Here is a 115,343-nt window from a genome sequence, read left to right on the forward strand (position 1 = left end):
CGAGCTGTTGGCCGACGACAGGCCGGTCGACGTGGAGGTCGACAGCGAAGTGACGGTGCTGTCGGTCGAGCTCAGGCCGGTGGACAGCGAGCTGATACCGGTCGAGGTCGAGGTCGACAGCGACGAGATCTCGCTGTTGGCCGACGACAGGCCGGTCGACGTGGAGGTCGACAGCGAAGTGACGGTGCTGTCGGTCGAGCTGAGGCCGGTGGACAGTGAGCTGATGCCGGTCGAGGTCGAGGTCGACAGCGACGAGATCGAGCTGTTGGCCGACGACAGGCCAGTCGACGTGGAGGTCGACAGCGAAGTCACGGTGCTGTCGGTCGAGCTCAGGCCGGTGGACAACGAGCTGATGCCGGTCGAGGTCGAAGTCGACAGCGAGGTGATCGAGCTGTTGGCCGACGACAGGCCGGTCGACGTGGAGGTCGACAGCGACGTCACGGTGCTATCGGTCGAGCTGAGGCCAGTGGACAGCGAGCCGATGCCGGTCGAGGTCGAAGTCGACAGCGAGGTGATCGAGCTGTTGGCCGACGACAGGCCGGTCGACGTGGAGGTCGACAGCGAAGTGACGGTGCTGTCGGTCGAGCTAAGGCCGGTGGAGAGCGAGCTGATGCCGGTCGAAGTCGAAGTCGACAGCGAGGTGATCGAGCTGTTGGCCGACGAGAGGCCAGTCGACGTGGAGGTCGACAGCGAAGTGACGGTGCTGTCGGTCGAGCTCAGGCCGGTGGACAGCGAGCTGATGCCCGTCGAAGTCGACGTGGACAGCGACGAGATCTCGCTGTTGGCCGACGACAGGCCGGTCGACGTGGAAGTCGACAGCGAGGTCACGGTGCTATCGGTCGAGCTGAGGCCAGTGGAGAGCGAGCTGATGCCGGTCGAGGTCGAAGTCGACAGGGAGGTAATCGAGCTGTTGGCCGACGAGAGGCCGGTCGACGTGGAGGTCGACAGCGAAGTGACGGTGCTATCGGTCGAGCTGAGGCCGGTGGAGAGCGAACTGATGCCGGTCGAGGTCGAGGTCGACAGAGACGAAACCGAGCTGTTGGCCGACGACAGGCCGGTCGACGTGGACGTCGACAGCGAGGCCACGTTGCTGTCGGTCGAGCTGAGGCCGGTGGACAGCGAACTGATGCCGGTCGAAGTCGACGTGGACAGCGAGGTGATCGAGCTGTTGGCCGAGGAGAGGCCGGTTGACGTGGAAGTCGACAGCGACGTCACGGTGCTGTCAGTCGAGCTGAGGCCGGTGGACAGCGAACTGATGCCGGTCGAAGTCGACGTGGACAGCGAGGTGATCGAGCTGTTGGCCGAGGAGAGGCCGGTTGACGTGGAAGTCGACAGCGACGTCACGGTGCTGTCAGTCGAGCTAAGGCCGGTGGACAGCGAACTGATGCCGGTCGAAGTCGACGTGGACAGCGAGGTGATCGAGCTATTGGCCGACGACAGGCCGGTCGACGTGGAAGTCGACAACGAAGTGACGGTGCTGTTGGTCGAGCTGAGGCCAGTGGACAGCGAGCTGATACCGGTCGAGGTCGAGGTCGACAGCGACGAGATCGCACTGTTGGCCGACGACAAGCCGGTCGACGTGGAAGTCGACAACGAAGTGACGGTGCTGTTGGTCGAGCTGAGGCCGGTGGACAGCGAGCTGATGCCGGTCGAGGTCGAAGTCGACAGCGACGAGATCGAGCTGTTGGCCGATGACAAGCCGGTCGACGTGGAAGTCGACAACGACGTGACGGTGCTGTTGGTCGAGCTGAGGCCGGTGGACAGCGAACCGATACCGGTCGAGGTCGACGTGGACAGCGACGAAACCGAGCTGTTGGCCGACGAGAGGCCGGTCGACGTGGAAGTCGACAACGACGTGACGGAACTGTTGGTCGAGCTGAGGCCGGTGGACAGCGAACTGATGCCGGTCGAGGTCGACGTGGAGAGCGACGAAACCGAGCTGTTGGCCGACGACAGGCCGGTCGACGTGGAGGTCGACAGCGAATTGACGGTGCTGTTGGTCGAACTGAGGCCGGTGGACAGCGAGGAAATCGCGTTGGTCGCGGTACCGACCTGCTGGGCGACCGAATAGAGCTGGCTGCCGTTGATCGCGTCGGTACTCGTCGCGGTCACCTGGCCGGCGGCGACGTTGGTGATTTGTCGCTCGTTGTTGGGGCTGCCGACGCTGACGGTGCCGACCGGCGAGGTGCCGGCGAAGCCGCCGAACGTCACGCCGCCGACGGTCGCGCTGCTCGTGGCGACAGCGGGGGCGGTCTGCGCGCCGGTGCCGAGCGCGACGGAATCGTTCGTGCTGGCGACGGCGCCGCTGCCGATGGCGACTGCGTCGGTGCCGGTCGCGGTGCTGTCTGCGCCGGTCGAGTTCGCGTGGAAGTACTTGATGCCCTGGCTGTTGATGTTGTTGATCGCCGAGCCGACGCTGGTGGCGGTCGACGTCGTGCCGTTCGCGTTGTAGGTCGTGTATGCCGGCGCGGAGACCGTGCCGGTCGTCGGGTTGTACGTCGAGCCGCCGCCGAGTGCCGCCGCCGTGCTGTTGCCGAGGTTGTCCGTCTTGACCGTGACCGTGCTCAGGCCGGTGGACAGCGAGCCGATCGAGCTGGTGGCCGACGACAGGCCCGTCGACGTGGAGGTCGACAGCGACAGGACGGAGCTGTTGGTCGAGCTCAGGCCGGTGGACAGGGAACCGATCGAGCTGGTGGCCGATGACAGGCCGGTCGACGTGGAAGTCGACAGCGAGGTGATCGAGCTGTTGGCCGACGACAGGCCCGTCGACGTGGAGGTCGACAGCGATGTGACCGAGCTGTTGGTCGACGAGAGACCGGTTGACAGCGAACCGATCGAGCTGTTGGCCGAGGACAGGCCGGTCGAGGTCGAGGTCGACAGCGACGTGATCGAGCTGTTGGCCGACGAGAGACCGGTCGAGGTGGAGGTCGACAGCGACGTGATCGAGCTGTTGGCCGACGAGAGACCGGTCGAGGTCGAGGTCGACAGCGAGGTGATCGAACTGTTGGCCGACGAGAGGCCGGTCGAGGTCGAGGTCGACAGCGAGGTGATCGAACTGTTGGCCGAGGACAGGCCGGTCGAGGTCGAGGTCGACAGCGAGGTGATCGATCTGTTGGCCGACGAGAGACCGGTCGACGTGGAGGTCGACAGCGACGCGATCGAGCTGTTGGCCGACGAGAGGCCCGCCGAGGTCGTGGTGGACAGCGACGTCAGCGAACTGTTGGTCGACGACAGGCCGGTCGACGTCGAAGTCGACAGGCTCGTGAGGTTCGACGTCGTGGTGCTGGCTACCGCGTAAAGCTGGCTGCCATTGATGGCGTCCGTGCTGCTCGCACTGACGAGGCCGGCCGCCACATTCTGGATGCGGCGCTCGGAGCCGACACTGCCTACGCTCACGACACCGGATGAGCTACTCGCGCCGGCGTAGGTACCGAAAGTCTGGCCGCCGATGACCGTGCTGTTGACAACGCCGGTGCCCTGAGTGGTACTCGAAGCCGCGCCTGTCGTGGTCGCGTTCGCACCCAGTGCAACGGAACCCGCGACAGAAGCATTCGCGGCCGAGCCAACTGCCACGGCATAGGCGACATTGCTGCCGACCTGGGCGGAATCGCCGACGGCAACGGAGGAGACGCCGCCGACGGAGGTATTGTGACCCAACGACGTCGAGTTGCTTGCCGACGCGACCGATCCTGCGCCGATCGCCGTGCCGTTCGCCGCGGTCGTCGTACTCGAGGCGCCGAGCGCCACCGAGCCCGAACCGCCGCTTGCCGTAGAACCATTCCCCAGTGCCAGCGCATCGGAACCCGACGCGATGGCATTCGCGCCGAACGACCCGGTGTTGCCGAGCGCGATTGCGCCGACCCCCGTTGCCGTTGCCGCGTTGCCCACCGCGACCGCGCCGTTTGCACCGGTCGCGTTCGCGCCCAGGCCAACGGCCACGGCACTGTTGGTCGCCACGCTGGCGCTGCCCAGCGCAACCGAGCCCGTGCCGCTCGCCGAGTTGCCGTTCCCGAGCGCCACGGTGCCGTTGCCGGACGCGGTGTTATTGGCGCCCTCCGCTACCGCGCCGGTGCCCGTTGCCACGTTGGGATCGCCGATCGACACCGCACCGTTGCCGCTTGCCGTGTTGCCCGAGCCGATCGAGACCGCTTTCCCGCCGGTCGCACTGGCCGACTGCCCGATGGCGACGGCGCCTTGGGTGCTGGCCGTCGCGAACGGCCCGACCGCAACGGAAAAGTCGCCAACCGCATCGGATTGACGCCCCATCGCGATGGCACTGTTGCCCGTCGACGAGGCGTCATAGCCGAGTGCCATGTTGTAGTTGTTCAGCGTCGCCTGGGCGCCCATGCCGATCGCGATCGAACCGTCCACGGCGGTCGTGGCGCCGCTCCCGATGGCGATCTGCCCGCCGGTGACGCCATCGGTGCCGACCGTGCCCCCGTTCAGCGCATTGGTTCCGATCGCAATGTTGTTGAACGTGCCGCTGCCGGCCGCGCCGGTATTCGCCGCATTTCCGATGGCAATGGTCGATGTCGAACCGGCCGTGGCATTGGCTCCGATCGCGAGTGCATTGATACCCGTCGCGCCGTTGTTGGCGTAGTTTCCTTGCTGCGTGCCGCTGTCGTTCGCGCTGAAATAGTGCACGGTGGAGGTCGAGAGGGAGGCCTCGACGTTGTAAAGCTGTGCCCCCGTGACGGCATCGTTGGATGTCGGGGAAATCAGGCCAGGGGCCAGGCCGGTAAGAAGGGTATTGGTCGCGCTATAGGCGCCTGTCGTGGCGTTGATCAGTGCCGTGGCGATGTTCAGGGTCGGCGTGACGATGTTCCCGGTCTGGCTCAAGCCTGCGGTCGTTCCATACTCGATGGTGCATGCGTACGTCGCGCTCAAATTCGAGCACGCGCTCGATGGAGAGCCGATCGATGCGCCAATCAGCGCGGCATTCGTGACGTAATTGATGGCCGTGCCGCCGAAGCCCCAGACTGTCGGGTCGAGGTTCGGAATGCCGTCGTCGAAGACGTTGTTGACGGTGCCGCCAATCGTGCCGCCGAGCGCGGCCCCGTTGTTCAGCGTGCCATTGTTGATGTTGCCAAGCACCGTGACGCCGTTCGATTGCGCGTAAAGCGGGGAGGACGCGACAAGAAACGCCGTCAACGCGCCCATTGCGATGAATTTCACGGACAGCAACGCTCCCATGAAACCGGCGCTGCGCTCGAGAGGGGTGGCGTCGCCGGACTTTCCACCGGTTCGCTTGCTCCGGTCGATTTCGCTGACAGCTACCCACGCACCGAGAGACTCGTTCCAAACTGTCTTGTATGACTTATTCATAAGAACACCTAATTGAAGTTACCAGATCGAACAGTTGATGGTGCTCTCAGGCATCTATCGCTCGGCGAATGAGGTGACTGCTGCCGCCTCATGCAACATATGATTTTTTTGTAATCTCAAGGCTAGCAATAAATAACGTGCTATCCAGGGATTAAATATTTAAATTTATTGACATTGCATGAATGAATAACTGAAATCCCGTGGCTGAATATCGGGATTTGAAAATCAGTTATTCGTTGCGTGAATGTCGAGCGATTGGCTGGGCCGTTGAGTACTCGAGTTGCTGTTGCGAGGATTGGACGATAATGCAAATTATTCGATTGCTCAATAATGGTTAGCCTAAATTCAATGGCGTTTTTTTTAACTATTGCAAATTTCCATTGCCGAATAACTGTTATTTAAATGGCGTTATTTATTGTTCCGACGTAAACATTTCTTGATTTTTAATATTCTATTTTTATGAAATTTACTGGATGGATGTCGGTTATTGAAAAACCGGATTTCGCCGAAGCCCGACATGAGACGGCCCTTGCCGACCGGCGGGCAGGGGGCCGTCCTGCGCGCGATCGGCGAAACGGGGTGGGGAAGCGCGATACAAGCGCCGTGACGTAACGGAGCGGTGTTGCACTCGTACGGCGAGTCCGACGGGACGAAGGGAGGCGGCCGCAGGTGGAATCGACAGGCGGGGGGCTGGTATCGGGACGCGAACGACTCGGGGTTTGTTGCGAATTTGGCCGCGACCGGGAAGCCGTCGGGTTTCCGTCGGCGCCTTCAAGCGGAACATGGAGGGGCGATCGGGCCAAACACGGCGATCGTGCGCGTATGTCGGTCCGCCGTGTCGGCGGATCTTTTTCGACAGGAATTTGAAAGCAATTGGCCGGCAGGTATTTCCCTGAATGGGTCATGCGCACGACAGCGGAACCGTGTAGCCCAGGCCATGCGCGACCGGTCTTGTCGAGTGCGCGAGGCTCTCGTGGCCACTGTCCGCGAAAGGCCGGTCAGACAAGCCGCAGCCCGTGCGTCGCCTGCATCCGCGGCGACTGCGCACGCCCGGAACCGTCGAATTCTCATGAGGATTGGGCCGGCGCCCAACGACAACCGAGAGTTATTTATATAAAAAAACAACGTCTTACGCGGAACGAATCCACTGCATATGATGCGTTCAACCGATTCGACGGCGGTACGGAGCGTTTCGAGGTGTACGGCAATCCATGATCTCGTGTCGAACCCGACACGCACGATCGAATGCGTCGCGATGACCCGCATGTGTTCAAGCCGATCCCGGAGTGTGTGCGTCGAGGAATTCGATGTCGGCGAGCCGCCTTGCGGGCGGCCGTCGAACATGACTGCACGACAGGGTTCGTCATCGATCGGTGCACTCACGGCTGGAACGCGGTCCGCGCATATCGAGTGCCGAAACGGCATCGACAATCGCGATCGTGAGCCCGAGGCGGCCAGCTGCGTGAGGAATTTGCGGGTGCGCGCAGGATCCGTGCATCTTTGATCTGTTGAACGACCGGGGGCGAAGGCTCCGTATTGACTGGTGTGTGAATCATGGATTTCAAGGTAAACAGGTTCGTCCTGATGGACACGTTCGTGCGAATCGTCGAGATGGGAAGCTTTACGGAGGCAGCGAGGTTGCTGAATACCAGCCAGCCGACGGTGAGCCGCCAGCTTCAATCGCTCGAGAGTTTCATCGGCCTGGAACTGATCAATCGAACCACGCACGGGATGCGCATCACGGAGGCCGGCCGTCGCTACTACGAATATGCGAGGAAGCTGATCAGCGAGATGGTGCAGTTCGAACACGACATGCGGGGCGAACGCGTCGAACCGCGCGGGTATCTGCGCGTGGCCGTGCCGCACCTTCTGGCTCCCGAATGGCTCACGAACGTGGCGGCGAGGTATTTCGAGGCGTGCCCGCTGGTGAAGCTGGAGTGGGTTACGAGCGAAGCACCGGCCCGCTTCCATGAAGAGTCGATCGATTGCATCATCCGGTTCGGCCAGCCGTTTGATCAGACCTCGGAAGTGCGCCAGGTCGGAGAGCTCGACCGGATCGTGGTGGCCAGCCCGGCGTTCGTGGAGAAGCACGCGTTCGATCAATCGGACTGCGCGTCGTTTCGCGACATTCCATGGATATCGCTGGTCAACAAGGACAAGAACAAGCTGGTCCTTCACAACGACCGGCAGGAACGGTGCGAGTTGAAGATCGACCCCGTGTTCTCCGCAGACCAGGTACTGGTGACCCGCGAGGCCGCTCGCCAGGGAATCGGCGCGGTGCTGATTCCGGAGTGGGTGGTGCGGGACGACATCGCGGCGGGGCGTCTGGTCAGGATATTGCCGGAGTGGGTCGGCGAGCCGGTGCCGGTCAACATCATGTTTTCCCAGGAAATGGGCGAATCCGCGAAGCTTGCGAAATTCATCGACGTCGCTGCGTCGGCCATCCATCAGGTGCTGAAAGCATGACGGTGGGCGGTTGCGCGCCGAATCGGCGTGTCGTCACCGAACGCTCACGCGAACGAACGCAGCGCCCGTTCCCTCAGCATCTCCATCATCAGTTGCGCGTTGCGTGACAGGAACAGGTCCGATCGCGTCACGAGACCTTCAGTCAAGTCGGGCAGCGGCTCTTCGAGATCGAGCGCGACGAGATCGAAATCCTGGATTTCGGATGCGATATCGAGGTTCACGACCGCGAGCGCGTTGGTGCATTTGAGCGCCGCGCGCGTCGCGACCACATTCTGGCTCTGGATGGCCTGCGGCGCCTCGATCACTCTTGCCGCGCCGACGGCGGACGATTGCGTCATGATCCGGATGCCGCCGCTTACCCAGCGAAACCGGGTCAGGTCGTCCAGCGTGCAGCGGCGGTTGACGAGCGGGTGGTTGCGATGGGCAATCACGGCCGTCGGCCGGCGGAACCACGGCTCGAACTGAAACGGCTGGGGGATCGACTCCGCAAGCGCTGTGCAGACACCGAAGTCGAGCGTGCCGTCTCGCAGGCCGGGAAGCACCGACGCAAGCGTGCCGTCGACGATACGCAGCGGTGCGCGCGGCCGTTGCGCCAGGAAGTCGGGCAGCACGAGCGGCAGCAGGCGGGCCGAGGCCATGATCGACAGGCCGATCGAGACCCGGCCGCAGTCGTCGGCCGACACGTCGCCGTCGAGCAGGCTCATGTTTTCGACGATCAGCATCGCGCGCGGCAGCAACAACCGGCCGGCCGCGGTCAGGGCGGCGCCGCCGACACCGCGCGTGAGTAGCGCGGTGCCCAACTCCTCCTCGAGCAGGCGCATCGTTTTCGTGACGGCTGCCTGCGACACACCCATTTCGCGGGCGGCGGCACGGATGCTGCCGAGTCTCGCAACGCTGACGAACGCGAATACTTGCGGATACTTCATGGTGACAACCTGCGGTTGATTGTCGAAACGAAGAAGCCTCTTCTCATGCTGTTTGTCCGGGCGGCAAGCATGGCCCGTTTTCCCTCCGGGAGCCCGACGGCTGGGCGTTCGAGAAAGCCGGATCACGACGCGCCACGAAACGGCGGGTCGAATCTCGCGGCCGACAGACGACAACCTGCGATCATGCGCAGGGTTTGCACGAAGCACGGGAAACCGTCCGGCACGCTTGCGCGAGGCGCGCAGGGGCCCCCGCGCGCCTGCCGGCATTGACGCTTCGCGGGACCCGGCACGAGGGTCGATCCGCGATTCGAATTCCTGCCGTATGTGTATCCAGCCGCATTGCCGGGATACCGTGTCGCAGCGACTTCATGTGTCGACACGCGTTTCCGCTATGACAACGCCGCGTTCGATCGGGGGCGTGTTCGCCGCACGGAGCGAGTGGCACTACTCGATCCGGCGCAACCGTACGACATTACCGTACTTGGCCGCTGTGCGCGCCCTTTGTTCACATACTAACGAACCGTTGACATGTGCATGCAGCTGCATGGCACGACAACCTGGAATTGATCTTAGCGATCCGTCGACGGGTCCGCAATCGAGGACTGCTCGAACACGTGAGGCAAGGAGGGTGTTGCGTGCGCTTCGTTGCCAGCTTCGTGGTTGCGACACTGAAGTCGATACGGAAAAAACGACGTGCATTTCGACGCAGGTGTCACGAGCAGGCCGGTCGGCGCATCGATCGTCGGCGTGTATTGCATCGGGCGTGACGTCGGCTGTATGACCTCGTAGCCGTGTGGCGCTTTCGGACCTGCCGGGTGGTCCGGGCGCGATTCCTCGTTCGCCCGGTGAGGCGATCTGGCGGCCGCGCCGTGCGCAAGTATCGAACCTGCGCGTTTGCCAGTGCCGCGACCTGCGCCAGCGTGATGAACTGGTGAAACAGCGGTCGGTTTTCCATGATCCACTCGATCGAAGCAGCGATGTCGGGCGTGAATGGCGGCGGTGCGGCGCGATACGTTGGGGTGCATGACAACCGGTGTGTGGCGATATCGGTGTAACCGGCTTGGGAATTGAGCTTTAAAAAGTAAAGCGCATGAATTTGCCGCTCGAGTCATTCCTGTCGTTTGCTTTATAAAGTACAGCTTGATCGCATCATGAAGCGGACAACGTTTTGGCGAATCGTCGAAGGGACGACTCATCATGGTCGTGCCGGATCGGCTCGGGCTGTGCGTCGCACCGCGCTGCGCAGCCTGCGAGAACTGCGCGGCGAGTTCATCGCGTTCCGGGCGTTGCGGGAGCATGCGAAACGAATGCGCACTTGCTGGATACGCGGCTCGCGGAGCTGAAGGCGTCGGGGCGCGTCGAGCACGGCGACGGCGGCAGCGGCATGACCGTCGAAGACCGACGGCCTGAAGCGGAACTTCAGTCGTTGCTCGGATAGGCAAGGCAGCGGGCCAAGCGGGACCAGGACGGGTTCGCTGCGGCGATCGCGAGCAATCCGGTCAGGTTCCTGATCGACCTGCAATCGCCGGTCGACGCGCCGATCGGTGGCGAAGACGTGCAGCGTCACAAGCCGGACCCGGAACGGACGCCGGGAAGCCCCCAACACTGATCCATTCGCATTGAAATCGGGCGAGGGGGGGGCGCAATCGACCGCCTCTCGGTGATTGCCGCGAGCGGCGGAAGAAAAAGGGCGCGCGGCCGGACAGAAATACAACGATTTGATGGCTTCCGGGTTCCTGACCCTTATTGGGTGGGTGTCATTCATTGACCGCAAGCGATTGTCACTTTGCCCTGAATCGCGTCCGGACCGCGCGCATCCTTGCGACTTGCCGTCAATTCATTTTGTTCGTCTTCCATTGTCGGTCATCGTCGCCCATTTTTTGGGCGTCGTCTCGTGGCTCACCCTGATGCGAACCGGTCTTCACTGGGCCGTTACCCGACTCCTCGAGATACGCGCAACCGGCAAATGAGGGGAAAACGCGCCAAGCTTGCCTCGTACGATGAATGCGGTTCGAGGTAAAAATGCTCTGCGGGGAACGGAATGTGCCGGCCGTCTCGTGTGTGGCACACATCATTTTCCAGACTTGGGGGGATGGTCCGCAAGGACGATCCGGCTGCGACAGGAATGCGACGAAAAATGACTTCCATTACATCGGCGATCCAGACTGATTGTTATGCATTCCTATTTTATTTATTTGTCGTACAACTAAAATAAGTTGTAGGTAGGAGTCGGTTTGAACAAGATATTCAAGGTTATCTGGTGCGGGGCCGCTGGCGCATTCGTTGTCACGTCTGAATTGGCGCGATCGAAGCGAAGCGGGACCAGATCGAGAACGGTATCCGGTGCTTCGGTCGAACATTCACGGCGACAATCGGCCATCGCAGATGCTGTCGCAGTGTTGTTTCTCGCTCTTTCGGGTGTAACGAATGTGATGGCGGGCCTCGTCGATGGCGGCGGCGATACGACGGGCTCCAACGTCGCGGGGGGATCGGGTTCGACAACCGGATCGCTGTCCAACAGCTACATCGGCGCCGCGGCCCAGGGTGTCGCCCTTACGGGTGACGTCGATTGCCTGTCGCTTACCGCGACGCGGATGACGCTGAATGCCGCAAATACCGCATGGTTGCTTGGCACGACTTCGCAGACAACCGATCCCGGGACATTGTATCCGGCGGGGGGGACCAATAACGGCGTGACCGTCAACTACTCCGGCACGGGCGATTTTTCCGGGGGAGGGACGAGTCCCACGGGTTCGCAAGCCACGCTTGCATGGGGATTCAATTCGTTCGCGGGTGGTTGCGGCAACCAGGCGTTGGGCATGGGCTCGACCGCGATAGGGATGAACAATCTTGCGGGGCTGGCCGGCTCGACCGCTCTCGGCATCGCCAACTCGGCCTCGGGCGCGGGAGCGACCGCAATCGGCTTGTACAACACGGCGTCCGGCACGGGCAGCACCGCAATCGGCATCGGCTCGCAAGCGACCGGAAACGGATCCGTCGCGTTGGGTTTCGGCGGAAATGGAAATGCCGCAAACGCGACCATTGCAAGTGGCGCCAACGCCATCGCGATTGGCGGGGACACGACGCAAGGCGCGCAGGCGACGGGCTCGGACTCCATTGCGCTTGGCAGCGAGGCCGCCTCGACCAACACAAGCACCATCGCAATCGGCAAGATGTCGACGGCTTCGCTCGCGAACAGCGTAGCGATTGGCGCAGGTTCGACCGCGAGTGCGACCAGCGCCACAACGAACTGGACGACGGCAAACGCCGTGGTCGACGGCGAGACCTTCTCGGTCAATCAGGCGCCGACGAACGGCGTCGTGGCGGTCGGTAACCGGCAAATCCAGGGGGTGGCCGACGGCAACGTGTCGGCCACGTCGACTGATGCGGTCAATGGCAGTCAGTTGTATCAGGTGGCTCAATCGTTTGCTGCCGTAGCCACGCAGCACTATTTCAGCGTCAACGACGGCGGTACGCCACAGGGCGGCTACAACAACGATGGAGCGACGGGTTTCGACGCGCTGGCAGTCGGCCCCAACGCGTCGGCGTCGGGCGGGGCGGCGACCGCGATCGGAGAAGGTGCGAAAGCCTCGGGGACGCAGGCCGCAGCGCTGGGCAACCTGGCAAACGCCGCGGGATATCACTCCTCCGCGTTCGGAACTTCGTCGTATGCGGCGACATTTGACGATACCGCATTTGGCGCGTTGACGACCGCATCCGGGGGCGCATCTACTGCGTTCGGCGATCAAACCACGGCAAGCGGCACCACATCCATCGCGTTAGGAACACTGGCGACTGCTTCGGCGGCAAATGCAATGGCAATCGGTGCCCGTAGCATGTCGAGCGCAACGGATGCCATGGCTTTGGGTGCTACCTCATCGGCAACGGGCGCGAACGGCGTGGCCATTGGATATGGGGCCATTTCCAATGGTGCCGGTGATATTGCCACTGGCTTCAACGCGGTGGCTGGTGTCGGCGGCTCGACAACCGTTACCAACGATATCGCGGTGGGCACTGGCGCCTCGGCGACCGGGGGCAACTCGATCGCCCAGGGTACCAGTGCGATTGCCAACGCAGCGGGCGCTACGGCAATCGGCAACGGTGCGAGCGCAGGCGCCACCGGTACTGTAGCGATCGGGCAGAATGCGTCGGCCAGCGGCGGTCAGGCGGTGTCGGTCGGCGCGGCCAATACGGCGAGCGGCAACGGTGCGGTCGCGATCGGCGCACCGAACGTCGCAACGGGCACCGGTGCAGTGGCGGCGGGCGCCAATAACACGGCATCCGGCACGGGTGCGTTGGCGCTGGGGAGCGGTAACTCGGCAAGCGGTACTGGCGCGATCGCATTGGGGAACGGATCGACTGCGAGCGGGGACGTCGGATCGGTGGCGGTCGGTGCGTCGAGTACGACGACCGGCGTGAACGGTACCGCGATCGGCGCGGGCTCGGTGGCTGCGGCGGTAGCCGCGACAGCGTTAGGGCACGGCGCGTCCGCTGGCGGCCTCTCTTCTGTCGCCGTCGGAGATACGGCTCTTGTCGGCAACGTAGCCAATGCCGTCGCACTTGGAGCGGGCGCAAACGCTTCCGTTGCGGGTTCCGTCGCGCTCGGCGCGAATGCGACGACGACAAGCGGAGCATCGGGCGCGACCCAAGGCACCGGTACTGTCAGTAATACGACGATCGGAGATCAGACATTTGGACCGTACGCAGGTGCGAGCGGTGCGGCCGGCGTCGTGAGCGTGGGCGCCCCCGGCACCGAGCGTCGCATCCAGAATGTCGCGGCCGGCCTCGTCAGTGCGGGCAGCACGGACGCCATCAACGGCAGCCAGCTTTACGCGGTAGCCAGCACTACGATCTCGGACATCGCCAGCTTGTCGACTTCGACCTCGACCGGTCTGTCATCGGCCAATAGCTCGATCAGTTCGCTGTCGACGTCCGCGTCGACCGGCCTGTCGTCGGCCGGCAGCTCGATCATGTCGCTGTCCACGTCGACTTCGACCGGTCTCTCGTCGGCAAACAGCTCGATCATGTCGCTGTCGACCTCCACGTCGACGGGGCTGTCGTCGGCCAGCAGTTCGATCGTGTCGCTGTCGACGTCCACCTCGACGGGGTTGTCGTCGGCCGGCAGCTCGATCACGTCGCTGTCCACGTCGACCTCGACCGGCCTCTCGTCAGCCAACAGTTCGATTACGTCGCTGTCGACTTCCACGTCGACGGGCCTTTCGTCGGCCACCAGCTCGATCGTGTCGCTGTCCACGTCGACGTCCACGGGCATCGGTTCATTGTCCACTGGCCTGAGCACGACCAACAGCTCGGTCATATCGCTGTCGACCTCGGCCTCGACCGCGATCAGCGCAGCGAAGACGCATTACTACAGCGTCAACGACGGCGGCGCGCAGCAGGCCAACTATGCCAACGATGGCGCCACGGGCAACAACGCGCTGGCCGCCGGCGTGAACGCCAGCGCGGCGGGCAGCAGCAGCGTTGCGGTCGGAGACGGGGCGAACGCGCAGTCGGCGGGCGCGGTCGCGATCGGCCAGAACGCGATGGCAACGGGCGGCCAGGCCGTGTCGCTTGGCTCCGGCAACACGGCAAGCGGCGACGGCGCGGTGGCGATCGGCGATCCGAACGTCGCAACGGGTATCGGTGCGGTGGCGATGGGGGCCAACAACACGGCGACCGGGAATGGCGCCGTGGCGCTCGGCAATGCAAACGTGGCCATCGGCGACGGAGCGCTTGCGTTGGGCAATGGCGCGACGGCAGCGGCGGTCGGGGCGCTGGCCTTCGGGGCGAACGCGATCGCAAGCAATATCAACGATGTTGCGCTGGGGGCCGGCTCGATCACGGCGGCACCCAATCCGACGTCGGGAGCGACGATCGGGGGCGCGACCTACTCGTTTGCCGGAGCGAATCCGGCCAGTGTCGTCAGCGTTGGCGCGCCTGGGGCAGAGCGCCAGCTCACGAACGTTGCCGCCGGACGCATCTCGGCAACCAGCACGGATGCGATCAACGGCAGTCAGCTGAACGCGACGAATCAGGCCGTGAACAATCTGTCGACGTCGACCGCGTCGAATGTTGCGTCGCTTTCAACCAGTATCGGCGCGTTGTCCACGTCGACATCGACCAGTATCAGCTCCTTGTCGACGGGTCTGAATCTGACCAACAGCAATCTTGTGTCGTTGTCGACGTCGACCTCGATCGGGTTGAGTTCACTGTCCACCGCGTTGTCCACCTCGGCCACGTCAATCGTACAGAACGTGGAGGCGGTCACGAATCTGATCGCAAGCACCCGGACCCACTATTTCAGCGTCAATGATGGCGGGACCGCCAGCGGAAATTACGCGAACAATGGGGCGACGGGGCTGAATTCGATGGCATTCGGTCCGAATGCGACGGCGGGCGGAGCGAATGCCATCGCGATCGGCAACGGCGCGGGCGCGTCGTCGGAAGGGGCGACAGTGGTTGGCGCGCAATCGCTCGTATCGGGCACACATGGCGTCGCGCTGGGTACGGGGGCGACCGCGTCGGGAGCGAACGCCGTGGCGCTCGGCGCAAATTCGATCGCGGATCAGCCCGACACCGTCTCGGTAGGCGCACCGGGCGCTGAACGTCGCATCACCAATGTCGCGCCGGGTATCAACTCGACCGATGCAGTGAACGTATCGCAGTTGAACGCATTGGGTAGCTCGGTGAACGACGTGGCACGAAAGGCCTACGCCGGCGTCGCGGGGGCAACCGCGCTGACGATGATCCCCGACGTCGACCAGAACAAGACGCTCATGGTCGGCGCTGGAACAGGCGTGTATCAGGGGTACAGCGCGTTTGCGTTCGGTTTTACGGCGCGTCTGGCCAATAACCTGAAACTTCGCGGTGGTGTCAGTGGCGGCAGCGCCGGATACACGTACGGCGCGGGTATCGGTTACCAATGGTGATCGTTCGGTGAGTGCGTGTCCGGATGAAAAGTCAGGGCACTCCCGATCGTTTGCCATTTCGGAGTGAGCCCCCGATGTTTGGAGAAATGAAGAGGTGTTTAAGATGATTTCATCGATTAAATATGAATTTTCATTGATTTTATTGGCGTTGCTGGCCGGATGTTCGTCGACGGCGGGTCCAGCATATTCGGTGTGGTCGATCGATCTTCCGAACGGAGGAAAATCCTATCGGGTGGATTGCTATGGCTTGCTCGAAGGGGCGGAAGTATGTCGGCGTAAGGCGGCAGAAATATGTGACAAGAAACCTGTGCTGCCGCTTAAAGGCGTGGTGGCGATGAACGCGGATGGCAATGACCAGGATAACGCACGTGAGTTGACGTTCCGGTGCGGTGAGGCCCCGGCCGCGGGAGTTTTCAATGCGCCGGTAGCATCGACAACAAGGCTCGCCCTGCACGAAGGGTAAGCGTGTTGTTCGACATGACTTGCCGTTTCGATGAACCTGTCGTTCAGGAAATTTAGGTTGGCTCTAAAGAAAGGCTGGGTTTCTATTTTAAATATGAGGGCTGGTCATGAATTTTTCAAAACAGAAGCGGCAAATATATGTAACGGAAAAATATTATGTTGAATTGAGGGAGGTGTATCTTCATGAGTTTGAGCGGACCTTTGACGGGTTTTCTCCATCCGGGAATGTGAATTTCACTGGATATCTGGATTTTCTGTGGAGTCTGGCATCCGATGGCCTGGAGCTTCTGGTTCTCGACTATACGGCTGGGCGGTCTATTGAGGAGTTGAGGGATCAGGTTGCGGATGTCATCGGGCGTTTTGACGAATTCACCAGAAACAGGATTTCGCTGCGGGGCAGGATGCTCCCGGGCAATGAGGTTGATACGCTGAAAATTTCCCGGATAGACGTGTACGTGTACATCTTCTGGTTGCTCGCGTTGTGCAAGCTGTTGGGCCGCGACGAGTACATTCCGAAGATCATGGGGTCGGTGGATCGTACGCACGAGAGTAACCGGGGACGGGATGGTTTGTTGGAGGCCGTCGTACTGCAGTTGACTGCCAGGAACGTTCACGCGCCCCAGGTGTTGCTGCATCCAGTGCCTTATCGGTCGCTTGCAAGCGCCACTGTGCGAACTCCTGAAGAGCGACCTGCGCTCGTCAAGGCGTTTGTCGAGAATTGGTACAAGGGTATGAAGGGCACGTATTGGCACGGCACTCACGTGGACGGACGCTACTTCGGTTACTGGTGCCTGGAAGCCGCGCTGGTGACGGTACTGTGGGACATTGACGACAGCAGCTATCGCGACAATCCCGTGTATCCGAAGGATCTGGTGAACTACGCGCGTCAGTCGCAGGCCGCCCGCCGCGCCGACGAAGCAGCGTTGGCATGTTGTGGGCGGTGATCGCTTGGAATAGGGGGAACGGTGAATGGAAAATCGCTCTGCTGCGGACACGGCTTTCTAGCGATGAGTGACGAAACAATTCGCCGCGGGTGCGACAAGTTCGGCGGCTGCTTCGCCCATCGGCTCCGGGCAGAGCGACGCGCGCCGGGCCGCACCTGGCACCTGGGCGAGATGGGCTTGACGCTGCATGGTGTGCCTTGGTGAACATGGCGTGCAGATTGGGCTCCGAAGCGGTATCTGCTGTGCGCCAACCTCTATCGCAAACTCCTTGCGCACGCTTCTCGACATGGTGTTGATTCACCGAAGTCATCCGGAATCCGACTGCGGCATGAAGCGGCTGCCCGTTTTCACGCTCCTTGTGAACAGACTCCATCAACGTGACAGCGCGTCGCTTCGACAGGCGGCAAGACGTGTATCGCGGCTCCGACTTGACGGCCGGGCATGGCGCGCAGGCAGGCGCGCCATGTTTGGCCGGCTACGTCAGATACCGCGCATGGCGCTCGTCGCCTGCTTACGCCGCCGCACCATCCAGACGCTGACCAGGAAGCCCGCAACGAGTGGGACCAGCATCCATTCGAGGCCGATGCGCATCGCGTGCGCGTAAGCTGACGCACCACTACCGCCCGCGCCATCGAGTGCGCCGAAGAATGCGCCGCCGATACAGGCGGCCGCGAACGCGGAGCCGATGTAGAGCATCGCGACGATCGCACCGGCGGTCATGCCGGCGTGTCGCGCATCGACGTCGGCGAGTACGATCCGCTGCAGCGACGGCAGTGCCATCCCTTGTCCAGTTCCCGCGATCAGGAGGCCGATGTAGAACGGCAATGCGGGCGCACCCGAACCCAGTTGCGTCGCGCAGAGAACGAAGCCACCGGCGAGGCAGCCAAACCCGAGCGGCATCAGGTTCTCGCCGATGCGGCGTGCGAGCCACGGTGTCGCGAGGGGCGCGAGCAGATACCCCGCGCCGTAGGGAGCGAGGCCGAGGCCCGATTGCAGTGGGGTCCAGCCCAGCCCCTCCTGCAGGTAGAGGCCATAGGTGAGGAAGAACGCGGCGATGCTGTAGAACAGGAACGCGAGCAGCAGTCCGATTGCCACGACCGGCTGGCGCAGCACCGAGATGTCGACGAGCGGATCGCGCGCCTGTTGCGCGATCCGGTGTTCGATCCGGATGAAAGCAGTGAACGCAGGTACGCACAAGCCGAGACTCCAGAACGTCCATGCGGGCCAGTGCAGCTCGCGGCCGACGGTCAGCGGATAGATCAGCAGCATCAGCGCAACCGTCAATGCAGCCATGCCCGGAATATCGATGCGCGCGCCGCGCTTGGCATGGCTCTCGGGCAGATACAACCAGGTGCCCGCCACGGCGAGTATGCCGATCGGTACGTTCACGAGAAAGACCGCGCGCCAGTCGAGCCCCCACGGATGCAGGTCGATCAGCGCGCCGCCGCCGATTTGCCCGACTACCGACGCGAGCCCGAATACGAACCCGTAGATACCCATCAAGCGCGCCTGCATGGGTACCGGAAAGACGGTACGAATCGACGCGAGGACCTGCGGCGTGATCAGTGCGGCACTGACACCCTGCGCGACGCGGCTCGCGACCAGTACCGCACCGCTGGTCGCCATGCCACACAACGCCGACGTAACGACGAAGGCCGCCATGCCGATCATGAAGATTCGCCTGCGTCCGTACAGATCGCCAAGGCGTCCGCCGGTGATCAGGACGACCGCGTACGCCAGTGCGTAAGCGGAGACCGTGAGCTGGATTTGCGCGTCGCTGGTTTTCAGGCCGACATGGATCGCCGGTAGCGCCAGATTGACGATGAAGTAATCCAGCGGCGGCAGGAATACGCCGGTATAGAGCGACGCAAGCGCGAGGCGGCGGCGCAGGGGAGACGCTTCGATAGTCATGCGTTCGATGAGGGGAGAGATGACGTGATTGACACGATAGCAATAGCCGGCACTATCATCTAAGCCCACTTTCGAAAACCGGATCAATCCACTTTCAGGCCATGAACAAACGTGCCACTCCGCCAGCCTGGGGTGCTTTCGTCATCGATCCTGCATCGACGCTGCCGCTTCAGGAGCAGATCGCCCGTCACCTGCGCGACGGCGTGCTGAACGGGCATCTCCGTCCCGGCGCGCGCCTGCCGTCGACGCGGTCTTTCGCGGCAGAGCTGGGCGTGTCCAGGCAAACCGTCGTGCTGGCGTATGACCGGCTTGTCGCGGAGGGCTATGCGTACGGGCAACGCGGCTCCGGTATCTACGTGCCGGACGTGTTGCCGGAGGATCTCGCGCCGCCCGCCGCCGTGGCACGACCGTCCGTTATCGAGGCACACGGCGAAGCGTACCCGGCACTGTCCGCGCGCGGCCGTCACCTGCTCGACCTGCCGGTTACGCCGGTGCCGCGCGGGCCAGGCCTGCTTGCGCCCGGCACACCAGCGCTCGACGCGTTTCCGTACGACACGTGGGCGCGCCTGTCCGCGCGCTTCTGGCGCGGCCGACCGGCCGTCGACCGACTTGGCTATGCCGATCCGGCGGGATACCGGCCGCTGCGCGAGGCAATTGCCGAACATCTGGGTGTGGCGCGCGGCCTGTCGTGCAGTGCCGATGACGTCGTGATCACGTCCGGCTCGCAGCAGGCGATCGAACTGGCCGCGCGCTTGCTGATCGACGCGGGCGATGCCGTGTGGATCGAGAACCCGGGATTCGTTGCGGGACACAGCGCGGTCGAAAGCGCGGGCGCACGCGTCGTGCCGGTGCCGGTCGACGCGGAGGGCCTCGACGTCGAAGCCGGCATGCAGTTGGCCCCGGACGCGCGTCTGGCGGTGGTCACGCCGTCGCATCAGTACCCGCTCGGCGTGTCGATGAGTCTGCGGCGCCGGCTCGCGCTGCTGGACTGGGCCGAACGTGCGAACGCATGGATCGTCGAGGACGACTGCGACGGAGACTATCGCTACGCCGGTCGGCCGCTGCACCCACTGCGCGCGCTCGGTCGGCAATCGGCCGGGAATCGCGTGATTTACATCGGCACATTTGCGAAAGTCCTCGCGCCCGGGTTGCGGATCGGTTTCCTGATGGCGCCGCCGGGGCTCGCCGAGGCATTCTCACACGCCCGTGCGCTGATCGATCGGCAATCGCCGGCACCACTACAGATCACGCTTGCGGAGTTCATCGGAGAAGGGCATTTCGCGACGCACCTGCGCCGCATGCGGATGCTGTATGCGGAACGTCGGGATGCCCTGCTGGCCGCGCTCGAATGCAACTGCGCGGACGTGCTCGACTGGGGGGGCGCACCCGACACCGGCCTGCATCTGGTCGCGAAACTGCGCGGCGCGGCCGCACCGGAAGCGGATCTCGAGGTATGGGAAGCCGCGGTGGCACTCGGACTGCAAACTCCTCCGTTATCGCCGCATTATCGCGACGGCGGGGAGGCCGGACTCGTGATCGGTTTCGGCGCGACGCTGCCGGGCAACATGCGGGACGCGGTGTTACGCCTGCGGCGTGCCATCACGGATGGTCAGCGGCGCGTTGAAAATGACCCGAAGAAACGAGTGTAGATGCAGAAGCGGAAGCATTACCCGACGAAATGGATGTGAAGACAACCAGGCGGGTTACCGGCACCCATCAATTGTGCGCACGAGGCAGCGGCCGCCGATCGTCTTGCACGGGCCCCCGACGGCGCGGCAGTAGTCGTTTTCATCCGGTGTATCGATAGCGGGCAATCCCGCCATGCGGATCGACAGCATCACGACAACCGGCATCTTGCTCATGGCGCCGATGGCCGGACTTCTTGCGCAGGGAGGCAACCTTGACGCTCCGCAGCCAGCAGCCATCGCTGCGAATGCCGCGATGCTGCCGGATGGGGCGGACCGCCAGCCTTCCGCGTGCGCTTAACTGCCGAGCAAGGGATCGCTGAAGCTCGGTCGACCGGTTTCCACGTGGCCGCCGAGACGACGCACGAAGCCCGTCGCCTGCTTGACGCTGACGCTCACGTCATACCAGCCCCAGGCCCGACGCAGATCCAGGTCGACCTGCACCTTGCCGCGGGGCGGAACTGTGCGTGTGACCGTTTTGCCCGGGTCGTACGCGTTCGTCATCGAGAAATCGAGCGGCTGCCGGCCCGGATTCTCGAACCACACCTCGAGATTGCCGTTGGCGACATCGTAGGCCTCACCGACTTCAGGTTGCGGCATGCCGCTCGCCACCGTGCCTGCGATGCGGCGCAGGAAGCCGTTCGGCCCCAGGATCGTATAGTCGTAGGTGCCACCAGAGCCGAGCGCCAACTGATCCCGGACATGCTTGCCGGCTTCCACCGTGTAGCTGTGCGGCGCGCTGCCATCCGCGGCATAGGCCAGGAACACGGCGCCGACCATACCGGTATTCGAGAAGCGCAGCGACAAGAAGCCCGGCGTGCGCTCGGTGCTCGCTTGCACGAACAGTTCGTATGGCAGCGCGCGCGCCGGACGTACCCCCGGCTCTTGCGTCGGCTGGGTCTGAACCGTCGGCGCGGACGGCGTGTAAGTCGTGCCTGCGGCCGGCGGATTCGCGGGATGGAACGCCGGTACGAACGACGAGGTATCGGGCAGTTGCGGCAGCGACTCGTTCGGCGTGGCGAAATTGAACGCCGAGGTCAGATCGCCGCACACGGCGCGACGCCACGGCGTGATGTTCGATTCGGCCAAATGCTTGTTCGCCGCGGTACCGAAGCGCTTCTGGATAAAGCGGATCACCGAGGTATGATCGAAAACCTCCGAGCAGACCCAACCGCCGCGCGACCACGGCGACACCACCAGCATCGGCACTCGGGGCCCGAGGCCGTAAGGGCCCGACACATTGACACCCGCCGCATAGCGGCCCGTGCCCGTGACATAGAACTCGTTGACCGTGTCTACCGTCGACTTGCCGTTGCCGCTCCCGGCCGGGAACGGCGGCACCACGTGATCGAAATAACCGTCGTTCTCGTCGTAATTGATCAGGAATACGGTCTTGCTCCACAGCGTCGGATTCGAAGTCAGGATCTGCAGAATCTGGTCCACATACCAGGCGCCGTAGTTCGACGTCCAGGTCGGGTGTTCGCAAAATGCCTGCGGCGCCACGATCCAGGATACCTGCGGCAGGGTGCCGTTCGCCACGTCGGCCTTGAGCTGGTCGAAATACGTGCCGCCGTTCAGCACGTTGGTACCGCTTAGCGCGCCCTGGTGCAACGGCGAGCTCGCCGCCGCGCTCTGATATTGCGCGAAATAGAGCAGCGCGCTGTCACCGTAGTTGCCGATAAACGGGTTGCTGGTATAGCCCCACTCGTTGGCCTCGTTCAGGCCATTGCCGACATCCTGATAGACCTTCCAGGAAATACCCGCGGACTGCAGGGTCTCGGGAAACGTCGACCACGTGAAGCCGGGATCGAGACGCGTATTGTCCAGCACCGGACCGCCGCCCTGGGCATCGTTGCCGACCCAGCCGGTCCACATGTAGAAGCGGTTCGGGTCGGTCGGGCCAAGCACCGAGCAGTGGTAGCCGTCGCAGATCGTGAATGCGTCGGCCAGTTGATAGTGGAACGGAAGATCCTCGCGCGTCAGATAGGCCATTGCAGCGGCGCCCTTGGCCGGCACCCACTGGTTATAAAGCCCCTGGTTCCACGCCTGATGCGTCGTGTTCCAGTCGTGCGCGAGATCCACGATGAAGGTCTCGCCCAGCGTCATGCCGGTGCTCTGCTCGCCCGGATGGAACGGCATCACGCAGCTCGTTGCGCCCGGCGCGGTCGGCTGCGCCCAGACCGACTGACCGTTCGGCAGCGACAGCGCGCGCTTGTCGCCGAAACCGCGCACGCCGCGTAGCGAGCCGAAGTAATGATCGAACGAACGGTTCTCCTGCATCAGCACGACGATATGCTCGACGTCCTGAATGGTGCCGGTGGCGTTGTGCGCGGGAATCGCAAGCGCGTTGCGAATTCCGGCGGGCAAGATGCTCATGGCCGTGGCTGCGCCTGCGGTACGGGCTGCGGCACGTAAAAAATCACGTCGACTCTGGTGGGGCATGATGTCTCGTTCCTGCTTTGATTGACTGCATGGGGAGAAATACAGCGCGGCCACTACAGCGAAGAGGTCCGCGCCACGACAGCAAACTCAATCCACGGTATGCCCGGCAGGGGGCGCCAACGCCGCGACGGCGGCTTGCTCGGCCGCTATCAGGCGAAGCGCAGTAGCGCCCGTCCGGCGAAGCGGGCGGGCCGGCGACAGGATCATCTCGGTGGCATCGGGCGCGGGCTGTGTGCCGGGAGCGGCAGAGATATCGGCGGAGGCGGATGAAGGGAGCCGTGCTGTTCCATCGGTGGTGAGGTGGAGATTGCCAACCGCCGGCCGCACGCCGAGTACGACAATCGGAAAGACAACCGGGCGGGCATTTCGGTTCGATCTCGTCCGGCTGGACACTCGCTGAGTTTCCTTGCCCCTGTCGTCATTCACTACGGTTTTAAAAGTTCTGTTCATCATTTAGTGGAATCAAAACTATTATTTGATAATTAAACGTAGAGAGATACTGGAAAATATTAAATGTATTGAGATGGCATGTAGCTTGCGTGACATTTCTCCTGACTTCAAACTTATTAAGGATATCGATTGAAATCTAGGAGGCATTATCAACGCAACAGGCAAGATAAGCGCCGCTTGAATCAATTTCCCCTCTTTTTGGTTTTTATTGTTCGGTGTCTTTTCTATTTTTGTAAAGAAATCGAAAGAATCGATTGTATGGTGTTGCTCCGGTCGGAGGCGCTGCCATATCTGATCCGGATGTGACTGAACGAAGCACTGTCGAAGATGGACGAGACGCTCCCGACGATGAACGAGACGAATGCGAAGGGAAACCGCCGCGTATCGCCCCCGAGACGCCGAAGCGGGCGATGCTGTTGCAGTGCCGCACAGCTTCCGAGGCGAGCGGCAATGGGTGAAGCAGATCACGTACAACCTGCTGTTCCGGCGGTTCGTCGGCCTGTCGATCGAGGATGCGGTGTGGAACCCCTCGGTGTTCGGCAAGACCAGGGACCGACTACCGGATCGGAAAGAGTATGAGGTGATTGATGAATACAACGATTCAATTTCGAGACAAGATTTCGGCCGAGCAACTCAAGATCGTGTACGGCATCGTTGATCTCAGTGTTATCGGCGCAACGCTGCTCGCGATCGTTCTTGTCGTTTCGCTGCATCGCCTGGGGCAACTCGATCCTGCAAGCGGCGCCTCGTGGCTTCTCTACATCGGGACGTGTTCCGGTGGTCATATCCTGCTGTCCCGCTTCTACAGGAAATCGGGGTCATTCGTCAGCCGGCGGTCATTCTGGGCTGCCTGGTTCGTCGCCTTGAGTCTTGCTGAAGGAATCGGATGGGGATGGTCGTCGGTTCAACTGGTAACCGGCAGCAACTTTGAAATTCGCTATCTTGCGGTGATCGCCACGCTTGGCGTCGTCGCAGGGTCCGTTCCTGTCTTTAGCGCGTATCTCCCCGCGTTCGTTGCATTTCTTCTGCCCGCCACTCTCCCTTATGTGATCGTTACTGCGCTTTCCGAGAACCGTGTCCAACAGGTGACCGCCCCCATGATGTCGCTGTTTGTCTGTGTGATCGGCTACCTCGGCATCCTGGGCAACCGGACGGCAACGCAGAACATCAGATTGAGATTCGATGCGGAAAAGCTGGCAGTCGATCTTCAGGCTCAAAACGACGTCGTCTTGAAGCTGGCGGATGACCTGAGAAAACAGAAACAGATTGCAGAAGAGGCCAGTCTCGCAAAATCCCGGTTTCTTGCCGCAGCCAGCCACGATCTGCGCCAGCCGTCGCATGCCCTCAGTCTGTTGGTCGGCGCACTGAGCAGCATCCCGATGAATGCCGACGGAAAAAGCATCGTCGAACAGATCGAGATTTCCACGCTGGCCCTCGACAGACTGTTCGCCACGCTGCTCGACATCTCCAAGCTCGATGCGGGTGTCGTGGAGGTTCAGTATCAATCATTTGCGATCGACGCGATCCTCGCACGAATCTGTCGCGACTACGCGAGCGATGCCGCGGCAAAAGGCATTACGCTTTCCCATGTTCCCACTCGCGCAGTCGTATATTCGGATCCGATACTGGTAGAGCGTATCGTACGAAACCTTGTGTCCAATGCGGTGCGTTATACCGACGCCGGCAAAATCGCCGTAGGCTGCCGGCTTCGCGGCGTACATGTCGCCATTCAGGTATGGGATACAGGGCGGGGCATCCCGCATGACTTGCTCGACCTCGTGTTCCAGGAGTATTACCAGATTGAAAATCCGGAACGGGATCGTGAAAAGGGGCTGGGGCTTGGCCTGGCAATCGTTCGACGCCTGGCCGACCTCCTTGGAAGCGAGCTTGCCGTGCAATCGGAACCGGGTCGCGGGTCATGCTTCGAGATCGTGATCGAACTCTCGGATGGCATGGCCGTGCCGATTGAGCTTCCCGTTGCTGAAAGGCTCGACACGTCTTCCGCGACGGGGCTTGTGGTAATCGTCGATGACGAGCAGCCGATACGTGATGCGATGTCGAAACTATTGACGATATGGGGATACGAAGTCGTTGCAGCCGGCTCGGGAGACGAGATCATCGCAAGTCTTTCGACTTGCGCGAAACGGCCTGACCTGCTGGTGTGCGATTTCCGCCTGCGTGGCGACGAGAACGGCATCACCGTGATCGAACGGGTCCGCATGGAATATAACGAAGACATTCCGGCCATGCTGATCAGCGGCGATACGGCCGCCGACCGATTGGCCGATGCGCATGAAAACGGAATGATATTGCTTCACAAGCCGATTTCGCACGACAAACTCAGAGCGTCAATCGGCAACCTCATCGCAACCGGATAGGGTGGTGTAGATACCAGGTTCGCCGTGTGAGGGGCGACGAAATGCTGGACGAATCGATTTCGTCAGTCACACTATCTGCGTCAACTGCGTGCGCCCGGGCTATATCGCATCGACATCGGGCAATCGCCCTATCGATGAACACGGACTGGGCGCGGGGATCGTCGAACGCCCGCTCGCGCGGCAACATATCCTCGGCCGCGCCGTGTTTTCGCGCGTCGCGGGATGGGTCATTCATTGCCGGAGCAGACCTTCTGGTCGCTGGAGGCCATGTTGCAAGATGAACTGATCGAGCGATCGTTGCAGCCGGCTTCGTCCGGCGTCACGCGCTTTCTGTCGGCGCCTTCCGGCCGCTTCGTGACGGCGCTGACGGCAACTTGCCTGTGGGGGAGCGCGTTTCCGGTCGTGAAGGTCGGATACGGGTTGCTGGGCATCCGGCGTGGCGACACGTTCCTGCAGATCGAATATGCGGGCTACCGCTTCGTACTGGCGGCGCTGCTGCTGTTCGCGTTGATGACGGTCGCGGGCGTTTCCCGGCCGCCGCTGCATCGGGCGGCCATCGTCGCGATCGTGCGCGTGGGTGCGGTGCAGACATTCCTGCAGTACGTGTTCTTTTATGCAGGAATTGCGATGAGCAGCGGCATGGAAGGCTCGATCATCGCAGGCACGCTCACGTTCTTCCAGCTGGGGCTCGCGCATCTGATGCATGCCGACGATCGCATGACCGCGACCAAGGTCGTGGCCGCCGTGCTGGGGTTCGCCGGCATCGTGCTTTACCACGTGATGGCCAACGGCTATGCATTCACGATGGGACGCGGCGAGGCACTGATGTTGCTGGCGATGTTCCTTGCGGCATTCGGCAACATGCTGAGCAAGCAGGCGGCGCCCGCGGTCCTCCCCGTCCTGCCGCTTACCGCGATGCAGATGCTGATCGGTGGTGTTGCGCTGATCGCGGTCGGTGCCGCGAACGTCGGGATTGCACCATTCGACTTCTCGCTCGGCGCCGCGCTCGTGCTTGCCTATCTGGCATTCGTCTCCGCCGCGAGTTTCCTGCTGTGGAACAGCCTGATGTCATACAACAAGGCCGGCGCCGTATCGATCTATCTTTTTCTCGTGCCGATCTTCGGCGTGCTGTTGTCATCGGCGTTGCTGGGCGAACCGTTGCAGTGGTATGTGGCGCCGGCGCTCGTGCTGGTTGCGATCGGCATCGTGATGACGCACGCGGGCGCAGCGGGGCGCGCCGACGGGCCGGACGGCGCTGCGCGAAGCGATCGACCGTGACGCGGCGCCTGTCGTGTCTTTGCACATGCCGGGTGATTGGCTTCGTGTTTCGCCGAATGGCGACGCCTGGCGCTTGACCGGCTGAAAACCGTTCTACAACAGCCAATACTCGTCGCGAACACTTCGCCGAGATACATGGCGACAGCGCTGTCGCCTACCGCCCACGCTGAGCTCATTCGACAGCATTCTTCGTCTCCGTGCCAGACGATCGCAACGAAGCGCGTCGTTATAAAAACTTACAACTTCACGTGACGCGCCGTGCACCAAACGCACTCGAGCCGCGTTCTTCAGCAGGGTGCACACGACCCACTATATTTGGAGATTCGAACATGATGAAGATTAAAACAATCCCGATACTCGTATGCGCCATTCTGGCCGCTAACGTCGCGTTTGCCGACGAACTTCATGACAAGGCGATGGCGGCAACGCACGATCTGCAGCAGTCCATCGAAGAAATGCATGTCATCCAGCAGGAACATGGTGGCGAGTTCGGTGGCCATATGGCTCGCGCCGAGCAATTGGCCCGGCAAGCCGAACACGAGCGCGACGCTGCGCTGAAATACTATCGAGAAAGGCATCCGGGCTGGCAATAAGCTTTCAGAGCCGGGGCGCTTCATCGCGATCCGGCTTTTGCTTCCATACCCGCAACGGGGCCAACCGGCCTCGTTTCATCCAGCGTTCTTGCCGTCAACGATCCACGCTACGGCGCCAGTCGAGTGCTTACGTTTTGTCTACGCCGGGTGAAAACCGGGCCGGCATGATGTTTGGCATGCCGCACGGTTCCGAAGCATCGCGGCGGCGTTGGGACTGGTTCGGTCCGTCGGCGAATGCCGAATGATCTGATGAAAATGAAGGCGCATGACGCGCCTCAAATCGGCAGCAACGGGCTCGTCTGCACACCCGCAGCCGAGCTTGCCGCATGTCGCGGCCGGCTCGCCGGCCCATCCACACGGAACGCCTCGGCCCTGCATGGGCGCTCGAGCGACCCAACGCGTCCAATCGCGGACGCCCCGGCTTCGGTTCCTTCACTGGTGCACTGCGATCTTCATTACAATCGGGCGTTGCTTTCCCGATGCACGGATGCGCCGGACGTTGATTGATGCCTGTTGTTGTCGTGTGGCACGGGTGAAGATCCGATTGCTTCCCGACAATCGGCGTCGCGCGTCGAAACCCGCAGCCGGACCGAATCAAAACACGAACTACCGATCCCGCCACATGCGCATGAGCACGTCCGACAACAGCGAGACCCACCGCAGCCATCTCGTCGCATTCGCGATCGACGACAACCGGCAAGCCTGGTACGAGATGGTCATTCCGTTCATCGTATCGTTGCGCGCGACGGACTACCGGGGGCGCATCGGCGTCATCGGCTACGGCCTGTCCGACGAGAAGCGGCAGCGGCTGCGCGACGACGGTATCGAGGTCTACGCCGGCGCAGGCGTCGGCGACCTTGCGTGGGACCGGTACATCTCCGCGGCCATGCTCTTCGACGGCGATCCCGAATTGCGCATGCTTGCGCTCTACGATGCCGATATCTGGTTTCCGGGGCCGCGGTTCGACCTCTTCGACGTCGTGCCGGACGACGATCGCCTCCATGTCGCCCCCGACGCCCACTTCTGCGCATTCGTGATGAATCCGATCATCGGCGAACGGCGGGACGCGCTGATTCAACAGTGTGTCCATGATGTGCTCGACCGGGTCGGGCAGCCGTTGCAGGCGGGGCTCGTCGTGGGCGGCCGCGAGCCCTGGGTGCGGTTTGCGCAGTATGTTCGCGAGCAGGCGGGAAGAGTCGGTCAGGACTTTGCCGCGATCCACGGCTTCGACACGACGCTCCTGCATCTGTGGGGCGGGCTCGGCGAGGTGAGCCTCGTCGGCTGTGAGCAGAATTTCGTGACGAAGTGGGGGCTGCACGAGCGGCACGATTTCGATACGGTTCGGATCCTGCTCGAGCATCGGGGCAAACCGATCCGTGGCCTGCACATGACGGGCGACGTGCGTTTCCTGAATCACTGGCGGTATCTCGCTCGCGATGCCGAGCATGCGATCGAGCACGGGCAGGCGTTCGCGCTGGCGCCCGAGCCCGGCATGCGGGAGCAGCCGGCCGAACTCGATGCGCACCCGCTCGAACGCCTGGCCGCCAGCGGGTTGTCGTTCGTCGCCGCGCACGAGGACGTGCTGCCGAACGTCCCGCGTCTCGCCGCGGGCACGTCGTTCCGCAATCCGCAGGGCAGTGCGTTCGAAGCATGGACGTCGCACCGGATCGAATTCGAGGTGACGCGCGCACGCATGGTACTCGACCTTTCGCTGTCCTACCTGAGCGGCCAGCCGTCGGCACCCTGTGCCCGACTGTCGCGCAACGGGGAAAGCGTGTTGCTGCAGGCGCCTCACAAACTCTGCCTCGCGACGCAACAGGGCGACCGGATCGCGCTGAGCGCGCTCACGCTGCCGGGGCAGGCGTGTCATACCGCGTGGGATATCGTCGCGCGGGATGCGTGATGGCGTGATGGCGTGGCCCGGCGTGGCCGGTCTCCATTGCCGGGGTGTCCGCGCAGGACGGCTGAGGTCGAGTACGGCGGGCCGCCGTCGCACGCATGCGCGAGACTTCACGCAGCAGACGATCGGAAAAATGCCGGAGACGGGGAGCGTCAAATATCCAGATCGTTTGCAGGTTCGCGGGCAAACCCGTGAGCCGTGAGCGTCCCGGCATGCTCACGGGTTCGACTCGGCCGGCAGCAATCCTCGCTACCTGGGATGTTTGCGATCGAATGCGCGGTTGCTGGCTTCGATCGCCGCGAGCGCATCTTCCGCCCAAGCCTTGAGATCGATGACGAGCGGAAGCAGCGTTCCGGCCAGCGGGCTCAGCACGTACTCGACGCGCAGCGGCAATTCATCGTAAACATGGCGGACCACCAGCCCGTCGCGCTCCATCGCGCGCAGCGTCTGGGTCAGCATCTTCTGCGAGACGTCTTCCAGGCGGCGCTTGATGTCGCCGAAGCGCATCGCCCCGTCCTTCAGCGCAACCATGGACAGCACGGTCCATTTCTGCCCGATACGCGCGAGCACGGCGCGAGATGGACAGACTTGCAGAAACGCGTCGGGCGGCAACTTGATCTTCTTCGTCATGGTTACCCTCAGGTACCTAATTGATTGCGGAAACCGTTGTTGGAAGAATGATGCCACTCAATCAATTGCGGAGCGTGGCCATGAAGATCGCATTTCTGGGCGGTGGAAACTTCGGGGGGAATCTCGCCGAATTGCTGGTCGCGGCGGGGCATGACGTGGTGGTCGGCTTGCGCGATCCCGCCCGGGCGCGCCCGGGCAGCCGGTACCGTATCGTGTCGCTGGAAGAGGCCGCCTCGTATGGCGATGCAGTCGTTGTCGCGATCCTCTATCAGGCGTGCGCGGAGGTCCTGCCGCCGCTTGCGCATCGGCTGGCCGGCAAGATCGTGGTGGACGCAACGAATGCGCTGCAGGACGACTGGTCGCCGCTGCCGCTGGGGGCGGACGGATCGGCGGCCGAGGCGATTGGCCGCCTGCTGGCGGATGCGCGCCTGGTGAAGTGCTTCAACACGGTGTTCGCCGACATCATGACGCCGGATCGCATCGATCGGGATGGCCACGCCGTTACCGCGTTCATCGCGGGCGACGATGCGCAGGCCAACGCCACGGTTGCCGGAATCGCGGAAAGTGCGGGATTCGCACCGGTCGTGACGGGGCCCTTGCGCAACGCCCGCTATCTCGAGGCCATGGCGCACCTCAATATCCAGATTGCCGTGGGTCGGGGTGGCGGAACGAATGCCGGCTTCGTGTACCACCGCGCTCATGTTTAGGGGCCCCGGGTTTTCGGATTCGCTTCGGCCGCCGCTGCCGTCGCGGCGGTGCGATGACGACCCGGTGACATCCGCCTTACGTCATCGCGGATGAGGAGGGTATGGCGTGCGGCATGCGTCGCCGAGGCGATTGCAGGAAAACACGGCGACGGCGCGTCGCGGTCAGGTCCGCCCCTCCGGACATCGCGCCAGGTTTGTCCTCCGCAGCGGCCGGCGCGAATCCGTCTGGACCGGCCCGATCATCCGGATACGCCGGCCGCGAACCGTTCGCATGTGCACGCAGAAGCCACGATTCTGCACGGATCATCGATCTGCGTTCACGATGCGACTCTAGAATCGACACCTGGTCGACGACGGAATCCCGAGACACCACTCCGAAAGGAGGCAATACGCAAGCATTCCGTACGGCGGGCGTCTGGCCGACGCGCATATCGAGCCGTCGGTCCGCAGCCGTCGCGACCGCCACGGTAACGCACCGCCTGAAACGATCGACGGTCCGTGCGAACCTGCCGCCCGGGTGATTTGCGTTCGAATCGCGTCGGGTGCAATCCGCTCCGCGCGGAATCTTGAGGGAATCGTCATGACTGGGACAGAGCGCGTTGACGTATGCATCATCGGCGCCGGCCTCGCCGGGCTTCGTGCAGCACAGCTGCTCGGCGAGCGCGGCCATAGCGTGTGTTTGCTCGAAGCGCGCGATCGCGTCGGCGGGCGGACTCACGGCGGCACGCTATGCGGAAAGCCGGTCGATCTGGGCGGGCAGTGGCTCGGGGCCGGCCAGACCCGTGCTGTCGCGCTGTGCCGGGAGCTTGATCTCGAGCTTTACGAGCAATATGTGGAAGGCCGTCGAGTCCTCGACATCGGCGGCAAGGTGCGGAGCTACACCGGCAGCATTCCCCCGATGTCGATCATGGGCTTGCTGGATGCGGATCGCGCGATGCGACGTGTCAACCGGAATGCGAAGACCATCGATCCGCAGGCGCCCTGGAAGGCGGCCGATGCGGCGCGCTGGGATCGAATGACGCTCGACCAGTGGATGGAGCAGTCGATGTTCACGCGCAGCGGCCGCAGTCTCATGAAGATCATGACGCGCGCCCTTTGTACCAGCGAGCCGCACGAAGTCTCGTTTCTCGGCCTCCTGAACTTTGTCGCGGCCGGCGGGACGATACAGACTCTGGTGGAAATGCGCGGTGACGGCGCGCAACGCTTCAAGGTGCACGGCGGCGCTTTCCAGCTGGCGGAGCGTCTGGCCGACGCGCTGTTACCCGGCGTGCTGAAGCTGAATGCGCCCGTGCATGCGGTCGAGCAGTCGGAAACCGGGGTAACGATCCGGCACGCGCAAGGCGACGTGCGAGCGTCGCGTCTCATCGTCGCGATTCCGCCGCTGCTCGCCGCGCGCATCGATTTCACGACGCCGTTGCCGGCCATGCGCATGCAACTGCATGCCCGCATGCCGATGGGCTCCGTGATCAAGGCGTTGATTGCTTACGAGCGCCCGTTCTGGCGGGAACGGGGATGGTCGGGCGAGGCCGTCAGCGATGTCGCGCCGTTCGGCCCTGTCGCGGACGCCACGCCGCCCGGCAGCGAGCAGGGATTTCTCGTCGGCTTTTTCGCCGCGGGCGCGGGCCGGGAGCACGCGCCCGCGACCAGCGATGAACGGCGCCAGGTGGCGGTGCGGACGCTTCAGCGCTTTTTCGGCCCGGCCGCCCTGTCGCCGGTCGGCTATGTCGACAAGGACTGGATTTCCGATCCCTGGAGCCAGGGCGGGTACGTTGGCGTGATGGCGCCCGGTACGCTCACGGCGCAGGGCCCGGCGTTACGCGAGCCGTGCGGCCGGATCCACTGGGCGGGTACGGAGAGCGCGACGCGCTGGGCGGGCTATATGGAAGGGGCCATCGAATCCGGCGAGCGCGCGGTGACCGAGGTCGTCGAGCGCGGCGTGCATGCGTCGCCACGATAGCGGCTGAAAGGCGGGCGGCCGGGTGCCGGTTTGCCTTTCCGGATCGGCCTCCGACGAGGTTTGAAATCTCGCCGACTTCAAGGCGAGTATTGGCGGATGAACAAGGTCGGTGCGACGCGCTTGTCCGAATCCTCGAACCTCGAGTACGAGGCATGAACCGGCGAGCGACGCGCCACTTCCAAGCCGCGCAAAGGCAAGAAAGACGTGACGATTGAACCGGGCGAGGGGGCGAAGCGTTGCCCCCTTCGGCGCGAGCCGCATGGTACGGATGGCGCGCATGCGCCAACGGCGAAGGCCGCGATCGTTTAATTCCTGGCGATGAGATGAATCATGTATTCATTGATCGCCCTTAACTCCTTGTCCGTCCACGTATGCGCGGGCAGCTTGACGCCGTTTTCCCGCAAGGTATTCGGAATCAGGTTGCCATTGGGCCGAAGCACGATCGACGAGACGATGACGCCGGGGTAATTTTTCAGCCGGGTTTTGAACGCGGCGGACGTAAGGTCGGGCGTAGGCGGGTTGCTTTTCCGCGCCAATGGCCCGGTGCCGGTAGCATCCGCCCCGTGGCACATGGCGCATCGAGCGGTAAACAGCTCCTTGCCGATGGCGGTCTGCGCAACCGCCATCAACGGATCGAGAAGCATGGCGGCAAGCGCGATGCTGCAAAGTCTATTGAGTTTCATGGGGATCATCAAATTAAACGAATGCGTCGATTTATTCTGTCTGTCGGCATCCGATGGGGAAACAACGCATTCTTTGACTTGCTTGCGGCACCGGGAATGCTGAACGCTTACGGCCCGATGGCCGGATTCCATGGCGCGGGCATACGATTTTTTTCCGAATTAATGCTGAAGGCCCGCTGTTTTCATGATCGCCGGTTTTAAGCAGTTTCAGTCGCGGACAGATCATAACGCATGGCGGCCACGACGAGGTTGGCCCTGTTGCAGCGAGAGCCGTCGCAATGGCCTGCATCGGGCCAATGTTCGATGCCGGGCGGCGGTTGCCGCATCGATACCCGATGTCCGGAAGCGTGTCATCATCATCCGATCTGAATCCGGTTATTCATTTCCGAGGAGGTTCGATGTTGACGGTTCGAGTCATGACTATCGAAGACTATGACGCGGTGCTCGACCTGATGAGGCAAACGCCGGGGGTCACCGTGAGGGATGCGGATTCGCGGGAAGCCACCGGGCGATACCTCGAACGCAACCCCGGATTGAGCTTCGTGGCGGTGCTCGACGGAGCGATCGTGGGATGCGTGATGGCCGGTCACGACGGGCGGCGCGGCTATCTCCAGCATCTCGTCGTGCTGCCGGCGCATCGGCGCAAGGGCATCGCCAACCAGCTGGTCGAGCACTGTCTGGTTGGCCTGGAAGCATTGGGCATCGTCAAAAGCCACGTCGACGTTCTCAAGACCAACGACATCGCGCACGCGTACTGGAGTGGCCGCGGATGGGGCAAGAGAACGGACATCGATCGCTATTCTTTCATTCGCAGCGGCGGCAGTAACGCGTGAACGCGACGGCGCTGGTCCGCGCGCTGTCGCTAACGCGTGCCGTCGGCGAGCCGTCCGGTGCGCCGGGCTCGCCCGGCAGCGTGCCGTATCGGCGCGCTTGACGGCGTCGCACACGTCGTCGAAACGACGACGTTCCCCACACAAAGTACCTGGCGAAGGCCGCAGCCGAAAGCCGACCTGAGGGCACAGGCCGGCGCCCCCGGTTGACCTGCGCGGCCGTTTCCGCATCATTTCCTTTCAATTCAATTTCAACTTTGCGTGATCCGCTGCGATCGATTCCGGCCGGAGGCGGCCAGATCTGCCTCGCCGCGAATGTCTGATATGTAATTCGACTTAGTTGTAAATGAAAAATATATTGGACCGCTCGAAATGGATGCTGCATTGTTCAAGCATTCGACGCGATCACGGAAAATGTGCTGGATGGCACGGTGATTCGAGCGAAGAGAACGCCATGCAAGATTGCAGTCGCGGCTCCTGTTCCCGGAGTCGCGACGTCGATGGCCCGCCGGACACCCACAAGCCATGTCCGTGCGCAAGACCGGGGCAGCAGAGAAAGAAAAGCGGCGAAAAGGACCTGAGAAGATGGTGGAGACACGACGGATGCGAGTGGCATACCGGATCGGGCACCGGCCCGATCCGGCTTCGTCGCTACGCCCAGACCGAAATCTGTTCGACCGACAACGCGGCCGCGACGGCCGGGCGGCGGAGCATGCGCTCCGTGTGCGCGGCCCAGTGCGCGAATCCTCGCATGTCGAGTTTCAGCATGTTCCCCCACTTGAAGAAGATCAGCAGCATCGGATCGACGATCGAGTAGTGTTCGCCGAGCGCCCAGTCGTGCGCGGCGAGCCGCTCGTCGATCTGCGCATAGGCGTCGAGGATGCCCGCGCGGCCTTTCGCGCGGATGCCGTCGTGCGCGGCGGTATCGTCGCTGAAGCGCGACGGATGGAAGTTGAGCGCGACCGTCCCGGGCAGCACTGACGCGAGCCAGTTCATCCATTCGACGGCGCGTGCGACGCCCATCGCGGTATCGGGCACCAGCCGCGCCTGCGGAAAGCGCAGGGCGAGATAGAGCAGGATCGCGGACGACTCGGTCAGCACCGCGTCGCCGGTATGCAGCACGGGCACCTTGCCTTTCGGATTGAGCCGCCTGAATTCGGCGCTCTGCGTCGCACCGTCCTTGATCGAGACGAGTGCGAGTTCGAACGGCTCGCCCAGCTCGCGCAGGATGACGTGCGGTGCAAACGAAAGATGGCCGGGGCAGTAGAACAGTGTGAGGGTTGTCATATTGATTAAGTCTCCTATTTATCTCTGATGGAGATGCTGGCCGGGTTTGTCGTGTCGACGCGTCGCATGGTGCACGACGCCCGATCGAAAGTCAAAAACGAAAGACGATGTGAGCGACTCTGCGGTTCGATGAAAACGATGCCCGCATGCGTGCGTGCGGGCCGGGATGAACGAGTGTTTCTGGAGCGTGATCGTGATGCGGATGATGAGCCTCGACGAATTGATCGACAACGTGAAGACGTTTCTGGCCGGTATCGACCCGGGTGCACCGGCGCGCGTGACTGCGCAGACGAACCTGCTCGACGCCAACCTGCTCGATTCGCTGTCGCTCGTGCATTTCGTGCTGTTCATCGAGCAGACGCTGCGGATCGAGATTCCGATCGGCGATTTCCTGCTCGACTCGATCGCATCGGTCGCGGCGATCTACGACCACTACGTGCTCGGTACGACGCGGGCCCCGAGCGCGGCGTTCTGATGGGCGCGCGCGCGATTCCGGGCGCCCCGGCACGGCGGGCAGCGCGATGACGACGGACGACCTGCTGCGCGGCGAGCGCTTCACGTACTTCGCGTATGGCTCGTGCATGAACCTCGCCAGCCTGTCCGCTTCGCTCGGCTGCGACGCGACGCCGTTTGTCGCGGGCGCGGCGCGGCTCGACGGCCATCGCCTGGCGTTCAACTACGCGTCGCTCAACGAGCCGGTCTGCTGCGCGAACATCGAGCCGGCCGCCGGCGGGCTCGTCGAAGGCGCGCTGTACCGGTTGCCGATCGGGCTGCTCGACGCGCTGGAGCGGCGTGAAGGCGTGCACCTGGGCCGCTATGTGCGCGTGGCGGTCGAGGTGCGGATGCCGGGCGGGCAACGCGAGCGCGCGCTGACGTATCGCGGCGCGGTCACGCTCGATCGCGACGCGGCGCCGAGCGCGCGCTACCGCGACCTGCTGGTGCGCGGGCTGGTGGACGCGGGGGTGTCGGCGGCGTATCGCGATCGCACGGTTGCCTACATGGCCGGGCTGCGCGATCGCCCGCCCGAAATGCAATGACGGCCGCCGCGCGCGGCCGCACAGGATCACGGCATCGAATGCTCCAAAAGGGCGCTCGGTCCAGCGGTGCGTTCCCGGCTTCAAACGCCGGCGGACGTTTTAAAGGCGCCCTAAGCGGGCATGTGAGCAAAAGGCTGATCATGAAGCGAGTATTCGACCATCCGCGCGCCATGCGCGCGTCATGCCTCGCCGGCGATGCGGTTTCCGGACACAACGACGTACAACGACTCCCCGGACACGCGGCACGGCCGCAATCGGTTCTCGCAAGGCCGATGCGCGCCTGATCGGCGGCGCCCGAGCCAGACCGCCGCACCGCCGGACGGATGCCGCACGCACGCGTGCGGCCCACGGCACCCCGCGCACACGCATGCATCGGCCGCAGGAGGGCGGCCGGCCGGCGTGCGCGCCGGATCGTGGCTGTCTCGACCGGGCGGCGCATGCGGGATGCAGTGCACAACGAAAAACAACCGATCCCACGAAAGGAAAAAAATCATGGAGACGCTCGTATCGACCGTATCGCCCGCATTGCGGGTGTCGGAGGAAGCCGCCTATCGCAAGGTCGCATGGCGGCTGATGCCGTTGCTGCTGTTCTGTTACCTGGTGTCCTATCTCGACCGCGTGAACGTCGGCTTCGCGAAGCTGCAGATGGCCGGCGATCTCGGGTTGTCCGACGCGGCCTACGGGCTTGGCGCCGGGATCTTCTTCTTCGGTTATTTCATCTTCGAGGTGCCGAGCAACCTGATCCTCCACCGCATCGGCGCGCGCGTCTGGATCGCGCGGATCATGGTGACGTGGGGCGCGGTGTCCGCGCTGACGATGTTCGTCACGACGCCGACGGCGTTCTACGCGATGCGCTTCCTGCTCGGCGCGGCGGAAGCCGGCTTCTTTCCCGGCGTGATCCTGTACCTCACCTACTGGTATCCGGCGAATCGGCGCGGCCGGATGACGACCGTGTTCATGACGGCCGTCGCGCTGTCGGGCGTGGTCGGCGGCCCGATTTCCGGCTACATCCTGAAGGCGTTCGACGGGTTCAACGGATGGCATGGCTGGCAGTGGCTGTATCTGCTCGAAGGGCTGCCGTCGATCCTCGCGGGCGTGCTCGTGTACGCGCTGCTCGACGACCGCATTGCGGAGGCGAAGTGGCTGGACGCCGACGAGCGCGAACTGCTCGAGCGCAACGTGAAAGCCGAGGAAGCGGTCAAGTCGCACCTGTCGCTCGGCGCGGTGCTGGCGAATCCGCGCGTCTGGCTGATGTGCGCGATCTACTTCTCGTTCGTGATCGGCCTGTATGGCGTCGGCTTCTGGCTGCCGACGCTGATTCATGCGACGGGCGTGGCCGATCCGCTGACGATCGGGCTGCTGTCGACGGTGCCGTACGCGCTGGCGGTGGTCGCGATGATCGCGATCGCACGCAGTTCCGACCGGCGCCGCGAACGCCGCTGGCACCTGGCGTTGCCCGGCGCGATGGGCACGGTCGGGCTCGTGCTCGCGGTTGCCTGGGCGCATCAGACCGGGCTGGCGATCGCGGCGCTGACGCTCGCGACGATGGGCATTCTCACCGCGATTCCGCTGTTCTGGAGCCTGCCGACGGCGTTTCTCGGCGGCACCGCGGCCGCCGCCGGGATCGCGATGATCAATTCGATCGGCAATCTTGCGGGCTTTCTCGGTCCTTACCTGATGGGGCTGCTCAAGCAACTGACCGCGTCGAACGACGCGGGCCTCTACATGATGGCCGGCTGCATGGCGCTCGGCGGGCTGCTCGCGCTGTCGCTGCCGAAGGCGCTGGTGAACCGGTAGCGCGGCGCGCGGCATTTTCCCCATGTACGGAGACAGGACATGATCCACAACGAACCCGCACGGTTCCCCGACCAGTCGATCGGCACTTCGCCGCAGCGCTTTCGCGACGCGATGTGCCGCGTGGCGTCGGCCGTTCACGTGCTCACGAGCGACGGCCCGGCCGGGCGCTGCGGCATGACGGCGACCGCCGTGCTGTCGGTGTCCGATGCGCCGCCGACGGTGCTCGTGTCGGTCAATCGCGGCAGCGTGTCGGCACAGCGGCTGATCGCGAACGAGGTGTTCTGCGTGAACACGCTCGGCGCGGCCGACCGCCTGCTCGCCGACGTGTTTGCGGGCCGCACCGCGCACGAACGCGACGCGCGCTTCACGGTGGGCGAGTGGGGCGAGCTCGCGACGCGCTCGCCGGTGCTGGCGAGTGCATGCATCGCGCTCGATTGCCGGCTCGTGGCGTCGATGAGCGCCGCGACGCACGAACTGCTGGTCGGCGAAGTGGTGGCGCTGCACTGCGCGGCGCCCGACGACGACACGCTCGTCTATCTGCAGCGCGAATTCCGCGTCGTTTGACGACGCGTGCCGACAGGATGACCGACATGAAACGTGAAATCGTACAAGCCACCAATCGTTGCCGCAGCGAGATTCTCGCGGGCGGCTTTCGCACCGACGTCGCGCGTATCGCGCAATGCGCCCGTGCGCATCTCGGCGACTATGCCGACAACCCGCACGTGCGCGCGCTGCTGGTGACGCTGGAGAACCGCTGCCTCGCGTCGGGGCGCCTGCTGGACCTCACGTACTCGGTGGACCCGAGCTTCATCCTCGGGTTCTTCGACGTGCCGTACAACGCCGATGCGTTCCTCGAGGCGGCCGCGATCGCGCCCGTGCCGATTCCGCCGAGCGTGCTCGCGATCGCGCCGGACGGCAACGCGTTGCCGGTGCAGATCCGCATGTGCACGGACGGCTTCCGCAATCCGCTCGCGGTCGCGGTGTTCGGCGAGAACTTCATCGACGCGGACCTGCACGCCTATCACAAGGCGTACTACTTCATCGACAAGTTCGTCGAGCGCTTCAAGCGCTACACGCGCCCGGCGATCGAGGCCAGCTGGTCGCCGACCGCGTTTCCCGACCTGCTCGCGGCGGACGACGCGCTGCTCACGCAGGCGAGCGCGATCTGGGTCCACCTGCACGAATTCCACCATCGCACCGGCTTCCTGCCGATCCCGGAGAACCTCGATGCGAAAAGCACCCGCAACGGCGCGGGCGCGGAGGAACTGCGCGTGGACATCCTGTCGATCCTCGCGCTGTTCCGGATGCGCTCGGACGACCGCGTGCTGCGTGCATCGATCCAGTACATCCTGGCCGAGCGCCTGATCCGCTATCCGCTGCAGGCGCCGCCGCTCGACAACTACGACGCGCGCTCGTCGGTCGCGCTGTTTCATTACCTGTCCCGCCACGGCGTTATCGCGCAGCGTGGCGGCACGCTCTATTTCGAAGGGGGCTATGAACGTCTGACCCAGGCGCTCAGGTCCATCGTGATCAAGCTGACCGCGCTCGAATACAAGCTCAGCGTGTCGTCCGATCTCGACCGGAGAAAGATCCTGTCGTTCGTGCTGCCGACGCTCGCGAAGAACGACAACAACTGGGGTGTGGCCGGGCGGCCGCACTGACGGTTGCCCACCCGTCTTTTTGAACCGAATTTACAGAGGATCACGATGCCTACCTATCGTTCACGCACTTCCACCCATGGCCGCAACATGGCGGGCGCGCGCAGCCTGTGGCGCGCCACCGGGATGACCGACGCCGATTTCGACAAGCCGATCATCGCGGTCGTCAATTCGTTTACCCAGTTCGTGCCCGGGCACGTGCACCTGAAGGATCTCGGCCAGCTCGTCGCGCGCGAGATCGAGTCGGCCGGCGCGGTCGCGAAGGAATTCAACACGATCGCGATCGACGACGGCATCGCGATGGGCCACGACGGCATGCTGTACAGCCTGCCGTCGCGCGAGCTGATCGCCGACTCGGTCGAATACATGGTGAACGCGCACTGCGCGGACGCGATGGTGTGCATCTCGAACTGCGACAAGATCACGCCGGGGATGCTGATGGCCGCGATGCGCCTGAACATCCCGGTGATCTTCGTGTCGGGCGGGCCGATGGAATCCGGCAAGCTGACGTTCCGCGGCAAGCGCCGCGCGTTCGACCTGATCGACGCGATGGTGGTGGCCGCCGACTCGCAGGTGACGGACGACGAGGTGCGCGCGGTCGAGAACGTCGCGTGCCCGACCTGCGGCTCGTGCTCCGGGATGTTCACCGCGAACTCGATGAACTGCCTCGCCGAGGCGCTCGGGCTCGCGCTGCCGGGCAACGGCTCGGTGCTGGCGACGCATGCCGATCGCAAGCGCCTGTTCCTCGAGGCCGGGCGCGTGATCGTCGATCTCGCGCGCCGCTACTACGAGCAGGACGACGCGAGCGTGCTGCCGCGCTCGATCGCCACGCGCGACGCGTTCGAGAACGCGATGACGCTCGACATCGCGATGGGCGGCTCGACCAACACGGTGCTGCATCTGCTGGCGGCCGCGCACGAAGGCGAGGTGCAGTTCACGATGGCCGACATCGACCGGCTGTCGCGCCGCGTGCCGGTGCTGTGCAAGGTCGCGCCGTCCGTGCAGGACGTGCACATGGAAGACGTGCACCGCGCCGGCGGCGTGATCGGGATCATGGGCGAGCTCGATCGCGCGGGGCTGCTGAATACGACGCTGCCGACCGTCCATGCGCCGAGCGTCGCGCACGCGCTCGCCCGGTGGGACGTGATGCGCAATCGCGTCGATTCCGTGTCGCGCTTCTATCGGGCCGCGCCGGGCGGCGTGCGCTCGCACGTCGCGTTCAGCCAGGAAAACCGCTACGACGAACTCGATATCGACCGCAAGACCGGCTGCATCCGCGATGCCGAGCACGCGTTCTCGCGCGACGGCGGGCTCGCGGTGCTGTTCGGCAACATCGCGCGCGACGGCTGCATCGTGAAGACCGCGGGCGTCGACGGCGGGATGCTGAAGTTCACCGGCACCGCGCGCGTGTTCGAAGGGCAGGAGGAAGCGGTCGAGGGCATCCTCGGCGGCGCGGTCGGCCCGGGCGACATCGTGATCGTCCGCTACGAGGGGCCGCGCGGCGGGCCGGGCATGCAGGAGATGCTCTATCCGACCAGCTACCTGAAATCGAAGGGGCTCGCGAAGCAGTGCGCGCTGATCACCGACGGGCGCTTCTCCGGCGGTTCGTCGGGGCTGTCGATCGGGCACGTGTCGCCCGAGGCGGCGGAGGGCGGCGAGATCGGGCTGATCGAGAACGGCGACGCGATCGAGATCGACATCCCGAACCGCTCGATCAACGTGCTGGTCTCCGACGACGAACTGCGGCGTCGCCGCGCGGCGATGGAAGAGCGCGGCGAGCGCGCGTGGCAGCCGGAGAAGCGGCAGCGCCGCGTGTCGGGCGCGCTGCGCGCGTATGCGGCGATGACCACGAGCGCCGCGCGCGGCGCCGTGCGGATCGTGAAGGGCTGACCATGCGGCCCGCCCCGAACCGTCCGGCGGCCGACGCGCAGGTCGACACCGTGCTCGTCACGGGCGGCCGCGCGCCGGCCGCGCATCACGGCTTCGTCAATCCGCCGGTGTATCGCGGCTCGACGGTGCTCGCGCCGAGCGTGGCCGACCTGCTCGGCTACACGCAGCCGTATGTATATGGCCGGCGCGGCACGCCGACCACGGCCGCGCTGCAGGACGCGGTGCGCGCGCTCGATCATGGCGCGGGCGTCGTGCTGTGCCCGTCCGGGCTCGCGGCGATCACGACCGCGCTGTCGTCGTGCCTGTCGGCGGGCGACCACCTGCTGATGACCGACGCGGTCTACAAGCCTGCCCGGCAGCTGTGCGACGGCGTGCTGCGGCGCGCGGGCATCGAGACGACCTACTTCGCGCCGTGCGCGTCGGTCGACGCGCTCGCCGCGCTGATCAGGCCGAACACGCGGGCGCTGTATCTCGAGGCGCCCGCGTCGCAGAGCATGGAGATGTGCGACGTGCCGGCGCTCGCCGCGCTCGCGCACGACCGCGGGCTGGTGGTGCTGTTCGACAACACGTGGGCGACGCCGCTGTTCTTCGATGCGTTCGCGCACGGCGCGGATCTGGTGATCCAGGCCGGCACCAAGTACCTGGCCGGTCATGCCGACGTGATGATCGGCATGGTGTCGGCGTCCGCGCGCGCGTTGCCGGCGCTCGAGCAGTACCAGCGCGACACCGGGCAGTGCATCGGCTCGGACGACGCGTTTCTCGCGCTGCGCGGCATCCGCACGCTCGGCGTGCGGATTCGCGAGCACCAGGCGAACGCGTTGCGCGTCGCGCGCTGGCTCGCCGCGCGCCCCGAGGTGCGGCGCGTGTGCTATCCGGCGCTCGAGGACGATCCCGGCCATGCGCTGTGGGCGCGCGACTTCAGCGGCGCGACGGGGCTGTTCTCCGTCGTGCTGCGCCCGGCGCCCGCGCCGGCCGTCGCCGCGCTGCTCGAGGGGCTCGAATATTTCGGGCTCGGCTATTCGTGGGGCGGCTACGAAAGCCTCGCGATGCCGTTCGACTGCAGCGCGTACCGCACGGCATCGCACTGGGACCCGGGCGGCCCGTGCGTGCGCTTTCACATCGGTCTCGAGAACGCCGACGACCTGATCGGCGATCTCGAGGCCGGCTTCGCCCGCTTCAACGACGCGCGCTGACGGGCCGGCCACGCGCGGTCCGCACGCTTTGCGCAGCCTTCCAATGACGAGGAACCCCGTATGACGAAGCAACTCTGCCTGGGTGGATTCATGCGACCCATCTGCCTGCACACGGCATGGTGGCGGCATCCGAACGCGCCGACGCTCGCGAATTTCAACTGGCCGGTGATCCGGTCGCTCGCGCAGAAGCTCGAGCACGCCTGCTTCGACGCGGTCTTCACCGCCGACCATCTCGCGGTGATGCCGATGCCGCCGAACGCGCTCAAGCGCAGCGGCACGATCACGTCGTACGACCCGCTCGTGATGCTGTCGGCGATCGCCGCGTGCACCGACCGCATCGGCCTGATCGCGACCGGCACGACGAGCTACGAGGATCCGTACCTGCTCGCGCGCCGCTTCGCGTCGCTCGATCACCTGAGCGGCGGGCGCGCGGGCTGGAACATCGTGACGACGGTCAACCCGGAGGCCGCGCTCAATTTCGGGCTCGAGACCGCGCTGCGTCACGCGGAGCGCTACGAGCGCGCCGAGGAATTCTTCCAGGTCGTGACGGGGCTGTGGGATGGCTGGTCCGATCACGCGCTCGTGATGGACAAGGAGGCGGGGGTGTTCTCCGATCTCGACAGGATCCGGCCGCTCAACCACAAGGGCAAGTTCTTCTCGGTGAAGGGGCCGCTGAACATCGCGCGGCCGGTGCAGGGCTGGCCGGTGATCGCGCTCGCGGGCGCGTCGGAGGAGGCGCGCGACATGGCCGCGCGGTCGGCCGATCTCGTGTTCGGCAACGCGCGCAGCATCGAGACGGGCCGCGCGTTCTATCGCGACGTGAAGTCGCGCGCGGTCGCGGCCGGGCGCAATCCCGACCACGTGAAGATCCTGCCCGCCAACCAGGTGTACGTCGGCCGCACCCGTGCGGAGGCGCTGGCGAAGAAGCGCTACATGGACGATCTCGTGCACGTGGACAGCAACATCCCGAACCTGTCGATCCGGCTCGGCGTCGACTGCTCGAAGTTCGATCCCGACAAGCCGCTGCCGGAGCTGCCGCACACCGAGCAGGGGCAGGGCAACCAGCGCGAATGGGCGGCGCTCGCGCGCCGCGAGGGGCTGACGGTGCGGGAGCTGGCGAAGCGCGCGGCCGAATCCGGCACCGGCGAGATGGTCGGCACCGCGTCCGAGATTGCGGACCAGATGGAAGAGTGGCTGATGACGGAGGCCTGCGACGGTTTCATCATCGTGTTCTACACGGTGCCCGACGGCTACGACGACTTCGTGACGATGGTGGTGCCCGAGCTGCAGCGGCGCGGCCTGTTCCGCACGCGCTACGAAGGCGCGACGCTGCGCGAGCATATCGGCCTGCCGCGGCCGAAGAGCCCGCTCGACTGAGCGGCATCTCGCCTGACTTCGCACCGGGAGACCGCGATGACCCACGATTCACGCAGACATACATGGATGACGACGCCGTATCGCCGCCGGCTAGGCGTACTGAGCGACGCCGCGCACCTGCCGCTGCTCGGCCACGGGCTGTGCGGCGTCGAACGCGAGACGCTGCGCGTCGATGCCGCCGGCCGGCTCGCGCTGACGCAGCACCCGCGCGCGCTCGGCGCGGCGCTCACGCACCCGTCGATCACCACCGACTACGCGGAGCCGCTGCTCGAGTTCGTGACGCCGCCGCAGCACGATGCGGCCGACGTGATCGAGCGGCTCGACGAGCTGCACCGCTTCGCGTGCCACGCGATCGGCGACGAGCTGCTGTGGAGCCAGTCGATGCCGTGCCCGCTCGACGACGACCGGCGCATTCCGATCGCGTGGTACGGCACGTCGAACATCGGCATCCTCAAGCACGTGTACCGGCGCGGGCTGGCGTTCCGCTACGGCAAGGCGATGCAGTGTATCGCCGGGATCCACTACAACCATTCGCTCGCCGACGCCGTGTGGCCGCTGCTGCGCGACGTGCGCGACGGATGCGAGCAGTCCGGCCGCGATGGCCGCGACGTTCGCGACGCGCGCTCGGCCGGCTATCTCGCGCTGATCCGCAACTTCCACCGCTATGGCTGGCTGCTGCCGTACCTGTTCGGCGCGTCGCCGGCGCTGTGCGCGGGTTTCGTCGCGGGCGGCCGGCACGGGCTCGACATGTTCGATGCGCAGACGCTGTACCTGCCGTATGCGACGAGCCTGCGCATGAGCGACCTCGGCTACCAGAATCGCGTGCAGGGCGCATTCGCGCCGTGTCTCGACAACCTGCCCGCGTACCTCGAAGGGCTCGCGCGCGCGGTCGCGCAGCCGTGCCCCGAGTACCAGGCGATCGGCGCGAAGCGCGACGGCGAGTGGCTGCAGCTCAGTACCCACCTGCTGCAGATGGAGAACGAGTTCTACGCGTCGATCCGGCCGAAGCGCACGGTGCGCAGCGGCGAGCGGCCGCTCGATGCGCTGCGCAGCCGCGGCATCGAATACGTCGAGGTGCGCTGTCTCGACATCGATCCGTTCGCGCCGCACGGCGTCGCCGAGACAACGCTGCGCTTCGTCGATGCGTTCCTGCTGTTCTGCGCGCTCGACGACAGCCCGTGCCTGGCCGGCGCCGAGCAGGACGCGTGCCGGCGCAACTTCGCGGCGGTCGCGCGGGAAGGGCGGCGCCCGGGGCTCGAGCTGCAGCGCGGCGACGAACGCGTCGCGCTGCGCACGTGGGCGCACGAACTGCTCGCGCGCATCAACGAGGCGGCCGGCGTGCTGGATCTGCAGCGTGGCGACACGCGTACGACCGCCGCGCTCGACGCGCAGTACGTGAAGCTCGACGACCCGCAAGCGACGCCGTCGGCGCGCGTGCTCGATGCGCTGCACACGCTGCGCGACGACCCGCGCGGCGCGTGCTTCGCGTTCGGGATGCGGCAGACGCTCGCGCATACCGAGGCGTTCCGCGCACGGCCGCTGCCGGCCGACGTGCTGGCGCGCTTCGACGCGACGGCCGCCGAATCGCTGGGTCGCCAGGCCGACCTGGAGCGCACGCAGATCGGCAACTTCGACGCGTTCCTCGCCGCGTATCACGCGGGAACGCTGAACCAGGAATGCGGCGAGCCGACGCACGACGCGCGCTGACGCGGCCGCCGCCGTATCGAATCCATCCCACGGAGGACAGATGAGCAGTATTGCTGAAATGAAAACCGAACACGGCTTCTCGGCGCGGGCGGCCGGCGCGGGCCTGCTGGCGTCGTTCGTCGGCTTCGCGTCGACGTTCACGCTGATCGTGAACGCGCTGACGAACGTCGGCGCGACGCGCGCGCAGGCCGCGTCCGGCCTGATGGCCGTCTCGATCGTGATGGGGCTGGCCGGCATCGTGCTCAGCTACCGGACCCGGATGCCCGTCAGCGTCGCATGGTCGACGCCCGGCGCCGCGCTGCTGCTCGGCCTGGGCGCGGTGAAGGGCGGCTATCCGGCCGCGGTCGGCGCGCTGGTGCTGACCGGCGTGCTGCTCACGCTGGCCGGGATGTGGAAGCCGCTCGGCCGGGCGATCTCGCGGATCCCGCTGCCGATCGCCAACGCGATGCTCGCGGGGATCATCCTGAACCTCTGCGTCGCACCGGTGCACGCGCTCGCGCAGTATCCGCTGTACGTCGCGCCGATCCTGCTCGTCTGGGTGGTGATGATGCGGGTCCGCAAGATCCTCGCGGTGCCGTGCGCGGCGATCGCGACGCTGGTCGCGATCGCGTTCATCGCGAAGACGGGCGGGATCGGCGCGGCCGGCATGCTGCCGCATCTCGCGCTTGTCGGGCCGGTGTTCTCGGCGTCGACGATGGTGAGCGTCGCGGTGCCGCTGTTCATCGTGACGATGGCGTCGCAGAACATCCCCGGCGTCGCGGTGCTCAACGTCAACGGCTACCGGCCCGAAGCATCGCGGCTGTTCACGGCGACCGGGGTATGCAGCCTGCTCGCGGCGCCGTTCGGCGGCCCGCCGATCGGGCTGGCCGCGATCACCGCCGCGCTGTGCGCGGGCGACGAGGCCGGCCCCGACGAAGCGCGGCGCTACTGGGCCGGCATCGTCTGCGGCGCCGCGTACGTCGTGTACGGGCTCGCGGCGAGCGCCGCGACGCTGTTCATCGCGGTCGCGCCGCCGATCATCATCGAGGCCGTCGCCGGCCTCGCGCTGATGAACGCGCTCGGCGGCGCGCTGCTCAACGCATTCACCGACAAGGACACGCGCGAAGCGGCGATCCTGACCTTCCTCGTGACGATGGCCGGCCATGCGTTCCTCGGCATCGGCGGCGCGTTCTGGGGCCTGCTGACCGGCATCGGGCTCACGTTCGTGCTGCGTCGCGCGGAAAGGCGGTGATGCCGCGCGACGGCGCGGCCGGACGTAGTCCCGTGGTCACCCTCAAAAATAACGGAGAAGACATGCAGCACAACATCGTGAAAATCACCGCGACGCCGGTGTTCGCGCGCGGCGACGCGGAGATCGCCGGCGTCCGGATGTCCGGCAGGCTGTCGGGCGTGATCGTCGAGATCGAGACGTCGCAGGGCGTGGTCGGGCACGGCTTCACGGCGATCACCGACGAGGCCGTCGTGGCCGCCGCGATCGATCACGTCGTCGCGCCGAACCTGGTCGGGATGAACATCGTCGAGCGCGAGCGCATTCTCGACAAGCTGTACTGGCTGCTGTGCCCGCGCGGGCAGACCGGCTATGCGGGGCACGCGATCTCCGCGATCGACATCGCGGTCTGGGATGCGATCGGCAAGATCGCCGGCATGCCGGTGTGGAAGATGCTCGGCGGCGCGCGCCCCGTGGTGCCGCTCTATACGACGTTCGGCTTCGCGTCGGTCGAGCGTGCGGAACTCGTGCACGCCGCCCGCGCGCTCGTCGCGGGCGGGCACCGGCGCATCAAGATGATCGTCGGCTATCACGCGCTCGCGCGCCGCAACGAAGGGCGGCCGCTCGAGCAGGTCGTCGCGGACGACGTGGCGCGCGTGCGCGCCGTGCGCGACGCGGTGGGCGACGCCGCCGAGATCTACATCGACGCGAACTGCGGGCTCGATCACTATCATGCGATGCGGCTCGCCGAGCGCGTGGCCGATTGCAACATCGGCTTCTTCGAGGAGCCGATCGCCGACAACGACCCCGTCAAGCTCGCCGATCTGCGAAAGCGCGGCGGCATTCCGGTCGCCACCGGGCAGAGCGAGGGGCAGTTGTTCCGGTTCCGGGAGTTCCTCGTCAACGACGCCGTCGACATCCTGCAGCCGAACGTATGCGTGTGCGGCGGCTTCACCGTGGCGGCGCGCGCGGCCGCGCTCGCGCAGGCGTTCGGCGTGCCGATCGACAACGGCGGCACGTTCCCGTTCCACAACATGCATCTGCACGGCGGGCTCGCGAACGGCGGCTCGGTCGAGTGGCACGTCGTCGCGGTCGAGATCTGCCGGAACCTGTTTACCGGCCTGCCGACCGAGCAGAACGGGACGTTGGCGTTGCCCGACGCGCCGGGCCTCGGCTTCGGCATCAATCGCGACGGCGTGCGCGAATTCTCGTCGGGCCCGGGTTCGCAGGGGCACGGGAAGGCCTGACAGGCGGGTCGGGCTCGCTGCTTCAGGCCTGCGGCGAGCCCGGCCGGGTGCTGCTTCGATCCCGGGATCGCGCCGGCCGGCCGCTTGCCTGACGGCGCGCGGCCTGCCGGTGTCGATCGCGACGGCGCGCCTTACGCGTTCCCGTTGCCGTTCGCGGCGAACGGGAGCGCGATTTCGCTGCCGGAGAATGGCGGGTGCATGCGCGACGCTGCACGGCCGCCCGGCCGCGATTCCCGTGTCGCTCGTTCAGCGACTGACGGATGAGGAAATCGCCGCGGCAATACGGCACCCGCGCGCCGTGCAGCCGGATTACGCGGGGGCGAGTGTCCGCACGATGTTGATGAAGCCGGCGAGCACGTGGCCGATATCGCCCTTGCGCCACACGAGGCCGGTTTCCACGAAGAACGGGCCGTGCACCAGCGGCCGATAGACGACGCCCGTGCGTCGCAGGTTGCGCAACGATTGCGGTACCAGCGCGACGCCCATGCCGGCCGAAACGAGGCTGACGATCGTCTGCATCTGGATGGCTTCCTGGCCGATGCGCGGGACCACGCCGGCCGCGCTGTAGCAGCCCATGATGGCGTCGTAGAACCCCGGCGCGAGACGGCGCGGAAAAATCACGAGCGGCAGCGCCGCAACGTCCTTCAGGTGAATCGGCACCTCTTCGGGCGCGTTCGACACGGCCGTCGGCATCGCGAGCACGAGCGGTTCGTTCAGGACCGGCAGGTACGACAGCTCGGCCACGTAGCGCGGCGGCACCGGCGGGATGATCAGGCCGGCGTCGATGTGGCCCGCGGCGAGTTCCTCGATCTGCACGTCGCTCGTCGCCTCGGTCAGTTGCAGCCGCACCAGCGGATAACGCGTGCCGAACTCGCGCAGCAGCGAAGGCAGCAGCCCGTAATCGGCGATCGAGACGAACGCGAGCGACAGCCTGCCCGTCTCGCCGAGCGCGAGGCTCTGCGCGAGCGGGGGAAGCGCCTCGGCCGCGGCGAGCAGCTTGAGCACCTCCGGCAGCAGCGCCTCGCCGACCGCGGTCAGCGCAACCGTGCGCTTCGTGCGCGCAAACAACTCGACGCCGAGCTCGCGCTCCAGCGAGCGGATGGCCTGCGACAGCGGCGGCTGGGTCATGGAGAGGCGCGCGGCCGCACGGCCGAAATGCCGTTCCTCGGCAACGGCCACGAAGTAATACCACTGGCGTAGATCGGGGGGGAAATTGGGCATTCGTTCGATCTGATGGACGGCTGGCTGGTGACGAATCATATATTGGCCGAGCGGCTTGTGGCGTATCCGGGCATGACGACACGTCACTTAAAAAGATCGTAAATGAAGGATTCGCGGCCAATTCGCGCGATATGTCCGCTTTCGGGGAATTCGGCCGTCTTTCTTCCGCGGGCACTTGACGAATCGACTCCTGCGACCCGCTCGCACGACGGCGAGGACAGTGTTAGGCTGGCGACCTGTCAAGACAGGCCGGAACGATCGAGACACGATCGCGGCATGGTCGGCGTAGCGCGCGCATGGCGTCCGTTGCCCGCCGTCGATGCCCGCCGGTTTTCCACATAGTCGACACACCGGCACCGGGTCGCCACGTACGAACGTGGTCGGGGTGCCTTCAGTCAATCAATCGCCGGAGACGGCCCGCCCTTCGCATGCCATCCCGCATGGAGGGGGCCTTCGGGACGGTACCGCGCAGTCGGCACGCGCCGCATTCCCGCTCGAGCAGCCGCCGCCCTCCGCGTGCCTGCCCGTATCCGGTTCGCGGCATCGACAGGCGCAACGTCCGGCTGGATTCGTTTGGAGAACACGTCATGGCGTCTGCCGCCGAACTGAAACACAATGCCGCGCTTTACTGTCTGGCGCTCGGCGCATTTGCGATCGGCACCGAAGGTTTCATGCTGGCCGGGCTGTTGCCGATCATCGCGAACGACCTGTCGGTCAGCCTCGCGGCCGCGGGCCAGCTCGTCACCGTATTCTCGCTCGCGTATGCGATCAGCTCGCCGATCCTGACGACGCTGAGCGCCGGCGTGAACCGGCGTCGCTTCCTCATCATCGCGCTGCTGTGCTTCACCGCCGCCAACTTCGCCGCGTGCGCGTCGCCTGGCTATCTGTCCTTGCTGGCCACGCGCGTGTTGCTGGCCGTGTCGGCCGGGCTGTACATGCCGAGCGCGAATGCGCTGGCGAGCTCGCTGGTCGCGCCGGAGCGCAGGGGCCGCGCGCTCGCGACGGTGCACGGCGGGATCACGATCGCGGTGGCGCTCGGGGTGCCGCTCGGCGCATGGATCGGCGAGCGCTTCGGCTGGCGGGCGACGTTCGCCGGCATCGGCGTGCTGTCCGCGATCGTGACGCTCGGCGTGGTGCTCGGGTTGCCGCGCACGATCGGGGCGAACACGGCGGTGCCGAGCCTGGCGCAACGCGTCGCGGTGGCGCGCCAGCCGGCCGTTCTGGTGACGCTGCTGATCACGGCGTTGTGGGCCGCGGGCATCTGGATCATCTATCCGTACCTCGCGCCCTTCCTGACGGGCCAACCCGGCTTCGGCGTCGCGCAGGTCGGCGCCGTGCTGCTGCTGTACGGCGTGTTCGCCGGGATCGGCGTGTTCATCAGCGGCCGCGCGATCGACCGGTTCGGCAGCCGTAAGGTGCTGATCGTCTGCCTGGTCGCGATGATGCTGTCGTACGAGAGCCTGTCGTTCAGCGCGCAGCACCTCGAGCCGGTGTATGCGCGTATCGCGATACTCGTCGCGATCGCGGTCTGGGGCGCCGCCGGCTGGGCGTTCAATCCCGCGCAGCAGGCGAAGCTGATCGCGATCGGCGGAATGGATGTCGCGCCCGTGTCGCTGTCTCTCAATTCGTCGTTCACGTATCTCGGCTTCGCGTTCGGCGCGGCCATCGGATCGTTCATCGTCGCGTACCGCTCCGTCTCCGACATCGGCATGATCGGCGGACTGTGCGAACTGGCCGCGCTGGTCGTCGCGCTGGCGACCGATCGCTACATGAAGCGCGTCGCCCGGCAGCGCGCCATGCAGCCGCACGAGAAGGAAACGGCGTAGCGAACGAGCGCGAGCCGGCGGATCGTCCGGTTCGAATGCAACGGCATTCGGCATGGCGTGTCCGGGCCCGCTGCGAGCAACGCATGCCGGGTGCCACGAGCCGATGTGCAAACACGCCCGGCGCATGAATCCACTCCCGCGAAGGGACCTCCGAATGCGATCCGGTCAGGTTTCGTCCTGAGCGTGAACAGCGACCGCGCGATCGTTCGCTCGTCGGCACTGGCTGCGCGGTCATCGTCGAATGCCGGACAGGTATCTTCCAGCAACGTCCCGGGGGAAACACCGATGAATGAAGACAACGTACTGAAACTGGACACGGTCATCCGCGAATCTCTCGCGCCATCGCTTCGCGCGGACGGATTCGCCGGCTCCGGCCGCACTTTCCGGCGCGTGCGCAACGCGTGGGTGCAGGTCGTCAACATACAGGGGGCGCGAGAGGGCGGGCGTTTTGCCATCAATCTCGGGCTGCAGCCGTTGGCGATTCCCGATGCCCTGGGCAATGCGCCGGAACCGAAGCGATTGACGGAGTCGCTGTGCGAGTTCCGGCGGCGGCTGGCCGAGCGCGGCGCGGATCAATGGTGGAGCCATGCGCCTGCCGCCGAGAGCCTGCGCGCCGCGGTGTCGGCGGCCGCACGGGTCTACGTGGAGACCGGCCGGCCGCTGCTCGACCGGCTGGCGACGCCGGATATGCCGATGAACACGGTCACGCCGGACGATTTCGCGCACGGACGATACGATTTTTCAGGGTTCGCGGCGACCATGGCCCGGATGGCGCTGGCGCTGGCGCGATTGCGGCAGGCTCAAGGGCAGGTTGCGGCGTCCGTCGCGTTTGCGCGGCTCGGCTTGACGCATTGCGGCGACGGCGCAACCGGGCTGCGCAGGGACCTCGAGGCACTGATCCCCCCGATCCCGGGGCAATGACCGGCTCGTCGCGCCGGCGGGCAGGGAAATCGTCCGCATCGGGGCAGCGTCGTTACCGATTCGGGTAGCGGGCAGCGGGTGTTGCGGAGAACCTTCGGAACGCGGAAGGCGAGGCAGTCGCGATGGCGCGGCGTCGACGGCAGTCCGCGAGATCCGGTGGAGGGATCCGATGACACGTGAACGTGACGACGGCCCGTGGCCGACGCTGCTGGGCTTGCTGCGCGGGCATCGGGCGAGCCTGGTCGCGGCGATGGCGCTGGCCGTCTGCGCGGCGGGGCTGGACCTCGTGCCTTGTGCATTGCTCTGCGAATCGGCGGTTCGGCTGTTCGACGGCGAACGCGGCGCATGGCTGCCGCTGCTGGGCGGCTTCGCGCTCGCGCTGCTCGGCAAGTACCTGCTCCATTCATTCGCCTACTACCTGAGCCACCGCGCCGCCTATCGCGTCCTGATGGATACGCGGCAGCGTCTGGCGCGCCAGCTCGCGATCGCGCCGCTCGTCTGGCTGCAGCGTCACGAATCGGGCGCGCTGGGCAAGCTCCTGATGCAGGATGTCGGGCGCATCGAGCAGTTCATCGCACACCATCTCGTCGAGGTGACGGCCGCGACCGTCGCGCCGGCGCTCGTGTTCGTCGTGCTGCTCGCGATCGACTGGCGGCTCGCGGCGGCGGCGGTCGCGACGCTGCCGCTTGCGATCCTGTTCCAGGCGATCGCGATGCGCGGGTTCGGGCCGTTGATGGCCGACTACCAGCGCGCGGTCGCCGATCTCAACGGCGCGTCGGTCGAATACCTGCGCGGCATGCGCGTGATGAAAACCTACCGCCAGGATGCGCATTCGTTCGCACGGATGCGCGAGGGGCTCGGGCGCTATCACGATCTCGTGCGGCGCGTGACGCGGCGCACCGTGCCGGGCTGGTCGGTGTTCATGGTGCTGCTGAACGCGAACCTCGTCCTGCTGCTGCCGCTCGGGCTCTGGCTGGCCGCGCGCGGCGAGATCGGCATCGCGGGCCTGTTGCTCGCCCTCGTGCTCGGCAGCGGCATGCTCAGGCCGCTGTTCAAGCTGATGCGCGTGCAGCACGAGATGCGCGAGATCCTGGCCTGCGTCGCGCGCATGCAGCCGCTGCTCGCGCTGCGCGAGCCCGTCGCGCGCGCGGCTGTCGCGGTGCCCGGCCATGCGGTCGCGTTCGAGCGGGTGCGATTCGGCTACGGCGCCGCGCCGGTGCTGCACGATCTCTCGTTCGACGCGCCGGCCGGGTGCATGACGGCGCTCGTCGGGCCGTCGGGCGCGGGCAAGTCGACGGTTGCGAGCCTGCTTGGCGGGCTCGTCGAACCGGAGGGCGGCGCGATCCGGATCGGCGGCGTGCCGCTTTCGTCGCTCGGCGATGCGCAGCGCGCGGCCGCGATCGCGGTGGTTTCGCAGGACACGTTCCTGTTTCGCGGCAGCCTGCTCGACAACCTGCGGCTCGGCCGCCCCGACGCAAGCGACGCCGATGCGCGTCGCGCGCTGCGCATCGCCCAGCTCGACGCGCTGGTGGATGCGCTGCCCGACGGCTGGCATACCGATCTCGGCGAGGCCGGCGCGCGGCTGTCGGGCGGCGAGCGCCAGCGGCTTGCCGTCGCGCGGGCGTTGCTGGCCGACACGCCGGTGCTCGTGCTCGACGAGAGCACGGCGTTCGCCGACAGCCGCACCGAGCGACGCTTCCTCGACGCACTGCGCGACGGCTGCCCGGGCAAGACGCTGATCGTGATCGCCCATCGTCTCTACACGATCCGCGACGCGGCGCACATCGTCGTGCTCGACGCCGGCCGCGTTGCGGGCGCCGGCGAGCACGGCATGCTGTTGCGCGACTGCGCGTGCTACAGGCGCATGTGGGATGCGCAATCGCACGACGACGCGTGGACGCTCGGCACGCGTGCGGCACCGAACGCGGCACCGGCGCGCGTGCATGCAACCCTGCCGGAGCGCGCGCATGGCTGACTTCATCGACGCAAGCCGCCGCATGATCCGCGCGAGCGGCCACTCGCCGGCGCTGATCGCGACGAGCTTCGCGCTGCGTATCGTCGAGCGCGGGTTCGCGATCGCGCCGTTCTTCCTCGGCTGGTACTGGCTCGCGCAGATGCCACCGTTCGGTCCCGGCCTCGGCGCGGGTGCGCGCGTCTGGGCCGTGCCGCTCGGCGGGCTCGCGTTGCTGCTGGCCGGGCAGATGCTGTTCTCGTGGCTCGGCCAGATGTCGGGATTCCTCGGCAGCTATGCGCTGACGATCGCCTATCGCGGCCGGCTCGTCGATCACCTGCGCCGCCTTCCGCTCGGCGTATTCGGGCAGCAGCGGATCGGCCGGCTCGCGGCGGTCGTCACCGACGACGTCAAGCGTATGGAGGACGTCTTCACCCATCTGGCGGCCGAGCTGATCGCGTCGGCGTCGGTGCCGCTGCTGTTCGCAATCGGGCTCGCGCTCGTCGACTGGCGGCTGACCGTCGCATTGCTCGCGACGCTGCCGCTTGCGATCGCCGCGCTGAACGCGGCGAACCGCTTCTTTCTGGCGCACGGCGCGCGCAAGCAGGGGCTCGGGCTGGAAACGAGCGGGCTGATCGTCGAGTACGTAGGCGGGCTGCGTACGCTGCGGCTGTTCAATCGCACCGCCGACTGGATGGCGCGCCTCGACGATCGTTTCGCGCGGTTGCGCGCGGCGAGTCTCGGCGCGGAAGCGTGGGGCGGCGGTTCCGTGCAGGTGTACCGGCTGCTGCTCGAATGCGGCGTGCTGGCGATGCTGGCCGTGGCGACCGTGCTGATCGATCGCGCCATGCTGACACCGTCCGTCTGGCTGCTGTTCGTACTGACGGCATGGAAGGTCGTCGATCCGCTGCTGGACGCGGCCGCTTGCCTGGTCGAACTGCGCGCGCTCGTGCAGAGCGAAGGCCGGCTGCATGTGCTGCACGCGACCCCGGCGCTGGAAGAGGGCGCGCGCACCGAGGCGCCGCCGCATCATGCGATCGCGTATCGCGACGTCTGTTTCGGCTATGGCGCGACGCGCGTATTGCACGACCTGTCGTTCGAGGTGGCCGAACACAGCGTGACGGCGATCGTCGGCCCGTCGGGCGCCGGCAAGAGCACGACGCTGGATTTGCTCGCGCGGTTTCACGATCCGCAGTCGGGCAGCATCACGCTCGGCGGCATCGACCTGCGCGAATGGCGCAGCGACGCGCTTTATCGCGAGCTTGGCTTCGTGTTCCAGGAGGTGCAACTGTTCCAGGCCAGCGTGCTCGACAACGTGCGGATCGGCCGCCCCGGCGCGAGCGATGCCGAGGTGATCGCCGCTTGCCGCGCGGCTTCGTGCGATGCGTTCGTCGCGCGCCTGCCCGACGGCTACGAGACGCGCATCGGCGAGAACGGCCAGCAACTGTCGGGCGGCGAACGCCAGCGGCTGTCGATCGCACGGGCGCTGCTGAAGGACGCGCCGGTGCTGTTGCTCGACGAAGCGACCGCTTCCGTCGATCCGCAGTCGCAGCACGAGATCCAGCAGGCGTTGTCGCGGCTCGTCGCGGGCCGCACGGTGATCGTGATCGCGCACCGGCTGCAGACGATCCGTCATGCCGACCAGATCGTCGTGCTCGACGCGGGCCGGATAGGCGAACGCGGCACGCATGCGTCGCTGCTCGAACGGGACGGGCTTTATGCCCGGCTCTGGCGGGAACAGCAGCCGGCGGGAGCCGGGCCGTCCGACGCGGACGCGCCGACGCTGGAGGCGGCGCGGCCGGCACGGGACTGACGAAGGAAGTGTGCCGCGCGAGGCCTGCGCCGCATGCGACGCGGCGCGGACGCGGGTGGGTCAGCCCAGCACGTGCCGACGCGATTCGCGCGGCAGCATGCCGAACTGCTTGCGGAACGCGGTGCTGAAGTGGCTCAGGTTGCTGTAGCCGAGCATCGAGGCGGTTTCGGTAACGCTGTGGCGCTGCAGCAGATGCAGCGCCCGTTCCATGCGCTCGCGCTGGAACAGCGCGTAGACGCTGGTGCCGAACATCGCCTTGAAGCCGCGCTTGATCTTGAGCTGGTTCAGGCCGGTCTCGCGCGCGAGCTGCTCGATGGTCGGCGGATTGCTGAGATCGCTGAGCAGCCGGTCGCGAGCGGCGACGAGCTGCCGCCGCTCGCGCGGCGCGATGGCCTCGCGCGTTTCCGGCTGCATCGTCTGCAGGTGCCATGCGAGGAACTCGAGCGCGGCCGCGTGCACCAGCAGCGGCGACGCGTGCGCTTCCGACAGCAGGCGCCCGAGCCGGGTTGCCGCCTCGCGGATCCGCAGCGTGTTGCGATTGCGCCGCAGCGCGAACTGCCGCGCGGAGACGATGTCGAGCTGCGCGGCATCCTCGCCGGCCAGTTGCGTGAGCAACGGGCGCGCGATGCGCAATTCGATGTTGCTGCAGTCGGCCGTGCATTCGAGCCGGAACCGCTTGCCGGGCGAATAGGCGGCCAGCGCGACGTCCGGATCGAGGTCGAGCTGGCGGTCGTCATACGCCACGCGGGTCTTGCCGCCGAGCAGGCTGCTGAAGTGGATCTGCGCGCCGTCTTCCTCGGTCAGCGCGTCGAGCGATTGCGCCGTGTCGAACGCGACCCACGACACGGCCAGCCCCGGCTGGAGGTCGACCGTCCTCACGTGAATGCCTGCCGGCGCTGCAGCGCGGGCGGCCCCGGCGTTGAAGAAATCCCCCGATTTCAGCGTATGCATCTTGATGCTCCCCGTCTGCGTGGACTGTCGTTTGCCGCGACCGCGCCCGTGCGCCAGGGCGTTCGACTCGCGGGACGACAGCAGCGGATGATCATAATAAGAATCATTCTTATTGACAAGCCGGGTCGGCGCACGCCCGATTCGCCCGCGAAGGGCATCGTTCACGATCTGCAGCGCTGCGCCAAATAGTTCAATTTCGGGGAATGGCGACCGGATCGGGGTAGTGCGGAAAATGAGAATAATTACTATTTACGTCTTTCTCCTTCCGCCATCGTGCCATGCCAGACGTCCTGTTTTCCCGCGCTTTCCGTGCCCGCCGTCGCCGCGCTTCCGTGCGCGTTGCGTGGCGCGGGCTGCCGCTTTGCCTCGCCTGCACCGGGTTCGTGTGTGCCGCGGCCACGCCATCCGTGCGTGCGCAGGCTGCGCCCGCCGGCGGCGCGAGCGATGCGGCGGCGACGCTGCCCGTCGTGACCGTGCGCGGCAGCCGCGGCGGGCCCGCCGGCGAGCAGGCGGGCTTCACGTTGCCGGCAAGCGTTTCCACGCTGGACGGCGATGCGCTCGAGGCCGGCCATCTCGATACGCTCGGGCAGATCGCCGAGCGCTTGCCGAACGTCTACATGACGAGCTATACGCAGACCACGCCGATCATGACGATTCGCGGGCTCGGCGTCGACGCCGACGAATCGGACAGCACGGCGATCCCGGTGCTCGTCGACGGCGTGCCGTTGTTCGGGCTCGCGGTGGGGCAACTGTTCGACGTCGAGCAGGTGCAGGTACTGCGCGGGCCGCAGTCGCTGTACGCGCAGAACGCGTTCGGCGGCCTCGTGAACCTGCGGTCGCGCGACCCCGGCCCTGCGCCCGCCGCCAGCGTCACGCTCGACTATTCGTCGTACGGACGCGCGCGCACGACCGTCGGCGGCGACATCCCGCTGACCGACCGGACCGCGCTGCGCATCGCGGCCGGCGCCGAGCACGGCAACGGCTATACGGAGAACACGACGCTGAACCGCGACAACACCGCCGGCTGGAACAGCACCTTCGCGCACCTGAAGCTGCTGCATCGCGACGAGGCCGACGGGGTCTGGCGCTTCGGCCTTTACACGAGCAAGTCGCGCGGCGGCAACGACTACTTCACGTCGCCCGACCTCGCGAGCCGACATCAGTCGAACGCGACCGACACGGGGACGAACGACGTCGAATACACGCTGCTGTCCGCCAGCTACGACCGCACGTTCGGCAACGGCACCCGGCTGGCCGTCACGCTCGGCGCGAGCCGCATGCAGTGGGACTACTGGCTGCCGGTGTCGCTGTTCGGCGCGCGCAACGGCTACGACATGGTCACGCGCCAGCTCGGCGGCGACGCCAGGCTGAGCGGCAAGCAAGGCCGCTTCGACTGGGCGGTCGGCGTGGCCGAACAATTCACGCGACGCGACGCGCCCTATCTGTTCGACATGGGCGCGGCCTATCTGAGCAGCACCGCGGCGACGCTGCGCGGCAACAGCGTGGCGACCTACGGCGAGGCGGGCTGGCGAATCGCGCCCGCGTGGCGGATCGCGGCGGGGCTGCGGGTTCAGTACGACCGGCAGACGCTCGACTGGCGCAGTACGCAGGGCGGCCTGTTCGACAGCGACGGCGACGGGGTGCCGGACATGCCGTTCGGCAGCGTATCGACCGTCGACGGCGCAAGCGTCAACCACGTCGCCGCGCTGCCGCGCCTGACGCTCGAGTTCGAGCCGAACGCGCAGCACTACGGCTGGCTCACGCTGGCGCGCGGCTATCTGGCGCCGGGCTTCAACACCTATGCGACCTCGGCTGCCAACGCGAGCCAGCCGTACGCCGCCGCCACCTCCGACTACATCGAGCTCGGCTACCGGCTGCGCGGCGCGGACGACGCGTGGGAACTCGGCGCGACGCTGTTCGATGCATTCATGCACGACCAGCAGGTCACCTCGAGCCTGAGCGGCCAGACCGTCACGTCGAATGCGCGGCGCTCGCATACGCGCGGCGCCGAACTGTCGGGTCGCTGGCGGCCCGTGCGGCAGGTCGAGCTCAGCGCGTTCGTCGGCCTCGTCGACGCGAAATACGACGACTACACGGCGGGCGGCGTCGACTACTCGGGCCGGCAGTTCGCCAGCACGCCGCGCCAGAGCGTCGGCCTCGGCGCGACCTGGCGGCCGGACGGACACTGGGATCTCGGCGTCAACGCGGTACGGCAGGGCGCGACGAATCTCGCGCCGACCAGCACGCTCGGCAACGCCCCCTATGTGCTCGTCGATGCGCATGCGACCTATCGCGTGCGGCGCTACAACATCGGGGTGTACGGCCAGAACCTCGCGAACGCGCATTACGTCACGCGGGCGCTGGCGAACGGCATCGTCGTCGCGGGCAACCCGCGCGTCGTCGGCGTGCGGGTCGGGATGGATTTCTGACATGCGAGCCGATCTCGATACCATTGCCGCCGCTGCCGATGCCCGGGTGGATGCCGGCCGGGCGAACGACACCGCGCGACGCGCCGATTATCTGGCGCTCGCGCTGATGTACGTCGCGCAGGGTCTGCCGATCGGGCTCGCTTACCACGCGCTGGCCGTGCTGATCCGCGCGGGCGGCCACGATGCGGCCGCCGTCGGCTATACCGGGCTGGCGTTCGTGCCGTGGGCGCTCAAGTTTCTCTGGGCGCCCGCCATCGACAACGCATGCGAACGCCATGGCCTGCCGCGCGTGCTCTGGACCACGCAGATCATGATTGTCGCGGTCTGCGCCGCGCTCGTGCCGTTTCCGCCGGCCGTGTCGCTGCCGGCGTCGCTGACGCTCGTCGTGCTGATGAACGCGCTCTGCGCGACGCAGGACATCGTCACCAATGCGTATGCGGTGCGCACGATGCAGGGGCGGGCGGCCGGCGCGGCGAACGCGATCCAGGTCGCCGGCTTCATCGTCGGCATGCTGGCGGGCGGAGGCGGGCTGCTCGTGTTGAGCGCACAGGCGGGCTGGACGTTCGCGATGACGGCGTTCGCGATCGCGATGGCGCTGATCGACCTGCCGCTGCTGTTCGTCGATACCGGTTTCGCGAAGCGCGGCATCGCCGACGCCGGCCCGGCCGCGCCGCGCGTGAGGCTGCGCGATGTCGTGAGCGGCCGCGACTTCGGCTGGGCCATGTTGCTCGCGAGCACCTTCAAGCTCGCCAGCACGGCCACATCGACGCTCGTCCAGCCCTGGCTGATCGATCGCGGCCTGTCGCTCGACGAGATCGGGAGACTGCAGATGAGTAACCTCTGCTGCGTCGCGCTTGGCGCGGTCGCGCTCGGCATGCCGCTCGTGCGCCGCCTAGGGTGTCGGCGCGCGGTGAAGGTCGGGATCGTCGGCGCCGGCGTATCGCTCGGCGCGGCGTGGATGCTCGAGACGCGCGGCATGTTCTCGCTGCTGCATTGCCATGTTGCGTTCGCCGTGCAGTCGCTGTTCGAAGGCGCGATGTATGTGGCGATCTGGGCAACGCTGATGAACTGGGCGTCGCCGGCGCGCCCCGGCGCGGATTTCACCGCGATGCAGTGTTGCGAGAGCGTAGGGAGCGCGGTGGCCACCGGTGCGATCGGCATGGCCGTGGCGACGCTCGGTTACGGTGCGGCGTTCGCCTGCGCGTGGGGGCTGGCGGTGCCGGTGTGGGGCGCGGCGTTCGTCAGCGTGCGCAGAATCCGGCTGCATGAAGCCGGCGGCCGGCCCGATCGCGTGTGAGCGCGACACGCGCGCGACGAACGGGCGCGGCCACGGCAGTCATCGGGAGTGTGAAACGGGAATCGAAATCATTCGTACTACACGACGATTCGGGCGACCGCTTCGCGCGTTTTTCGGGATCGGATCGTCGTGCGCCGCGAAGCGGCCGGCTTCGCGTAGAAGTCGTTTGCGGATGAACCGGGCGTCGACTATTGTAGGCTCTGGAAGTGTCGTGCGCATGCACGGGTTGATCGGGAGAACTGCGATGAAAGGCGACAAGAAGGTCATCGAATATCTGAACGCGCAACTCAAGAACGAGCTCACGGCGATCAACCAGTATTTCCTGCACGCCCGCATGTATCGCCATTGGCAGCTCGACAAGCTGGGCAAGCATGAATATGAGGAATCGATCGGCGAGATGAAACATGCGGACGCGCTCATCGAGCGCATCTTCATGCTCGACGGGTTGCCGAATCTCCAGGACCTGCACAAGCTTCTCGTCGGCGAACACACGGAAGAGATTCTCGAATGCGACCTGAAGCTCGAGCGGGTGGCACAGGCAACCTGCAAGGAAGGGATCGCGTACTGCGAGTCGGTGCAGGATTACGTGTCGCGCGAAATTCTCGAGAACATCCTCGACGATACCGAGGCGCACATCGACTGGCTGGAAACGCAGCTCGAACTGATTCAGAAGGTCGGTATCCAGAACTACCTGCAGTCGGGCATGACCACGCTCGACTCGTGAACGCGTCGTGCGCCGCGGCAGGGTGCGATGTGGCGCGTCGCCCCGCCGTCCGGATGCCGTGCCGATTCGACTGATTCGACTGATTCGCGCAAAGCGGCACACGTCGCGGGCAGGATCGTGCGCGGCCGATTTTCTCCACCCGGACAGTGCGTCTTGCGGCCGCCTCAATGCGTGGCGGCGCGCAGGCGGGGCCGGTATTCGGTGACGATCATCGCGACGACGATCAGCGCCGCACCGGCGAAGTTCACCGGGCTCAGGCGGTCGCCGCCGAGGACGTAGCCGAAGAGCCCGCCGAATACCGGCTCGAGCACGAGAATCAGCGCGATCCGGCCGGGCGCGGATTCGACCTGCGCGCGGGTCTGCACGAAGTAGCCGATCGCCGTTCCCCCGATCCCGACGATGACGGCCGTCCAGACGGGCTGCGCGGCGGCGGGCACGGAGAACTCGCGAAAGGCCAGCGACCAGAGCAGCGACAGGACGCCGACCACCAGCACCTGAACGAACGCGAGCAGCTCGACGTCCGCCCCCTTGCTGCGCTTCGACAGAACGACGATGTGCAGCGCCGTGAAGACCGCGCACCCGAGGACGAGCGCATCGCCGACGTGGATCGCCAGATCCTGGATCGTCAGCATGGCAAGCCCGACGGCGGCGATCGCCGCGCCGGCCATCTGCTGCCGGCTCGGCCGGAGCCGGAGCATCCAGAAGCCGAACACCGGCGCGAAGATGACGGCGAGCCCCGTGATGAAGCTTGCGTTCGACGCGGTCGTGCGGGCGATCCCGGCGGTCTGGAACGCGAATGCGCCGAACAGGACGACGCCGGGCAGGATCCCTCGCCGCGCGGCGCGCCACTCGACGTGTCGCCAGCGGCGCATCAGCACGACGAACATCGCCGCGGCGCCGATCAGGAAGCGATACGCATTGAATGCCGATGCGCTGACGGCCGCGAGGGATTCATGGATCGCGACGAACGACCAGCCCCAGAGTACGGTCACGCAGACCAGCGCGCACGCCCAGGTGTTCTCCGATTTCATGTCGAGTCTCCTGGTGGAATTTGAAAGCGATGGCCATCGGTCATCGCGGCTTGAATGGATATCCGGTACGGGTGCGTCGACGATCGGTTGAAAAACGAAACGCGATCGCATCAGGACGGACCGTCGCCGAGATTCAGCAGGACGAGGCTCCCCGCGGCCATCGCGAGGCCGCAAAGCTTGAGCGCCGAAAGCGACTCGCCGAAGAACAGGATCCCGAGCCCGGCAGTGGCGGCCGTACTCGCGCCGGCCCAGACCGCGTAGGCGAGGCCGACCTCGACGTGCAACGTTGCGATGGACATGAGCCAGACGGCGCCGGCATAGCAGGCGGCGGCGACGAGCGACGGGAAGAGGCGGGTGAAGCCGGACGAGAACTTGAGCCCGATGGTGCCGAGCACTTCGGCAATCACGCTCAGTCCGAGGAGAAACCACGCAAACCGGCTCGCATTCACGATGCACCTCGCCATCCGCGTCGTTTATACCGAACGATGCAGGGGAGGGTGGATTCAGCGGTACCCGGAAGCCTTCAAATTAATACAAGCGGAAATCGTACGCAAGCCGGAAATTTTCATTCGCGACGGGCACGCATTCCGGTTCGGTCTCGATCGACTGCCCGGAAGCAGACGGGCCGAGCGGGGGGGCGATATGCGGCAAGCTACGCGCCGACCGGGTTCGATTCCGGATTCACGTTTCGCGCGGCGATCGACGCTCCGTGCATATGTTTGGCTTCAGCGTGCATATCGTGACGGCTCCCGTTGATTGCGCCACGCCGTAATGTTCGCGTAAATCGGGAAAGCATGATGCACTGGTAAAAACCAGCATTGACCGACCATTCGGTCAATTAAAGAATGTGCTGCGCATCTGAAATAGAGAGGGAGAGTCAGTTTGAAATGGTGCGCGAGAGGGGGTTCCAACTGCCGCCGCACATTAAAAACAAATGGTTGGTAATGCTTATTCAATTTTGTAATTTCTGAAATTCGCGATTCAATTTCCGGATATTTCCGACGAAGCGCCATTTTCGATGAGCGTTTCGTCGGGTTGCGTCGCCGCGCCGTTTCCAGTCCGGATTGCCGGCGATATCCGGAGAAGCGCGACGCGTCGTCCAGGTACCCGGGGCGGTCAACATGGCAGCAGATCTTTCTTCACCGGCTATGACACATGAAATCGTCGTTGGCACGAGCAGCAGCGATACAAACCTCCGCGACCTCATTACGGAAAACTTTCTGCCGCTGCTGCTGCGGGATACCGGCCCACTCTTCCGGATGTCGGTGCGCTTTGCGGCGTCGGGGGGAATCCGCGTCGCGGATGTCGATACCTCGTCGATCAGGGTGGACCGGGATCGCGTGCTGGCGGAGCGGACGGATTGCGACTGCTACAAGATCCTGTTCCAGATTGCCGGACAAAGCCGCATCACCCAAAGAAACAAGACGTCGACCGTCAATCCCGGAGAGTGGGCTGTCTACGATGCGACTCAGGCGTATTCGATCGAATGCGCGGATGCGTCGCGGTTCGTTGCCGCGCTCATGCCGCCAAGAAGCAGCACCATGTGGCGGTGGTTCGTCGATCGTGCGGACGCGCGGGTGTACCGGACGGTCGGCAATGCTCATCTTGCCCTGCAGGCCATTCAGTACCTGATGGACGGGCGGGTTCCCGACGATCCGGAAAGCCTGTTCGGTTTCGAGCAGTCGACGTTGATGCTGCTCGATTCGGTGGTGCGCCGCGAGGCCAGCGGCTGTCTCGACAAAGCCGCCGCGCGAAGCGCGTCGCTGCGCATGAACGCGGAAATCTTCCTCGCGCGACACTACAGCGATCCCGACCTGACGCCGGACAGGCTTGCGCATGCGTTGAATGTATCGCGGCGTACGCTCTACGGCGCGCTTTCCGCGACGGGCCAGACGCCGCACGGGCTGATCCAGGAATATCGGCTGCAGGCCGGCAAGCGCGCACTCGAGGATCCGTCCGATACGAACCGCAACCTGCTGGAACTGGCAATGATGTGCGGTTTTTCCGACATGACGCATTTCGGTCGGCTGTTCAAGGCGAGATTCGGCTGCAGCCCCGGCGCGTATCGTCTCGCCAGCCGGAATGAATCGTACTCCGGGTAGCGCATGCTTCTTCCCGAGGTGTCGTGTCATATCCATGCGCCACGACGCAATTTGCACTCGGCGACGTAACGTCTGCACCCGGTGTACGAAGTCGAATGATTTGAATTCCTAAACTAATCGTCACGACAACATCAAGTGGTTGACGATAGTTCAGGAGACGATCATGAAGAGTAATCATGCAGCCGACCGAAAATTACGCGTGACCGGTTCATCCCGCCGGCCGCGCGTCTTGAAGATGGCTGCGCTCGCGATGGCGGTAGCTTGTTGCCCGACACTGGCCTCGGCGATCAGTGTCGATGCCGGCGACTACACCCCGCTGCCCGCCGGCGCGAACTTCGCCGGAATGTACTATCAGCACGCGGAAGATACCCGGATCTACGCGAACGGTTCGCGGGTGGCCGGCGGGGATATCACCCAGGATATCGGCATTGCGCGTTTCGTCCACTACACGTCGATCGACGGATTCATCGTCAACTACCAGGTGCTGATTCCGTTCGGCCATGTCGGCGGGACGAACCAGATGTCGGGCCTCGGCAACAACACGGGGACGGGAGATGTGATCTTTGCTTCGACCGTCTGGGTCGTCAACCATCCCGAGTCGAATACCTACCTGGGCATCACGCCGTTCATCTACGCGCCGACGGGCAGCTACGATCACAATCGCGAAATCAATCTCGGCGAGAACCGCTGGAAATTCGCGCTGCAGGCCGGCTTCATCACGCCCGTTGCGCCCAAGGTGATGCTCGACCTTGCCGCGGACGCCACGGCATTCACGCCGAACCACAACTATGGCGTGACCGGTGCGACTCTGACGGAGTCTCCGCTGTTCCAGGCGCAGGGCTGGTTGCGCTACCAGCTCACGAGCAGCTTTGACCTGCGGTTGGGGGGATCGTACGTCTTCGGCGGCAACCAGACAATCGCGGGCGTGTCTCAGGCCAACCGGCAATCGACGCCCAGCTTCCTCGTCGGAGCAGGATGGTTCCCCACGAAAACCTGGCAGGTCATCGCGCTCTTCGGCCGCCAGACCTCCACTGAAAACGGTCCGCTCGAGACGCAGCGCTTCAATCTCCGCGTTGCGCATTTCTTCTGATCGAGCCGCCGCACGTCGATCGTCAACACCTTCGAACAAGGATTAAAAACCATGGATGCATACGACTACATCGTTGTTGGCGCAGGTTCCGCCGGTTGTGTGATTGCCGCGCGATTGAGCGAGGATGCACGCGTTCGCGTGCTGCTCCTGGAAACCGGGCCGCGAGACGAGGATCCCAATATCGCGGCGCCGAGCGGTTGGCCGTCCCTGTGGAATACGCCGGTGGACTACGCGTACCACACGGTGCCGCAGGCGCATACCGCGGGGCGGTCGCATTACTGGCCGCGCGGGCGCACGCTCGGCGGGTCCAGCGCACTCAACGGCATGATTTACGTTCGCGGACACAAGAGCGACTACGATGCCTGGGCCTACCAGGGTTGCCTCGGGTGGGACTACGACTCCGTGCTGCCGTATTTCCGTCGATCGGAAGATTTCGAGGGGGGCGAAAATCGGTATCACGGTGTCGGCGGTCCGCTGCACGTGTCGCGCAATCGCGATCCGCATCCGATTTGCGAAGCCGCGATCGAGGCGGCGGTGCAGGCAGGCTTTGCGCGCAACGACGATTGCAACGGAGAAGCCATCGATGGCGTCGGCTACTGCGATCTCACGATCAAGGACGGCGTGCGCCAATCGACTGCGCGAGCGTTTCTGCAACCCGCGCGCGATCGCGCAAACCTGACGGTCAAGACCGGCGCACGCGTCGAAAAGCTGGTGCTCGCGGGCGATCGATGCGTCGGCGTTCGCTATCGCGAAGGAGCGTCGGTCGTCGATGCAATGGCCGAAAGCGAAGTGATCGTCAGCGGCGGCGCGATCGCCAGCCCGCAACTGCTGCTGCTTTCAGGTATCGGCCCGGCGGACGAACTCGCCCGCGTCGGGATCAGGGCAACGCATCACCTGCCGGGCGTCGGGAAAAACCTTCAGGACCACCTGCTTTGCAGCGTGATCTTCGAGGCGTCCAGGCCGATTCCCGCGCCGCGAAACAACATACTCGAGTCGCAGTTGTTCTGTCGCAGCGACGATCGTCGCATCGGTCCGGACTTGCAGCCGCTCTTCATGCATATCCCGTACTATGCGCCGGGCTTCGACGGTCCGGCAAATGCGTGGACGCTGTGCGCGGGCCTCATTCGTCCGGCGAGCCGTGGCGAGATTCGTCTCGCGTCGAACGATCCCGCCGCCGCGCCGCTGCTCGATCCGCGATATCTTTCCGAGAAATCGGATCTCGACCGCCTGGCGCAAGCCGTCCAGATCTGTCGCGATATCGGCAACCAGCCTGCCTTCGACGCGTGGCGGGCACGGGAGGTCTTGCCCGGGCCGGCCGGGAATGACCCCGCTGCGCTGCGCGAGTACGTGCGTCGCGCGTGCGTGACCTACCACCACATGGCCGGCACGTGCAAGATGGGCGTGGGCGCCGATGCCGTTGTCGATCCGGAACTGCGCGTGCGAGGGGTGAGCGGGCTTCGCGTTGCCGACGCGTCCATCATGCCGGACGTCGTCTCGGGAAACACCAATGCGCCGGCCATCATGATTGGCGAAAAGGCGGCCGCCCTGATCCGGCAATCGCAGCGGAAGTAAGTTCGGCCCACCCGCATCGGCGCGATGCGGGTGCATCGGAGGCCGGGGCTGCCGGCTCGCTGTCGAGCCGGCAGCCCGCATTTCCGCGTCGTCTCGCGCCGTGGAGCCGCGCCCGACGACGCGTGTCCGCATGCGTGTGCCCTGAGCCGGGGCGGGGCGGAAGACGGTTGCATCGTCACCGGACATTCCGGTCTACGCCGCTGCCGAGCGGCACCTGCCTGATCCAGACCCGCCCCCACGATTCCATTTGCCGCGCCATCGGTCCGGCACGTCGGAAGCGCTATCCGTCGTATGAGGGAAACGGCGGCGTCACGCGGCACATTCAGCGCAAGCGGTTGCGTCGCGCAGACGAGATGCCGGCCGATCCGGGCAGGGCAGCCGCTGCCCGCGCATTGCACGGGCAATGCCGGCATTCGCGTCCACGTCATATCGATGACAGAAATCGTTGTTTGCGGGCGCATCGTCCGGCGCGCTAGATTGGCCGGTCCGGCGTCGGGGCCAGCCCGGCGCGCGGCCATGCTCAACGTGGATCGACGTGGAGGCCGAAGCCGATGAGTCGCGACATGCCGTTCCCGCCAAGACGGAATTGCGCCGGCGCAACGTGTCCGGTCGCACGCTTCGGTTGCTCGTACGGCATCGCGAATTCGACGAACTCGATGCCGCTCGCCGAGCCCCCCATCTTTCCGGCACTGCATTGACGACGACCTCATCGAACCCGCGCGTTGAGCGACGGCATCGCGTCGCGCCGCCCCCCGTCCTGACCGCCGCCAGCGTGTCGAAGCGCTTCGACGCGACGATCGCGCTCGCATCGGTCGACCTGTCGATCGGCGCCGGCGAAGTCGTCGCGCTGATGGGGGCCAACGGCGCGGGCAAATCGACGTTCGTCAAGATCCTGAGCGGCGTGATCCGTCACGACGGCGGCACGCTGACGCTGCACGGCACGCCTTACCGGCCGGCGTCGCCGCACGCGGCCAAGCAACTCGGCGTCGCGACCGTGCATCAGTCGGTCGCGGACGCGGTCGTGCCGACGCTGTCGATCGCCGACAACCTGCTGCTCGACCGGTTGTGCGATCCGGCCTCGCCGTGGCGCGTGCCGCCGGCAGCCCGGCGCGATGCCGCACGGCCGCTCGCCAGGCGCGTCGGCCTCGATGTCGACCTGGCGGCCCCGCTCGCGTCGCTTTCGCTGGCGGACCAGCAGCGCGTGACGCTCGCGCGTGCGCTTGCCGGGCAGCCGGGCCTGCTGATCCTCGACGAACCGACCGCGAGCCTGTCCGCGCCGGAGGCCGAGCGCCTGTTCGCGCTGCTCGATGCGTTGCGTGACGACGGCGTCGCAATCCTGCTGGTGTCGCACCGGCTCGGCGACCTGCGCCGCATTGCCGACCGCGTCGCGATCGTGCGCGACGGACGGATCGTCGCCGATCTCGCCGCACCGGTCGATTTCGACGCGGCGGTGGAAACGATGATCGGGCGGCCGTTGCCGGCCGCGCGCATGCCGGGCGCGGTTCCGGCCGCATCGTCCGACGCGGGCCTGAGCCTGCGCGGGCTCCGGTTGAGGCCGGCCAGCACGCCGTTCGATCTCGACGTGCGGCGCGGCGAGATCGTCGCGATCGCGGGCCCGGTCGGCGCCGGCAAATCGCGCCTCGCGAACACGATCTTCGGCGCCGTGCGCGCCGCACAGGGTGCGATGACGCTCGACGGCCGGCCGTGGCGCCCGCGTTCGCCCGCCGACGCGATTCGCGCCGGCGTGTTCCTCGCCGGCGAGGACCGCTGGCGCTCGTCGCTGTTTCCCGACAGCGTGCCGTTTGCGTCGATCGCGGGCACGATCAGCTTCCCGTTCCTGTCGCGCTGGTTCGGCGGCGGTGCGGTGCGCGCCGCGCACGAACGCGCGGCGGCGGCTGCCGCGATCGAGCGCTTCGGGATTCGCTGCACGGGCCCGGACGATCGTCTCGCGCGGCTGTCCGGCGGCAACCAGCAGAAGGTCGTGCTTGCCCGCTGGCACGCGGAACCCGCGCGACTGCTATTGCTCGACGAACCGTTCCAGGGCATCGACGCCGGCGCGCGCGCCGATATCGTCGATACGTTGCGGCGACACGCGCCCGAACGCGCCACGCTCGTCTTCGTCAGCGATCTCGAAGAGGCCGCCGAAGTCGCCGATCGGGTCGTCCGGTTCGATCGCGCGACGCTCGATCGTTCATTCCTCAACCCGTCAGACTGAGCCATTGCGATGCTGAAATCCGCCACGCCCGCCGTTGCACCCGATGCGGCTTCCACCGGGCCGGCGCTGCCCGCGTCCGCGCGCCTGCGCGCCGGCCTCGAACGCACCGGCATCCTGCTGGTGCTCGCCGCGCTGGTCGTCATCTTCACCGTCAAGGAGCCCGCGTTCCTGAACGTGGACAACCTGTTCAGCATCCTGCAGGCGGTGTCGATCGTCGCGCTGCTCGGGATCGGCGTGACGATCACGCTTGCGGCGGGCGGCTTCGACCTGTCGGTGGGCAGCATCGCCGCATCCGCGCAGATGGCGGCCAGCTACGTGCTGGTCGTCTGGCACGGCAGCGCGCTCGCGGCGGTGGCCGCCTGCATCGCGCTCGGCGTGGCCGCCGGCCTGTTCAACGGCGTGCTGATCACACGCTTGCGCGTGCCGGACCAGCTCGCGACGCTCGGCACGCTGTTCCTGCTCGCGGGCCTGCAACTGATCCCGACCGGCGGGCGTTCGCTCGCGACCGGTTCGGTGCTGCCCGACGGCACGGAAGCCGGCGGCACGTTTACCGACGCGTTTCTCGCGCTCGGGCGCCTGCGCGTGTTCGACGTGGTGCCGTTGCCGGTCCTGATACTGGCCGCGGTGACGGTGCTGGCCTGCGTGGCGATGGAGACGACGCGTTGGGGCCGCGTGATCTATGCGATCGGCGGCAACGAGACGGCCGCGCGGCTCGCCGGTGCGCCCGCCGCGCGCTACCGGGTCGCCGCCTATGTCGTGTCGGGTGCGATCGCGGCGCTGGGCGGCGTATTGATTGCCGCCCGCGTCGGGCGTGGCGACGTCAGTGCCGGGCATTCGCTGCTGCTCGATGCGGTGGCCGCCGCGCTGGTCGGGTACGCGGTGTGGGGCGCGAAGCGGCCGAACGTGTTCGGCACCGTGGTCGGCGCCGTGTTCGTCGGCGTGCTGCTCAATGGCCTGACCATGCTGAATGCGCCGTACTACCTGCAGGATTTCGTGAAAGGAGCGTTGCTGGTGCTCGCGCTGGCGTTCACGTTCGGCATCGGCCGGCGCGCGGATGCCCGCGCGTGAGCGGGGCGGGCGGACCTGCAGGCATTGCGTGGCGGCCGCAGCCGCTTACGCGGTGCGCACGCGCCGCTCCATGAAGCTCAGCGCGAGCACCGCAAGGATCAGCGCGCCGGTGGCCACCTGCTGCCAGTAGAAGTTCCAGCCGATCAGCAGCAGCCCGTTGGCGACGAGGCTGATCAGCAGCACGCCGAGCAGGGTGCCGGCGACGCCGGGCCGGCGCGTCGGCGATAGCGTCGTGCCGATGAAGGTCGCGCCGATCGCGTTCAGCAGGAAGCCGTTGCCGGCCTGCGGCACATAGGCCTTGACCGTCGACGACAGCAGCAGGCCGACCACGCCGTAGACGAGCGCGCTCGCGACGAACGTCGCGACGACGGTCGCCGCGACCGGCAGCCCGGAATGGCGCGCGACGCCCGGCTGCGCGCCGAGCGCGGCGCTGTACCGCCCGAACGCCGAATGCGCGAGCGCGACATGCACGACGACGCCGAGCACGACGACGCACCACAGCGGCACCGGCACGCCCGCGAGCGTGCCGTGCGCGAGCGCGCCGAACAGCGGCGGCAGCGCCACGTTCAGCAGATAGACGGGCTGGCCGCCGCCGGTGGCGAGCTGCTGGACGGTCTGGCCGATGAACAGCGTGCCGAGCGTCGCGAGAAACGGCGCGATCCCGAGCCCGGCGATCAGCGCGCCGTTGAACGCACCGACCAGCACCGCCGCGCCGAGGCCGCCGAGCAGCGCCGGCAGCACGCCCACCTGGTGCGCGACCAGCTGCACGAACACGAGGCTCGCGACGTCGATCGCGGTGCCCAGCGACAGGTCGACCGCGCCGATCGACAGCGCGAGCGTCATCCCGAGCGCGGCGATCGAGAGCAGCGCAAAGTTGTTCACCAGCACGTCGGCGAGATTGGCGGGCCGCGCGAATCCCGGCGCGAACACCGCGAAGAAGGCGATCACGGCGAGCAGTGCCGCCACGAGCGAGAACCGCTGCAGGCGGCCGATCCGTTCAGTCATGGGCATGGTGTTCCGTATGGCGGCGCCGAATCAGCGCGGTCGTCGCGACGACGAACAGGATCAGCGCGCCTTCGACGCCGTTGACCCAGTAGCTCGACACGTTGTCGAGCTGGAAGCCGTTGCCGACAATGCCGACGAACAGCGCGGCGAGCAGCGTGCCCGGCACCGTCGGCACGAGCCGCCGCGAGAACACGACGCCGAGCAGGGCGACCGCGACGACGGCCAGCAGGTTTTCGCCGGCGCCGGGCGAGCTGCCGCTCAACAGCGCGCTCGACGCAAGGGCGGCCAGCGCGGCGGCGACGCCGCTCAGCACGTAGCTGGCCGCGACGTACGCATTCACGCGCAGCCCGGCCGCCCGGGCGGCATCGCGATACGCGCCGGTCGCGGCGAGCCGCAGGCCGAAGCGGGTCCGATGCAGCAGCACGGCAAACAGCAGCGCGACGATCAGCAGCGCGGACGCGAGATGCGGCACGTCGAACGGGCCGTTGTCGATCAGGAAGGCCAGCACCGGGCTCGTGGCCGCGACCGCCGTGTTCTGCGTCAGCACCAGTTCGAAGCCGGCGCACAGATTCATCGTCGTCAGCGTGGCCAGCAGCGGGAAGATGCGCAGCGCGATCACCGCGAACGCGTTGAGCGCACCGACGGCCGCGCCGGTGGCCAGCATCAGCGCAAGCGCCGCGCCGTCCGGCAGGCCGTCACGCAGCGCGACGGCCTGCACGGCCGCGCACAGGCCCATGTTCGCCGCGATCGACAGGTCGAGACCGCCGCGGATCGGATCGGGGCCGCCGCCGATCAGCACGGCCGTCAGCCCGAACCCGAGAATGCCGACCACGGCCGACTGCTGCAGCACGTTCGCGAGGTTCGCGACCGTGAGAAAGAGCGGCGAACTCGCGGCAAACACCGCGCACACGACGGCGAACGCCAGCACCGCGCCCCAGCGCAACCAGAATTGCGCGCCGAACGCGTCCGGCGGACGGGCGAACGCCGCATCGACCGGCGCGCGACCGAGGATCCGGTTCATGTGACGGCCTCCTGCCTCGGTGCCTGGCTGCGTGCGCCGGTGGTCCAGGCGAGCAGATCCTGGCGCGTGGCGTCGCGGGTCGCGACTTCACGCACGATCCGGCCGCGCGCCATCACGAGCACGCGATCGGTGACGTCCAGCAGCTCGATCAGGTCGCTCGAGAACAGCAGGACCGCCGCGCCGTCGCGGGCGAGGCGATCGAGCAGCCGGTAGATTTCCGTCTTGGCGCCGATATCGACGCCCACCGTCGGCTCGTCCAGCAGATAGACCGGCGATGCGCGGTCCGCGCCGCGACTGAGCCATTTCGCGAGTGCGACCTTCTGCTGGTTGCCGCCGGACAGGTGGCGCACCGGCGCGTCCGGGCCGGGCGCCCGCACGCCGAGCGCGGCGATCAGCCGCCGCACCGCGTCGTCCTCGCGGCGCCGTGCGACCAGGCCGAGGCGGGTGAAGCGCGCGAGGCTCGCGAGCGTGATGTTCTCGCGCACCGACAGGCTCGGCGCGACGCCGTGCGAGCGGCGGTCTTCCGGGACGAACGCGATGCCGCGACGCACCGCGTCGCGCGGGCTGCGCAGTCGCGCCGCGCGGCCGTCGAGCGTCACCGTGCCGCGCACGCCGCGTTCGAGACCGAACAGGCTGCGCACGACCTGCTTGCCGCCGGAACCGAGCAGCCCGGTGACGCCGACGATCTCGCCGCGCCGGACCTCGAACGACACGTCGTCGAACCGGCCGGGCAGCGCGAGGCCGGCAACCCGCAGCGCAGACGGGCCGGGCACGCGCACCGGCGCATGCGATCGCGCGGCGACCTCGGTGCCGATCATCGCCGCGACGAGCGCCTCGGTCGGCGTGGTCCGTGCGTCGACGTGCGCGACGTCCGCGCCGTCGCGCAGCACGGTGACGCGATCGCAGATCGCCGCAATCTCGTTCAGGTAGTGCGACACGTAGAGGATCGTCAGCCCGCGGCGACGCAGCCGGTCGAGCGTTTGCAGCAGGCGGTCGACCTCGCTGCTGACGAGCGCGGCGGTCGGTTCGTCGAGCACGAGGATGCGCGGATCGCGCATCAACGCGCGCGTGATCTGCACGATCTGCCGCTCGGCGACGCTCAGCTCGGCGATCAGCCGGCTCGGCGGCAGGTCGAGACCGAAATGCGCGTGCAGCGCCTCGCTTGCTTCTCGTCGCATGCGGCGCGACGCGAGCAGCCCGAGCGGGCCCGGGCCGAAGGCCGGCTCGCTGCCGAACTGCAGCGCCTCGGCGACCGTGAAGGTCGCCGGCAGCAGGCGCTCCTGATGGATGAACGCGATGCCGGACGGCGGCGTGCGGCGCCCGAGCGCCCGGGGCGCGCCGTCGATTGCGATCGTCCCGGCGTCGGCCGTGTCGATGCCGGCGAGAATCCGGATCAGCGTCGATTTGCCCGCGCCATTCTGCCCGATCAGCCCGTGCACGGTGCCGCGCGCGACGTCGAGCGACGCGCCGCGCAACGCCGGCACGCCATCGAAGTGCTTGACGATCCCGCGCAGCGCCAGCGCGGGCGTGCCGGCGCTCATTTCGGGGCGGCGGCCTGCCCGAGCGTCTGCTGGGCCGACCCCGCGTTGTCCTTCGTGACGAGCAGCGACGGGACATACGTATAGGGCGGCAGCGCGCGGTCGCCGGCCAGGTAGCGCGCGACATTGTCGACCGCGGTCTTGCCGATCAGCGCGGGCTGTTGCGCGACCACGGCCGCCGCGCTCGATTTCGGATCTCTCACGAGCGCGACGACATCGGGGCTGCCGTCCACCGCGTAGGTCCTGATCTCGCCGCGGCCCGCGGCGTCGACGGCCTGCGTCGCGCCGACCTGCGGCACGTCCCATGCGGCCCAGATGGCGGAAACCTGCCCCTTCGGGTATTTCGCGAGCAACTGGCTGACCTGCGCGTATGCGCTCTGCACGGTGTTGGGAATCACGTCGCGCAACTCGGGCTGCAGGATCTTCACCTTCGGGTAGTACTTCAGCACCGCCTTCAACTGGTCGTAGCGAATCGCGCACACAGGTACGCCGTAGAAGCCGTTGAATACGAGGATGTTGCCTTCGCCGTGGATATCGTTGACGAGCTTCAGCGCGAGCTGCTCGCCGATGAAGAAGTTGTCCGAGGTCGTGACGTTGAGGCTCGACGGCGACGCCGTGTCGATCGTGAACAGCGGAATACCGGCTTGCCGGATCTTCTGCAGCCACGGTTCGAGCACGCTTGCCGTGCCGAGCTGCTCGATGATGGCGTCGGGCTTCTGCGCGATCAGCGTCTGGATCTGTGCGATCTGGCGGTTGTCGTTGCGGCCCGCGTCGAGCGCGATCGGCGTGCCGCCGAGACGCTTCACTTCGTCGATCGCCCCCTGGTATGCCTTCAGGTCCCAGTAATGATCGGTGCCGATCGCCGTGATGCCGATGCGCTTGCCCTTCAGCGACGGCACGGCCGCGTCGCCTTGCGCGCGGGCGGGGGAAAACGTGGCGACGGCGGCGAGCGCCAGCAGGGTGGCGGCGAGCGCGCGGCGGGTCAGGGCGGGGCGGATCATGGCGTCGGTCGGGTCTGGATGGCGCGAGGGGGCTGAACTGCACGACTCTAATGACAACGCCGGCAGGCCCTAACCATCGATTCCTGCTACGCATATCACGCCCGCGCTCGATTGCTTGTTCCGCGATCGACGCCCTCGGGCCGCCGACGATTTGCCATTCGACGGAATATCGATTGCCGAATCGCTCGGTTTGAACCGGTTCGCCGCGCTGCTAGATTTTTCCGATCCCGACACTCGCCAAGGCAAACCAGCATGCGATTCCCGTTCCTTCGTCCATCGCGCCCCGGCCGGGTGCTCCGCTCGCTTGCGCTCCTGTCCGTTGCCGCGCTGACCGTGTCCGCGTCGCATGCCGGCCCGCTCAAAGGCGCGCCCGCGCCGTTCGACAAGGGCGGCGTGAAAATCGCGCTCGTCAACTACCTGTCGACCGGCGATTTCTTCCAGGCGTACGAGGCCGGTGCGCAGAAGCAGGCGAAGGCCCTCGGCATCGACCTGCGCATCTACGAGGGCCGCCAGGATGCGGCCGAGCAGCGCGAGCAGATCCAGCAGGCGATCAGCGTCGGCGTGTCGGCGATCATCGTCAACCACGGGCTGCCCGAATCGCTGAAGGACGTCGTGCAGCGCGCGCTGGACAAGGGCATCAAGGTCGTCGCGTTCGACGTCGATCTCGGCAACCCGAAGGTGCCGCAGATCGAGCAGAGCGATCGCGACCTCGCGAACCTGCTGCTCGACCAGGCGGTGAAGGACAACGGCGATGCGTTCTCGGCCGGCTACGTGTACGTCGCCGGGTTCGCGCCGCTCGACCGGCGCGACGCCTCGTGGCGGGATTTCAAGCGTGCGCATCCGAACGTGCGCGAACAGGCACGCTGGGGCACCGTCGACAATCCGATCGCGCAATCGGTCGCGAATCAGGCGGCCGCGGCCTATCGTGCGCATCCCGACATCCGCGTGGTGTTCGCGCCTTACGACGAATTTGCGCGCGGCGCGAAGCTTGCGGCCGACGAGGCGAAGCTCGCGTCGAAGCTGCGCATCTACAGCGCGGACATTTCGACCGCCGATATCGAGGCCATCCGCGCGCCCGGCAGCGCGTGGGTCGCGACCGCCGCCACGAATCCCGCGGTCGTCGGCGCCGTGTCGGTGAGGGCCGCCGCGCTGCTCGTCGCCGGGCAAGATCCGGGGCGGCGGATCGTCGTCAAGCCGACGCTGATCACGCGTGACGATCTCGTGAAGAACGACATCCGGACGATCGCGGAACTCAGTGCGAAATTTCCCGCGTTTCGGGCAAGCGATGCGGTGACGGCTGCGTGGATTCCGGCGACGGATTGAGGTGCGGGGGATTTTCCTGTTCGTGGGGGGGGGGTCGTGCCTGCGGCGGATTCTTGCGGGCTTATCCGGACAGGAATTCTCTTGAACGATGCGGAGGGCGATGCAGGATCGATTTCACGTTACCAATGGATCATCCCCCGACGGTTTGCCGTTCGTCGGCAATCCTGTGGCGCTCGCGCGCGTCGGCGAAGCGTGCGCGGGTGGGTGAAGCAGGAAGCGTTGCACCACCGTGCCGAGAGCGCGTGTCTCGAGAAGCCGACGTGCGTGGCGTTGCTGAGGCGCGCCCGGTGCGGGGTCATGCCGGCCTTGCACGTCCGGCCCGTGCAGCGGCCATGCCGGCACGCGTGCGCTTGCCGATCAACGAGCGTACGGGCTGGATAAGTGCGGCTGTCATGTGAAAAGCAGGCAACCTGCCGACGGTTCCGTCGGGATGGCTTCAGTCGCGGACTCGAGCGACATTGCGCCGCTCGAGACGGGCAATCGAATTGACCGCTTACCGTGTGGTGCCGATTGCCCGGGCGGCCTCGATGGCGAGTGGGGAAAATCGCTCGATGAAGTCCGCCTTTGCCCACTCGGCGCGCGATCCTGCGATGTGAACCGCACCAAGCGGATAGCCGTCGCGATCGACGACCGCGCTGGCGAGTACAAATTCGCCGATCAGCGACTCTTCCTCGGCAAAGGAGAAGTTCTGGACGCGAGCTTCCTCGATTTTTTCCTTGATGCGGCCGATATCGGTAATCGTCCTGGGCGTCAGGGGCGCCAGCGTGGAACGCCCGAGGATATCGTCCACCGCCGCATCGTCGAGCTTCGACAGAATCGCGCGCCCACCGGACGAGCAATAGGTCGGGATGCGTCGACCGGGCAGCGTAGCGTAGTAGGTTTCACGCTTCGATTGCCGGCGTAACGCGTAAATGATGAAGGTGTCGTCGAACAGGCTGAGATCCACCCGCTCGCCGGCCTGTTTCTGAATCTCGTTCAGTAGCGGCGTGGCTCTTTCGATCAGTGACGAACTGCGCAAGAAATCGAAGCTGCGCGCAAGAATCGCTTTGCCCAACACGAGACCGCGGCCGCCATCCTTCCGTTCCAGATAGCCCTTCAGTACCAGCGTGTGCGCAAGGCGCTGGGTCGCGCTGCGGTCCAGACCGGTCAACTTGGCCAGATCGCCGAGACTCAACGCATCGTCGTGCGTCGAGAACGCCTCGAGCAGTTCGAGCCCACGGGCGAGCGATTGCACATAGAGATTGTCCTTGGTTGCCACGTACGCCTCCTGGCGGTTGATCAGGGTTTTCCCAGTTGCGAGCAATACGGCAAGATGCAATTATATCAAATATCGATGCAAGTGTATTGCTATTTAATACTTTAGTCAAGCATCCTGTCCTGCATGACCCGGGCTGCACGCCGGGCGGAGCGTGCGGGTACGGAACGGTGCTTCCGTCACGACCCTGGTAAGACGATATGCGCGAAAACGAGTATCTGGAACTTGATGGCGTCGCACTCGCTGAACGTTTACGTGCCGGCGAGGCTTCTTCGGGCGAACTGATGGCCTGTGCCATTCAATTGGCTCGGCGAATCAATCCGGCGATCAATGCGATTTGCCATCCGGCCTATGAATCGAGTCAGCAGCTTGCGGACGAGTGGCGGGGGCGCGGTCCCTTTCAGGGGATCCCGTTTCTGTTGAAGGATTCGGGCCTCGCGGCAACGAAATTCGAGTCGAGTATCGGTTCCGCGCTGTTTGCCGACAGTCGATACAGCGAGGATGCCACCCTGGTGGCGCGATTCCAGGCCGCCGGCTTGATTGCGTTCGCTCGCACCACGGTTCCCGAGATGTGCATGGCGCCGACGACCGAGGCAAGACACAACGGCAATGCCACCCGGAACCCGTACGACAGCACCCGTTCGGCGGGCGGATCGAGCGGTGGCGCCGCCGCGAGTGTCGCGGCCGGCATCGTACCGGTCGCACACGGCAGTGATGGCGGCGGCTCCATTCGCATTCCGGCTTCGTGCTGCGGCGTATTTGGCCTGAAGCCTTCACGAGGCCGTGTGCCGATGGGGCCGTCCCGCGGCGAAGGATGGGGGGGACTCGCTACGGACGGCGTGATCAGTCGCACCGTCCGGGATACCGCGACCGCGCTGGATGCGGTGTCGCACAGCGAGCCGGGCGCGCCTTACGCTGCACCGCCTGTGAAGGGGCGTTTGATCGACCATGTGGGCAAACCCTTTGAGAGGCCGCTCCGGATTTGCGTGTGGAAGGAGCCGCCCGACGGCATCGCGCTGGCGCAGGAGTGCGCGACCGCCGTCGACGTCACGGTGCAGTTGCTGCGCGACGCGGGACACTTCGTGGAATACGGTTCCGCTTCGTCGGAGCTCGACTACGAGGGATTCATCGCGGATCACACGCGCGTGCTGGCAGCCAGTCTCGTGCAGTCTGTCGACGATCGCCTGAAGGTGCTGGGGCGTGCATTGCGGGCGGATGATCTGGAACCGGCGATGCACGATGCCTACGAGCTGGGAAAAACGATCACGGCCCAGCAATACGCGACGGCAATTCGACGCTTTCACATGATAGGACGCGTGCTCGACGCGCCGTTCGAACGGTTCGACATCGTCCTGACTCCGACGCTCGCTCAATTGCCTGCGACGCTGGGAGCGCTGGTGATGGAAGGTTCGTTCGCCGGATTTCGACGGCGCGTGTCTCGCTATTCGACCTATCTGGCCATCGTAAACGCTTCGGGCCAGCCAGCGGCAAGCGTTCCGACTTACTGGACCGAAGACGGGATACCGGTCGGCACGCAGTTGATCGCCCGCTATGGCAGGGAGGATCTGATCGTGCAACTGGCATCGCAGCTCGAATCGACGGGCAACTGGCAACCGTTGCGGAGGCGACCGTCCGTTGGCCAGTGAGCGAAAATTATTTGATTTTTAATTTTGGATTACTGATTGAGTTTGCCGAATGGACGAACTGAATCAATGACGACAGACAACGCGGATAAAGGTGGGACTATCACGATGAAACTCGACAATCAAACGGCGGCGCACTCGGTCGAGGATGCATTCTTCATGCCATTTACGTCGAATCGCCGATTCCGGAAGGACCCGGTGCTGTTTACCGAGGCGCGCGGCATGCATTATTTTCGCCCCGACGGAACTCGGGTGCTGGATGGCATTGCCGGCCTCTGGTGCGTCAATGCCGGGCATGCGCGTGAGCCGATTACGGCGGCAATCCGAGAAGCGGCCGGCCGGCTGGATTTCGCATCCAGTTTCCAGATGAGTCACCCGGGGGCAAGCGAATATGCCAAGGCGCTGACCGCGATCACGCCGGACGGCATCGATCACGTGTTCTTCAGCAACTCCGGATCGGAGGCCGTGGATACCGCACTCAAGATCGCGCTTGCCTATCAGCGCGCGATCGGTCAGCCGCAGCGGGTTCGGCTCATCGGGCGCGAGCGGGCCTATCACGGCGTCGGCTTTGGTGGATTGTCGGTTTCCGGCATAGCGGCGCAGCGCAAGCCGTTCGGAAATCTGCTGCCGTTTGTCGACCATCTGCCGCATACCTACGATCGAAGTGAAATCGCCTTCACGAAAGGCCAGCCGACGTGGGGCGAGCATTTTGCGGACTACCTGACTCGTCTCGTCGAACTGCACGACGGCTCGACCATCGCCGCGGTGATCGTCGAACCGGTCTCCGGATCGACGGGCGTGCTGGTGCCCCCGATCGGCTATCTGCAGAAACTTCGCGAGATCTGCACGGCGCACGGCATCCTGCTGATCTTCGACGAGGTCATCACGGGTTTCGGCCGCCTCGGTGCACCTTTTGCCGCCGAGCGTTTCGGCGTCGTCCCGGACATCATCACCTCGGCAAAAGGACTGACGAACGGTGCGGTGCCGATGGGCGCGACATTTGTCGCCAACCATGTCTTCGATGCATTGATGACGGGGCCGATCGACAATATCGAGTTCATGCACGGCTATACGTACTCCGGCCACCCGCTCGCCTGCGCCGCAGGCCTGGCCGCGCTACGCGTGTATCAGGACGAGAACCTGTTCACGCATGCGGCCCAGCTCGAAGCTTATTGGGCCGATGCGGCGCACAAGCTGCGTGACTTGCCGGGGGTGCTCGACATCCGCAATATCGGCCTGCTTGCGGCGGTGGACCTGCAATCGGATTCATCCAGTCCCGGGAAGCGCGGTTACGGCGTTCATCGCGCTTGCCTGCGCCGCGATGTGCTGATCCGCGCATCGGGCGACACGATGCTGCTGTCCCCGCCGCTCGTCGTCCGGCATGAAGACATCGATACGATGTTCTCGGTGCTGTCGGAATCCATTCTCGAAGGTGCGGCATCGTGAGCGATGTGCCGACGTCCTTCGATACGCGATTGAGCATCGCGGGCCGTCGTGTCGACGGCCGGGGGGAGCGATTTCACGTGTTCGATCCCGCGACCGGTGCGGTGCTCGCCGATGCGGCTGGCGCCCATCCGGATCAGGTCGACGAAGCATTGCAGGCCGCTCATGCCGGATTCCGGGTATGGCGCGATATGGCGGCGGTCGAGCGCGCGTCGATCCTGACGGATGCCGGGCGAATGCTGGGTGCGAATCTCGAGCAACTCGCCAGGCAACTCACGCTCGAGCAGGGCAAACCGTTGGCGGAAGCACGCGCCGAGTGGCAGGCGGCGCTGGAAACGCTGGACTGGTATGCGAACGAGGGGTTGCGTGCCTATGGGCGAATCGTCCCGTCGCGCGGTCGTCATGTTCAACAGCTTGTCGAGCGCGATGCGGTCGGACCGGTCGCCGCCTTCGCGCCATGGAATTTTCCGGCGCTGACGCCGATGCGCAAGATCGCCGGCAGTCTTGCCGCGGGTTGCAGCTGCATCCTCAAGGCACCGGAAGAAGCGCCGATGTCGTCGCTCGCCATTGCGCACGCGCTGGCGCGGGCCGGTCTTCCCGACGGTGTGCTGAGCGTTGTCTTCGGGGACGCGCCGGCGATTGCCGAACGGTTGCTGGGTGCGTCCGTTATCCGCATGGCGAGTTTCACGGGATCGACGCCGGTCGGTTCGACGCTGGCCGTCGCGGCAGGCCGCCGCGCACTGCCTCTGACGCTGGAGCTTGGCGGGCACGCGCCGGTGCTGGTTTTCCCGGGCGCAAATCTGGATCGCGTGTTTGCCACGGCCGTGCCCGGGAAATTTCGCAATGCCGGGCAGATCTGTGTTGCGCCCACGCGGTTCATCGTGCACCGGTCGCTGTACGAATCGTTTGCTTCGCGGCTGCGTGAATTTGCGTCCGATCTGCAGGTCGGTTCCGGTCTGGATGAACGCACCCGTATGGGGCCTCTCGCGACGCGTCGAAGGTTGGCGGCAATGGACGACCTGGTGAAGGCGGCACGCGAAGAGGGGGCGGAAATATTTCGGGCCGCCGACGTTTCGCGACCGGGCTTCTATTGGGCGCCGACCGTCGTGACCGGCCTGAAGAGAGGATCGACGTTGTTGCGCACCGAGCCTTTCGGCCCGATCGCGCCTTGCATTTCGTTCGATGAAGAGGAGGAAGCGCTCGCGCTCGCCAACGATGTGCCGTACGGCCTCGCGGCTTACCTCTTCACGGAGTCGTTGTCGCTTGCCAAGCGTGCAACCCGCGCGCTGGAGGCCGGTATGGTCGGCGTCAATACCACGCGAATCTCGTTGGCGGAACTGCCCTTCGGCGGCGTGAAGGAGAGTGGATATGGCGCCGAAGGTGGCATGGAAGGCTTGCAGGACTTTATGGTCACGCGGTCGGTCAGCATCGATTTCGGTGACTGAAGCCCGGATCAGGTGCCCGGTTCCCCCGATGAAAGACACGCGCTCTCGGGGGAATCGCGAGGAAAACCGCAGCGGGCGAATGCCGCGTCAGCGCGCGGCGACAGGCCGCGACGTGGCGGGTCGATGCGGGTGCGACACCGTTCGCTCCAGTGGAAACGCAGCGGTACGCGGTGGATTGTAGATGTAGTCATGAGGAGACTGATATGGGCGTGTTACTGTCGATCGACGGGGTCACGAAGATTTATCCGGGCGGTGGCACTGCGGTGCTCGATAACGTGAGCGTTCAGATCAACGAGGGCGAGTTCTTCACGTTGCTTGGTCCGTCCGGCTGCGGGAAGACGACGCTGCTGCGGCTGATCGCCGGATTCGAGCAGACGTCGAAAGGCGATATTCGACTCGGAGCGGAATCGATTGTCGGAAAGGCGCCGTTTCAGCGTCCGATCAACACCGTATTCCAGAGCTATGCGCTCTTTCCGCATCTGACGGTTGCCCGGAACGTCGGATTCGGACTGGAGATGAAGGGGGAGCGGCGCGAAAAAATCGACGCCACCGTAGAGGAAATGCTGAGCCTCGTTCGATTGCCGCATGTCGGCGAGCGCTTTCCGCACCAGTTGTCCGGCGGGCAGCAGCAGCGCATCGCGTTGGCAAGGGCGTTGGCCAATCGACCGCGCCTGCTGTTGCTCGATGAGTCGCTGTCGGCTCTCGATCTGAAACTGCGCAAGGAGATGCAGACCGAACTGAAGCGTCTGCAGCGGCAGACCGGCATCACGTTTGTCTTCGTGACACACGATCAGGAAGAAGCGCTGACGATGTCGGACCGTATCGCTGTCCTGAATGCCGGAAAGATCGAACAGATCGGCGCCGCAAGAGAGATATACGACACACCTGCGACACGCTTCGTCGCGGCTTTCATCGGCGACGCGAACCTGATTGACGCCACCGTGGTCGGTGGAGGCGGCGGCCTTCGGCTTCCGGGCGACTCGTCTTTCGGTGCGATGCCCGGCAAGAACGCGACCGTCGTCGTCCGGCCGGAACACATCCGGCTGTCCCGAACGAAAGACGGCGGATCCGAAGACGGTATTCACCTGTCCGTGAGGGTGACCGACATCGACTACGTCGGTACCTCGACGCTCTACCATGTCGAAAACGAAGACGGAACGCGGTTACGGGTTCGTCAACAGGATTCCGCCGACGAGTTGAATGTCCCTCGTATCGGTCAATTGGGCGTCGTGTTTCTGCCGTCGAAATCCTGTCGGGTACTTCCATCATGAGCATGCATACGACCGTGTGCACCGAGCGTGCCCGATACCCGCTGTTGCTGCCCGTCATGCTCGTCCTGTTGGCCGGATTCGCGATACCGATGCTTATCGTGGCCGTCGTTTCCGTTTCGAAGCCGCTCGACTACGGTGGCGTGGCGTGGGGAACGTTTTCTCCGCTCTCGTATGTCCGGGTGCTGTTCGACCAGGATTTCGACGGAACATGGAACTGGACTTCGGCCTATGCGACGCTTTTTTGTCGAACCGTTCTATTCGCATTGCTAACGACTATCCTGTGCGCGATCGCAGGATTTCCCGTGGCGCTGTTCATCGCAATGCAACCCAAGGCGCGTCGACCTCTGCTGCTCATGCTCGTCTCGATCCCGTTCTGGACGAACATGATTGTCAGGTGTTACTCGTGGATCATTTTGCTCAGAGACGACGGCGTAATCGGCAATTTCATGAGCCGGCTTCATTTGGGTTCGACGGCGCCGGGAATCCTGTATTCCAATACGGCGACCTTCATCGGGCTCACCTATGCGTTTCTGCCGTTCATGGTGCTCCCGATCTACACGAGTCTCGAGAAGATGAACTGGGAGCTTGCCGAAGCGGCTTACGACCTCGGCGCAAACCGCATCAAGATGCTGCGAAGGGTCGTGATTCCGATTTCCCGCCCCGGCATCGTGTCAGGTTGCATGCTGGTATTCGTGCCGGCGCTGGGTGCCTATCTGGTTCCGGATCTGCTCGGCGGTGGCAAGTCCATGATGCTCGGCAACCTGATCCAGATGCAGTTCGGCGTGGCGCGCAACTGGTCGTTCGGTGCCGCATTGTCGCTGTTGTTGTTTGTGCCGATCCTGGCATCCGTCATTGTTCTGCTCTTTAAAGAAAACCGGAAACAGGAGTCGAAATGAATTCATCGGGCAACATCTCCATGGATAGAATCAAATCGATTTCGTCGGCCGGCGGGCTGGGAAAGACGAAGGTGCGATCGCTGAATTCGTTTGTCGGTCTGCGGACAATCACCGTCGCATTCTTCATCTTTCTTTATGCGCCAATCCTTGTCCTCGTCGTGCTGAGTTTCAATGCCGGAGATTCCACCGCGACATGGAGCGGATTCGGGCTGCAGGCTTATCGCACATTGGCGGCGGACGGTGCGCTTCGACAGGCCGCGGGGAATTCACTGATCGTGGCATGCTTCGCGACGATCGGCTCCACCCTGGTGGCGACATTGGCCGCGATCGCGCTGCATGGTCGTAGAGGCGCGATGGAGCAGATCACGGGAAGCGCCATCACGTTTCCGCTGCTCGTTCCGGAGATCGTCACGGCCGTCGCGACATTGCTCGCGCTTTCGGTGCTGGCGATTCCGCTCGGGCTCGCCACGATCATGTTCGCACACACGGTGTTCTGCCTGCCGTTCGCGTTCCTTCCCGTCAAGGCGCGGCTTGCGGACATGGACGGTCGGCTGCTCGATGCAGCGGCCGACCTCTACGCGACGCCGTTCAGAGCGTTCCGGGCGGTGACGTTGCCGCTCATGGTGCCGGGAATCGTGGCGGGCGCCATGCTGGCGTTCATCACGTCGATCGACAACTTTGTCATCACGTATTTTGTCGCCGGAGCGGGGTACACGACCCTGCCGGTTTATATCTACGGCGTAGTCAAAGTCGGGGTTTCGCCGGAGATCAATGCGATTTCCACCGTGCTGCTGGCGGTCTCGGTGTCGCTTGTGACGCTGTCGTATTTTGTCGGGAAGTTGAGAAGAATCTGATGTCCCGATTTGTTAGTCAAACCACCAGGAGGAGACTCATGAAGTACCTGACTCGTTTCATTTTCGGCGTTGCCATGGGCTTCGCAAGCATCGGGCTGCAGGCAGCCGAACTGCATTTCGCCAACTGGTCCAACTACTATCCTCCGGAATTGCTGAAGAAGTTCGAGAAAGAGACGGGGATCAAGACGACGCTGGATTCATATGCCGACAACGACGAACTTCTGGCCAAGCTGCGTGCGGGATCAGGCAGCTACGACGTCGTCGTGGTGAGCGATTCGTATGTACAGATCATGGCACGGGGAGACATGCTGCGGAAGATAGACAAGGCGAAGTTGCCGAATTTTTCCGGCATAACGGAAAAGCAGTTTTCCTCTCCTGCCTATGATCCGGCCCGGACCTACACGATGCCGTATCTGTGGGGCAGCGATGGTCTGGTTTACGATTCCAGGCAGGTTCCGGGCGGCAAGATCGACGATAGCTGGAAGAGCTTGTTTGTTCCGGCGGAAGCACTGCGCGGCAGGATCGGCGTCTTGAATATCGAGGAGGAACTGTATTCGGCAGCGGCCTTTTACGCAGGCGTGGATCCGTGCACCGAGAATCCGAACGATGCGAAGAAGATCCTTGATATCTTGTCGGCCCAGAAGCCGTACGTACAGACTTTCGACAGCAACCCGATCTCGGTGATGCAAGCGGGGACTGTCGCCATGCACCTGATGTGGAACGGCGCCTTCCTGCGCGCGAAGAAGCAGCGACCCTCTCTCGTATTCGTCTATCCGCGGGAGGGCGTGAAGGTCTTTCAGGACAATTTCGCGATTCCCGCTACCGCGAAGAACGTCAACGAGGCGCTTACGTTCCTGAACTGGATGCTGAAACCGGAAAACATCGCCGCCGCATCGAACTTCACCGGCTACAGCAATGCGATTCCGGCGTCATACAAGCTCCTCAAGCCGGATATGGCGCAGGATGCCAGTATCGTCGTGCCGGACTCGATGAAACCGAGACTGCGACCGTTCGAACAATGTTCGACGGCCGCGCTGCAACTGCGCAACAAGGTGTGGGTCAAGTTCAAGCAGTGAGCGGCAGCGTCTGATGGAGTCATTCCATTCAAATAATTTAGTAATGCAAATCGAAATAGAGAAATCCGATGATCCTGGCCTGGAACAGGAATCGCTGTTTTGATGGATGCCGCGTTTCGATTTTCAAAGAAAACAGAGAAATACTATCGAAGGATTGGAGATGAAAAGAATCTGTATTGCGAGCGGGTTGATCGGTTCCTTGTTGAGTGCGAGTTCCGTCGTCCATGCCCAGAGTTCGGTAACGATGTATGGCGTGCTCGACGAATCGATCCAGTACACACGTAACGTGGATGGGCACACCTCCCAGCTTGCCTTGTACGCCGGCCAGCTTACGACGGACCGGTGGGGTGTGAAGGGGAGCGAAGATCTCGGCAACGGCGTGAAGGCGATCTTCAGGCTGGAGAACATTTTCAACCTGAACAACGGCGCCGCGCAGCGGATGTGGGGGAAGTCATGGGTGGGTTTGTCGAGCGACACATACGGAACGGTGACCGTCGGTCGGCAACTCGATCCGTTGAGTGATCTGGTGATGGAGGTGCAAGGGAACAATTTTCTCGAGTACTTCACCGCACCGGGGGATGTCGACAACGGCGACGCCACGGTCTACACGAACAGCGCGATCAAGTGGGCAAGCCCCTCGTGGGGCGGACTGCGAACGTCGGTGATGTACTCGGTAGGGGGCGTTGCCGGGTCGACTGGATCGGGCCAGACCTACAGCGCGGCGGTCAACTACAGCCTCAAGCCGATTGCGATCGCCGCCGGATATTTTCATATCGACAATGGTAATCCCGCGACCTCGGCCCGCGGAACGTCGACTGCCGGAACGATATTCAATTCGCCGGTCAACGCCGCTTATGCGTCGGCGCGTTCGATCAATATCCTGCGCACGGGGGTAACGTATGCACCCGGTCACTGGACTTTCGGGCTGAATTACAGTCACTCGGAATACATCGGCGATGCTTCGTCGACGTTCTCGAGGAACGAATACTATGATTCGGCGGCTGCCTTCGCGGCCTGGAACGTTACGCCGAGCTTGTTGCTCGAGGGCGGGTATGTTTATCTGAAATCACACGGCGATTCGTCGGCAACGTACCATCAGGCGTCGTTGGCGGCCGATTACTCCCTCTCGAAAAGAACCGATCTCTATGCGATCGCGGGCTATGTTCACGCATCCGGCAACAACGGCGTCGGCCCCGCCCAGGCGGTTATTGCCGACTCGTTTGCACCGGCCGGATCGTCTTCGCAACAAATCGCGATCGTAGGCGTACGGCACCGCTTCTGAACGTCGCATCAAGGCCTCGGTTCCCGACGCGCATTCGGGGGACAGTTGCTCCCCGGTTCTTGAACAGATGCAGTGACGCCCGGATATCCGATGCGCGTTGCGGTGCTGTTGGTTGAAGAACTCGGGGAGGCGATGTATTGCTCGTCGACCTTCGGCGTCAAGTCGTCGAGAGCCATGCGAGGCCGGTTTCCATTGCATTCCTGTCGCCACGAGTCGATTACCCGTCAAACTTGTTCAAGGGATTCGAACAGTGGAGGTTCGGGCATTCGTCACCGAGTGATCCGTTAAACGTCTCGATACGACGTGATCGATGCATGGGCGAGCACGGGCCGCGATCGCGCCGACCGCCGGGCAGCACTGCCGCGCGGCGAAAAATGCGGCAGGGGCCTGCGTCGCCGGCGAGCGCTGGCGCTGGTTGCTCGACTTCAAGGAAAAAGCCCCGTGCCGAGACGAGGCGTGGTGGATTCCGTGGTGAGCCGCTACGGATTGACGATGCGGCGGGCCTGTCGGCTCGTGAAGCATCCGCGCAGCGTTCAGTACTACAGAAGCGTCAAGCCCCCCGGAAAGCCGATGTGGATCACGTCGCCCGCCTGCTGTTGCGCTGGCGTAACGTAGCAGATTCCGCATCTGTCGACGCTCGTAGTTCCATCAATGAATGAACCGCATCGCCCACTGCCGGGCTGTGCGTTGAGCGGCCCAACCCATGAAATATCGGGAACGCTTACGTACCTCTTTCTTCATCCTTTTCCGCCGGGCACTTCTTTCTCGTCGTAGGTCTTGCGGGCAGCCGCAATTTCACTTCGATTCTGGATCGCCCAACCTATGAGCATTTGAACGGGCACCAAAAGCGACTCCCCCAGCGGGGTCAGAGCATACTCGACTGTCGCCGGAATAGTGGGAAATACAGTGCGTGTCACCAACCCGTTACGTTCCAGGCCCCGTAGCGTTACCGTGAGCATCCGCTGGCTGATGTCTTTGATGTTTCGCTTGATTTGTGTGAAACGCAGTGGCCCCGTGGCCAAATGAGAAATAACGAGCGCTGTCCATTTATCACCGACGAAATCAAGGATCGAGCGCACAGGGCAATCGACATTGATATCGACGTCGGGATCGGGGAGGTGAATGGTTACTTGCATGTGCCTTTGTAACTGAAAACTGCCGCCTTGCGGCGGCCGCCGGAACTAAATAGCATGCCTGCAGGTTAGTCTCAAGACGTAACCATTGATAGGATGATACTCATGAAAGTGATTGAACTCCAGAAATACGGTGGCGCGGAAGCTCTCCAACTCGTTGACCATCCCGAGCCGGTCGTTGGCTCGGGTGAGGTTCTTGTGGGTATCGCCGCAACTTCGTTCAACCCGGTCGATTCCAAGCGGGCCTCCGGGCTTCTCAAGGCAATCTTGCCCATTCGTTTTCCGTTCGTTCCTGGGGGCGATTTTTCAGGCGTTGTCGAGGCGATCGGTGAAGGCGTGACCGGTTTCCGAAAGGGAGATGCGGTTTACGGCTCTTCGGCAGGTGGGGGAACATATGCCGAACGGGTCGCAGTCGATGCTAAAAGTATTGCTATTAAACCGACGAATCTATCGCACGGCGAAGCGGCCTCACTGGCGCTCGTCGGCCAGACTGCAGCGCAGGCGATTGAAGCTGCTGGCGTCGTGAAGGGAAAGACTGTTTTGATTCACGGGGCGGGAGGTGCGGTGGGTTCCGTCGCCGTGCAGCTCGCGCATTACTATGGTGCGACGGTAATCGGTACAGCATCGGCTGACGATGCGGCACGACTTCTTGGCTACGGAGCCAGGCAGGTCATTGATCGGAATACACGATTCGAGGACCAGATTGAAAGCGTTGATGTTGTGATCGATGCTGTTGGTGGAGAAGTTCAGGCCAGATCATTCGCAGTTCTAAAAGAAGGCGGAATCCTCATCGCTCTGAGCGAGCCGCCCTCGCAGGATGAAGCGCGTCGGCACGGCGTGACGGCGACGATGTTGTTTACCCAGGGTTCGACAGCAAGTCTTGATGCGTTGCGTGAGCGGATTGAAGGGGGGGATGTGGTCCCGTTCGTTGGGCAACACTATCCACTTGCCGAAGCTTCGCATGTTTGGCTTAAGGCTGCCGCAGGAGGCACGAAAGGAAAAATCGTAATCGACGTTCTGGAAGGCAAGTGATTATATTTGTTGTCTGAATATTATTTAATTGTTCTAAATTTTAATCGTGGGGAAATTCATGTCTAAGCTCGTCCTGGTTGTCGGTGCCACAGGTTGGCTCGGCCATAAAATTACAAATGCAATTGTTGCGCGCGGCATTCCGACGCGAGTTGCATTGCGAGGCGGATCGGCGCATCAAAAGGCCGGTTTGTTCAATGGGCGAGCAGAAATCGTTTCGGCTGACCTGGCGGATGGCGATAGCCTGGTAAAAGCGGCGAAAGGTGTTGATACCATTGTTTCCGTGGTTCAAGGTGGTCCGGCCGAGATCATTGACGGTCAGGTGGCGCTTGCAAGGGCAGGCGTAGAGGCAGGCGTAAAGCGCATTATTCCTTCTGATTTTTCGATCGATTTTCGTGGCGTGTCGACGGACCGCCACCTGTTTCTCGGGTGGCGCGAACAAGCCGATCGGGCGATTGAAAAACTGGGGCTGGCGCAGAATAATATCTTCAATGGCGCCTTCACTGAAATCTTGGGTCTTGAATTTTTCGAGATGATGGATTTCAAGGAGGGCCAGGTAAAATTCTGGGGAGATCCCGACCAAAAATATGACTTTACCGCTACCAAAGATGTGGCTGAGTTTACTGCTGAAGTCGTGAAAGATCGTGAACGTGTCGGTCCGCAAATGGTCAACTCTGAACGAGCAAGCCCCAGGCAGCTCGCTGAAATTGCCTCGCAAGTTTTCGGGCGCGCCTTCAAGCTGAGTCATCTCGGCAGCCTCGCCGACCTCGATGTGGAGATTTCCTCACGGCAAGCTGCTCATCCGCAGAATCCGATGGCGTGGGCTGCGCTTCAATACCAGCGGATGATGGCATCAAGTGAAAGTGCGTTGACGCTCCCGGTTACAACTGGCAGTTTCGTAAGCGAGCCTACGACCATTTATCAGTTCTTTTCCGGGCTTAAGCAAGCTTAACGACTCTGTCACGCTAGAAAACCGAGTTGGCCAGGATGGGGGGGAAGAAAATGAAGCCACCCTATCAGGGCCGTCGGTTCATCGCGTCGATCGTCGACCAGGCTGCACGGTAGCACTTTGGGCTCCCGTCCAGTCTGCTCGACATCGAGGAGTTGCTTTTCGGCGGTGGTGTATTTGCCGGCCATGAGACTCACCTGATCGGCTTGCTTCAGTACAGCCACAATCTGCTCGATCGAAAAGCGTTTCCGTTTCATGACGAACCGCCTCCTGGTTCAGGGTCAAGTTTGCTGTAAAACTCGCGCTCGGATCGGTCCGGAATTCCTGGAGCGGATCAAGACGGGATTTCGACATTCGCGCACCTGCGTCGAATCCCGTCCCGACGTCGTGGAGGATGCCGGAAGCCTGGCGGTTTGCCCGTCTGCCGGGAGCCGCCGCGGGGCAGCCGATGATCGTTTTACCGGACCGAGCGGAGGATCCGTATCGGCTATCATCACAGCGCGAATCGTTTGTCCGACGATGAACGATTACGCCTGGCTGTGGCGGCCGGTAGACGGAAGTGACTGATACGGCGTGCGGCGCATTTCTCAAGCACGTTTTGTTCCTGTCGACCCGTCGAGAAAAATCGAGACGGAGACGACGATGACGAGAACCGGATTCAACTGGATCGCGGACTTGAGCCCGGTCGCGCGGGATGCGCTGCTGGCTCGCGCGCACGACAGGATGCTGCCGAACGCGACCGTTCTGTATTGTCAGGGCGATACCACGACGGAGCTTTTTCAGATCGTTTCAGGTGAGGTCAGGATGTTCGTTCTCGACGAGGACGGTCAGGAGGTCCTGATCTATTTCTACGGCCCGGGCGACGTCGTTGCGGACAGCTCCGCGATCGACCCGAACCCTTACCCGGTCACGATCATGACCCGAGGAGAAACCCGGCTGAAGGCGTGGTCGATCGACGACGTTGCTGAGTTGCGCGCCGCGTTTCCCGAAATCGATACGTCGCTCGCGCTCCAGATGAGCCAGCGGTTGCGGGGGCTGCTGGTCCTGATCCTGGAACTGGTGACGCTATCGGTGCCTGCCCGCGTCGCGGCGCGTATCGCCTCTTTGGCGCAGTTGCAAGGGAAATCGGCCACCGGTACGCCGCTCAGTCTTTCGCAAACCGACCTGAGCCTGATGGTCGGGGCGACGAGGCAGAGCATCAATAGCGTGCTGAACGATCTGAAGGGGCGCGACCTGATCGATACGCACTACGGCAGGATCTACGTCAAGGATCTTTCGGGATTAAGCCGTTATGCGGCGGCTGTCAAGCGGAAAGCCTAGGCGCCGGCCTCAGGGAAAATCCGTCAAACACTGTCCGCTGGCCGACGGTCTTGTAGACCGATGCCTCCTACGATTCACTCAACAACTCGCCGATGAGCGAGGTCGTGAATCCCAAGGAGACATGCATGCCCAGCACCGATATTTCCGTGGTCGTGAAACGCCATGCCGAGGCGCAGCCCGCGCGGACCGCGCTGATCTCCGGGCAGCGCCGCACGAGCTACGCCGAACTGGACAGACGCGTCGATCAGGTCGCCAATGGCTTGATGGAGGCTGGCCTGCGGCGACAGGATCACATCGCGATCCTGGATCTGAACAGCGACCACTTCTATGAAATCTGGCTCGGATCGGCACGGGCCGGGGTCGTCTGCGTGGCGTTGAATGCGCGGATAGCGGCTGCCGAGGTGGCGTCGGTGCTCCGCGATTGCAGGCCTCGTGTGCTGTTTGTCGGGGCAGCCTATGCGGAAATGATCGAGGCGCTTCGGTCCACGCTGGACTTCGTCGAGAAGATCGTGGTCACCGGCGCGGCATTCGAGCAATGGCGGGATGCGCAATCGGCCACTCCGCACGGGACGCAGGCGGACGGTGAAGATGTTTGCCTGCAACTGTACACGAGCGGCACCACCGGCGTGCCCAAGGGCGTTCAACTGACCAACGACAACGTTCGTGCGGCATTCGAGCCTTCCGACCGGACCATGCCGTCTCCCTGGACGTCGCTTCGCTCCACCGATGTCGTGCTGCAGGTGCTCCCGCACGGGCATGTGGCCGGATCGGGCTTCGGGCTGGCCGGCCTTCACAACGGCGCGACACTTGTCATCGCGCGCGAATTCAATCCCCCGGAACTGATAGCCGTCATCGAGCGGGAAAGCGTGACGACCGTCGTCATGGTGCCCGTGATGATCGATGCACTGATGGGAGCCCTGGCCGCGCGACCCGACGGCGGCGATGCGTGCCGGAGTCTCGATCACATCATTTACGGCGCGGCGCCGATGGCGACGGCGACCCTGCTGCGGGCGCTCAAGTTGTTTCCGGCGGCCGGATTCGGGCAGCTCTACGGCTTGACCGAGACGTCCGGCCCGATCACCTACCTGTCGCCGGCCGACCACCGGGCCATTGCCGCGGGTGACGAGCGACTGGCGCTGTCGTGCGGGCGGCGGATGCCGGACGTCGAGGTGCGGGTCGTGGATGGAGACGGCAACGAGGTGTTTCCCGGACAGGTCGGCGAGATCGTCTGCCGGGCGAGACAAGTGATGAAGGGGTACTGGGATCGCGACGCGGACAATGCCGCCGTGCTGCGAGGCGGCTGGTTCCATACGGGCGACATAGGCTCCGTCGACGAGAACGGCTATTTCCAGCTCCACGATCGCAAGCGCGACATGATCATCACGGGCGGCGAAAACGTCTATCCCGCCGAAGTCGAGAACGCGCTCCACGGCCATCCCGACGTGGCGGAGGCGGCCGTGTTCGGGGTGCCGGACGGCAAGTGGGGCGAGGCGGTCCGCGCGGCCGTCGTTCTCAAGCCGGGTGCATCTGCCAGCGAGGCCGACCTGGTCGCTTACCTGAAAGCGCGTCTGGCCGGCTTCAAGGTGCCCAAGACGATCGACTTTGCCGAATCGCTGCCGCGCAACGCGACCGGCAAGATCCTCCGGCGCATTCTGCGGGAACCCTTCTGGAAGGACGAGGCACGGCACGTCGCGTGACCGGAGCGGGTTCCTGCAGCGTTTTGGGTGCCTTCCGGCAGGCGGGCATCCGTTCATCGGCGTGATTCAGCAACCGGTTCACATTAAATAGAGGAGTGCAAAACATGGGTGTCAAGTTCGAAATGGATGGTGCGCTGGCGATTGCCACGTTTGACGATCCGCCATTGAACCTGATGGGCGAGGCGGCGATCTCGGGTTTCGAGGACGCCGTCGCGCTGGCGGTCGAAAACAAGGCGCGGGCATTCCTGACGCTTGCCAATGGCGATCATTTTTGCGCTGGCGCGCACGTCATCGAGAATTTCCTGGAGGCGGATGCCAACAAGGGGCGTCGCCTGATCAATCGCGTGTTTGCGATCACGCAGCGCTTCGAGCGACTGCCGATCCCCACGGTCGTCGCGGTGCGCGGCATGTGTCTCGGCGGCGGTAACGAGGTGGCGCAGCTGCACGACATCATCTGGGCGGGGGAGTCGGCCCAGTTCGGTCAGGTTGAGGCGCGTATCGGCACCGCGACGCTGCTGGGCGGCGGCGCGCGTCTGGTATCCCGTATCGGGCTGGCCCGGGCCAAGGAGATGGTCTTTTCCGCGAATCCGTATCCGGCGAAGACGGTGCTCGAGTGGGGGTTGATCAACCGGGTGCTGCCGGACGATCAGGTCGAAGCGAAAGCCCGCGCCTATGCCAAGGGTCTGTCCGAGGGGCCGACGGTGGCGCACGCCGTCAACAAGGCGATTGTCAATGCCGCCGCTGCCTACGGGCTGAGCGCGGCGGACGCATTGACCATGGATTCGGCGCCTCAGACGTTCGATACCGAAGACATGCGAGACGCCGTCAAGCGTTTCGCCGAAGGCGGGACGGAGGCCTTGTTCAAGGGCTCGGTCTTCAAAGGGCGTTGAGACGGAGGCGAATGATCATGGTTGTCTATCGTGCACCGGTCGAGGAGTACCGGTTCCTCGCCCAGCATGTGCTGGCGCCCGAATATCGGGCCATGCCGGATGCGGATGAAGCGGACGGCGATACGCTGGCCAGCATCATCAAGGCGCTCGGCATTTTCGTGAGCGAGCGCGTCATTCCGCTCGCCGTCGCGGCCGATGCGCAGGGGTGTGTCGTTGCCGACGGGGCGGTGCGCACACCTTCGGGATACCGCGAAGCCTACCGCGATCTCGTGAGCGGCGGCTGGGGATCGATCCATGTCGCCGAAGCGCACGGCGGACACGGCTTGCCTCTTGCGCTCGCGCTGGCCTGCGACGAAGTGCTGAGCAGCGGCGCCATGGCCTTCTCGCTCTACACCTCGTTGCGCTTGGGGGTGTACAAGGTGCTGCAAGCCCTCGGATCCGAGTCGCTCCGCAACGACTATCTCGCGAAGCTCGGGTCGGGCGAGTGGAACGGAACCATGTGCCTGACCGAACCGCACTGCGGAACCGATCTGTCGCTGCTTCGTACGGCCGCCGAGGCGGCGGACGACGGCACGTTCCGCCTCTCGGGGACCAAGATCTTCATCACCGGGGGGGATCACGATCTGACGGAAAACATCGTCCATCTGGTGCTGGCACGGATCAAGGGCGGCGCACCGGGCCTTGCGGGGCTGGGTCTTTTCGTTATCCCGAAGTTCCGCAACGACGGTCGCGGCAACTGGTCGATACCTAACGGGGTCGGCTGTTCCCGCGTCGAACACAAGCTGGGGATACATGCATCGGCAACGGCCGAGCTGCAGTTCGAGGACGCGCACGGCTGGATGGTCGGCGATCCCGGGGCAGGGCTGGCTGGCATGTTCATCATGATGAAGCTCGCGCGCCTCGGAACCGCCTTCCAGGCGATCGGGGTGGCGGAGATCGCCAGCCAGAACGCCATCGCGTATGCCTGCGAGCGCGTGCAGGGGCGGGACCTCGTCGGTGGCCGCAAGGCAGCCGTTCCCATCATCGAACATCCCAACATCCGTCGCGAGATCGTGCGCATGCGTACCCTCACGGCGAGTGCGAGAACGCTGGCGTTCCTTGCCGCCATCCTGCAGGAACGCACCGGCAGTCGCGATCGCTCGGAGGCCGCGGAGGCCGAGGGCCTGCTATCGGTGCTCATGCCGGTGGCGAAAGCCATGTGCAGCGAATACGGGGTCGAGGTCGCGACGGCCGCGATGCAGACCTACGGCGGCCACGGCTACATCAGGGACAACGGCATCGAGGGGATGTTGCGCGACGTTCAGATCCTGCCCATCTACGAGGGAACGAACGACATCCAGTCGCTGGATATCGTGCTGCGCCGTCTCGAGGAAGGTTGCCCGCAACTGCTGGCGTGGCTGCAACAGCAACTGCGGACCCTGCCGTCGTCCCCTTTTGCAGAACGGGTTCGACGCACGCTCGGACTGATCGAGGCGGCGGCTGACCAACTGGCCGCGCAGTTGCGAGGCGATCCGTTCTCGGCGCTGCAGATGGCGCGGGAGTTCCTCTGGCTCATCGGACACGGTGTGCTGGGCGTGCTCTGGCTGCGTGTGCTGCATGCCGTCGAAGACGGCGAGCCGTTGCCGGTCGATGCCGCTGCCAAGCGGTCGGAAGCGGGTTTCTATTTTTCGTTTGTTCATCCGGAAGTCGACCTGCGCGCCGCTCGCCTTGCAGCAGCCGGCGAGGTGCGTGCAGCCCTGCAGTCCTACCCCGTCGACACCCATTGAGAGAATTCATACATGTCCAGTCACAATTCACTGTTTGACGTCCGCGGCAAGGTCGCGGTGGTCACCGGCGGCACGCGCGGTATCGGCCTGATGATCGCCGAAGGATTCGTCAAGGCCGGCGTCAAGACCTATGTGGTGTCTCGAAAGACCGATGCGTGCGAGGAGGCCGAGCGCGCCCTGCGACAGCACGGCGAGGCGTTCGGTATTGCGGCCGACCTGTCCGATCCGGCCGCGGTGGACGTCTTCGCCCAGGAGATGTTGCGTCGCGAGCCCAGGCTCGACATCCTCGTCAACAACGCCGGCGCGTCGTGGGGCGCTTCGTTCGACGAATTTCCCGCGAACGGATGGGACAAGATCATGGACCTGAATCTGCGGTCGATCTTCTTCCTGACGCAGAAACTGGCCCCGGCCCTGCGCGCCGCCGCGACCGAGGGTGATCCCGCGCGGGTCATCAACATCGGCTCGGTCGATGGCCTCACGAGCCCCGACATGAACAACTTCTCCTACTCGGCCAGCAAGGCGGCGGTGCACCATCTGACGCGCCATCTCGCGAAGCATCTCGCGTCTTCCGACATCAGCGTGAACGCGATCGCACCGGGCCCGTTCGAGACCAAGATGACGGCGCACATGCTCAAGGAAGCGGGCGACGCCATCATGAAGCTGATTCCGCGGCGCCGTACGGGTTTGGCTTCCGATGTCGCGGGTACGGCGATCTTCCTGTCTTCGTCTGCGTCGGCGTACATCACCGGGGCGGTGATTCCGCTCGATGGCGGTTTTTCCACGACGCGTTGACCGCGCCGTGCAAGGAGAGAGTACATGAGCGTTCGGAAACTCAGTCCCGACGACCTGAAATCGCTGGTCGGAAAGGAGTTGGCGCCGTCCGAATGGATATCGATCGATCAGGCGCGTATCGACGCCTTCGCCGATGTCACGGGCGATCGCCAGTTCATCCACGTCGATCCGGAGAAAGCGGCGAAAGGGCCTTTCGGCGGGACCGTCGCGCATGGCCTGCTGGTGCTGTCGCTATTGCCGGCATTGATCGAGAAGACCGTGCCCGTGCCGTCGAACGTCGGCACGACCGTGAACTACGGCTACAACAAGATCCGCTTTCTTGCACCCGTCCGCAGCGGCAGGCAAGTGCGCGCGAAGTTCGTCGTCAGCGAGTTTGCGGAGCCCCAGCCCGGTCGCTATCAGCAGATCACGACGGTCACGGTCGAGATCGAGGGCGAGTCGAGACCCGCGCTGGTCGCGGAGTGGATCGGCGTGGGGCTGGTCGGGCAGAACGGGTGAAAGGAGAGGACATGAGTATTCGATTCGACGGCAAGGTCGCGATCGTGACGGGGGCCGGCAACGGCTTGGGACGTGCGCATGCGTTGGGGCTGGCCGCACGTGGCGCCAGGGTGCTCGTCAACGACCTGGGCAGCCGTCGCGACGGCTGCGGCGCGAGTCTCGCGGCGGCCGAGCAGGTGGCGGCGGACATCCGCGCGGCCGGCGGGGAGGCCATCGCCAACGGTGCGAACGTGGCGCACTTCGACGACGTGCTGGCCATGGTGGAGGAGGCCAGGGCCGAATGGGGCCGCGTGGACATCCTGGTGAACAACGCCGGCATCCTGCGCGACGCCACGTTTGCCAAGATGTCGCTGGACGACTTCTGGGCAGTGATGGACGTCCACGTTCGGGGAACGGTGAATTGCACCAAGGCGGTATGGGACCTGATGCGCGAACAGAAGTACGGGCGCATCGTATTCACGTCCTCGGCCTCGGGCATCTACGGCAACTTCGGCCAGTCGAACTACGGCGCGGCGAAGGCGGCCATGGTGGGGCTGATGAACGTGCTCCATCTCGAAGGTCAGAAATACGATATCCGTGTCAACGTGATCGCCCCTACCGCGGCGACCCGGATGACCGAGGGTCTCATCCCGGAGGATGCGTTGCAACGCCTGACGCCGGAATCCATCACGCCGGGGGTCTTGTTCCTGGCCAGCGATCAAGCCCCGTCGCGGGTCATTCTGGGCGCCGGATGCGGCGTCTTTGCGCGGAGCGTCATCTACGAAACGGAAGGTCTCTATCTCCCCGAGGAATTGCGCACTCCGGATGTCATTGCCGCGAGATTCGAAGAGATCTCCAACGCGTCGGGGCAGTGCGCGCTGGAGGGTGCGCCGCAGCAGACGATGCGCTTTGTCAGCAAGGCAGCCGCCGGCTGACGGTCAAAATCAAGCAGAGGATTTTTTACATGCGTGAAGCTGTTATTGTCTCAACCGCCCGGACACCGATCGGCCGGGCCTTCCGCGGTGCCTTCAACGACACCCGGTCTCCCACGCTGATGGCGCATGCCATCGAGCATGCCGTCCGGCGCTCCGGTCTGGAAGGCGACGTGTTCGATGACGCGGTGATCGGAACCGTGCTGGCGGCGGGCACGGCAGGCGGCAACCTGGCCCGTAACGCCGTGTTCGCCGCCGGATTGCCGACCAGCGTGCCGGCTCAGACCATGGACCGTCAATGTTCGTCGGGGTTGATGGCCATCGCCACGGCGGCCAAGCAGATCGCCTTCGACGGCATGACGGCCTGCATCGCCGGCGGGCAGGAGAACATCTCCGCCGTGCAGAACGACTATTTTGCGTGGGCCGGACGGGACATCGATCCTCGCGTGATCGAAAAAGTCGAGCATGCATACATGCCGATGCTGCACACGGCGGAGAACGTGGCGCGTCGCTATGGCATCTCGCGGGAGTCGCAGGATCGCTATTCGGTCGAGTCGCAGCGCCGGATGGCGGCTGCCCGGCAAGCGGGGCGGCTTGACGACGAGATCGCGCCCGTCGAGGCGCGCATGAAGGTTCAGGACAAGGAAACGGGCGCCGTCAGCTATCGGGACGTGCTTCTGGAAAAGGACGAGGGCAACCGGCCCGACACCACCTATGAGGGACTGGCCGGCCTCAAGTCCGTTCTGGACGGTGGCTGCATCACGGGCGGAAACGCCAGCCAGCTCTCGGATGGCGCATCCGCATGCGTGCTCACGGAGGCGCGCTTCGCGGAGCGGCGGGGCTTGACGCCGCTCGGTGCCTATCGCGGCATGGCGGTGGCGGGTTGCCCGCCTGAAGAAATGGGAATCGGTCCGATCTATGCGATTCCCAAGCTGCTCAAACAGCACGGCCTGAAGATCGACGATATCGGCCTGTGGGAGCTCAACGAGGCATTTGCATGCCAGGTGCTGTATTGCAGGGAGAAACTTGGCATTGATCCCGATCGCTACAACGTCGACGGCGGCAGCATCTCCATCGGTCATCCATATGGCATGACGGGCGCCCGTCTGGTCGGCCACGCGCTCATCGAAGGAAAGCGTCGCGGGGTGAAGTACGTGGTCGTATCGATGTGCGTGGGCGGAGGGATGGGGGCGGCCGGACTCTTCGAGGTCCTGTAGGCGAGGGCACTCGACGCCGGTCGGTCGACCGCATCGGATCTGGAGTCTCGTAGGACGTCGCCATCCGCTGAAACGCCTGGGTAAGCGAATCGATGCCCGCGCCCGACTTCGTCGGGTGCGGGCGGCTCCGCGAGCAAGGCCCGTTGCGCGAGATTCTCGAACGACCGGTCATGCGTTCATTTCGAATACGACCCAAAGCAGGCACATCAGGGACACCGGAGCGCACGGACACGTTGTCGGCGCAGCGATGCCGGCCACCCGGTTCCTCATCGCTTTCGGCCCCGACATCATGATGAGTTCGGCGGCCGCGCCGATTCCAGGCGGGGTCATGTTCGGGAGCGGACGAGGGCGTGTCGCCGGCCCGATGGCCGCGGTAGTCGTGTTCACGCTGCTTTCCCGATGCCGACCGTCATGGGCATCGAGGAGTCGGGCAAGCTGATGGCTCAGGGCGTGGCCATCGCGATTGCAGCGATCGTGTATGGTGTGAAGAACCGGGCAGGCGAATGGAAAAGGAGCACTGAAATCATGGAATCGGAAATCTATCGGGACAACGGCCAGCCTTTCCTTCTGGAGGGCAACGAGATCGGCGTGTTGCTTTCCCACGGCTACACGGGAACGACGTCCGGGATGCGGTTTCTCGGGGAATATCTGCACGAAAAGGAAGGGTGGACGGTGCATGCGCCGCGGCTGCAAGGCCACGGGGATTCACCTGCCGCGATGGCGGAATCGACCGCAACCGACTGGATCAGGTCGCTCGAAGAGGGGCTCGACCTGCTGTCGCAGCGCTGTTCGACCGTCTTCATGGCGGGACTGTCGATGGGCGGCTGTCTCACCATGTATATGGCGGCGCAGTATGCGGACGTCATCAAGGCGGCCGTGCCAATCAACGCGTGCCTCTACTTCGGGACTTCCGCGCTTGCGGAGCTGGCCTATAAAAAGGACGCGCCGGCGTATCTGGTGGGCGTCGGGAACGACGTGAAGGACCCGGACGTCACGGAGGTGGCCTATCGCGAGATTCCAGTGGCGACGATCAAGGAGATCTACGGCCTGATGAATGTGACGCGCGACCTGCTGCCGAACGTCGTGTGCCCGACGCTCGTCATGGTGTCGCCGGACGATCATGTGGTTCCCCCGGCGAGCAGTCATGCCATTCTCGATGGCATCGGCTCGGTCGACCGGCGGCTGCTCGTGCTCGGAAATTCATACCATGTCGCAACCATCGACTTCGACAAGGAAACCATCGCGGAGCGTACCCGGGCCTTCTTCAACGAACAACTCGGGGCTTCGCGAGGGGGCGGGCCGGCGTGATGTCGCTGCCGTCCTCACGGGACGCTCACGGAACATCGGCCGACGTGCGACCGTAGGGCGGGGTTCGCTGCTAGGCTGCGGATTTGCCTCGTGAAAGGCGAGGCAGAACGGCGTGCCGCGTGATCAAGCCGCTCCGGGCCGCGGGGCGCGGTTTGCCGATCGGCGGGTGGCCGGCGCGCGGGATGCCGCGCTCGTCCGGCCACATGCCGCCATGCGCATTGGCAACCATTGGTCGAATCCTCAATTGCCGAGTCACGGAATGAGGTGCAAAGACCCAATCTAGCAGATGAAATTGTCGTTGACCGGCCGTTAAGCGTGGGTGGATAGCCTGGAATCGTGGCTCCGTGATCGCTCCATTGCCTACCGGATCTGACGAACGTATCCGCCCTGTCCATGAGAGCGCGACCGGGCATCTTCGACTTCGGCATTCGCGACATCTCTAGACTGAAGCGCATCCTGGAGAACAGTGCCGGAAATCCGATCGGATCGGTCGAAGGGAAGGCGCGTTGAAATTTAAATTCGTAATCCGAATTGATTGTCTGGTTGCCCTGTTCAGAGTAAACCCCGGTGGGAAGCTTCGCAACACTGTCGGCAGGCAGACAGTGTTGCGGAAAGGCGATCCCTACGATTCATCGACCGGTTCGCTTCCGCAGCGGGATGCGCCCCGGTTTTGTTCGACCGTCCACGTTTGTTGTGGCGCTTGACCGGGTTTCCCCGGAGGGTTAACACGAACAGCTGGAAGATGGTTTGACTGTCTGCGGTCAATCGCACTTGCGTGTCGCGTGAATTTTGCCGAATGAATGTGAGAAGAAGGTGATTCATTTTAGTTAATTAGCTATCCATATAAAATAAGGAGACATGAATGAGGAGAATCGGAGCATGGATTGGCGCCTTGTCTTTGGGCGTCGCTTGTGGAAGTACGTTCGCGCAGAGTTCGGGCAGTTGGGTTGTTACACCGGGCGTTGCATGGGTCGATGCGGGGTTGTCTTCGTTCCGGAATTTGAGCAGCACGTCCGAGGCAGGGACGTTCAGGTCCGAAACGACCGGGCAGATTCACAATCTGCTTATGGCTGAAGTGCTGGTGGATTATTTCCTGACGGACCATGTTTCGGTGGAAGCCGCGCTCGGGGTTCCGCCCAAGCTCAATATGTATGAGCAGGGGATGGCGATGCCTTTGGGTCCTGCCGGGCCCGGAATCGACCTGGGCAAGCTTCAACCGCTTGCATCCGCACGCGCATGGAGCCCGACGATTTTCGTCAAGTACAATTTCAGTTCCGGCGCTTCGGCATTTCGTCCGTATCTGGGTATCGGGGTGAATTATTCCCGGTTTTCAGCCGTCCAGCTCGATCCGGCGTTCGCGGGATCGATGCAGGCATTCGCGGGGCCGGGCGGGACGGTCGATGCATCCCTGAGCTCGTCGTGGAATGCGGCATTCACCGGGGGCTTTTCATACAGGCTGGCCGATAACTGGTACGCGCTCGCATCGGCCAGCTACATTCCGTTGCGAGCCGATGCGGTTGTCACAGCCCACTCCTCGACGGGGCAGCAAACACTGGCGGTCAAGACACGTCTCGTCGGCGATCCGATCCTCGTCTTTGTGGGAATCGGGCATCGCTTCTGATCGCAAGCGAGTTGTCAGCGGGTCGGGCGACGGAGATAACCTTTTGCACACCCACGGGTGTGCAAGTCTGTTTGTCCAGGAGACCGTCTCATAAAGACTTTTGATTCCGCTGCAAGGTGTTCCAGCAGATCAGGCAGCAGCCAGGTTTGAGGAAGGGTTCATGGATGTCGGCACGTCGCTCGAAACGGATACGAAGGCGCCGGAGGTGATGCAACCAGGCACGCGTGCGCCCGACTGCCCAGCGAACCTTTCCGGGATCGCTGCGGTTTAGCGAACCAGCGACATAATCGCGTGGTCATCCGCAACCTCTGACTGTTGACGGACACTGGAAGGCGTTTCCTGAAGGCGGCGTAGCCCGGTACTCGAGTAACCCGCGCGTCAACTTCGCAACGAGCGCCACCCGATTTGCGGCAAAAGGACGCGGCAGGCTCGTGAGACGGACCTCTGGAATGCGGTGGCCAACCCCGCGGATATCAGTGTGATCCACCGTCGACATTACTGCTACGCCGCCCTCAGGAAATTCAGGACCCTATGGAAAAACTGAAAAGCCATTCGTCGTTGACATGGGAAGTCATATCAGTTAGCAGTAGCCATGCCTCTTTTTGAAACCGTCTCTTAGCGCACCGATCTGGCGGAGTTCGCCCAAGGTGTCGTACGCGCACCGGGTTTCACGATGCAGCGTTACACGAAGGCGGCGTTGGTCCTGCGTGTCATAGTCGGCCAGGCGTAGCGCAAGGCAAGGATGTCGATTGGCGTCGTACACGCCCTCGCACTACCGCAGAGCATATGATCTGCATGCGATTCGCCGTTTGCGAATCGTTCGCTCTCGACGCCGTGCCCGGGTTTCGCCCTGGAGGACTGTTTGACCGGCGTCGGCTCGGCTGCCGCGGACGGCTTCCGGCCAGGAAGAGACGATCAGCCAATCGTCCGGAATGGCCGACGTTCAAGCCAAGGCTGTCGTAACTGCCCATCGAAATCCCGCGAAGCCTGTTCCGCGCGGCTCAGGAATCGATGCCATTTGCCGTTATCCGTTGGACGGGACTGAGTCTTCAGCCGTCGCCAAAGCTAGCGCCAGAATCGACTGCGGCGCGCGAAATCAGGCGTTGTGCGTCAGCACCCGATAACGACAAGTATTCTCAGGTAAGTTATGGATCAGGTAAACAGCAAGCGGGCGGCTCAACGCGGTCCCAAGGACGACCTCGCCCGCATCGCGCGGAACGGCGATCTGGTGATGTATGCGACGTTGCTGGCATCGTTCGTTGCCTGCATTGCATTAGGCGTTGTCTACGACGATCTGGCGCTCGGACTGCCGTTTGCGTGCGCGGTCATACTGATCGGCAGCGGGTGTTACTTCATGGGTCGCGGCACCACCTGGGGTTGGGTCGGGTTGGTGAGCTGCAACGTCGCCGCTGTGACCTTGCACATACAACTCAGCCGTGGGCTGACCGAGTTGCACTTCGGCGTGTTCGTGCTGCTGGGCCTGACGCTGGTCTATCGCGACTGGCGCCCGATCGTGCTGGGCGCGGCTCTGTTCGCGATTCAGCACATTGCTTTCGATCGTCTGATGGCGCTGCATTTCGGCGTGTATTGCACCGCCGAAGCGAATTTCCCCAAGGTTCTGCTGCACGCCGCGTATGTGATTGTGCAAACCTCCATCGAGGTGTATCTCGCGATCGGCCTGCGCTCGTTCTCGATCGAGGCATCCGAACTGGCAGGCCTGGTGCGTCACGTGAACCGGAGTTCGGCGATATGTCTCGACATGTCGCCAGTCAACGTCAATTCCGCGTCGGCTCATTCGCTGAAAAGCGCGCTGACCCGCGTACAACAGGCGATGACCGAAGTGAGCCAGGCTGCCGACGCCGTGAAGCAGTCGTCTGCGGAAATCGCCTCTGGTACGCTCGATCTCAGTCGACGTACCGAAAGTCAGGCGATCAGCCTTCAGAACACTGTGGCATCGATCAAGCAAATCAGCGAAGGGCTGCGCGAGACCGCGGATACCACCACGCAAGCGGGTACGTTGTCAGGTTCGGCATCGTCTGCGGCCACCAGCGGCGGTGCGGCGATGAATCGGGTGGTCGAGACGATGTCCAGCATCGACGAGGCGTCGTCCCGCATCAACGACATCACCTCCGTCATCGACTCGATCGCATTTCAGACCAATATTCTTGCGCTCAACGCTGCCGTCGAGGCGGCGCGAGCCGGCGACGAAGGGCGGGGCTTTGCGGTGGTAGCGGGGGAAGTGCGCTCGCTCGCACAACGATCGGCATCCGCCGCGCGCGAGATCAAGCAGTTGCTCGCCGAAAGCGCATCGCGTGTGAAGATGGGCAAGGTGCTGGTCGACCAGACGGGCAGCGGCATGACGGACATCATCGACCAAACATCACGCGTAAGCGAACTGATTGACCACATGATGGACGCGACCGGGCAGCAGTCGGCTGGAATCGGACATGTGACGGAAGCGGTCTCGCAACTCGACGCGACTACGCAGAAAAATGCAGCGCTCGTCGAGGAAAGTGCGGCAGCGGCCAACAGTCTCGCGGAGCAGGCCGACCGCCTGCATCGGGTCGTGCAGCAGTTCTCTCTGGAAGAGAAAAACGCGCTGGGGGACGACGCTTTGTAAAGCCGCATACACCGGTTCGCCGGGCGCGTGTCGCATCGGTCGAGTGTGGTTGCCGCGTGAGGCAGCGATCGCTGACGACCGCGATTCGCGTGCCATACTCACGCGCATCATCATCCCGGCGTTGACCCTGCCTCGATTCCGCGTACAGCACGAAGTTTGATCATTTTTCGTCTGTATGAAGAAGCGCATGGCAGAGAACGCGGTACCGAGACGGCAGTACACGAAGGAATTCAAGGTCGAGGCGGTGCGGCTGACCGAGAGCGGCGGTCAGCATGAGGCCGCTCGCAGGCCGGGCGTCGCGGTGGCGACGCTGGGGAACTGCTGCCGCGATCAGCGCGATGGCAGTGCGCAGGCCGCAGCGGGATCGGCGCCCGCTGCGCCGAGTTCGCATGACGGTCTCGATGAGCCGGCGCACCAACGCGTGGGACAACGCACCGATGCAGCGCTTCTTTTAAACCCTGAAGGTCGAGCGCATTTGCCAAACGCGCTACGAGACCCGCACGCAGGCGCGCCTGGACATCGTCGACCGGATCGAGGGCTATGACAATCGACAGCGCATGCACGCGTCGATCGGCTACTGCACGCCCGTGAAATACGAAACCCTGCAGCGCTGCTGCATGACCCGCCGTACGTGAAAACCAGGCAGGGTCGCGAATGTCCGGCCACGATTGGCGTTCAAGCGAACGCCATCGGCAACATCCACGAATTTCGAGTCCCGCATCCGCCGGGATCGCTACGGCATCAACCGATCCAGCAGCGGCGACCGGAAGATCCGGTTCGGGTCGTAGCGTTCGAGGGTCGCGCGCGCCGTATCCCACGTGCTCGACGCCGGCTGTCCTTCACGATGCAGGTTCGGAATCGTGCTGGTGAGCATCGTGTCGTCTTGCCATGCAGCCGTATCGGTGTAGGCCCAACCCTTCGACCATTCGGGGCGAAGCGTCGCATACGAACCGGTGTAGTTCGAGAGCATCCATTGTTCGATCTCGCGATAGAAGCGATCGGCGGACGGCGTGCCCGGTAACGTCAGAATATCGAACCACACGGCGACGTCCCAATCCGGCCGGTCGGGGCGCGGCTTGAGTGCGGACAGGATGGGCACGGCCGCGCCGGCGCCGACATCGGCCGGCTTGTCGAGACCGGTGATGCGGATTTCGACGGGACCGTTCATCGGATACTCGCCGCGCGCCTTGTACGTGTCGACGCGGTTCTGATAGAACTGCACGAATTCGCTGATCACGCGCTGCACGTCGGCGCGCCGCGCCAGTACCGCGTAGCCGTTCGCGGTGACGCGCAGCGTCGTCGGTCGGATGTACTGCAGCACGGTGCGCGACCAGCCCCAGATATCCCCGCTGAGCGTGAGCGCGAGACCGGCGGCCGTGATGGCCAGTTGCGTCTGGCCGAACAGCGGCGTCAATGCGCCTTCGCCGCCGATCACGATCCGTTTGACGAGGTCCGAGATGGACTGCGGAATCGAATCGGAGAACGGATAGTTGTACGGCTGCGTGACGGCGCGCGACAGGAACGGTTTGCTGGGCGTCGGCGTCCAGACCTTGAGCCACGGGCTGGACGTGAACGGGAACCAGATGGCTTCCACCCGGCCCGCACGATCGAGAAACGACGCGATCGTACGGCCCGACGTGCCGGCCGGCGCAAACAGTTCGGATGCCGGAATGTCAACGTAGCTCTGGCAGCGTAGCCGCTGGTTCGGGCCCGCCGTCAGCGTGACTTCGACGACGAACGCCCGCCCGATGTGCGTGAGGAACGCGCCGATCTCGGGATCGCCGCGCTCGAACCGGCGCAGCACGTATTGCTGCCGGGCCGGATCGTACACGACCGCGGTGAGCGCGACCACGAGGTTGCTCAGCGAGCCGTAGGTGTGGCCCGGTTGCAAGGTTTCACCGGCCGCCGGCACGGCAGTGCCGTGTGCATCGATTGCGAGCGCACCGCCGAGCGTGATGTCGCCCGGCGCAGGCGCGGCAATCACGCCGAGGCCATACTGCTCGAGCGTCGCGAGCAACGACTCCAGCGAGATGCCCGTCTGGGCGGTGACGCGCGCGGGACTTGCCGACGTGTCGACGGAGACGGCCGTCAGCGACTTCGTCGTATCGAGCAGCACCAGGTTCGCGGCACCGGCGCCCGGATCCAGCGTCAGCGGCGACCAGTTGTGCATGTACCCGCGCGGGCGGATCCGGTAGCCGTTCGCGCGCGCCCAGTTGACCGCCGCGACGACGTCGTCGGCAGAGCGCGGCGCGGCCGTCCATACGTCCTGCACCGCGATTTCGCCGCTCCAGTTCTGGAACGCCTGCTTGTAAAGCGGGATATCGGCCGGGAAGCCGGGCGGCGTCGCGTCAGCCGTCCGCGCGTTGGCCGAAATCTGGTAGAGCGGCGTCCAGCCGGTGACGACGCCTGCAGCCGCGAGCTTCGCCATATCGGCGAGGAAAGCGCGGCGCGACGCAGGTTCGTCCTGGAAGTCTTGACTCATGGTGTGCTCCGTTTCTTCGGAATGGTTTTGACGATCGGAAAGACGACAGATAACGCGTTGATACCGGGATGCGGCAATTCGAACAGCGGAGATGCGAGGTAAAGCGTTGGCCGGTCCGGATTGAAAAGACGACCGGTTCGGCGATTCGCGGAAGCGCATCATCGCGGACCTCTGGAAGGAAATCCAAAAGCCGTCCGGTTTTTTCTTCAACTGGCGCCGGCCTGTCCTGCCGGCAGGCGAATAGGGGAATTCGACTGAATGTCGCGTGCCGAAGCGCTGGCTGAGACGATCAATAAAGGACGATTGCGCGTGAATATCTATTCTGACGTTTCGAATTTCTGAATAAAGTCACTCACAATTCATGACAGATTGATGATTTGCCCCTTACATCGCCGAAATGGTATCAATCTGTTCAATGTGTGACAAGCGGTGCGCAATGCCAAAATCGCGATGGAGAACGAATAATCATGGATGAAATCTACCTCAATTTCCCTGGAACGACGTTTCTCAAACGGAAGGAGACGCAAAAGCAGACACAAGAACTCCCGGGCGCAATGCACGGCCGGATTGTTGCGAAATATCGTGGAAAATAATGGCAAATATGTTCGTTGCAAAATGATGTGTGAATCAATTTCAGTTTTTATGAACGGGGCGCCTGAAGAAAATATCCAATTGTCAGCAAATGTCTTAAATCGTAGCTATCATACGCAGCTACGACATTCGTGCATCAAATCAATGAAGGGAATCGTTTCGATTTTTTTGTCGCGTTTTCTTCGGTAAACACGCGAGGAGCACGCTTTGATTCCGCGACGCTCAATGAACGAAATAAATGTTTCAGCTGATGGCAGGGTTCGCCGGCAATCGTCAACCCCTGCGCCGCCGTCATCAAGCACGCACGACAAGGAGAGTCAGATGGTCGCGATCTTCGCGAAGCTCGGGAAGGTGATTTCGAGCGCCGGCAGTGAGCGGTTCGCATCCGACATGCATGCATTGCTGGTCGGATCGATTCCGGTCGCAACCACCAGGATGACGGAATGGACGCTCGACGAGCCGGCGGGCGAAGTGGTCCATGTGGAATCGCTCGGTGCGTTCGGCGCGACGCGCGACGACGGACGCGGCGGCGCACTGGACGTGCACGGCGAGCGGGAACCGGCGACGCATCCGCTGCGGAACCGGATCGTGGCCGCTTGCGACCGCCAGCTCATTCACGTCGATCCGATGCGGCGCGGCAACGGCGGCGAGGTCGTGCCGCCGCGTGGGGCAGGCATCGGATTCCAGTGCCACCTCGTGTCGCGCAAGGCGAATCGCCGCTACGTGATCTCGTTGCATCGCGCGGCGTCGCATGGCGACTTTTCGTTGCAGGAGATGTCGTTCCTGAGGAATTTCGCCGATACGCTGCTGCCGCTCGTCGAGTGGCATGCATCGACGCGGCAGCAGGGCGTGCGCGAAGGCGGGACGCCGCGCGGTGCGGTGGCGGTCGCGTCCGGTGTCGAGGCGCTGCGCCACGAATTCGAATCGCGGCTTGCGCGCGCCTCGGTCGTGCTGTCGGCGCGCGAAAGCGAAGTGTGTCTCGGCCTGCTCGCGGGCAAGATGCTGCGCGAAATGGCCGGCGAGCTCGGCGTCAAGGAGACCACGGTCGAGACGTACATCAAGCGTGCCGCGGTGAAGCTCGGCATCAGCGGCCGGCACGGGCTCACGAAATGGATGATCGACAATTGCGCGCCGTGCACGGCGGCGGCATGACGCCGCTTCCGTTCGCGAATCGGATCGCGGTCCCGGCTTCGGCTGCTTCATCGACCATCCGTTCAACTCTGTCGGAAGACGCCTGACGAGGCGCCGAAGCTGCGCTCGCGCGCGACGCGCGCCGACATGATCCGAACATCGTGCCGCTCATCCATTTGTCAGGGATATCCGGGACAAACCGACGAAGCACCGGCCATCGGATCCGGTGCGGCGCGGCGCGCGGCGCAGCGGATCCGATCGACGCATCCGGCTCTTGACGCCGTCGCCGGCCCGGGCGATCCGCCGTTCGTTGAAAACGGGATCGCCGCGTGGCGAGGCGGTGTCGTCCGGCCGCCCGTTCGTTGCACGGAGGGTTCGACATACGCACGCGCGGCCACCGCATCGCATCGTCGCTCCGCCGATGACACCCGGCGGCCCGGGTCGCCGGTCATCCTGCCATGTCGGCGCTGACGGGACACCGGGCCGAATCCGAGTAGATGCGACCGCTATCCAGGCGAATGACCCGGCCGGCCAGCCTGAAATACTGATCGTCATGGGTCACGATGATCACGCATTTCCCCCGCGATTGCAGATCGGGCACCAGCACTTCGTAGAAGAATTTCTTGAAAACCGGATCCTGGTCGGCCGCCCATTCGTCCAGGATATAGATCGGGCGATCCTCGATGTAGGCGCAGAGCAGCGCCAGTCTCTTGCGCTGCCCCGTCGACAAGGCCGTGGTCGTCGAGTACGTCTTGTCGTGAATTTCGATCTTGCCGGCCAGCTTGAGGGTTTCGAGGTATTCCTGCGCACGCTCGCTGCTCGTGCTTTCATGGTCCGGCCCGATGATGCGGTTGAACAGATGGAAATCGGTAAATACGGTGGAAAACAGATTCCGGTACGGCTCCCGCGCATCGTCGTCGATGACCTTTCCATCCAGGGCAATATGGCCTTCGGTTGGCGCATAGAGGCCGCTGAGCACCTTCGCCAGCGTGCTTTTGCCGCTGCCGTTGCCACCGATCACATAGACCAGCTCTCCGGCGTGAATCGTCAGGTTGACGGGTCCCAGGACGAAGTCGGCCGACGACGCGTTGTCACGGTAGGTCATCTTGACGTCGCGCAACTCGATACGCCGCCATGACCTGATCGGCGTGGATTCCCCCATGCCGGGCGCGTGCGGCTGGCCGGATGAATCCGGCGTGTCGTCGATCAGGAAACCGAATTCCGCGAGTCGGGCGAGGGCGGTCTTGCCCTCGGCCACGATCGGCAGGATGTTGATCAGCATGGTCAGCGGCCCCATCATGTAGAGCACGGCCAGGATGCTCGCCGTGAGTACGGCGGGATCCACGACGCCGAGAGACGGCACGCCGAACAGCAGGAATCCGAGCAGGACCGCCACGGTGACCTGGCCGACGCTGTCGCCGGTCATGAACCAGAAGCGTTCGATGAAGTTGTAGCCCGCCACGCGCCGTGACGAGACTTCGATCGCCGCCTTGGTGAACCAGCGTCGTCTGGCCCGGTTGAGCTTGAGTTCCTTGATGCCGAACACGAGGCTGTGCGTGTATTCGTTGAACTGGACGAACTCGTCGCGCACGCGTTCCGTGAAATTGGCCGCCTTTCGATAGAACAGCAGGTAGAGCACCAGGCCGACGATCGTCAGCGTGAGCGTCGACGCGAAAACGATCCACGACAGATAGGCGAGATAGGCGACGCTGCACACCAGGACGACGGATTGAACCAGGATCGTCGGTATGGTGAGCAGGGTCTGGCTCAGTTGCGGAATGTCTTGCGTCAGCATCGTCAGCACATGCGGCGCGCCGCGCCTGTCGATCTCTTCCAGCGGCGTCGCCAGGATGCGCTTGCACAGGTTGACGCGCAATCGCGTCATGATCTTCATGCACGCGTAGGACGGCATCGCGGCAGCGCCGCTCCGGCAGATCACCGCGACGACGTTCACCACGATGAAGATCGTCAGCAGCATCGGTCGATCGTCCTGGTCGTGAAGCACCCGGCCGATCAGGCCGACGCCCGCGATCGACGCCACGCCGCTGATGAGGCCCGTCAGGACCGTGCCCAGGGTCAACCAGGGATGACTGCGCCACATCAGGGTGACGGCTGAGTGCCACGGCGGCGATTTGCTTTGCGCGGAGTCCATGAGTCGCTATTCGGAAAGGCGTGAAAACGGGAAGGGCTCAGTTGACCAGGTGACTGAGTTCGATGGCGTGCGCCGCCGATCTCAATCTCGACGAGGCCTCCTGCCTTCCGAGAAACGTGATGCTTTCGACGATTTCCAGCGGCGAATCGGAAAACAGGATGCAGCACTTCAGCAGGCGCTGCGCACGGTCCCAGCCGACGTTCATGGAATCGGCCACGCCCTGCAACGCGGCCTCGACCGACGCGGCCGTCCAGCCGTCGTTCCGGATCAGTTGCGACTCGATCAGCCGAAGAAATTTCAGCAGGCTGCGGGGATTGCTTTCGATGCTGTACATGAGGAGGTAATCGATCCGCAGTTTCTTCGTGATCAACGGATAAATCAGGTCGATCACGCCGGCGGTCGATTCGCATTTTCCGTAAGCCAGCGAAATCGCCTCGCCGAGCTTGTGGTCCCGGTGAAGCGCATCCAGCGCGGCCTGTACGAACGCCGCTTCATGGTCAACGGTAGTGATTTGCATGAGATTCAATGGCCTGTCGAGTGATGGATTGCGGCGAGCGTGGGCCGCAGGCGTTACCAGCCATCCGGAATCGGCATGGAATAGGCCAGCGGCTTTTCCGGCATGACTTCGTCCATGATGTCGGAGTAGCCGGATTCCTGGCCGACCAGATTGGGCTCGAAGCAGTAGCAGTTGAACGTCTTCTGCAGGACGAGGTTGTTGCGGTCGTTGATGGCCGGCGGGTGTTCGTTGATCGCGATGAACGCGTCGTAAAGCGAATCCCTGACGACGTACGCATGCGCGGTCAGCGTCTCCACGGTCTTGACGACGTTCGGCGCGACGGGAATGGGCGGCGCGAAGTGATACGCGCCCAGAAACAGCATGTGCCAGTCATCCGGCACCTGCGCGATGAACTCGGGGAAGCGCGCGGCGAAATCGGCGGCGAAGAACGCGTCGTCCTCGAAGATCAGGACTTCGCTCGCGCCGGCGGCCTTGGCCTGTTTGACGGCGGCGAGATGGCTCATCGTGCAGCCATAGTCCTGCGGACGCATGTGGCTCAAGGATTCCGGCACGCTTACCAGCCTTGCATCGACGGCGGGCAGCCGTTCCACCGTGAGGATGTTCTGCCCGGCGAATTTTCGCTGCATCGCCTCCCAGCGATCGGGACGCCGGTCCAGGTTGATGCAGACCTTGCGGGCGAAAGTGTTGTCGATCGTCGGCGTTGATTTCATGAGGGCGTTTTTTCCAGGAACTGATTGACGTGGGCCGCGAGGACGGCGGCATGCGGATCGAGCAGCATGGTCAGGTGGTCGCCGGGGACGTCCGTCACCTCGACGGGAAGCGCCGAGAAGCGTGACCACCCCCAGGCCGGGTCCAGGCGAAGCTGCGCGATCTCGGGCGACGGGGCATGGTCGCCGGGATCGCGCCCGGTACTGCGGAACAATGCGATCGGCACGGGCAGCGGCGAGGCTTGCGGCGCGTAGTGCGACTTGAAGTTGGCCTGATAGACGCGCAGATAGGCGCGCAGGCGGTCGGGTCCGGCGTCCGCGAACCAGCTGCCGCGAGCGCCGATCCGGTCGAGGATCAGGCCGGCCTGGCCGTCGGGGTCGAGCGGAACGAGGTCGTCTCGCGTCACCTGAAGGTCGGTCCCGAGGAAGGTGCCGATTTCGTGGGCGATCGCGACCAGCCATTCGGTGTCGTCCCAGTCCTGCCAGTAGGTGGCGGCCGGGCTGTCGATGGGGGCGGACGCATCGAAGATCGCCAGCAGCTTCACGACGGCGCCCTTGGCGACGAGCTGCCGGCTCATTTCGAGCGCCACCTGCGCGCCGAACGAGTGGCCTGCCAGGTAGTAAGGGCCCGCGCCCACCAGCGGCCAGATGCGTTCGATGTGACGGGCCGCGATGTCTTCCACGCGGGTGAGCGGCAGGCAGGCGCCGTCGAGGCCGAGCGCTTCCAGCCCGTGAATCGCGTGGGTTCCGCTCAGGTGGTTCGCGAGCGGGTGGAAGTAGACCACGTTCCCGCCGGCGCCCGGCAGGAGGAACAGCGGCGCAGCGGGACCGCCGTCGCGGATCGGCACGAGCCCGCCGGCAGGCGCGGACGGTTCCTGCGTGGCCAGCGCCGCCGCCAGTTTCTCGATCGTCGGATTCTCGAAGAGACAGGAAATCGGCAGCCGGCGATCGAACGCCTTCTCGACATTGGCCATCAGCTGGATCGCGATGATCGAGTGACCGCCGAGATCGAAATAGTTGTCGCTGACCGTGATGTCGTCTCGCTTGAAGATCCGCTGCCAGATCTCCAGCAACGTGCTTTCGTGCGCCGTCGGCGCGACGGCGCGTGCCGCCGTGGCCGGACCGGCGGCGGGTTGGGCGGCAGGTGCGGCCACGTCGTGCGGCGCGCCCGGCTGGCGACCGGCGGCCGGCGCATCGGCGAGCTGGCCGGTCGACAGGTCCGGCTCGGCGGCGAATCGCTCCAGCAACGCGCGGAGGGTGTCCAGCATCTGCCGCACCACGTCGGGCGCGACGCGGTGTGCGTCGTGCGAAATTTCGAAGCCGATGCGCTCGTTCGGGTGCACGGTCAGGGTCAGCGGGTAATTCGATTCCGCGAAGGCGCGGGTGTCGAGGATCTCGATGTCGTCCGGCCCGAGATCGGGAGCAGCGGCAACCGGGAAATTCTCGAACACCAGCAGGCTGTCGAACAGGCTGTCGCGGGCGGGCAGTTCGCTCCATGACTGGATATCGACCAGCGAACTGTACGAATGCGGCTCCATGGCCGTCTGGGCCGCGTGGACCTCCGCCAGCCATTCGGTGAAGGGGCGCTCCGGCGCGATGCGCAAGCGCAACGGCAGCGTGTTGATGAACAGCCCCGCAACCGACTCGACGCCGTCGAGCAGCGGCGGGCGACCGGACACGGTGACGCCGAAGACGACGTCGTCCGCTCCGGTGTGGCGCCGCAGCACCAATGCCCAGGCAGCGCGTATCAGGACGTTGAGGGTGACGCGATGGATGCGCAGGAGCGCTTGCAGCCGCGCGGCCAGGGCCTCGTCCAGCAGGAATTGCTGGGTCCGGCGCGTAGCCTGCCGAG

General features: G+C 64.5%; 84 protein-coding genes and 5 pseudogenes (1 of these 89 running past the window's edge). 62 read left to right on the forward strand and 27 right to left on the reverse strand.

What is annotated here, in order from left to right:
- Positions 1-4,872: pseudogene (locus tag GQ57_RS41915) on the reverse strand (beta strand repeat-containing protein); the annotation flags it as partial.
- A gap of 321 nt (positions 4,873-5,193) precedes the next feature.
- A pseudogene (locus GQ57_RS44390) lies at positions 5,194-5,325 on the reverse strand (ESPR domain-containing protein); the annotation flags it as partial.
- Positions 5,326-6,879: 1,554 nt separating this feature from the next.
- On the opposite strand from GQ57_RS44390, the gene GQ57_RS19655 reads away from it, so the two are divergent.
- On the forward strand, positions 6,880-7,791 hold the full coding sequence (locus tag GQ57_RS19655) for a LysR family transcriptional regulator (RefSeq protein ID WP_031397640.1): 912 nt from the start codon (positions 6,880-6,882) through the stop codon (positions 7,789-7,791).
- 44 nt (positions 7,792-7,835) lie between these two features.
- Here GQ57_RS19655 and GQ57_RS38255 read toward each other — a convergent pair whose 3' ends face one another.
- Both GQ57_RS38255 and GQ57_RS43075 read right to left on the reverse strand, forming a co-directional pair.
- Positions 7,836-8,891: a LysR family transcriptional regulator gene (locus GQ57_RS38255; RefSeq protein WP_160257537.1), complete on the reverse strand. Its 1,056-nt coding sequence runs from the start codon at positions 8,889-8,891 to the stop codon at positions 7,836-7,838.
- Positions 8,892-9,912: 1,021 nt separating this feature from the next.
- Positions 9,913-10,482, reverse strand: coding sequence for a hypothetical protein (locus GQ57_RS43075; RefSeq protein WP_160257538.1), 570 nt, complete (start codon positions 10,480-10,482; stop codon positions 9,913-9,915).
- A gap of 469 nt (positions 10,483-10,951) precedes the next feature.
- On the opposite strand from GQ57_RS43075, the gene GQ57_RS41920 reads away from it, so the two are divergent.
- The 3 genes from GQ57_RS41920 (at position 10,952) to GQ57_RS19685 (ending at position 17,052) form a co-directional block, all read left to right on the forward strand.
- On the forward strand, positions 10,952-15,646 hold the full coding sequence (locus GQ57_RS41920; protein WP_063934585.1) for a YadA-like family protein: 4,695 nt from the start codon (positions 10,952-10,954) through the stop codon (positions 15,644-15,646).
- A gap of 103 nt (positions 15,647-15,749) precedes the next feature.
- Positions 15,750-16,109, forward strand: a complete 360-nt coding sequence (locus tag GQ57_RS41925; RefSeq protein ID WP_152603312.1) for a hypothetical protein — start codon at positions 15,750-15,752, stop codon at positions 16,107-16,109.
- A gap of 106 nt (positions 16,110-16,215) precedes the next feature.
- Positions 16,216-17,052 carry a PoNe immunity protein domain-containing protein gene (locus tag GQ57_RS19685; protein ID WP_052001402.1) on the forward strand — a complete coding sequence of 279 codons (837 nt, stop codon included), beginning with the start codon at positions 16,216-16,218 and terminating at the stop codon, positions 17,050-17,052.
- Positions 17,053-17,532: 480 nt separating this feature from the next.
- On the opposite strand, the gene GQ57_RS19690 is transcribed toward GQ57_RS19685, so the two are convergent.
- Positions 17,533-18,963 (reverse strand): MFS transporter, encoded by a 1,431-nt coding sequence (locus GQ57_RS19690; protein WP_052001403.1) that lies wholly within the window; start codon positions 18,961-18,963, stop codon positions 17,533-17,535.
- Between the two features lie 101 nt (positions 18,964-19,064).
- On the opposite strand from GQ57_RS19690, the gene pdxR reads away from it, so the two are divergent.
- Positions 19,065-20,612 carry a MocR-like pyridoxine biosynthesis transcription factor PdxR gene (gene pdxR / locus GQ57_RS19695; protein WP_052001404.1) on the forward strand — a complete coding sequence of 516 codons (1,548 nt, stop codon included), beginning with the start codon at positions 19,065-19,067 and terminating at the stop codon, positions 20,610-20,612.
- Positions 20,613-20,666: 54 nt separating this feature from the next.
- Here pdxR and GQ57_RS43080 read toward each other — a convergent pair whose 3' ends face one another.
- Both GQ57_RS43080 and GQ57_RS19700 read right to left on the reverse strand, forming a co-directional pair.
- Positions 20,667-20,825 carry a hypothetical protein gene (locus tag GQ57_RS43080; protein WP_160257539.1) on the reverse strand — a complete coding sequence of 53 codons (159 nt, stop codon included), beginning with the start codon at positions 20,823-20,825 and terminating at the stop codon, positions 20,667-20,669.
- A gap of 120 nt (positions 20,826-20,945) precedes the next feature.
- Complete coding sequence (locus tag GQ57_RS19700; protein ID WP_034198799.1) at positions 20,946-23,090, reverse strand: phosphocholine-specific phospholipase C; 2,145 nt, start codon at positions 23,088-23,090, stop codon at positions 20,946-20,948.
- An 833-nt stretch (positions 23,091-23,923) separates the two neighbouring features.
- On the opposite strand from GQ57_RS19700, the pseudogene GQ57_RS39795 reads away from it, so the two are divergent.
- The 5 genes and pseudogenes from GQ57_RS39795 to GQ57_RS19720 all read left to right on the forward strand — a co-directional run.
- Positions 23,924-24,135: pseudogene (locus GQ57_RS39795) on the forward strand (transposase); the annotation flags it as partial.
- Positions 24,128-25,918: an ATP-binding response regulator gene (locus tag GQ57_RS19705; protein WP_034198800.1), complete on the forward strand. Its 1,791-nt coding sequence runs from the start codon at positions 24,128-24,130 to the stop codon at positions 25,916-25,918. The pseudogene GQ57_RS39795 and the gene GQ57_RS19705, both read left to right, overlap by 8 nt.
- Positions 25,919-26,185: 267 nt before the next feature.
- Positions 26,186-27,196: a DMT family transporter gene (locus GQ57_RS19710; protein WP_052001405.1), complete on the forward strand. Its 1,011-nt coding sequence runs from the start codon at positions 26,186-26,188 to the stop codon at positions 27,194-27,196.
- 329 nt (positions 27,197-27,525) lie between these two features.
- Entirely contained in the window at positions 27,526-27,789 is a 264-nt protein-coding gene (locus tag GQ57_RS19715; protein ID WP_034198801.1) for a hypothetical protein, read from the forward strand.
- A gap of 628 nt (positions 27,790-28,417) precedes the next feature.
- Positions 28,418-29,692 (forward strand): hypothetical protein, encoded by a 1,275-nt coding sequence (locus tag GQ57_RS19720; RefSeq protein WP_034198842.1) that lies wholly within the window; start codon positions 28,418-28,420, stop codon positions 29,690-29,692.
- Positions 29,693-29,938: 246 nt separating this feature from the next.
- Here GQ57_RS19720 and GQ57_RS19725 read toward each other — a convergent pair whose 3' ends face one another.
- The gene (locus tag GQ57_RS19725) at positions 29,939-30,319 is read right to left on the reverse strand and encodes a winged helix-turn-helix transcriptional regulator (RefSeq protein ID WP_034198802.1); all 381 of its coding nucleotides are present in this window, start codon (positions 30,317-30,319) and stop codon (positions 29,939-29,941) included.
- A gap of 80 nt (positions 30,320-30,399) precedes the next feature.
- Here GQ57_RS19725 and GQ57_RS19730 point away from each other — a divergent pair, with 80 nt between their 5' ends.
- A complete protein-coding gene (locus GQ57_RS19730; RefSeq protein WP_034198803.1) occupies positions 30,400-31,026 on the forward strand; it encodes an NADPH-dependent F420 reductase in 627 nt (208 codons plus the stop codon).
- Positions 31,027-31,606: 580 nt separating this feature from the next.
- Entirely contained in the window at positions 31,607-32,983 is a 1,377-nt protein-coding gene (locus tag GQ57_RS19735) for a flavin monoamine oxidase family protein (RefSeq protein WP_034198804.1), read from the forward strand.
- Between the two features lie 305 nt (positions 32,984-33,288).
- On the opposite strand, the gene GQ57_RS19740 is transcribed toward GQ57_RS19735, so the two are convergent.
- The gene (locus tag GQ57_RS19740; protein WP_407638577.1) at positions 33,289-33,627 is read right to left on the reverse strand and encodes a c-type cytochrome; all 339 of its coding nucleotides are present in this window, start codon (positions 33,625-33,627) and stop codon (positions 33,289-33,291) included.
- Between the two features lie 455 nt (positions 33,628-34,082).
- Between GQ57_RS19740 and GQ57_RS19745 the strand changes: the two genes are divergently transcribed.
- A complete protein-coding gene (locus GQ57_RS19745) occupies positions 34,083-34,499 on the forward strand; it encodes a GNAT family N-acetyltransferase (RefSeq protein WP_235212631.1) in 417 nt (138 codons plus the stop codon).
- Positions 34,500-35,147: 648 nt separating this feature from the next.
- Here the strand turns inward: GQ57_RS19745 and GQ57_RS19750 are convergent.
- Complete coding sequence (locus GQ57_RS19750) at positions 35,148-35,783, reverse strand: glutathione S-transferase family protein (protein ID WP_031397658.1); 636 nt, start codon at positions 35,781-35,783, stop codon at positions 35,148-35,150.
- A 166-nt stretch (positions 35,784-35,949) separates the two neighbouring features.
- On the opposite strand from GQ57_RS19750, the gene GQ57_RS38260 reads away from it, so the two are divergent.
- From GQ57_RS38260 to GQ57_RS19805, 11 genes are all read left to right on the forward strand, one after another.
- Positions 35,950-36,258 (forward strand): acyl carrier protein, encoded by a 309-nt coding sequence (locus GQ57_RS38260; protein ID WP_052001406.1) that lies wholly within the window; start codon positions 35,950-35,952, stop codon positions 36,256-36,258.
- Between the two features lie 46 nt (positions 36,259-36,304).
- Entirely contained in the window at positions 36,305-36,820 is a 516-nt protein-coding gene (locus GQ57_RS19760; RefSeq protein WP_034198805.1) for a gamma-glutamylcyclotransferase family protein, read from the forward strand.
- A 492-nt stretch (positions 36,821-37,312) separates the two neighbouring features.
- On the forward strand, positions 37,313-38,617 hold the full coding sequence (locus tag GQ57_RS19765) for an MFS transporter (RefSeq protein ID WP_031397661.1): 1,305 nt from the start codon (positions 37,313-37,315) through the stop codon (positions 38,615-38,617).
- Positions 38,618-38,656: 39 nt separating this feature from the next.
- Positions 38,657-39,181, forward strand: a complete 525-nt coding sequence (locus GQ57_RS19770) for a flavin reductase (protein WP_031397662.1) — start codon at positions 38,657-38,659, stop codon at positions 39,179-39,181.
- Between the two features lie 26 nt (positions 39,182-39,207).
- On the forward strand, positions 39,208-40,278 hold the full coding sequence (locus GQ57_RS19775; RefSeq protein WP_031397663.1) for a DUF6421 family protein: 1,071 nt from the start codon (positions 39,208-39,210) through the stop codon (positions 40,276-40,278).
- A gap of 45 nt (positions 40,279-40,323) precedes the next feature.
- Positions 40,324-42,165, forward strand: coding sequence for a dihydroxy-acid dehydratase (gene ilvD / locus GQ57_RS19780; protein WP_034198807.1), 1,842 nt, complete (start codon positions 40,324-40,326; stop codon positions 42,163-42,165).
- Positions 42,166-42,167: 2 nt separating this feature from the next.
- Positions 42,168-43,358, forward strand: a complete 1,191-nt coding sequence (gene metC / locus GQ57_RS19785; RefSeq protein WP_034198808.1) for a cystathionine beta-lyase — start codon at positions 42,168-42,170, stop codon at positions 43,356-43,358.
- Positions 43,359-43,418: 60 nt separating this feature from the next.
- Positions 43,419-44,735: an LLM class flavin-dependent oxidoreductase gene (locus tag GQ57_RS19790; protein WP_031397666.1), complete on the forward strand. Its 1,317-nt coding sequence runs from the start codon at positions 43,419-43,421 to the stop codon at positions 44,733-44,735.
- 66 nt (positions 44,736-44,801) lie between these two features.
- Positions 44,802-46,442, forward strand: coding sequence for a glutamate--cysteine ligase (gshA, locus tag GQ57_RS19795; RefSeq protein ID WP_034198809.1), 1,641 nt, complete (start codon positions 44,802-44,804; stop codon positions 46,440-46,442).
- Between the two features lie 40 nt (positions 46,443-46,482).
- Entirely contained in the window at positions 46,483-47,673 is a 1,191-nt protein-coding gene (locus GQ57_RS19800; protein WP_034198810.1) for a benzoate/H(+) symporter BenE family transporter, read from the forward strand.
- Positions 47,674-47,735: 62 nt separating this feature from the next.
- A complete protein-coding gene (locus tag GQ57_RS19805; protein WP_034198811.1) occupies positions 47,736-48,896 on the forward strand; it encodes a mandelate racemase/muconate lactonizing enzyme family protein in 1,161 nt (386 codons plus the stop codon).
- 309 nt (positions 48,897-49,205) lie between these two features.
- Here GQ57_RS19805 and GQ57_RS19810 read toward each other — a convergent pair whose 3' ends face one another.
- Complete coding sequence (locus GQ57_RS19810) at positions 49,206-50,117, reverse strand: LysR family transcriptional regulator (protein WP_031397670.1); 912 nt, start codon at positions 50,115-50,117, stop codon at positions 49,206-49,208.
- Positions 50,118-50,704: 587 nt separating this feature from the next.
- On the opposite strand from GQ57_RS19810, the gene GQ57_RS19815 reads away from it, so the two are divergent.
- The 4 genes from GQ57_RS19815 to GQ57_RS19830 all read left to right on the forward strand — a co-directional run bounded on the left by GQ57_RS19815 (position 50,705) and on the right by GQ57_RS19830 (position 56,628).
- Positions 50,705-51,943, forward strand: a complete 1,239-nt coding sequence (locus tag GQ57_RS19815) for an MFS transporter (protein ID WP_034198812.1) — start codon at positions 50,705-50,707, stop codon at positions 51,941-51,943.
- Between the two features lie 285 nt (positions 51,944-52,228).
- Positions 52,229-52,864 carry a DUF4304 domain-containing protein gene (locus GQ57_RS19820; protein WP_034198813.1) on the forward strand — a complete coding sequence of 212 codons (636 nt, stop codon included), beginning with the start codon at positions 52,229-52,231 and terminating at the stop codon, positions 52,862-52,864.
- Positions 52,865-53,033: 169 nt separating this feature from the next.
- On the forward strand, positions 53,034-54,839 hold the full coding sequence (locus GQ57_RS19825; RefSeq protein ID WP_063934586.1) for an ABC transporter ATP-binding protein: 1,806 nt from the start codon (positions 53,034-53,036) through the stop codon (positions 54,837-54,839).
- Positions 54,832-56,628, forward strand: coding sequence for an ABC transporter ATP-binding protein (locus GQ57_RS19830; protein ID WP_052001407.1), 1,797 nt, complete (start codon positions 54,832-54,834; stop codon positions 56,626-56,628). Before GQ57_RS19825 ends, GQ57_RS19830 begins: the two co-directional genes overlap by 8 nt.
- Positions 56,629-56,688: 60 nt before the next feature.
- Here GQ57_RS19830 and GQ57_RS19835 read toward each other — a convergent pair whose 3' ends face one another.
- Positions 56,689-57,579 carry an AraC family transcriptional regulator gene (locus GQ57_RS19835; RefSeq protein ID WP_031397675.1) on the reverse strand — a complete coding sequence of 297 codons (891 nt, stop codon included), beginning with the start codon at positions 57,577-57,579 and terminating at the stop codon, positions 56,689-56,691.
- A gap of 407 nt (positions 57,580-57,986) precedes the next feature.
- On the opposite strand from GQ57_RS19835, the gene GQ57_RS19840 reads away from it, so the two are divergent.
- The 3 genes from GQ57_RS19840 (at position 57,987) to bfr (ending at position 62,029) form a co-directional block, all read left to right on the forward strand.
- A complete protein-coding gene (locus tag GQ57_RS19840; RefSeq protein WP_052001408.1) occupies positions 57,987-60,008 on the forward strand; it encodes a TonB-dependent receptor in 2,022 nt (673 codons plus the stop codon).
- A gap of 1 nt (position 60,009) precedes the next feature.
- Positions 60,010-61,305, forward strand: a complete 1,296-nt coding sequence (locus GQ57_RS19845; RefSeq protein WP_052001409.1) for an MFS transporter — start codon at positions 60,010-60,012, stop codon at positions 61,303-61,305.
- A 244-nt stretch (positions 61,306-61,549) separates the two neighbouring features.
- Positions 61,550-62,029: a bacterioferritin gene (gene bfr / locus GQ57_RS19850; protein ID WP_031397678.1), complete on the forward strand. Its 480-nt coding sequence runs from the start codon at positions 61,550-61,552 to the stop codon at positions 62,027-62,029.
- A 164-nt stretch (positions 62,030-62,193) separates the two neighbouring features.
- Here bfr and GQ57_RS19855 read toward each other — a convergent pair whose 3' ends face one another.
- A complete protein-coding gene (locus GQ57_RS19855) occupies positions 62,194-63,060 on the reverse strand; it encodes a DMT family transporter (RefSeq protein WP_034198814.1) in 867 nt (288 codons plus the stop codon).
- Positions 63,061-63,170: 110 nt separating this feature from the next.
- Positions 63,171-63,524 (reverse strand): DMT family transporter, encoded by a 354-nt coding sequence (locus GQ57_RS19860; RefSeq protein ID WP_063934587.1) that lies wholly within the window; start codon positions 63,522-63,524, stop codon positions 63,171-63,173.
- Between the two features lie 657 nt (positions 63,525-64,181).
- On the opposite strand from GQ57_RS19860, the gene GQ57_RS19865 reads away from it, so the two are divergent.
- The 5 genes from GQ57_RS19865 (at position 64,182) to GQ57_RS19885 (ending at position 71,107) form a co-directional block, all read left to right on the forward strand.
- The gene (locus GQ57_RS19865) at positions 64,182-65,162 is read left to right on the forward strand and encodes an AraC family transcriptional regulator (RefSeq protein WP_235212633.1); all 981 of its coding nucleotides are present in this window, start codon (positions 64,182-64,184) and stop codon (positions 65,160-65,162) included.
- Positions 65,163-65,325: 163 nt separating this feature from the next.
- Complete coding sequence (locus GQ57_RS19870; protein WP_034198815.1) at positions 65,326-66,252, forward strand: transporter; 927 nt, start codon at positions 65,326-65,328, stop codon at positions 66,250-66,252.
- Between the two features lie 51 nt (positions 66,253-66,303).
- Positions 66,304-67,824, forward strand: a complete 1,521-nt coding sequence (locus tag GQ57_RS19875; RefSeq protein ID WP_031397683.1) for a GMC family oxidoreductase — start codon at positions 66,304-66,306, stop codon at positions 67,822-67,824.
- Between the two features lie 694 nt (positions 67,825-68,518).
- On the forward strand, positions 68,519-70,039 hold the full coding sequence (locus GQ57_RS19880; protein WP_052001410.1) for a sugar ABC transporter ATP-binding protein: 1,521 nt from the start codon (positions 68,519-68,521) through the stop codon (positions 70,037-70,039).
- A 9-nt stretch (positions 70,040-70,048) separates the two neighbouring features.
- Positions 70,049-71,107 (forward strand): ABC transporter permease, encoded by a 1,059-nt coding sequence (locus GQ57_RS19885; protein ID WP_034198816.1) that lies wholly within the window; start codon positions 70,049-70,051, stop codon positions 71,105-71,107.
- A gap of 45 nt (positions 71,108-71,152) precedes the next feature.
- Here GQ57_RS19885 and GQ57_RS19890 read toward each other — a convergent pair whose 3' ends face one another.
- The 4 genes from GQ57_RS19890 to GQ57_RS19905 are packed head-to-tail and all read right to left on the reverse strand — an operon-like array spanning position 71,153 to position 75,672.
- On the reverse strand, positions 71,153-72,112 hold the full coding sequence (locus GQ57_RS19890; RefSeq protein WP_031397686.1) for an ABC transporter permease: 960 nt from the start codon (positions 72,110-72,112) through the stop codon (positions 71,153-71,155).
- The gene (locus tag GQ57_RS19895; protein WP_034198817.1) at positions 72,105-73,133 is read right to left on the reverse strand and encodes an ABC transporter permease; all 1,029 of its coding nucleotides are present in this window, start codon (positions 73,131-73,133) and stop codon (positions 72,105-72,107) included. The genes GQ57_RS19890 and GQ57_RS19895 overlap by 8 nt, the downstream gene beginning before the upstream one ends.
- Positions 73,130-74,674 carry a sugar ABC transporter ATP-binding protein gene (locus tag GQ57_RS19900; RefSeq protein ID WP_034198818.1) on the reverse strand — a complete coding sequence of 515 codons (1,545 nt, stop codon included), beginning with the start codon at positions 74,672-74,674 and terminating at the stop codon, positions 73,130-73,132. Before GQ57_RS19900 ends, GQ57_RS19895 begins: the two co-directional genes overlap by 4 nt.
- Complete coding sequence (locus tag GQ57_RS19905; RefSeq protein WP_235215100.1) at positions 74,671-75,672, reverse strand: sugar ABC transporter substrate-binding protein; 1,002 nt, start codon at positions 75,670-75,672, stop codon at positions 74,671-74,673. Before GQ57_RS19905 ends, GQ57_RS19900 begins: the two co-directional genes overlap by 4 nt.
- A gap of 252 nt (positions 75,673-75,924) precedes the next feature.
- On the opposite strand from GQ57_RS19905, the gene GQ57_RS19910 reads away from it, so the two are divergent.
- Positions 75,925-76,995, forward strand: coding sequence for a substrate-binding domain-containing protein (locus tag GQ57_RS19910; protein ID WP_034198819.1), 1,071 nt, complete (start codon positions 75,925-75,927; stop codon positions 76,993-76,995).
- A 493-nt stretch (positions 76,996-77,488) separates the two neighbouring features.
- Here the strand turns inward: GQ57_RS19910 and GQ57_RS19915 are convergent, their stop codons facing one another.
- Positions 77,489-78,253, reverse strand: coding sequence for an IclR family transcriptional regulator (locus GQ57_RS19915; RefSeq protein WP_034198850.1), 765 nt, complete (start codon positions 78,251-78,253; stop codon positions 77,489-77,491).
- A 197-nt stretch (positions 78,254-78,450) separates the two neighbouring features.
- Between GQ57_RS19915 and GQ57_RS19920 the strand changes: the two genes are divergently transcribed.
- The 8 genes from GQ57_RS19920 to GQ57_RS19955 all read left to right on the forward strand — a co-directional run bounded on the left by GQ57_RS19920 (position 78,451) and on the right by GQ57_RS19955 (position 88,160).
- On the forward strand, positions 78,451-79,896 hold the full coding sequence (locus tag GQ57_RS19920) for an amidase (protein ID WP_034198820.1): 1,446 nt from the start codon (positions 78,451-78,453) through the stop codon (positions 79,894-79,896).
- Positions 79,897-80,001: 105 nt separating this feature from the next.
- Positions 80,002-81,339, forward strand: a complete 1,338-nt coding sequence (locus GQ57_RS19925) for an aminotransferase class III-fold pyridoxal phosphate-dependent enzyme (RefSeq protein WP_034198821.1) — start codon at positions 80,002-80,004, stop codon at positions 81,337-81,339.
- A complete protein-coding gene (locus tag GQ57_RS19930) occupies positions 81,336-82,781 on the forward strand; it encodes an NAD-dependent succinate-semialdehyde dehydrogenase (RefSeq protein ID WP_052001411.1) in 1,446 nt (481 codons plus the stop codon). The genes GQ57_RS19925 and GQ57_RS19930 overlap by 4 nt, the downstream gene beginning before the upstream one ends.
- Before the next feature lie 203 nt (positions 82,782-82,984).
- Entirely contained in the window at positions 82,985-84,052 is a 1,068-nt protein-coding gene (locus GQ57_RS19935; protein ID WP_034198822.1) for an ABC transporter ATP-binding protein, read from the forward strand.
- Positions 84,049-84,948, forward strand: a complete 900-nt coding sequence (locus tag GQ57_RS19940) for an ABC transporter permease (RefSeq protein ID WP_034198823.1) — start codon at positions 84,049-84,051, stop codon at positions 84,946-84,948. The genes GQ57_RS19935 and GQ57_RS19940 overlap by 4 nt, the downstream gene beginning before the upstream one ends.
- A complete protein-coding gene (locus GQ57_RS19945) occupies positions 84,945-85,802 on the forward strand; it encodes an ABC transporter permease (RefSeq protein WP_200877969.1) in 858 nt (285 codons plus the stop codon). The genes GQ57_RS19940 and GQ57_RS19945 overlap by 4 nt, the downstream gene beginning before the upstream one ends.
- Before the next feature lie 38 nt (positions 85,803-85,840).
- Positions 85,841-86,878 carry an extracellular solute-binding protein gene (locus GQ57_RS19950; protein ID WP_052001412.1) on the forward strand — a complete coding sequence of 346 codons (1,038 nt, stop codon included), beginning with the start codon at positions 85,841-85,843 and terminating at the stop codon, positions 86,876-86,878.
- A gap of 160 nt (positions 86,879-87,038) precedes the next feature.
- On the forward strand, positions 87,039-88,160 hold the full coding sequence (locus tag GQ57_RS19955) for a porin (RefSeq protein WP_034198853.1): 1,122 nt from the start codon (positions 87,039-87,041) through the stop codon (positions 88,158-88,160).
- A gap of 737 nt (positions 88,161-88,897) precedes the next feature.
- Here GQ57_RS19955 and GQ57_RS39800 read toward each other — a convergent pair.
- Positions 88,898-89,296 carry a winged helix-turn-helix transcriptional regulator gene (locus tag GQ57_RS39800; protein ID WP_075122866.1) on the reverse strand — a complete coding sequence of 133 codons (399 nt, stop codon included), beginning with the start codon at positions 89,294-89,296 and terminating at the stop codon, positions 88,898-88,900.
- Between the two features lie 102 nt (positions 89,297-89,398).
- On the opposite strand from GQ57_RS39800, the gene GQ57_RS39805 reads away from it, so the two are divergent.
- Both GQ57_RS39805 and GQ57_RS39810 read left to right on the forward strand, forming a co-directional pair.
- Positions 89,399-90,325: an NADP-dependent oxidoreductase gene (locus GQ57_RS39805; RefSeq protein ID WP_160257540.1), complete on the forward strand. Its 927-nt coding sequence runs from the start codon at positions 89,399-89,401 to the stop codon at positions 90,323-90,325.
- A 58-nt stretch (positions 90,326-90,383) separates the two neighbouring features.
- Positions 90,384-91,274: an NmrA family NAD(P)-binding protein gene (locus tag GQ57_RS39810; protein WP_081896723.1), complete on the forward strand. Its 891-nt coding sequence runs from the start codon at positions 90,384-90,386 to the stop codon at positions 91,272-91,274.
- A gap of 8 nt (positions 91,275-91,282) precedes the next feature.
- Here the strand turns inward: GQ57_RS39810 and GQ57_RS19965 are convergent, their stop codons facing one another.
- Complete coding sequence (locus GQ57_RS19965) at positions 91,283-91,528, reverse strand: hypothetical protein (protein ID WP_034198825.1); 246 nt, start codon at positions 91,526-91,528, stop codon at positions 91,283-91,285.
- A gap of 385 nt (positions 91,529-91,913) precedes the next feature.
- Here GQ57_RS19965 and GQ57_RS19970 point away from each other — a divergent pair, with 385 nt between their 5' ends.
- The 10 genes from GQ57_RS19970 (at position 91,914) to GQ57_RS20015 (ending at position 103,291) form a co-directional block, all read left to right on the forward strand.
- Positions 91,914-92,591, forward strand: coding sequence for a Crp/Fnr family transcriptional regulator (locus GQ57_RS19970; RefSeq protein WP_031397702.1), 678 nt, complete (start codon positions 91,914-91,916; stop codon positions 92,589-92,591).
- Positions 92,592-92,716: 125 nt separating this feature from the next.
- Entirely contained in the window at positions 92,717-94,288 is a 1,572-nt protein-coding gene (locus tag GQ57_RS19975) for a long-chain-fatty-acid--CoA ligase (RefSeq protein ID WP_160257541.1), read from the forward strand.
- A gap of 104 nt (positions 94,289-94,392) precedes the next feature.
- Positions 94,393-95,178: an enoyl-CoA hydratase/isomerase family protein gene (locus GQ57_RS19980; RefSeq protein ID WP_031397704.1), complete on the forward strand. Its 786-nt coding sequence runs from the start codon at positions 94,393-94,395 to the stop codon at positions 95,176-95,178.
- Positions 95,179-95,195: 17 nt separating this feature from the next.
- Entirely contained in the window at positions 95,196-96,944 is a 1,749-nt protein-coding gene (locus tag GQ57_RS19985) for an acyl-CoA dehydrogenase family protein (protein WP_160257542.1), read from the forward strand.
- 12 nt (positions 96,945-96,956) lie between these two features.
- The gene (locus tag GQ57_RS19990) at positions 96,957-97,736 is read left to right on the forward strand and encodes an SDR family oxidoreductase (protein ID WP_034198827.1); all 780 of its coding nucleotides are present in this window, start codon (positions 96,957-96,959) and stop codon (positions 97,734-97,736) included.
- Between the two features lie 24 nt (positions 97,737-97,760).
- Positions 97,761-98,234 (forward strand): MaoC family dehydratase, encoded by a 474-nt coding sequence (locus GQ57_RS19995; protein ID WP_034198828.1) that lies wholly within the window; start codon positions 97,761-97,763, stop codon positions 98,232-98,234.
- An 11-nt stretch (positions 98,235-98,245) separates the two neighbouring features.
- Positions 98,246-99,148: an SDR family NAD(P)-dependent oxidoreductase gene (locus tag GQ57_RS20000; protein ID WP_034198855.1), complete on the forward strand. Its 903-nt coding sequence runs from the start codon at positions 98,246-98,248 to the stop codon at positions 99,146-99,148.
- A gap of 29 nt (positions 99,149-99,177) precedes the next feature.
- Positions 99,178-100,362, forward strand: coding sequence for an acetyl-CoA C-acyltransferase (locus GQ57_RS20005; RefSeq protein WP_031397709.1), 1,185 nt, complete (start codon positions 99,178-99,180; stop codon positions 100,360-100,362).
- A gap of 411 nt (positions 100,363-100,773) precedes the next feature.
- Positions 100,774-101,670 carry an alpha/beta hydrolase gene (locus GQ57_RS20010; protein WP_235215101.1) on the forward strand — a complete coding sequence of 299 codons (897 nt, stop codon included), beginning with the start codon at positions 100,774-100,776 and terminating at the stop codon, positions 101,668-101,670.
- A gap of 862 nt (positions 101,671-102,532) precedes the next feature.
- Positions 102,533-103,291, forward strand: a complete 759-nt coding sequence (locus tag GQ57_RS20015) for an OmpW/AlkL family protein (protein ID WP_031397711.1) — start codon at positions 102,533-102,535, stop codon at positions 103,289-103,291.
- 88 nt (positions 103,292-103,379) lie between these two features.
- Here the strand turns inward: GQ57_RS20015 and GQ57_RS39815 are convergent.
- Positions 103,380-103,544: pseudogene (locus tag GQ57_RS39815) on the reverse strand (IS5/IS1182 family transposase); the annotation flags it as partial.
- A gap of 894 nt (positions 103,545-104,438) precedes the next feature.
- Between GQ57_RS39815 and GQ57_RS20020 the strand changes: the two are divergent.
- The 3 genes and pseudogenes from GQ57_RS20020 (at position 104,439) to GQ57_RS44400 (ending at position 106,546) form a co-directional block, all read left to right on the forward strand.
- The gene (locus GQ57_RS20020) at positions 104,439-105,911 is read left to right on the forward strand and encodes a methyl-accepting chemotaxis protein (protein WP_052001415.1); all 1,473 of its coding nucleotides are present in this window, start codon (positions 104,439-104,441) and stop codon (positions 105,909-105,911) included.
- 175 nt (positions 105,912-106,086) lie between these two features.
- Positions 106,087-106,299 (forward strand): annotated as a pseudogene (locus GQ57_RS44395) (transposase); the annotation flags it as partial.
- A 70-nt stretch (positions 106,300-106,369) separates the two neighbouring features.
- Positions 106,370-106,546: an IS3 family transposase gene (locus GQ57_RS44400; RefSeq protein ID WP_081896727.1), complete on the forward strand. Its 177-nt coding sequence runs from the start codon at positions 106,370-106,372 to the stop codon at positions 106,544-106,546.
- A gap of 98 nt (positions 106,547-106,644) precedes the next feature.
- On the opposite strand, the gene GQ57_RS20025 is transcribed toward GQ57_RS44400, so the two are convergent.
- Complete coding sequence (locus tag GQ57_RS20025) at positions 106,645-108,393, reverse strand: cholesterol oxidase substrate-binding domain-containing protein (RefSeq protein WP_034198829.1); 1,749 nt, start codon at positions 108,391-108,393, stop codon at positions 106,645-106,647.
- 467 nt (positions 108,394-108,860) lie between these two features.
- On the opposite strand from GQ57_RS20025, the gene GQ57_RS44160 reads away from it, so the two are divergent.
- Together GQ57_RS44160 and GQ57_RS20030 are read left to right on the forward strand one after the other, a co-directional pair.
- Positions 108,861-108,986 carry a hypothetical protein gene (locus GQ57_RS44160; RefSeq protein WP_268810880.1) on the forward strand — a complete coding sequence of 42 codons (126 nt, stop codon included), beginning with the start codon at positions 108,861-108,863 and terminating at the stop codon, positions 108,984-108,986.
- 319 nt (positions 108,987-109,305) lie between these two features.
- Entirely contained in the window at positions 109,306-110,136 is an 831-nt protein-coding gene (locus tag GQ57_RS20030) for a response regulator transcription factor (protein ID WP_034198830.1), read from the forward strand.
- Positions 110,137-110,563: 427 nt separating this feature from the next.
- On the opposite strand, the gene GQ57_RS20035 is transcribed toward GQ57_RS20030, so the two are convergent.
- From GQ57_RS20035 to GQ57_RS20050, 4 genes are all read right to left on the reverse strand, one after another.
- Positions 110,564-112,267: a cyclic peptide export ABC transporter gene (locus tag GQ57_RS20035; RefSeq protein ID WP_034198831.1), complete on the reverse strand. Its 1,704-nt coding sequence runs from the start codon at positions 112,265-112,267 to the stop codon at positions 110,564-110,566.
- Positions 112,268-112,304: 37 nt separating this feature from the next.
- The gene (locus GQ57_RS20040; RefSeq protein WP_031397717.1) at positions 112,305-112,784 is read right to left on the reverse strand and encodes a hypothetical protein; all 480 of its coding nucleotides are present in this window, start codon (positions 112,782-112,784) and stop codon (positions 112,305-112,307) included.
- A gap of 53 nt (positions 112,785-112,837) precedes the next feature.
- Entirely contained in the window at positions 112,838-113,494 is a 657-nt protein-coding gene (locus tag GQ57_RS20045) for a glycosyltransferase family 25 protein (RefSeq protein ID WP_031397718.1), read from the reverse strand.
- Positions 113,491-115,343, reverse strand: part of the annotated coding region (locus tag GQ57_RS20050; RefSeq protein ID WP_034198833.1) for a condensation domain-containing protein (this coding region is incomplete at its 5' end). 2,762 nt of the annotated region lie beyond the right edge of the window; 1,853 of its 4,615 annotated nt are in view. The genes GQ57_RS20050 and GQ57_RS20045, both read right to left, overlap by 4 nt.

Origin of the sequence: Burkholderia sp. MSh2 (assembly GCF_000731655.1) — a bacterium.
GTDB classification, from domain to species: domain Bacteria; phylum Pseudomonadota; class Gammaproteobacteria; order Burkholderiales; family Burkholderiaceae; genus Burkholderia; species Burkholderia paludis.

What these genes read in the sequence shown, in the direction of transcription:
- GQ57_RS19905 (WP_235215100.1), bottom strand. Translation starts at nt 75,672, where the DNA reads ATGATCCGCCCCGCCCTGACCCGCCGCGCGCTCGCCGCCACCCTGCTG.
- GQ57_RS19700 (WP_034198799.1), bottom strand. Translation starts at nt 23,090, where the DNA reads ATGCCCCACCAGAGTCGACGTGATTTTTTACGTGCCGCAGCCCGTACC.
- GQ57_RS19810 (WP_031397670.1), bottom strand. Translation starts at nt 50,117, where the DNA reads ATGCCCAATTTCCCCCCCGATCTACGCCAGTGGTATTACTTCGTGGCC.
- GQ57_RS19720 (WP_034198842.1), top strand. Translation starts at nt 28,418, where the DNA reads ATGAGCACGTCCGACAACAGCGAGACCCACCGCAGCCATCTCGTCGCA.
- GQ57_RS20040 (WP_031397717.1), bottom strand. Translation starts at nt 112,784, where the DNA reads ATGCAAATCACTACCGTTGACCATGAAGCGGCGTTCGTACAGGCCGCG.
- GQ57_RS19735 (WP_034198804.1), top strand. Translation starts at nt 31,607, where the DNA reads ATGACTGGGACAGAGCGCGTTGACGTATGCATCATCGGCGCCGGCCTC.
- GQ57_RS19955 (WP_034198853.1), top strand. Translation starts at nt 87,039, where the DNA reads ATGAAAAGAATCTGTATTGCGAGCGGGTTGATCGGTTCCTTGTTGAGT.
- GQ57_RS19830 (WP_052001407.1), top strand. Translation starts at nt 54,832, where the DNA reads ATGGCTGACTTCATCGACGCAAGCCGCCGCATGATCCGCGCGAGCGGC.
- GQ57_RS19950 (WP_052001412.1), top strand. Translation starts at nt 85,841, where the DNA reads ATGAAGTACCTGACTCGTTTCATTTTCGGCGTTGCCATGGGCTTCGCA.
- GQ57_RS19705 (WP_034198800.1), top strand. Translation starts at nt 24,128, where the DNA reads ATGAATACAACGATTCAATTTCGAGACAAGATTTCGGCCGAGCAACTC.
- GQ57_RS39805 (WP_160257540.1), top strand. Translation starts at nt 89,399, where the DNA reads ATGAAAGTGATTGAACTCCAGAAATACGGTGGCGCGGAAGCTCTCCAA.
- GQ57_RS19900 (WP_034198818.1), bottom strand. Translation starts at nt 74,674, where the DNA reads ATGAGCGCCGGCACGCCCGCGCTGGCGCTGCGCGGGATCGTCAAGCAC.
- GQ57_RS19935 (WP_034198822.1), top strand. Translation starts at nt 82,985, where the DNA reads ATGGGCGTGTTACTGTCGATCGACGGGGTCACGAAGATTTATCCGGGC.
- GQ57_RS19925 (WP_034198821.1), top strand. Translation starts at nt 80,002, where the DNA reads ATGAAACTCGACAATCAAACGGCGGCGCACTCGGTCGAGGATGCATTC.
- GQ57_RS19685 (WP_052001402.1), top strand. Translation starts at nt 16,216, where the DNA reads ATGAATTTTTCAAAACAGAAGCGGCAAATATATGTAACGGAAAAATAT.
- GQ57_RS19690 (WP_052001403.1), bottom strand. Translation starts at nt 18,963, where the DNA reads ATGACTATCGAAGCGTCTCCCCTGCGCCGCCGCCTCGCGCTTGCGTCG.
- GQ57_RS44160 (WP_268810880.1), top strand. Translation starts at nt 108,861, where the DNA reads ATGGATGAAATCTACCTCAATTTCCCTGGAACGACGTTTCTCAAACGG.
- gshA (WP_034198809.1), top strand. Translation starts at nt 44,802, where the DNA reads ATGACGACGCCGTATCGCCGCCGGCTAGGCGTACTGAGCGACGCCGCG.
- GQ57_RS19965 (WP_034198825.1), bottom strand. Translation starts at nt 91,528, where the DNA reads ATGAAACGGAAACGCTTTTCGATCGAGCAGATTGTGGCTGTACTGAAG.
- GQ57_RS43075 (WP_160257538.1), bottom strand. Translation starts at nt 10,482, where the DNA reads ATGAATGACACCCACCCAATAAGGGTCAGGAACCCGGAAGCCATCAAA.
- GQ57_RS19725 (WP_034198802.1), bottom strand. Translation starts at nt 30,319, where the DNA reads ATGACGAAGAAGATCAAGTTGCCGCCCGACGCGTTTCTGCAAGTCTGT.
- GQ57_RS19790 (WP_031397666.1), top strand. Translation starts at nt 43,419, where the DNA reads ATGACGAAGCAACTCTGCCTGGGTGGATTCATGCGACCCATCTGCCTG.
- GQ57_RS19975 (WP_160257541.1), top strand. Translation starts at nt 92,717, where the DNA reads ATGCCCAGCACCGATATTTCCGTGGTCGTGAAACGCCATGCCGAGGCG.
- GQ57_RS38260 (WP_052001406.1), top strand. Translation starts at nt 35,950, where the DNA reads ATGAACGAGTGTTTCTGGAGCGTGATCGTGATGCGGATGATGAGCCTC.
- GQ57_RS19800 (WP_034198810.1), top strand. Translation starts at nt 46,483, where the DNA reads ATGAGCAGTATTGCTGAAATGAAAACCGAACACGGCTTCTCGGCGCGG.
- GQ57_RS19655 (WP_031397640.1), top strand. Translation starts at nt 6,880, where the DNA reads ATGGATTTCAAGGTAAACAGGTTCGTCCTGATGGACACGTTCGTGCGA.
- pdxR (WP_052001404.1), top strand. Translation starts at nt 19,065, where the DNA reads ATGAACAAACGTGCCACTCCGCCAGCCTGGGGTGCTTTCGTCATCGAT.
- GQ57_RS19890 (WP_031397686.1), bottom strand. Translation starts at nt 72,112, where the DNA reads ATGACTGAACGGATCGGCCGCCTGCAGCGGTTCTCGCTCGTGGCGGCA.
- GQ57_RS19990 (WP_034198827.1), top strand. Translation starts at nt 96,957, where the DNA reads ATGTCCAGTCACAATTCACTGTTTGACGTCCGCGGCAAGGTCGCGGTG.
- GQ57_RS19995 (WP_034198828.1), top strand. Translation starts at nt 97,761, where the DNA reads ATGAGCGTTCGGAAACTCAGTCCCGACGACCTGAAATCGCTGGTCGGA.
- GQ57_RS19945 (WP_200877969.1), top strand. Translation starts at nt 84,945, where the DNA reads ATGAATTCATCGGGCAACATCTCCATGGATAGAATCAAATCGATTTCG.
- GQ57_RS20030 (WP_034198830.1), top strand. Translation starts at nt 109,306, where the DNA reads ATGGTCGCGATCTTCGCGAAGCTCGGGAAGGTGATTTCGAGCGCCGGC.
- GQ57_RS19985 (WP_160257542.1), top strand. Translation starts at nt 95,196, where the DNA reads ATGGTTGTCTATCGTGCACCGGTCGAGGAGTACCGGTTCCTCGCCCAG.
- GQ57_RS19980 (WP_031397704.1), top strand. Translation starts at nt 94,393, where the DNA reads ATGGGTGTCAAGTTCGAAATGGATGGTGCGCTGGCGATTGCCACGTTT.
- GQ57_RS19845 (WP_052001409.1), top strand. Translation starts at nt 60,010, where the DNA reads ATGCGAGCCGATCTCGATACCATTGCCGCCGCTGCCGATGCCCGGGTG.
- GQ57_RS19970 (WP_031397702.1), top strand. Translation starts at nt 91,914, where the DNA reads ATGACGAGAACCGGATTCAACTGGATCGCGGACTTGAGCCCGGTCGCG.
- GQ57_RS19910 (WP_034198819.1), top strand. Translation starts at nt 75,925, where the DNA reads ATGCGATTCCCGTTCCTTCGTCCATCGCGCCCCGGCCGGGTGCTCCGC.
- GQ57_RS20010 (WP_235215101.1), top strand. Translation starts at nt 100,774, where the DNA reads ATGGGCATCGAGGAGTCGGGCAAGCTGATGGCTCAGGGCGTGGCCATC.
- GQ57_RS43080 (WP_160257539.1), bottom strand. Translation starts at nt 20,825, where the DNA reads ATGAGCAAGATGCCGGTTGTCGTGATGCTGTCGATCCGCATGGCGGGA.
- metC (WP_034198808.1), top strand. Translation starts at nt 42,168, where the DNA reads ATGCGGCCCGCCCCGAACCGTCCGGCGGCCGACGCGCAGGTCGACACC.
- GQ57_RS19715 (WP_034198801.1), top strand. Translation starts at nt 27,526, where the DNA reads ATGATGAAGATTAAAACAATCCCGATACTCGTATGCGCCATTCTGGCC.
- GQ57_RS20005 (WP_031397709.1), top strand. Translation starts at nt 99,178, where the DNA reads ATGCGTGAAGCTGTTATTGTCTCAACCGCCCGGACACCGATCGGCCGG.
- GQ57_RS19730 (WP_034198803.1), top strand. Translation starts at nt 30,400, where the DNA reads ATGAAGATCGCATTTCTGGGCGGTGGAAACTTCGGGGGGAATCTCGCC.
- GQ57_RS19710 (WP_052001405.1), top strand. Translation starts at nt 26,186, where the DNA reads ATGTTGCAAGATGAACTGATCGAGCGATCGTTGCAGCCGGCTTCGTCC.
- GQ57_RS19895 (WP_034198817.1), bottom strand. Translation starts at nt 73,133, where the DNA reads ATGAACCGGATCCTCGGTCGCGCGCCGGTCGATGCGGCGTTCGCCCGT.
- GQ57_RS19805 (WP_034198811.1), top strand. Translation starts at nt 47,736, where the DNA reads ATGCAGCACAACATCGTGAAAATCACCGCGACGCCGGTGTTCGCGCGC.
- GQ57_RS19835 (WP_031397675.1), bottom strand. Translation starts at nt 57,579, where the DNA reads ATGCATACGCTGAAATCGGGGGATTTCTTCAACGCCGGGGCCGCCCGC.
- GQ57_RS19740 (WP_407638577.1), bottom strand. Translation starts at nt 33,627, where the DNA reads ATGCTTCTCGATCCGTTGATGGCGGTTGCGCAGACCGCCATCGGCAAG.
- GQ57_RS19820 (WP_034198813.1), top strand. Translation starts at nt 52,229, where the DNA reads ATGAATGAAGACAACGTACTGAAACTGGACACGGTCATCCGCGAATCT.
- GQ57_RS20035 (WP_034198831.1), bottom strand. Translation starts at nt 112,267, where the DNA reads ATGGACTCCGCGCAAAGCAAATCGCCGCCGTGGCACTCAGCCGTCACC.
- GQ57_RS20045 (WP_031397718.1), bottom strand. Translation starts at nt 113,494, where the DNA reads ATGAAATCAACGCCGACGATCGACAACACTTTCGCCCGCAAGGTCTGC.
- GQ57_RS19815 (WP_034198812.1), top strand. Translation starts at nt 50,705, where the DNA reads ATGGCGTCTGCCGCCGAACTGAAACACAATGCCGCGCTTTACTGTCTG.
- GQ57_RS19920 (WP_034198820.1), top strand. Translation starts at nt 78,451, where the DNA reads ATGCGCGAAAACGAGTATCTGGAACTTGATGGCGTCGCACTCGCTGAA.
- GQ57_RS19765 (WP_031397661.1), top strand. Translation starts at nt 37,313, where the DNA reads ATGGAGACGCTCGTATCGACCGTATCGCCCGCATTGCGGGTGTCGGAG.
- GQ57_RS19855 (WP_034198814.1), bottom strand. Translation starts at nt 63,060, where the DNA reads ATGAAATCGGAGAACACCTGGGCGTGCGCGCTGGTCTGCGTGACCGTA.
- GQ57_RS20015 (WP_031397711.1), top strand. Translation starts at nt 102,533, where the DNA reads ATGAGGAGAATCGGAGCATGGATTGGCGCCTTGTCTTTGGGCGTCGCT.
- GQ57_RS20025 (WP_034198829.1), bottom strand. Translation starts at nt 108,393, where the DNA reads ATGAGTCAAGACTTCCAGGACGAACCTGCGTCGCGCCGCGCTTTCCTC.
- GQ57_RS19860 (WP_063934587.1), bottom strand. Translation starts at nt 63,524, where the DNA reads ATGGCGAGGTGCATCGTGAATGCGAGCCGGTTTGCGTGGTTTCTCCTC.
- GQ57_RS19750 (WP_031397658.1), bottom strand. Translation starts at nt 35,783, where the DNA reads ATGACAACCCTCACACTGTTCTACTGCCCCGGCCATCTTTCGTTTGCA.
- GQ57_RS39810 (WP_081896723.1), top strand. Translation starts at nt 90,384, where the DNA reads ATGTCTAAGCTCGTCCTGGTTGTCGGTGCCACAGGTTGGCTCGGCCAT.
- GQ57_RS19865 (WP_235212633.1), top strand. Translation starts at nt 64,182, where the DNA reads ATGGCAGCAGATCTTTCTTCACCGGCTATGACACATGAAATCGTCGTT.
- GQ57_RS19745 (WP_235212631.1), top strand. Translation starts at nt 34,083, where the DNA reads ATGACTATCGAAGACTATGACGCGGTGCTCGACCTGATGAGGCAAACG.
- GQ57_RS19760 (WP_034198805.1), top strand. Translation starts at nt 36,305, where the DNA reads ATGACGACGGACGACCTGCTGCGCGGCGAGCGCTTCACGTACTTCGCG.
- GQ57_RS39800 (WP_075122866.1), bottom strand. Translation starts at nt 89,296, where the DNA reads ATGCAAGTAACCATTCACCTCCCCGATCCCGACGTCGATATCAATGTC.
- GQ57_RS41925 (WP_152603312.1), top strand. Translation starts at nt 15,750, where the DNA reads ATGATTTCATCGATTAAATATGAATTTTCATTGATTTTATTGGCGTTG.
- ilvD (WP_034198807.1), top strand. Translation starts at nt 40,324, where the DNA reads ATGCCTACCTATCGTTCACGCACTTCCACCCATGGCCGCAACATGGCG.
- GQ57_RS19775 (WP_031397663.1), top strand. Translation starts at nt 39,208, where the DNA reads ATGAAACGTGAAATCGTACAAGCCACCAATCGTTGCCGCAGCGAGATT.
- GQ57_RS19875 (WP_031397683.1), top strand. Translation starts at nt 66,304, where the DNA reads ATGGATGCATACGACTACATCGTTGTTGGCGCAGGTTCCGCCGGTTGT.
- GQ57_RS19770 (WP_031397662.1), top strand. Translation starts at nt 38,657, where the DNA reads ATGATCCACAACGAACCCGCACGGTTCCCCGACCAGTCGATCGGCACT.
- GQ57_RS19870 (WP_034198815.1), top strand. Translation starts at nt 65,326, where the DNA reads ATGAAGAGTAATCATGCAGCCGACCGAAAATTACGCGTGACCGGTTCA.
- GQ57_RS19940 (WP_034198823.1), top strand. Translation starts at nt 84,049, where the DNA reads ATGAGCATGCATACGACCGTGTGCACCGAGCGTGCCCGATACCCGCTG.
- GQ57_RS20000 (WP_034198855.1), top strand. Translation starts at nt 98,246, where the DNA reads ATGAGTATTCGATTCGACGGCAAGGTCGCGATCGTGACGGGGGCCGGC.
- bfr (WP_031397678.1), top strand. Translation starts at nt 61,550, where the DNA reads ATGAAAGGCGACAAGAAGGTCATCGAATATCTGAACGCGCAACTCAAG.
- GQ57_RS19885 (WP_034198816.1), top strand. Translation starts at nt 70,049, where the DNA reads ATGCTGAAATCCGCCACGCCCGCCGTTGCACCCGATGCGGCTTCCACC.
- GQ57_RS20020 (WP_052001415.1), top strand. Translation starts at nt 104,439, where the DNA reads ATGGATCAGGTAAACAGCAAGCGGGCGGCTCAACGCGGTCCCAAGGAC.
- GQ57_RS19825 (WP_063934586.1), top strand. Translation starts at nt 53,034, where the DNA reads ATGACACGTGAACGTGACGACGGCCCGTGGCCGACGCTGCTGGGCTTG.